This window comes from Prauserella oleivorans, assembly GCF_042685745.1.
Taxonomy (GTDB): Bacteria; Actinomycetota; Actinomycetes; order Mycobacteriales; family Pseudonocardiaceae; genus Prauserella_A; species Prauserella_A oleivorans.
In genome coordinates, this window is record NZ_JBHUNT010000001.1 from 4,612,967 (window position 1) to 4,725,799 (window position 112,833).

The 112,833-nt window shown below is 70.9% G+C and carries 111 protein-coding genes, 2 tRNA genes, 4 pseudogenes and 1 riboswitch (2 of these 118 only partly in view); of the genes and pseudogenes, 56 read left to right on the forward strand and 61 right to left on the reverse strand.

Annotated elements, in window-relative coordinates:
- The 3 genes from ACFSZT_RS22645 to shbA form a co-directional block, all read left to right on the forward strand.
- Nucleotides 1-336 carry the 3' portion of a YidH family protein gene (locus tag ACFSZT_RS22645; protein ID WP_377386644.1) on the forward strand. The gene continues 18 nt to the left of window position 1, outside the view, so the window shows 336 of its 354 coding nt (coding positions 19-354); its start codon lies off the left edge, out of view; it ends in the stop codon at nt 334-336.
- Complete coding sequence (locus ACFSZT_RS22650; RefSeq protein WP_377386647.1) at nt 333-632, forward strand: DUF202 domain-containing protein; 300 nt, start codon at nt 333-335, stop codon at nt 630-632. The genes ACFSZT_RS22645 and ACFSZT_RS22650 overlap by 4 nt, the downstream gene beginning before the upstream one ends.
- A gap of 192 nt (nt 633-824) precedes the next feature.
- The gene (gene shbA, locus ACFSZT_RS22655; protein WP_377386650.1) at nt 825-1,463 is read left to right on the forward strand and encodes an RNA polymerase sigma factor ShbA; all 639 of its coding nucleotides are present in this window, start codon (nt 825-827) and stop codon (nt 1,461-1,463) included.
- A 119-nt stretch (nt 1,464-1,582) separates the two neighbouring features.
- Here the strand turns inward: shbA and ACFSZT_RS22660 are convergent.
- The 3 genes and pseudogenes from ACFSZT_RS22660 to ACFSZT_RS22670 all read right to left on the reverse strand — a co-directional run bounded on the left by ACFSZT_RS22660 (nt 1,583) and on the right by ACFSZT_RS22670 (nt 3,158).
- A pseudogene (locus tag ACFSZT_RS22660) lies at nt 1,583-2,562 on the reverse strand (TIGR03557 family F420-dependent LLM class oxidoreductase).
- Between the two features lie 14 nt (nt 2,563-2,576).
- Nucleotides 2,577-2,900 (reverse strand): WhiB family transcriptional regulator, encoded by a 324-nt coding sequence (locus tag ACFSZT_RS22665; protein WP_377386653.1) that lies wholly within the window; start codon nt 2,898-2,900, stop codon nt 2,577-2,579.
- 84 nt (nt 2,901-2,984) lie between these two features.
- Complete coding sequence (locus ACFSZT_RS22670; protein WP_377386656.1) at nt 2,985-3,158, reverse strand: hypothetical protein; 174 nt, start codon at nt 3,156-3,158, stop codon at nt 2,985-2,987.
- Between the two features lie 170 nt (nt 3,159-3,328).
- Between ACFSZT_RS22670 and ACFSZT_RS22675 the strand changes: the two genes are divergently transcribed.
- A complete protein-coding gene (locus ACFSZT_RS22675; protein WP_377386658.1) occupies nt 3,329-4,501 on the forward strand; it encodes a saccharopine dehydrogenase family protein in 1,173 nt (390 codons plus the stop codon).
- A 69-nt stretch (nt 4,502-4,570) separates the two neighbouring features.
- Here the strand turns inward: ACFSZT_RS22675 and hemW are convergent, their stop codons facing one another.
- From hemW to ACFSZT_RS22695, 4 genes are read right to left on the reverse strand one after another with little or no spacing between them, the layout of a single operon-like run.
- Nucleotides 4,571-5,773 carry a radical SAM family heme chaperone HemW gene (hemW, locus tag ACFSZT_RS22680; RefSeq protein ID WP_377386661.1) on the reverse strand — a complete coding sequence of 401 codons (1,203 nt, stop codon included), beginning with the start codon at nt 5,771-5,773 and terminating at the stop codon, nt 4,571-4,573.
- A gap of 46 nt (nt 5,774-5,819) precedes the next feature.
- Nucleotides 5,820-6,740, reverse strand: coding sequence for an ArsA family ATPase (locus ACFSZT_RS22685; RefSeq protein ID WP_377386664.1), 921 nt, complete (start codon nt 6,738-6,740; stop codon nt 5,820-5,822).
- Nucleotides 6,731-6,991: a cory-CC-star protein gene (locus tag ACFSZT_RS22690; protein ID WP_377386667.1), complete on the reverse strand. Its 261-nt coding sequence runs from the start codon at nt 6,989-6,991 to the stop codon at nt 6,731-6,733. Before ACFSZT_RS22690 ends, ACFSZT_RS22685 begins: the two co-directional genes overlap by 10 nt.
- Complete coding sequence (locus ACFSZT_RS22695; protein WP_377386670.1) at nt 6,988-8,721, reverse strand: carbon starvation CstA family protein; 1,734 nt, start codon at nt 8,719-8,721, stop codon at nt 6,988-6,990. The genes ACFSZT_RS22690 and ACFSZT_RS22695 overlap by 4 nt, the downstream gene beginning before the upstream one ends.
- A 96-nt stretch (nt 8,722-8,817) precedes the next feature.
- Here ACFSZT_RS22695 and ACFSZT_RS22700 point away from each other — a divergent pair, with 96 nt between their 5' ends.
- The 9 genes from ACFSZT_RS22700 (at nt 8,818) to ACFSZT_RS22740 (ending at nt 16,898) form a co-directional block, all read left to right on the forward strand.
- Complete coding sequence (locus tag ACFSZT_RS22700) at nt 8,818-9,633, forward strand: hypothetical protein (RefSeq protein ID WP_377386673.1); 816 nt, start codon at nt 8,818-8,820, stop codon at nt 9,631-9,633.
- Between the two features lie 292 nt (nt 9,634-9,925).
- Nucleotides 9,926-11,608, forward strand: a complete 1,683-nt coding sequence (locus tag ACFSZT_RS22705) for a nitrite/sulfite reductase (RefSeq protein WP_377386676.1) — start codon at nt 9,926-9,928, stop codon at nt 11,606-11,608.
- Nucleotides 11,605-11,766 carry an Insertion element protein gene (locus ACFSZT_RS22710; RefSeq protein WP_377386679.1) on the forward strand — a complete coding sequence of 54 codons (162 nt, stop codon included), beginning with the start codon at nt 11,605-11,607 and terminating at the stop codon, nt 11,764-11,766. Before ACFSZT_RS22705 ends, ACFSZT_RS22710 begins: the two co-directional genes overlap by 4 nt.
- Complete coding sequence (locus ACFSZT_RS22715) at nt 11,763-12,467, forward strand: phosphoadenylyl-sulfate reductase (RefSeq protein ID WP_377386682.1); 705 nt, start codon at nt 11,763-11,765, stop codon at nt 12,465-12,467. Before ACFSZT_RS22710 ends, ACFSZT_RS22715 begins: the two co-directional genes overlap by 4 nt.
- Before the next feature lie 11 nt (nt 12,468-12,478).
- A complete protein-coding gene (gene cysD / locus ACFSZT_RS22720) occupies nt 12,479-13,399 on the forward strand; it encodes a sulfate adenylyltransferase subunit CysD (RefSeq protein WP_377386684.1) in 921 nt (306 codons plus the stop codon).
- Between the two features lie 2 nt (nt 13,400-13,401).
- Nucleotides 13,402-14,697: a sulfate adenylyltransferase subunit 1 gene (locus tag ACFSZT_RS22725; protein WP_377386687.1), complete on the forward strand. Its 1,296-nt coding sequence runs from the start codon at nt 13,402-13,404 to the stop codon at nt 14,695-14,697.
- Nucleotides 14,694-15,440, forward strand: coding sequence for a sirohydrochlorin chelatase (locus ACFSZT_RS22730; RefSeq protein WP_377386690.1), 747 nt, complete (start codon nt 14,694-14,696; stop codon nt 15,438-15,440). Before ACFSZT_RS22725 ends, ACFSZT_RS22730 begins: the two co-directional genes overlap by 4 nt.
- Before the next feature lie 41 nt (nt 15,441-15,481).
- The gene (locus ACFSZT_RS22735) at nt 15,482-16,249 is read left to right on the forward strand and encodes an enoyl-CoA hydratase family protein (protein WP_377386693.1); all 768 of its coding nucleotides are present in this window, start codon (nt 15,482-15,484) and stop codon (nt 16,247-16,249) included.
- 181 nt (nt 16,250-16,430) lie between these two features.
- A complete protein-coding gene (locus ACFSZT_RS22740; protein WP_377386696.1) occupies nt 16,431-16,898 on the forward strand; it encodes a PPOX class F420-dependent oxidoreductase in 468 nt (155 codons plus the stop codon).
- 77 nt (nt 16,899-16,975) lie between these two features.
- Here the strand turns inward: ACFSZT_RS22740 and ACFSZT_RS22745 are convergent, their stop codons facing one another.
- From ACFSZT_RS22745 to ACFSZT_RS22755, 3 genes are read right to left on the reverse strand one after another with little or no spacing between them, the layout of a single operon-like run.
- Complete coding sequence (locus tag ACFSZT_RS22745) at nt 16,976-17,350, reverse strand: barstar family protein (protein ID WP_377386699.1); 375 nt, start codon at nt 17,348-17,350, stop codon at nt 16,976-16,978.
- Nucleotides 17,347-17,766, reverse strand: a complete 420-nt coding sequence (locus ACFSZT_RS22750; RefSeq protein WP_377386701.1) for a ribonuclease domain-containing protein — start codon at nt 17,764-17,766, stop codon at nt 17,347-17,349. The genes ACFSZT_RS22745 and ACFSZT_RS22750 overlap by 4 nt, the downstream gene beginning before the upstream one ends.
- Nucleotides 17,767-17,777: 11 nt before the next feature.
- Nucleotides 17,778-17,984 (reverse strand): hypothetical protein, encoded by a 207-nt coding sequence (locus tag ACFSZT_RS22755; protein WP_377386703.1) that lies wholly within the window; start codon nt 17,982-17,984, stop codon nt 17,778-17,780.
- A 32-nt stretch (nt 17,985-18,016) separates the two neighbouring features.
- Between ACFSZT_RS22755 and ACFSZT_RS22760 the strand changes: the two genes are divergently transcribed.
- Nucleotides 18,017-18,982 (forward strand): zinc-binding dehydrogenase, encoded by a 966-nt coding sequence (locus ACFSZT_RS22760; RefSeq protein ID WP_377386705.1) that lies wholly within the window; start codon nt 18,017-18,019, stop codon nt 18,980-18,982.
- 110 nt (nt 18,983-19,092) lie between these two features.
- On the forward strand, nt 19,093-20,115 hold the full coding sequence (locus ACFSZT_RS22765) for an alpha/beta hydrolase (protein ID WP_377386707.1): 1,023 nt from the start codon (nt 19,093-19,095) through the stop codon (nt 20,113-20,115).
- A 3-nt stretch (nt 20,116-20,118) separates the two neighbouring features.
- On the opposite strand, the gene ACFSZT_RS22770 is transcribed toward ACFSZT_RS22765, so the two are convergent.
- On the reverse strand, nt 20,119-21,171 hold the full coding sequence (locus tag ACFSZT_RS22770; RefSeq protein WP_377386709.1) for a nitronate monooxygenase: 1,053 nt from the start codon (nt 21,169-21,171) through the stop codon (nt 20,119-20,121).
- Nucleotides 21,172-21,426: 255 nt separating this feature from the next.
- On the opposite strand from ACFSZT_RS22770, the gene ACFSZT_RS22775 reads away from it, so the two are divergent.
- Nucleotides 21,427-21,642: a hypothetical protein gene (locus ACFSZT_RS22775; protein WP_377386712.1), complete on the forward strand. Its 216-nt coding sequence runs from the start codon at nt 21,427-21,429 to the stop codon at nt 21,640-21,642.
- A gap of 69 nt (nt 21,643-21,711) precedes the next feature.
- Here ACFSZT_RS22775 and lepA read toward each other — a convergent pair whose 3' ends face one another.
- Nucleotides 21,712-23,586: a translation elongation factor 4 gene (gene lepA / locus ACFSZT_RS22780; protein ID WP_377386714.1), complete on the reverse strand. Its 1,875-nt coding sequence runs from the start codon at nt 23,584-23,586 to the stop codon at nt 21,712-21,714.
- A gap of 113 nt (nt 23,587-23,699) precedes the next feature.
- Here lepA and ACFSZT_RS22785 point away from each other — a divergent pair, with 113 nt between their 5' ends.
- On the forward strand, nt 23,700-24,335 hold the full coding sequence (locus tag ACFSZT_RS22785; protein ID WP_377386716.1) for a class I SAM-dependent methyltransferase: 636 nt from the start codon (nt 23,700-23,702) through the stop codon (nt 24,333-24,335).
- 1 nt (nt 24,336) lies between these two features.
- Here the strand turns inward: ACFSZT_RS22785 and ACFSZT_RS22790 are convergent, their stop codons facing one another.
- From ACFSZT_RS22790 to ACFSZT_RS22815, 6 genes are read right to left on the reverse strand one after another with little or no spacing between them, the layout of a single operon-like run.
- Nucleotides 24,337-25,374, reverse strand: coding sequence for a WXG100 family type VII secretion target (locus ACFSZT_RS22790; RefSeq protein WP_377386718.1), 1,038 nt, complete (start codon nt 25,372-25,374; stop codon nt 24,337-24,339).
- Nucleotides 25,374-25,685 (reverse strand): type VII secretion target, encoded by a 312-nt coding sequence (locus ACFSZT_RS22795; protein ID WP_377386721.1) that lies wholly within the window; start codon nt 25,683-25,685, stop codon nt 25,374-25,376. Before ACFSZT_RS22795 ends, ACFSZT_RS22790 begins: the two co-directional genes overlap by 1 nt.
- On the reverse strand, nt 25,685-26,149 hold the full coding sequence (locus tag ACFSZT_RS22800) for a YbaB/EbfC family nucleoid-associated protein (protein ID WP_377386724.1): 465 nt from the start codon (nt 26,147-26,149) through the stop codon (nt 25,685-25,687). Before ACFSZT_RS22800 ends, ACFSZT_RS22795 begins: the two co-directional genes overlap by 1 nt.
- Before the next feature lie 39 nt (nt 26,150-26,188).
- Nucleotides 26,189-27,400, reverse strand: a complete 1,212-nt coding sequence (locus ACFSZT_RS22805; protein ID WP_377386727.1) for a DUF6346 domain-containing protein — start codon at nt 27,398-27,400, stop codon at nt 26,189-26,191.
- A complete protein-coding gene (locus ACFSZT_RS22810) occupies nt 27,384-27,764 on the reverse strand; it encodes a VOC family protein (RefSeq protein ID WP_377386730.1) in 381 nt (126 codons plus the stop codon). Before ACFSZT_RS22810 ends, ACFSZT_RS22805 begins: the two co-directional genes overlap by 17 nt.
- 13 nt (nt 27,765-27,777) lie before the next feature.
- A complete protein-coding gene (locus ACFSZT_RS22815) occupies nt 27,778-27,948 on the reverse strand; it encodes a hypothetical protein (RefSeq protein WP_377386734.1) in 171 nt (56 codons plus the stop codon).
- Between the two features lie 300 nt (nt 27,949-28,248).
- Here ACFSZT_RS22815 and rpsT point away from each other — a divergent pair, with 300 nt between their 5' ends.
- A complete protein-coding gene (rpsT, locus tag ACFSZT_RS22820; protein WP_377386736.1) occupies nt 28,249-28,509 on the forward strand; it encodes a 30S ribosomal protein S20 in 261 nt (86 codons plus the stop codon).
- Between the two features lie 292 nt (nt 28,510-28,801).
- On the opposite strand, the gene holA is transcribed toward rpsT, so the two are convergent.
- Nucleotides 28,802-29,782: a DNA polymerase III subunit delta gene (gene holA, locus ACFSZT_RS22825; RefSeq protein WP_377386738.1), complete on the reverse strand. Its 981-nt coding sequence runs from the start codon at nt 29,780-29,782 to the stop codon at nt 28,802-28,804.
- 109 nt (nt 29,783-29,891) lie between these two features.
- Nucleotides 29,892-30,024: riboswitch (SAM riboswitch) on the forward strand.
- 13 nt (nt 30,025-30,037) lie between these two features.
- Between holA and thrC the strand changes: the two genes are divergently transcribed.
- Nucleotides 30,038-31,300: a threonine synthase gene (gene thrC / locus ACFSZT_RS22830; RefSeq protein ID WP_377386741.1), complete on the forward strand. Its 1,263-nt coding sequence runs from the start codon at nt 30,038-30,040 to the stop codon at nt 31,298-31,300.
- 35 nt (nt 31,301-31,335) lie between these two features.
- Here thrC and ACFSZT_RS22835 read toward each other — a convergent pair whose 3' ends face one another.
- The 7 genes from ACFSZT_RS22835 to nadD form a co-directional block, all read right to left on the reverse strand.
- Nucleotides 31,336-33,735, reverse strand: a complete 2,400-nt coding sequence (locus ACFSZT_RS22835; protein ID WP_377386744.1) for a ComEC/Rec2 family competence protein — start codon at nt 33,733-33,735, stop codon at nt 31,336-31,338.
- Entirely contained in the window at nt 33,732-34,547 is an 816-nt protein-coding gene (locus ACFSZT_RS22840) for a helix-hairpin-helix domain-containing protein (RefSeq protein ID WP_377386747.1), read from the reverse strand. The genes ACFSZT_RS22835 and ACFSZT_RS22840 overlap by 4 nt, the downstream gene beginning before the upstream one ends.
- Nucleotides 34,548-34,692: 145 nt before the next feature.
- Nucleotides 34,693-35,538 (reverse strand): DegV family protein, encoded by an 846-nt coding sequence (locus ACFSZT_RS22845; protein ID WP_377386750.1) that lies wholly within the window; start codon nt 35,536-35,538, stop codon nt 34,693-34,695.
- A gap of 9 nt (nt 35,539-35,547) precedes the next feature.
- Nucleotides 35,548-36,306: a diglucosylglycerate octanoyltransferase gene (gene octT, locus ACFSZT_RS22850; protein WP_377386753.1), complete on the reverse strand. Its 759-nt coding sequence runs from the start codon at nt 36,304-36,306 to the stop codon at nt 35,548-35,550.
- Between the two features lie 3 nt (nt 36,307-36,309).
- The gene (locus tag ACFSZT_RS22855) at nt 36,310-36,921 is read right to left on the reverse strand and encodes a histidine phosphatase family protein (RefSeq protein ID WP_377386756.1); all 612 of its coding nucleotides are present in this window, start codon (nt 36,919-36,921) and stop codon (nt 36,310-36,312) included.
- On the reverse strand, nt 36,918-37,328 hold the full coding sequence (gene rsfS, locus ACFSZT_RS22860) for a ribosome silencing factor (RefSeq protein WP_377386759.1): 411 nt from the start codon (nt 37,326-37,328) through the stop codon (nt 36,918-36,920). Before rsfS ends, ACFSZT_RS22855 begins: the two co-directional genes overlap by 4 nt.
- Before the next feature lie 63 nt (nt 37,329-37,391).
- Nucleotides 37,392-37,988 carry a nicotinate-nucleotide adenylyltransferase gene (gene nadD, locus ACFSZT_RS22865; protein WP_377386762.1) on the reverse strand — a complete coding sequence of 199 codons (597 nt, stop codon included), beginning with the start codon at nt 37,986-37,988 and terminating at the stop codon, nt 37,392-37,394.
- A 283-nt stretch (nt 37,989-38,271) separates the two neighbouring features.
- Between nadD and ACFSZT_RS22870 the strand changes: the two genes are divergently transcribed.
- Entirely contained in the window at nt 38,272-40,377 is a 2,106-nt protein-coding gene (locus ACFSZT_RS22870) for a RecQ family ATP-dependent DNA helicase (protein WP_377386765.1), read from the forward strand.
- Nucleotides 40,378-40,497: 120 nt separating this feature from the next.
- A complete protein-coding gene (locus ACFSZT_RS22875) occupies nt 40,498-41,778 on the forward strand; it encodes an MFS transporter (RefSeq protein WP_377386767.1) in 1,281 nt (426 codons plus the stop codon).
- 11 nt (nt 41,779-41,789) lie between these two features.
- Here ACFSZT_RS22875 and proB read toward each other — a convergent pair whose 3' ends face one another.
- From proB to ACFSZT_RS22905, 6 genes and pseudogenes are all read right to left on the reverse strand, one after another.
- Nucleotides 41,790-42,902 (reverse strand): glutamate 5-kinase, encoded by a 1,113-nt coding sequence (gene proB, locus ACFSZT_RS22880; RefSeq protein WP_377386769.1) that lies wholly within the window; start codon nt 42,900-42,902, stop codon nt 41,790-41,792.
- Nucleotides 42,895-44,370 carry a GTPase ObgE gene (gene obgE / locus ACFSZT_RS22885; RefSeq protein ID WP_377386772.1) on the reverse strand — a complete coding sequence of 492 codons (1,476 nt, stop codon included), beginning with the start codon at nt 44,368-44,370 and terminating at the stop codon, nt 42,895-42,897. Before obgE ends, proB begins: the two co-directional genes overlap by 8 nt.
- Nucleotides 44,371-44,483: 113 nt before the next feature.
- Nucleotides 44,484-44,741 carry a 50S ribosomal protein L27 gene (rpmA, locus tag ACFSZT_RS22890; protein ID WP_377386775.1) on the reverse strand — a complete coding sequence of 86 codons (258 nt, stop codon included), beginning with the start codon at nt 44,739-44,741 and terminating at the stop codon, nt 44,484-44,486.
- A 32-nt stretch (nt 44,742-44,773) separates the two neighbouring features.
- The gene (rplU, locus tag ACFSZT_RS22895; RefSeq protein WP_377386778.1) at nt 44,774-45,088 is read right to left on the reverse strand and encodes a 50S ribosomal protein L21; all 315 of its coding nucleotides are present in this window, start codon (nt 45,086-45,088) and stop codon (nt 44,774-44,776) included.
- A 151-nt stretch (nt 45,089-45,239) separates the two neighbouring features.
- Entirely contained in the window at nt 45,240-48,347 is a 3,108-nt protein-coding gene (locus ACFSZT_RS22900) for an Rne/Rng family ribonuclease (protein WP_377478336.1), read from the reverse strand.
- A 370-nt stretch (nt 48,348-48,717) separates the two neighbouring features.
- Nucleotides 48,718-48,888: pseudogene (locus ACFSZT_RS22905) on the reverse strand (hypothetical protein); the annotation flags it as partial.
- Nucleotides 48,889-49,422: 534 nt separating this feature from the next.
- Here ACFSZT_RS22905 and ACFSZT_RS22910 point away from each other — a divergent pair.
- Nucleotides 49,423-50,802: pseudogene (locus tag ACFSZT_RS22910) on the forward strand (S8 family peptidase); the annotation flags it as partial.
- Here ACFSZT_RS22910 and ACFSZT_RS22915 read toward each other — a convergent pair.
- The 4 genes from ACFSZT_RS22915 to ndk form a co-directional block, all read right to left on the reverse strand.
- Nucleotides 50,803-51,639, reverse strand: coding sequence for an ABC transporter permease (locus ACFSZT_RS22915; protein ID WP_377386783.1), 837 nt, complete (start codon nt 51,637-51,639; stop codon nt 50,803-50,805). It abuts the pseudogene before it with no gap.
- On the reverse strand, nt 51,639-52,460 hold the full coding sequence (locus tag ACFSZT_RS22920) for an ABC transporter permease (protein WP_377386786.1): 822 nt from the start codon (nt 52,458-52,460) through the stop codon (nt 51,639-51,641). The genes ACFSZT_RS22915 and ACFSZT_RS22920 overlap by 1 nt, the downstream gene beginning before the upstream one ends.
- 1 nt (nt 52,461) lies before the next feature.
- Entirely contained in the window at nt 52,462-53,376 is a 915-nt protein-coding gene (locus ACFSZT_RS22925; protein ID WP_377386890.1) for an ABC transporter ATP-binding protein, read from the reverse strand.
- A gap of 118 nt (nt 53,377-53,494) precedes the next feature.
- On the reverse strand, nt 53,495-53,905 hold the full coding sequence (gene ndk / locus ACFSZT_RS22930) for a nucleoside-diphosphate kinase (RefSeq protein ID WP_377386789.1): 411 nt from the start codon (nt 53,903-53,905) through the stop codon (nt 53,495-53,497).
- Between the two features lie 211 nt (nt 53,906-54,116).
- Here ndk and ACFSZT_RS22935 point away from each other — a divergent pair, with 211 nt between their 5' ends.
- Together ACFSZT_RS22935 and ACFSZT_RS22940 are read left to right on the forward strand one after the other, a co-directional pair.
- Nucleotides 54,117-54,371 (forward strand): hypothetical protein, encoded by a 255-nt coding sequence (locus ACFSZT_RS22935; protein ID WP_377386792.1) that lies wholly within the window; start codon nt 54,117-54,119, stop codon nt 54,369-54,371.
- Nucleotides 54,372-54,435: 64 nt separating this feature from the next.
- Nucleotides 54,436-55,641 (forward strand): cytochrome P450, encoded by a 1,206-nt coding sequence (locus ACFSZT_RS22940; RefSeq protein WP_377386794.1) that lies wholly within the window; start codon nt 54,436-54,438, stop codon nt 55,639-55,641.
- A 4-nt stretch (nt 55,642-55,645) separates the two neighbouring features.
- Here the strand turns inward: ACFSZT_RS22940 and ACFSZT_RS22945 are convergent, their stop codons facing one another.
- Nucleotides 55,646-57,187 carry an alkaline phosphatase D family protein gene (locus ACFSZT_RS22945; RefSeq protein WP_377386797.1) on the reverse strand — a complete coding sequence of 514 codons (1,542 nt, stop codon included), beginning with the start codon at nt 57,185-57,187 and terminating at the stop codon, nt 55,646-55,648.
- 364 nt (nt 57,188-57,551) lie between these two features.
- On the opposite strand from ACFSZT_RS22945, the gene ACFSZT_RS22950 reads away from it, so the two are divergent.
- Complete coding sequence (locus tag ACFSZT_RS22950) at nt 57,552-60,932, forward strand: SpaA isopeptide-forming pilin-related protein (RefSeq protein WP_377386800.1); 3,381 nt, start codon at nt 57,552-57,554, stop codon at nt 60,930-60,932.
- Nucleotides 60,933-61,014: 82 nt separating this feature from the next.
- Here the strand turns inward: ACFSZT_RS22950 and ACFSZT_RS22955 are convergent, their stop codons facing one another.
- The 7 genes from ACFSZT_RS22955 to ACFSZT_RS22985 all read right to left on the reverse strand — a co-directional run bounded on the left by ACFSZT_RS22955 (nt 61,015) and on the right by ACFSZT_RS22985 (nt 67,447).
- The gene (locus ACFSZT_RS22955) at nt 61,015-61,416 is read right to left on the reverse strand and encodes a DUF4233 domain-containing protein (RefSeq protein ID WP_377386803.1); all 402 of its coding nucleotides are present in this window, start codon (nt 61,414-61,416) and stop codon (nt 61,015-61,017) included.
- Between the two features lie 38 nt (nt 61,417-61,454).
- Nucleotides 61,455-62,933 (reverse strand): bifunctional tetrahydrofolate synthase/dihydrofolate synthase, encoded by a 1,479-nt coding sequence (gene folC / locus ACFSZT_RS22960; protein WP_377386805.1) that lies wholly within the window; start codon nt 62,931-62,933, stop codon nt 61,455-61,457.
- Between the two features lie 336 nt (nt 62,934-63,269).
- The gene (locus ACFSZT_RS22965) at nt 63,270-64,430 is read right to left on the reverse strand and encodes a M20 family metallopeptidase (protein WP_377386808.1); all 1,161 of its coding nucleotides are present in this window, start codon (nt 64,428-64,430) and stop codon (nt 63,270-63,272) included.
- Nucleotides 64,427-65,101 carry a DUF1028 domain-containing protein gene (locus tag ACFSZT_RS22970; protein WP_377386811.1) on the reverse strand — a complete coding sequence of 225 codons (675 nt, stop codon included), beginning with the start codon at nt 65,099-65,101 and terminating at the stop codon, nt 64,427-64,429. Before ACFSZT_RS22970 ends, ACFSZT_RS22965 begins: the two co-directional genes overlap by 4 nt.
- Complete coding sequence (locus ACFSZT_RS22975) at nt 65,098-65,541, reverse strand: RidA family protein (RefSeq protein WP_377386814.1); 444 nt, start codon at nt 65,539-65,541, stop codon at nt 65,098-65,100. The genes ACFSZT_RS22970 and ACFSZT_RS22975 overlap by 4 nt, the downstream gene beginning before the upstream one ends.
- Nucleotides 65,538-67,007: a 4-hydroxyphenylacetate 3-hydroxylase family protein gene (locus tag ACFSZT_RS22980; protein ID WP_377386817.1), complete on the reverse strand. Its 1,470-nt coding sequence runs from the start codon at nt 67,005-67,007 to the stop codon at nt 65,538-65,540. The genes ACFSZT_RS22975 and ACFSZT_RS22980 overlap by 4 nt, the downstream gene beginning before the upstream one ends.
- Nucleotides 67,004-67,447, reverse strand: coding sequence for a flavin reductase family protein (locus tag ACFSZT_RS22985; RefSeq protein WP_377386820.1), 444 nt, complete (start codon nt 67,445-67,447; stop codon nt 67,004-67,006). The genes ACFSZT_RS22980 and ACFSZT_RS22985 overlap by 4 nt, the downstream gene beginning before the upstream one ends.
- Nucleotides 67,448-67,755: 308 nt before the next feature.
- Here ACFSZT_RS22985 and ACFSZT_RS22990 point away from each other — a divergent pair, with 308 nt between their 5' ends.
- The 9 genes and pseudogenes from ACFSZT_RS22990 (at nt 67,756) to ACFSZT_RS23030 (ending at nt 75,468) form a co-directional block, all read left to right on the forward strand.
- Nucleotides 67,756-68,595, forward strand: a complete 840-nt coding sequence (locus ACFSZT_RS22990) for an ABC transporter substrate-binding protein (protein ID WP_377386823.1) — start codon at nt 67,756-67,758, stop codon at nt 68,593-68,595.
- 6 nt (nt 68,596-68,601) lie between these two features.
- A pseudogene (locus ACFSZT_RS22995) lies at nt 68,602-69,252 on the forward strand (amino acid ABC transporter permease); the annotation flags it as partial.
- A gap of 72 nt (nt 69,253-69,324) precedes the next feature.
- Complete coding sequence (locus tag ACFSZT_RS23000) at nt 69,325-70,140, forward strand: amino acid ABC transporter ATP-binding protein (RefSeq protein ID WP_377386893.1); 816 nt, start codon at nt 69,325-69,327, stop codon at nt 70,138-70,140.
- Between the two features lie 58 nt (nt 70,141-70,198).
- A complete protein-coding gene (gene speB, locus ACFSZT_RS23005; RefSeq protein WP_377386825.1) occupies nt 70,199-71,143 on the forward strand; it encodes an agmatinase in 945 nt (314 codons plus the stop codon).
- 17 nt (nt 71,144-71,160) lie between these two features.
- A complete protein-coding gene (locus ACFSZT_RS23010) occupies nt 71,161-71,664 on the forward strand; it encodes a hypothetical protein (protein WP_377386828.1) in 504 nt (167 codons plus the stop codon).
- Complete coding sequence (locus tag ACFSZT_RS23015) at nt 71,661-72,656, forward strand: LysR family transcriptional regulator (RefSeq protein ID WP_377386830.1); 996 nt, start codon at nt 71,661-71,663, stop codon at nt 72,654-72,656. The genes ACFSZT_RS23010 and ACFSZT_RS23015 overlap by 4 nt, the downstream gene beginning before the upstream one ends.
- 1 nt (nt 72,657) lies before the next feature.
- Nucleotides 72,658-73,482, forward strand: a complete 825-nt coding sequence (locus ACFSZT_RS23020) for a DUF1989 domain-containing protein (RefSeq protein WP_377386833.1) — start codon at nt 72,658-72,660, stop codon at nt 73,480-73,482.
- Nucleotides 73,483-73,601: 119 nt separating this feature from the next.
- Nucleotides 73,602-74,470 (forward strand): IS5 family transposase gene (locus tag ACFSZT_RS23025; RefSeq protein ID WP_377478175.1). Its coding sequence is split into 2 segments (ribosomal slippage): nt 73,602-73,967 and nt 73,970-74,470, totalling 867 coding nucleotides; the frame shifts between segments, so codons are not numbered across the junction.
- A gap of 77 nt (nt 74,471-74,547) precedes the next feature.
- Nucleotides 74,548-75,468, forward strand: coding sequence for an SGNH/GDSL hydrolase family protein (locus ACFSZT_RS23030; RefSeq protein ID WP_377384173.1), 921 nt, complete (start codon nt 74,548-74,550; stop codon nt 75,466-75,468).
- Here the strand turns inward: ACFSZT_RS23030 and ACFSZT_RS23035 are convergent.
- Nucleotides 75,434-78,079 carry a valine--tRNA ligase gene (locus ACFSZT_RS23035; RefSeq protein WP_377384170.1) on the reverse strand — a complete coding sequence of 882 codons (2,646 nt, stop codon included), beginning with the start codon at nt 78,077-78,079 and terminating at the stop codon, nt 75,434-75,436. The genes ACFSZT_RS23030 and ACFSZT_RS23035 overlap by 35 nt on opposite strands.
- A gap of 105 nt (nt 78,080-78,184) precedes the next feature.
- Between ACFSZT_RS23035 and ACFSZT_RS23040 the strand changes: the two genes are divergently transcribed.
- Entirely contained in the window at nt 78,185-78,646 is a 462-nt protein-coding gene (locus ACFSZT_RS23040) for a MarR family winged helix-turn-helix transcriptional regulator (protein WP_377384167.1), read from the forward strand.
- Entirely contained in the window at nt 78,643-79,878 is a 1,236-nt protein-coding gene (locus ACFSZT_RS23045; protein WP_377384164.1) for an MFS transporter, read from the forward strand. Before ACFSZT_RS23040 ends, ACFSZT_RS23045 begins: the two co-directional genes overlap by 4 nt.
- Nucleotides 79,879-79,881: 3 nt before the next feature.
- Here ACFSZT_RS23045 and ACFSZT_RS23050 read toward each other — a convergent pair whose 3' ends face one another.
- Nucleotides 79,882-80,559, reverse strand: a complete 678-nt coding sequence (locus ACFSZT_RS23050) for a GOLPH3/VPS74 family protein (protein WP_377384162.1) — start codon at nt 80,557-80,559, stop codon at nt 79,882-79,884.
- 82 nt (nt 80,560-80,641) lie between these two features.
- The gene (locus ACFSZT_RS23055) at nt 80,642-81,313 is read right to left on the reverse strand and encodes a GntR family transcriptional regulator (protein ID WP_377384159.1); all 672 of its coding nucleotides are present in this window, start codon (nt 81,311-81,313) and stop codon (nt 80,642-80,644) included.
- A 95-nt stretch (nt 81,314-81,408) separates the two neighbouring features.
- On the opposite strand from ACFSZT_RS23055, the gene ACFSZT_RS23060 reads away from it, so the two are divergent.
- From ACFSZT_RS23060 to ACFSZT_RS23085, 6 genes are read left to right on the forward strand one after another with little or no spacing between them, the layout of a single operon-like run.
- Nucleotides 81,409-82,167 (forward strand): HpcH/HpaI aldolase family protein, encoded by a 759-nt coding sequence (locus ACFSZT_RS23060; protein ID WP_377384156.1) that lies wholly within the window; start codon nt 81,409-81,411, stop codon nt 82,165-82,167.
- Complete coding sequence (locus tag ACFSZT_RS23065) at nt 82,164-82,964, forward strand: carbon-nitrogen hydrolase family protein (RefSeq protein WP_377384154.1); 801 nt, start codon at nt 82,164-82,166, stop codon at nt 82,962-82,964. The genes ACFSZT_RS23060 and ACFSZT_RS23065 overlap by 4 nt, the downstream gene beginning before the upstream one ends.
- Before the next feature lie 7 nt (nt 82,965-82,971).
- Nucleotides 82,972-84,087 carry a TRAP transporter substrate-binding protein DctP gene (dctP, locus tag ACFSZT_RS23070; protein ID WP_377384151.1) on the forward strand — a complete coding sequence of 372 codons (1,116 nt, stop codon included), beginning with the start codon at nt 82,972-82,974 and terminating at the stop codon, nt 84,085-84,087.
- The gene (locus ACFSZT_RS23075; protein WP_377384149.1) at nt 84,084-84,656 is read left to right on the forward strand and encodes a TRAP transporter small permease subunit; all 573 of its coding nucleotides are present in this window, start codon (nt 84,084-84,086) and stop codon (nt 84,654-84,656) included. The genes dctP and ACFSZT_RS23075 overlap by 4 nt, the downstream gene beginning before the upstream one ends.
- Nucleotides 84,653-86,065 carry a TRAP transporter large permease gene (locus ACFSZT_RS23080; protein ID WP_377384147.1) on the forward strand — a complete coding sequence of 471 codons (1,413 nt, stop codon included), beginning with the start codon at nt 84,653-84,655 and terminating at the stop codon, nt 86,063-86,065. The genes ACFSZT_RS23075 and ACFSZT_RS23080 overlap by 4 nt, the downstream gene beginning before the upstream one ends.
- A gap of 45 nt (nt 86,066-86,110) precedes the next feature.
- Nucleotides 86,111-86,758 carry an RraA family protein gene (locus tag ACFSZT_RS23085; RefSeq protein ID WP_377384145.1) on the forward strand — a complete coding sequence of 216 codons (648 nt, stop codon included), beginning with the start codon at nt 86,111-86,113 and terminating at the stop codon, nt 86,756-86,758.
- A gap of 122 nt (nt 86,759-86,880) precedes the next feature.
- Here the strand turns inward: ACFSZT_RS23085 and ACFSZT_RS23090 are convergent, their stop codons facing one another.
- The 3 genes from ACFSZT_RS23090 to ACFSZT_RS23100 form a co-directional block, all read right to left on the reverse strand.
- Nucleotides 86,881-89,415 (reverse strand): M14 family zinc carboxypeptidase, encoded by a 2,535-nt coding sequence (locus ACFSZT_RS23090; protein ID WP_377384142.1) that lies wholly within the window; start codon nt 89,413-89,415, stop codon nt 86,881-86,883.
- A gap of 92 nt (nt 89,416-89,507) precedes the next feature.
- Nucleotides 89,508-89,645 (reverse strand): MFS transporter small subunit, encoded by a 138-nt coding sequence (locus tag ACFSZT_RS23095; protein WP_377384139.1) that lies wholly within the window; start codon nt 89,643-89,645, stop codon nt 89,508-89,510.
- A complete protein-coding gene (locus ACFSZT_RS23100) occupies nt 89,642-91,000 on the reverse strand; it encodes an L-lactate MFS transporter (RefSeq protein WP_377384137.1) in 1,359 nt (452 codons plus the stop codon). Before ACFSZT_RS23100 ends, ACFSZT_RS23095 begins: the two co-directional genes overlap by 4 nt.
- Nucleotides 91,001-91,118: 118 nt before the next feature.
- Between ACFSZT_RS23100 and fdhD the strand changes: the two genes are divergently transcribed.
- Nucleotides 91,119-91,946 (forward strand): formate dehydrogenase accessory sulfurtransferase FdhD, encoded by an 828-nt coding sequence (gene fdhD / locus ACFSZT_RS23105; protein WP_377384134.1) that lies wholly within the window; start codon nt 91,119-91,121, stop codon nt 91,944-91,946.
- A gap of 115 nt (nt 91,947-92,061) precedes the next feature.
- On the forward strand, nt 92,062-92,898 hold the full coding sequence (locus ACFSZT_RS23110; protein ID WP_377384131.1) for an alpha/beta hydrolase: 837 nt from the start codon (nt 92,062-92,064) through the stop codon (nt 92,896-92,898).
- A 37-nt stretch (nt 92,899-92,935) separates the two neighbouring features.
- On the opposite strand, the gene ACFSZT_RS23115 is transcribed toward ACFSZT_RS23110, so the two are convergent.
- The 8 genes from ACFSZT_RS23115 to ACFSZT_RS23150 form a co-directional block, all read right to left on the reverse strand.
- Nucleotides 92,936-93,880, reverse strand: coding sequence for an anti-sigma factor RsbA family regulatory protein (locus tag ACFSZT_RS23115; protein ID WP_377384128.1), 945 nt, complete (start codon nt 93,878-93,880; stop codon nt 92,936-92,938).
- Nucleotides 93,881-93,949: 69 nt separating this feature from the next.
- Nucleotides 93,950-94,279 (reverse strand): hypothetical protein, encoded by a 330-nt coding sequence (locus tag ACFSZT_RS23120; protein WP_377384126.1) that lies wholly within the window; start codon nt 94,277-94,279, stop codon nt 93,950-93,952.
- 17 nt (nt 94,280-94,296) lie between these two features.
- A complete protein-coding gene (gene clpX, locus ACFSZT_RS23125) occupies nt 94,297-95,592 on the reverse strand; it encodes an ATP-dependent Clp protease ATP-binding subunit ClpX (RefSeq protein ID WP_377384123.1) in 1,296 nt (431 codons plus the stop codon).
- Nucleotides 95,593-95,809: 217 nt separating this feature from the next.
- A complete protein-coding gene (locus tag ACFSZT_RS23130) occupies nt 95,810-96,439 on the reverse strand; it encodes an ATP-dependent Clp protease proteolytic subunit (protein WP_377384121.1) in 630 nt (209 codons plus the stop codon).
- A gap of 25 nt (nt 96,440-96,464) precedes the next feature.
- Entirely contained in the window at nt 96,465-97,076 is a 612-nt protein-coding gene (locus ACFSZT_RS23135; RefSeq protein ID WP_377384119.1) for a ClpP family protease, read from the reverse strand.
- Nucleotides 97,077-97,184: 108 nt separating this feature from the next.
- Complete coding sequence (gene tig, locus ACFSZT_RS23140) at nt 97,185-98,624, reverse strand: trigger factor (RefSeq protein ID WP_377384116.1); 1,440 nt, start codon at nt 98,622-98,624, stop codon at nt 97,185-97,187.
- A gap of 143 nt (nt 98,625-98,767) precedes the next feature.
- Nucleotides 98,768-100,129 (reverse strand): Na+/H+ antiporter NhaA, encoded by a 1,362-nt coding sequence (gene nhaA / locus ACFSZT_RS23145; RefSeq protein ID WP_377384113.1) that lies wholly within the window; start codon nt 100,127-100,129, stop codon nt 98,768-98,770.
- A 57-nt stretch (nt 100,130-100,186) separates the two neighbouring features.
- A complete protein-coding gene (locus ACFSZT_RS23150) occupies nt 100,187-100,468 on the reverse strand; it encodes a DUF3040 domain-containing protein (protein WP_377384111.1) in 282 nt (93 codons plus the stop codon).
- A 185-nt stretch (nt 100,469-100,653) separates the two neighbouring features.
- Here ACFSZT_RS23150 and ACFSZT_RS23155 point away from each other — a divergent pair, with 185 nt between their 5' ends.
- From ACFSZT_RS23155 to ACFSZT_RS23195, 9 genes are all read left to right on the forward strand, one after another.
- Nucleotides 100,654-101,724, forward strand: a complete 1,071-nt coding sequence (locus tag ACFSZT_RS23155; protein ID WP_377384109.1) for a sensor histidine kinase — start codon at nt 100,654-100,656, stop codon at nt 101,722-101,724.
- Entirely contained in the window at nt 101,721-102,500 is a 780-nt protein-coding gene (locus tag ACFSZT_RS23160; RefSeq protein WP_377384106.1) for a LytR/AlgR family response regulator transcription factor, read from the forward strand. The genes ACFSZT_RS23155 and ACFSZT_RS23160 overlap by 4 nt, the downstream gene beginning before the upstream one ends.
- Entirely contained in the window at nt 102,497-102,844 is a 348-nt protein-coding gene (locus tag ACFSZT_RS23165; protein WP_377384103.1) for a hypothetical protein, read from the forward strand. The genes ACFSZT_RS23160 and ACFSZT_RS23165 overlap by 4 nt, the downstream gene beginning before the upstream one ends.
- A complete protein-coding gene (locus ACFSZT_RS23170) occupies nt 102,841-104,613 on the forward strand; it encodes a sodium/solute symporter (protein WP_377384101.1) in 1,773 nt (590 codons plus the stop codon). Before ACFSZT_RS23165 ends, ACFSZT_RS23170 begins: the two co-directional genes overlap by 4 nt.
- A 75-nt stretch (nt 104,614-104,688) precedes the next feature.
- Nucleotides 104,689-105,027, forward strand: coding sequence for a DUF485 domain-containing protein (locus ACFSZT_RS23175; RefSeq protein WP_377384098.1), 339 nt, complete (start codon nt 104,689-104,691; stop codon nt 105,025-105,027).
- A complete protein-coding gene (locus ACFSZT_RS23180) occupies nt 105,024-106,631 on the forward strand; it encodes a solute symporter family protein (protein ID WP_377384095.1) in 1,608 nt (535 codons plus the stop codon). The genes ACFSZT_RS23175 and ACFSZT_RS23180 overlap by 4 nt, the downstream gene beginning before the upstream one ends.
- Nucleotides 106,632-106,763: 132 nt before the next feature.
- A complete protein-coding gene (locus tag ACFSZT_RS23185; protein ID WP_377384092.1) occupies nt 106,764-107,351 on the forward strand; it encodes a hypothetical protein in 588 nt (195 codons plus the stop codon).
- Between the two features lie 21 nt (nt 107,352-107,372).
- Nucleotides 107,373-108,581 carry a cysteine desulfurase-like protein gene (locus tag ACFSZT_RS23190; RefSeq protein WP_377384090.1) on the forward strand — a complete coding sequence of 403 codons (1,209 nt, stop codon included), beginning with the start codon at nt 107,373-107,375 and terminating at the stop codon, nt 108,579-108,581.
- Between the two features lie 211 nt (nt 108,582-108,792).
- Nucleotides 108,793-109,050: a hypothetical protein gene (locus tag ACFSZT_RS23195; protein WP_377384088.1), complete on the forward strand. Its 258-nt coding sequence runs from the start codon at nt 108,793-108,795 to the stop codon at nt 109,048-109,050.
- A gap of 117 nt (nt 109,051-109,167) precedes the next feature.
- On the opposite strand, the gene ACFSZT_RS23200 is transcribed toward ACFSZT_RS23195, so the two are convergent.
- Nucleotides 109,168-109,241, reverse strand: a tRNA-Pro gene (locus ACFSZT_RS23200).
- A gap of 78 nt (nt 109,242-109,319) precedes the next feature.
- Here ACFSZT_RS23200 and ACFSZT_RS23205 point away from each other — a divergent pair.
- Nucleotides 109,320-109,390 (forward strand) — tRNA-Gly (locus tag ACFSZT_RS23205).
- Nucleotides 109,391-109,758: 368 nt separating this feature from the next.
- On the opposite strand, the gene ACFSZT_RS23210 is transcribed toward ACFSZT_RS23205, so the two are convergent.
- A complete protein-coding gene (locus ACFSZT_RS23210) occupies nt 109,759-110,205 on the reverse strand; it encodes a nuclear transport factor 2 family protein (RefSeq protein ID WP_377384086.1) in 447 nt (148 codons plus the stop codon).
- A gap of 15 nt (nt 110,206-110,220) precedes the next feature.
- Nucleotides 110,221-111,090 (reverse strand): TIGR03619 family F420-dependent LLM class oxidoreductase, encoded by an 870-nt coding sequence (locus tag ACFSZT_RS23215; RefSeq protein ID WP_377384085.1) that lies wholly within the window; start codon nt 111,088-111,090, stop codon nt 110,221-110,223.
- Nucleotides 111,091-111,397: 307 nt separating this feature from the next.
- Between ACFSZT_RS23215 and ACFSZT_RS23220 the strand changes: the two genes are divergently transcribed.
- Together ACFSZT_RS23220 and ACFSZT_RS23225 are read left to right on the forward strand one after the other, a co-directional pair.
- Nucleotides 111,398-112,138: a C40 family peptidase gene (locus ACFSZT_RS23220; protein ID WP_377384083.1), complete on the forward strand. Its 741-nt coding sequence runs from the start codon at nt 111,398-111,400 to the stop codon at nt 112,136-112,138.
- Nucleotides 112,139-112,209: 71 nt separating this feature from the next.
- On the forward strand, nt 112,210-112,833 hold the 5' portion of the coding sequence (locus ACFSZT_RS23225) for a hypothetical protein (protein ID WP_377384080.1). Its footprint extends 192 nt past the window's final position; 624 of the gene's 816 nt are visible here — the first part of the coding sequence; the start codon lies at nt 112,210-112,212; the stop codon falls past the right edge of the window.

Genomic DNA, 112,833 nt, shown 5'->3' on the forward strand with positions numbered 1-112,833 from the left:
ACGGCCGAGGAGAGCGAACCCGACTACCGGTTCACGCTCGCCAACGAACGGACCTTCCTCGCCTGGATCCGTACGGCGCTGGGACTGGTCGCCGGAGGCGTCGCCGTTCAGCAGCTCGTTCCGGATCTCGCCGCGGAGGCTCCCCGGACGGCGCTGGCGTCCGTGTGCATCGGGCTGGCGTTCGTGCTCGCCGGTGCCGCCTATCCCCGCTGGCGCACGGTGCAGTCCGCCATGCGGCGCGGCGCCCCGCTGCCCCGCAGCGCCCTGCTCGTCGTGCTCGCCGCCGGTGTGCTCGTCATCACGGTGTTCGCGCTGATCCTGGTGCTGACGGCGTGACCGGCGGGCTGCAACCGGAACGCACCGGGCTCGCGTGGCAACGCACCGCGCTGGCCGCCGGAGCCTGTGCCGCGCTGCTCCTGCACGCCGCCGCCAGAGGGCGCTGGGGCGTGCTCACCGTGCCCGCGGCGTGCGCGGCGGGCACGGCCGCACTGCTGGCGATCGCGGGCGGCATCCGGGAACGCGAGCTGCGCCGCAGGACGGAGCCCGCCCCGGTCCGGGCGGTCGTGATCGGCGTCGTGAGCCTGGCGGTCGCGGGGACGGCCGCCGCCACGCTCGTCGCGTTCCTCCGCTGAGCCTCAGACATTGGTGCGATCGGCGCAAAACAGTGGTTGATATCTGGATTACCCGACCGGACCCCTCTACTATTACGCTCAGTGGTCACCGGGACGTTGGCTCCCCGCACCTGCAGCCCGGACCCACCCCGACGAATTACGCCGTTGTGGACCCCGGCGGCGACCGCAGTTTTCATGGTCTGGGAGCCGGCTATGCACAGCGTCGCCACAATTGTTGGCCCCGTCGCCGAACGGCCGGGGTCCGGTCCGGAGCGGGGCGAACCGCTCTCCAAAGCGGAGCTCGATCCGGTTGTCAGAGCGGCTGCGGACGGTGACCAGTTCGCCGTCAACACCCTGCTCACGATGATCACGCCGGTCGTCACGCGTTATTGCCGGGCGCGGCTGGGCAGGCGGGACCTGTCCTACGTGTCGGCCGACGATGTCGCCCAGGAGACGTGTGTGGCCGTGCTGCGGGCACTGCCCAGCTACCAGGACCGGGGCGGCTCGTTCCTCTACCTCGTGCACGCGATCGCGTCGAACAAGGTCTCGGACGCCTTCCGCCTCGTCTCCCGCGAGCGCTCGGACCCGACGGCCGACGTGCCGGAACCGGGCACGGCCGAGAACGAGCCCGAACGCACGATGCTCAACCTCGACCTGGGGCACCGGCTGCGGAACCTGCTGAGCTGCCTGCCCCGCAACCAACGGGACATCCTGATCCTGCGCTTCGTCGTGGGCCTGTCGGCGGGCGAGACCGCAGAGGCACTGGGGCTCTCCTCCGCCAACGTGCGCACCTCTCAGCATCGCGCCCTGACGCGGCTTCGTCCCCTGGTGGCGCGCGACGGCGGCTTCTGACCACGCCTCTCCGGGGACGCCTGGGCACTCCGCCGTGGACCGCGGACGGCGCCAGCCGTCACGTACGGCCGGGTGGGTCCGGCGTCCTCGCGCCACCACCGGGCGCGCTTCGACCGCCGCTACCCCAGCTTCTCGCGCAACCCCTGCAGCAGCTCCGCCTTCGCCGCGTCCAGGAACGTGTCCTGGTGTTCGCGGCCGATCTGGACCAGCGCCAGATCGGTGAAACCGGCGTCACGGAACGCCCGGGCGGCGTCCACCACCGCCTGGACCGACGCACCGCAGGAATCGAGCCCGCGACGTCGTCCTCGGTGACGTACTGGGTGGCACCCGCGAAGGCCGGGGTGCCGGGCAGTTCGGCGTTGACCTTCCATCCGCCCGCGAACCAGCGGAACTGCTCTCGCGCCCGCCGCGCGGCGGCCGCGGTGTCGCGGTCCCAGCACACGGGAAGCTGGCCGATCTTGCGCGACCTCTCCTGGCCCGAGTCGGAGCGCCGCGTGTCCCACTGCTCGCACAGGCTTCCCTTGGGCTCGATGGCGATCATCGCGTCGCCGAGCGGGGCGAATCGCTCCACCGACTGTTTGCCCGAGACCGCGACCCCCACCGGCACCCGCCGCTCGGGCAGGTCCCACAGCTTCGCCGAGTCCACGCGGAAGTGCTCGCCGGAGAAGTTGGTGTAGCCGCCGTCGAACAGGTCGCTGATGATCTGCAGCGCCTCGGACAGCATCTCGTGCCGCACGTTCACCGGCGGCCAGCCCCGGCCGAGGATGTGCTCGTTGAGGTTCTCCCCCGCTCCGACGCCGAGCAGGAACCGCCCGCCGGAGAGCTCCTGCACGGTCGCCGCCTTCTGCGCGACCACCGCCGGGTGATAGCGCATGGTCGGACACGTCACATAGGTCATCAGCTCGACCTCGGAGGTGGCCTGGGTGACCGCGCCGAGGGTGCTCCACGCGTAGGGCGCGTGGCCCTGCTCGTCCAGCCAGGGCGAGTAGTGGTCGCTCATCACCTCGAAGTCGAATCCGGCCTGCTCGGCGCGCGCCGCGTCGGCGACGAGCTGCCGGGGGCCGGCCTGTTCGGTGAACAGCGTGTAGCCGAGTCGCACGGCGTTCCTCCCCGTCAGTGCAGCGCGGGCTCCGGTGCGGTCTCCGGTTCGACGTTCAGCTTCTTCCGGCGTGCGATGGCCTCGCGGCGCTCGGTCTCGTCGAGCCCGCCCCACACACCGAAGGGCTCCTGCACGGTCAGCGCGTGGTGCCGGCACTGGACGATCACCGGGCAGGTGCGACAGATCTGCTTGGCGCGCGCGACCCGGTCGGCTCGCGCGAAGCCACGCTCTCCGTCAGGATGGAAGAACACCGAGCTGTCCAGATTGCGGCAGTTGCCGTGGCGCTGCCATTCCCAAACCTCTGCGACCGGCGTGGGCAGGCGGGACGTGTCGGCCATGGTGATCACCTCCGTGAAGACGTGCGATGCGTGATCGCGGGCGCGGTGTACCCGGGTTTTTCAGAACTCACACCTGAGGACCCATCAGCGGTGTTCTTCCTCGTCGAGCGGCACGGCGGCGGCCTGCTCGGCCGCGTCGGCGGGGTTGGCCTCGAGCGGAACGTCGAGCTCCGGGGGTTCGGTGATGGAACCGTCGGGGATGGACTGCCTCTGCTCGTGCACGTCCGCGTCCGGCGCCAGGTCTGGGTTCTCCGTCATGATCGACGTGGTACCCCGCCTGCGGCGCTTTCAATCCACACTCGTTCGAGTGGAACGGCGACCCCGGCATACCTCGGGTACGCTGCGGCCCGGCTCACCGTGATCACCGGCCGCCACCCGTTCAGGGCCCGCCGGGGACGAGCCGGTCGACTTGACGGGGAGGAACGCGCATGACCGACCGCCGGTACGACATCGTGCTGTTCGGCGCCACGGGATTCACCGGCGGCCTGACCGCCGACTACCTCGCCCGGCACGCCCCGCGGGGCTGCCGGTGGGCGCTCGCCGGGCGGACGCCCGCCAAGCTCGAGGCCGTCCGGGCCCGCCTCGCGGAGATCGATCCCGCCTGCGCCGACCTGCCGCTGCTGCGGGCCGACGTCACCGACGCGGACTCGCTGCGCGAGGTCGCCGAGGCGAGCCGGGTGGTCATCACCACGGTCGGCCCGTACCTGCACTACGGCGAGCCGCTGGTGGCGGCGTGTGCGGCGGCGGGAACCGACTACGTCGACCTCACCGGCGAGCCCGAGTTCGTCGACCGCATGTACCTCGCTCACCACGCCACCGCGCGGCGCACGGGTGCCCGGATCATCCACGCGTGCGGATTCGACTCGATCCCGTACGACCTGGGTGTGTACTTCACGGTGCAGCACCTGCCCGAGAACGTCCCGCTGACCGTGACCGGCCAGGTGCGCGCGAACGCGGAGTTCTCCGGCGGCACCTACGCCTCCGCACTCGCCGCGTTCTCCCGGGCCCGCGCCATGGCCCGGACCGCCAAGCGGCGCCGCCGCGCCGAGCCGTGGCCGCGCGAGCGGCGCATCCACGTGCCGATGTCGCCGCCGAGCCGCGACCGCGACACCGGCCGGTGGCTCGTGCCGATGCCGACGATCGACCCGCAGATCGTGGCGCGGTCGGCCGCCGCGCTGGAGCGCTACGGGCCATCGTTCACCTACCGGCACACGGCCGCCGTGAGGCGGCTGCCGACGATCGCACTCGCGGGCGTCGGCCTCGGCCTGCTCGCCGTCCTGGCGCAGATCCCGCCCGCCCGCTCGGCGCTCGGCAGGCTACGCAAACCCGGCCAGGGGCCGAGCGCGGCACGGCGCGCGAAGTCGTGGTTCCACGTCCGGTTCACCGGCGAAGGCGGCGGCAAGCGCGTGGTCACGGAGTTCGCTGGCGGCGACCCGGGTTACGACGAGACGGCGAAGATGCTGTCCGAGTCGGCGCTGTGCCTGGCCTTCGACCAGCTGCCCGCGACGTCCGGCCAGGTCACCACCGCGGTGGCGATGGGCGACGCTCTGGTGCGGCGGCTCCAGGTAGCAGGGCTGACGATCCGGGTGGCCGAGAGCTGACCCGGCTCACCGGCCGACGGGTGGGTTCCGGGCACGCGTGGGAGCATTGCCCGGCGCGCTGAACCGGCCTCAGGCGACGAGCCGGCGCACGACGGCGTCGGCGAGCAGCCTGCCCCGGTCGGTGAGCACCGCCCGGCCCTCGGCGAGCGCATCCGCCGACAGCAGGCCGTCGGCCACCGCCGCGTGCGCCTCGCGCACGCCCGCCGCGTCGAGGGCCGCCAGCGGCAGGCCCTCGGCGAGCCGCAGTTCGAGCAGCACGCGCTCGAGGTGCCGGTCGTCGTCGCTGAGCACCTCGTGCCCGGCCACGGGCGGGCGCTTTCGGCCCAGCTCGGCCGTGTATCGCGCGGGATGCTTGACATTCCACCAGCGCACGCCGCCGACATGGCTGTGCGCGCCGGGACCCGCGCCCCACCAGTCGCCGCCCAGCCAGTAGCCGAGGTTGTGCCGGCAACGCGCGTCCGGTCCGGCGGCCCAGTTAGACACCTCGTACCAGCGCAGACCCGCGCCGGCGAGCACGTCGTCGATGAGCTCGTAGTCGGCGGCCAGCACGTCCTCGTCGGGTTCCGGTAGCTCGCCCTTGCGGACGCGACGGGCCAGCGCGGTGCCGTCCTCCACGATGAGCGAGTACGCCGAGACATGGTCGACGCCGGCGGAGAGCACCGCGTCCAGCGACGCCCGCAGGTCCTCCGGCCGCTCCCCCGGCGTGCCGTAGATGAGATCCAGATTGACGTGCTCGAACCCGGCGGCCCGGGCCTCGCGTGCCGCGGCGACGGGACGACCCGGGGTGTGCACCCGGTCGAGGACGCGCAGCACGTGTGGCGCGGCCGACTGCATGCCCAGCGACACCCGGGTGTACCCGGCGTCGCGGATCCCGGCGAAGAACTCCGGCGACGTGGATTCCGGGTTGGACTCGGTGGTCACCTCGGCGTCCGCCGCGAGGCCGAACGCCTGCCGCACCGCGTCGAGCACCTGGGCCAGGCCGTGCGCGCCGAGCAGCGAAGGCGTCCCGCCGCCGACGAACACGGTGTCGGCGGCGGGTGGCTCGCCGAGCATGCGGGCGGCCAGGTCGAGCTCGCGGCGGAGCCCGTCGAGCCAGTCGCCGGGTGAGGCGCCCGAGCCGAGTTCGCCGGCGGTGTAGGTGTTGAAGTCGCAGTACCCGCAGCGCGTGGCGCAGAACGGCACGTGCACATACACCCCGAACGGCCTGGAGCCCAGCCCGTGCAGGGCCGAGGCGGGCAGGCTGAACCGGTCCGGGGTGGTCGCGGTGGTCACCCCACCAGTGTCCCACCGGGTGCCGCGAGGCCCGGACGGGTGCGCCTCACAGCCGACCGAGCCACACGGCGGCCTCCCCGAGCCCGGCGGTCCCGGTGAGCGCGCCCGGCAGCAGTGGCACGGTCACCACGGCGTCGGCACCGAAGCGTTCGTGCACCGTCGCCAGCACGAGCTCCTCCTGCTCCCGCCGTCGCGCGAGCACCCCGGTCTCGTCGCCCGAGGCCACCCGGTTCACCACGACCGCACCGAGCGGCAGGCCGGCACCGGTGAGGACGTCGGCCGCCCGCAGCGTCTCGGCCAGCGGCAACCGCTCCGGGACCAGGACGAGGTGGACGAGCGCGTCCTCGCCCAGGCGGGTCCGGAGCCGGCCGAGCCGGGCACGGCGCGCCTGAAGCCGTTCCAGCAGCGGGTCGGCGGCGTCGTCCGGGTCGCCGAGCAGCCCGGCGGCGAGCCGGTCGGCGTGCCGGGCCCGCCTGCGGTGCCGGGCCAGGCCCTCGATCCACGGCGTGAGCAGGGTCGGCAGGCTGAGCAGGCGCACCATGTGACCGGTCGGCGCGCTGTCCACGATCACCGTGTCCCAGCGCTCCCCCGCCTCCTCGACCACCTCAGTCAACCGGTCCAGTAACGCCGACTCGACGGTGCCCGGGCTCTCGGCGGCGCGTTCCAGATGTCGCTCGACCGCGGGCAGCACCTCCCTGGGCACGGCGTGCCGGGCGTCGTCCAGCACCTCGGCGATGCGCCGCCGCGCCTGCCGCTCCCCGCTGATCTCGGCGGCCCACAGGGTGCCGGTAACCCGGCGTGGCCGGTCCGACAACGACGTCTCCAGGGCGTCGCCCAGCGAGTGCGCGGGGTCGGTGGAGACCACGAGCGTACGCAGGCCACGGCGTGCCTGGGCGAGCGCGTACGCGGCCGCCAGCGTCGTCTTGCCGACTCCGCCCTTGCCGCCGAAGAACCGGATCAACAGCACACCCCGGGGTCGCCGAACTCCTCGCGGCCCATGCGCCGGTGCCACTCGTGGAAGTCGGCGACCAGGTACGGGACGAGATCCAGCGTCTCATAGGCGACCGGGTTGTCCACGCCCAGCGACTCGAGCAGCAGCAAGGCGCGCAGGGTGTCGTCCCGGCGACGCGCCTCCCGGCGCAGCCCCTGCCGCCAGCGCGCCACGAACGCGGCGTCGTGCAGCCGTTCGGCGCGCCGCCAGAACGCCCGCAGGCTCACCGCTCGGCGTCCGCCCGCGGCGGCGTGGTCTCCGGCTCCCCGGCCACCGTGGTTCCGCTCCAGGCCTTCCGCAGCGCCAGGGCGGCCTCCACGATCAGCCACACGGCCAGGACGAAGATGATCGCGTCGAGCGGTGCCAGCACCCACTCGCTCTCCTGGATGAAGTTGCGCAGGTTGACCACGAGCGCCCAGCTGGTCATCACGAGCAGGAACACCAGGGGCACCAGCACGGCGACCGGGTTGCGCCGGTTCTTCGTCACCCACACCGCGATCACGGCCAGCGCCAGGCCCGCGGTCAGCTGGTTGGTGGTGCCGAACAGCTGCCACAGCACGCCGAAGGTGTAGCCCTCGTCACCGCCGCCCGGCAGGAGTGCCAGCACGAGAGGGACGAGCACCGCGATGCTCGTCGCCGCGGTGAGGTTGCGGGCGACCGCCCGGACACGGGCGATCTCGGCGATCTCCTGGACGATGTAGCGCTGCAGCCGCACCCCGGTGTCCATCGTGGTGGCGGCGAAGCTGATGACGACGATGGCGGCGAAGATCGCGGCGATCGACGTCGGGACGCCGAGGTTGTTCGCGAAGTGCGCGACCCCGTTGACGAAGTTCGAGGTGGCATCGCCGGAGGCGGTCGAGAAGTCCGGGTAGGCCGCGTGCCAGTCGGTCGTGGTGGCCACGATGCCCGCCGTGCACGCGAGGATCGAGCCGAGCGCGAGCGACCCCTCGCCGATCGCCCCGAAGTAGCCGACGTACCGGGCGTCGGTCTCCTTGTCGAGCTGTTTCGACGTCGTCCCCGAGGAGACCAGGCTGTGGAAGCCGGAGATCGCTCCACAGGCGATCGTGATGAACAGGAACGGGAACCAGTTCGGCGACCCCTCCGGCGTGTCGTTGAACGCGGGCGCCACGACGCGGTCCCACCCGACCGCGATGCCGAGGCCGATGACGCCGAGCGCGATGAACAGCTGGTGGGAGTTGATGTAGTCGCGCGGCTGCAGCAGGATCCACACCGGGATTCGCGCGGCCACGAAGGTGTAGGCGAACAACAGGATGACCCAGATGTTGCGCTCGGTGAACAGGCCGTCCTCGGCGGCGATGCCCGCCAGCGAGATCGGCACGGCCTGCCCGAGCAGGATCGAGACGTACAGCAGGATCACGCCGACGATCGACGGGATCAGTGCGGCGCTGCGCGTGCGGTAGATGTACTGGCCGATCGCGATGGCGAGCGGGATCTCCAGCAGGATCGGCAGCACGGCCGCGGGGTTGGCCACGAACAGGTTCGCGATCACCACCGCGAACACGGCGTTCACCAGGGTCAGCAGGAAGAAGATGATCAGTAGGAAGAGCACACGCGCGCGTTTGTTGATGACGTCCCGCGCGAGGGTGCCGATGCTGCGAGCCCGGTGCCGCGCCGACACCACCAGCGAGCCGAAGTCGTGCACCCCGGCCGCGAAGATCGTGCCCAGCACCACCCAGGCGAGCGCCGGGCCCCAGCCCCAGAACACGGCGATGGCCGGGCCGACGATCGGCGCCGCGCCGGCCACCGACGTGAAGTGGTGGCCGAACAGCACATGCTTGTTGGTCGGCACGAAGTCGACGCCGTCACGCATGCTGTGCGCGGGGGTGACGAACTCCGGGTCGAGCGCGTAGACCTTCTTCGCGAGATACGCGGAGTAGTAGCGATAGCCGAGGTAGAACAGGGCGGCGACGATCAGGACCAGCACGATGGCGGGCATGGCGCTCACTCCTCGGGCGGCGTTGACACGAGGACCTGCTGACGTGGCACGGTAACAGCAGGTAGAGGGCCGCGTAAGAGCGCGAGAGGGACCGCAGTGGATCCGTTATGTCCGGTCTGGCAGCGGGCCATCACCGGTGAGGTGTGCTGGATCGGGCCGGACGGGACGCCCTCGGCGCTGGCGGCCACCCCGTTGCTGCTCGGCTCCGCGCCGTGCGTGGCGTTGCCCTACGCGCGGGCGGACGAGATCGCGGGCCTGCGCACGGCCGGGACGGCGACGTTCGCCGTCACCGACTCGCGATCGCTGCCGCCCGGCGAGGCGGGCCTGGCCCGGACGGGCCGGGTGCGGGTCCACGACGACGTCACCGGTGAGCTCTTCGCCGCCGAACTGCTCGAGCAGGAGCTGCGCAAGTACCCGCCGTCGCGCACACTCGCCGACAGTCCGCTGCTGCGCCGGGAGAACTGGTGGTGGCTGCCGCGCGTCATCGTCAGTCTCGACGGTCCCGCCGACCCCGGCCTGGTCCGCAGACCGCTCGCCCGCACGAACCCGGCGCGCCACGCGTTGCTCGCCGAGGCCCGGCCGGACGGGCTCGCCCTGCGCAGCGTCGCCGTCGGGGACGACGCAGGCGCCGACGCCACCGTGGTCCTGCGTGACCTGGCGGGCGAGGCAGGCCCGGCCGAACCCACCCCGGCGCTGGCGATCGGCTACGACTACGCGATCCCGGACCTCGAACGGTGGGAGACCTGGTCGCTCGCCGGAACCACCCACGGGAACACGCTGACGGTGACGCAGCGCTCCGGCAACCCCGGCGCCGAGCTCACCGCCCTGACGCTGCTCGAGCGGACCCGGCGGCACGCGGCGCTCTCCCGCGCCTGCCGGCGCACCATCAGGACGTTCGAGCGGCTCAGGTGACCTTTCTCCCACCATGCGGACGGGCCTGGACCACCTTCTGGACCGCGTGGCACGCTGAACATCGTGACTTCTGCCGGTGTGTCCCTCGTGGTGCGACGCCACGTCGACTACCTGCGTGTCTCCAGCAGTCTTTGCCGGCGCTGACCCCGCCGCGCCGCTCCCTTTCCCCGGTCGAGCGTGCGCCGATGTGCCGCGAACTGCTCCCACCACCGGCTCGGCCAGTGCGGTCCGGCACGACAGGCGCCGCTTCGCCGCGTCCACGCCCGAACACACCGCCCTGGAGGATCAGGACATGGCCCCGAACACCGGTCGACCCACCCGGCCCAAGCAGCGTCGTGGTGAGGGCCAGTGGGCCCTGGGCTACCGCGAGCCGTTGAACCCGAACGAACGTTCGAAGAAGGACGACCATCCGCTCAACGTGCGCTCGCGGATCGAGAACATCTACGCGGCGGGCGGGTTCGACTCGATCGACCCGGGTGACCTGCGCGGCCGGTTCCGCTGGTACGGGCTCTACACGCAGCGCAAGCCCGGCATCGACGGCGGCCGCACCGCCACGCTCGAGCCGGAGGAGCTCGACGACCGGTACTTCATGCTGCGCGTGCGGCTCGACGGCGGCGCCCTGACCACCGACCAGCTCACCCTGCTCGGCGAGATCTCGCAGACCTACGCCCGCGACACCGCCGACATCACCGACCGGCAGAACATCCAGTACCACTGGATCCAGGTCGAGGACATGCCCACGATCTGGGAGAGGCTCGAGAGCGCGGGCATGACCACCATGGAGGCGTGCGGCGACAGCCCCCGCGTCATCCTGGGCTCGCCGGTCGCGGGTATCTCCTCCGACGAGATCATCGACGGCACGCCCGCGATCGAGGAGATCAAGCGGCGCTACGTCGGCGACCCGCGGTTCGCCAACCTGCCGCGCAAGTTCAAAACGGCGATCTCCGGGCAGCAGGACGTCGCCCACGAGATCCACGACGTCGCGTTCGTCGGTGTCGAGCATCCCGAGCACGGCCCGGGCTTCGACGTGTGGGTCGGCGGCGGGCTGTCCACCAACCCGATGATCGCCCAGCGCCTCGGGGCGTGGGTCCCGCTGGACGAGGTGCCGGACGTCTGGGCCGGCATCATCAGCATCTTCCGCGACTACGGCTACCGCAGGCTGCGCTCGCGCGCGCGGATCAAGTTCCTCGTCAAGGACTGGGGCGCCGAGAAGTTCCGCGAGGTGCTCGAGACCGAGTACCTCAAGCGGCCGCTGATCGACGGACCCGCGCCCGCGGTGCCCGAGCGGCCGATCGACCACGTCGGCGTGCACCGGCAGAAGGACGGCCGCTACTACGTGGGTGGCGCTCCCGTCGCGGGGCGTGCGTCGGGTTCGATGCTGATCGCCGTGGCCAAGGCGGCCGAGCGGGCCGGCTCCGGCCGGGTCCGGCTGACCCCCCAGCAGAAGCTCGTCGTGCTCGACGTCCCGGAGAGCGAGGTCGAGTCCTTGCAGGCCGAGCTCACCGCTGCCGGCCTGGAGACCAGGCCCTCGCCGTGGCGGCGCCACGTCATGGCGTGCACCGGCATCGAGTTCTGCAAGCTGGCGATCGTCGAGACCAAGGCGCGGGCGGCTGCGCTGGTCGCCGACCTCGAGAGCAGGCTCGCCGAGGTCCAGGACGGACTGGACAACCCGGTCACCGTGCACCTCAACGGCTGCCCGAACTCCTGCGCCCGCATCCAGGTGGCCGACATCGGCCTCAAGGGCCAGATCGTCACCGACGCCGAGGGCAACCAGGTGGAGGGCTTCCAGGTGCACCTGGGCGGCGGCCTGGGGCTCGACGCCGGTTTCGGCCGCAAGCTGCGCGGCCACAAGGTCACCAGCGCCGAGCTGACCGACTACGTGGAGCGGGTCGTGCGGAACTACCTCGCCCAGCGCACGGAGGGTGAGAGGTTCGCCCAGTGGGTGGCACGCGCCGAGGAAGCCGATCTGCGGTGAGCGAACCCACGCCCTCGAGGGCGACACCGTTCCACTGTCCGTACTGTGGCGAGGAGGATCTCCGCCCGGAAGACAACGGCGCGTGGCTGTGTTCGTCCTGTCGACGGGTGTTCAAGGTGACCTTCATCGGGTTGCAGATTCCGGAGGTAAAGTCATGACCGCGGCGAGGACGACCGAAGACCTCAAGGCGCTGGCGGAACAGGCGTCCGAGCAGCTCGCCGACGCCACGGCCGAGCAGGCCCTGCGCTGGGCGGTCGACCAGTTCGGCGACGACCTCATCGTCGCGTCGAACATGCAGGACGCCGTGCTGATCGACCTGGCCACCAAGGTCAAGTCCGATGTGGATGTGCTGTTCCTCGAGACCGGCTACCACTTCGCCGAGACCCTCGGTACCCGCGACGCGGTGGCGACGGTGTATCCGGACATCCGGATCATCAACGCCTCCGCGGAGCAGACGGTGGCCGAGCAGGACGCCGAGTACGGCCCCAAGCTGCACGACCGGGACCCGAACCAGTGCTGCTTCCTGCGCAAGGTTGTCCCGCTGCGCAAGACGCTGGCCAATTACTCCTGCTGGGTGACCGGGGTACGCCGAGTGGATGCACCGACCAGGGCGAACACGCCGATCGTGACATGGGACGATCGGAACGGCCTGGTGAAGGTGAACCCGATCGCGGCCTGGACCGACGACGAGTTCAACGGCTACATCGACGAGCACGGGATCCTGCAGAACCCCCTGGTCGGCGAGGGCTACCTCTCGATCGGCTGCGCTCCGTGCACCGCGAAGGTCGCGCCGGGCGCCGACCCACGCAGTGGCCGCTGGGCCGGCAAGTCCAAGACCGAGTGCGGGCTGCACGCCTGAGGAAGGATGTCATGACCACACTTGAGGCCGCGACCGATGCGGCGCGCGACAATCTGAGCGCCCTGGAGTCGGAAGCGATCCACATCTTCCGCGAGGTCGCGGGGGAATTCGATCGTCCCGTGATCCTCTTCTCCGGCGGCAAGGACTCCACGCTGCTGCTGCACCTGGCCATCAAGGCCTTCTGGCCCGCACCCGTCCCGTTCCCGCTGCTCCACGTCGACACCGGCCACAACTTCGACGAGGTCATCGAATTCCGCGACCGGGTCGTCGAGAAGTACGGGCTGCGGCTGATCGTCGCGCATGTGCAGGACTGGATCGACGACGGACGCCTGCAGGAGCGCCCGGACGGCACGCGCAACCCGCTGCAGACCCAGCCGCTGCTGGACAGCATCACCGAACACAAGTTCGACGCCGTGTTCGGCGGCGGTCGCCGCGACGAGGAACGCGCTCGCGCCAAGGAGCGGATCTTCAGCCTGCGCAACGCCTTCGGCCAGTGGGAGCCACGCAGGCAGCGGCCGGAGCTGTGGAACCTGTACAACGGCAGGCACCGCCCCGGCGAGCACGTGCGCGTCTTCCCGCTGTCCAACTGGACCGAGGCGGACGTGTGGAACTACATCGCCCGCGAGAAGGTCGAGCTACCCTCGATCTACTACGCCCACAAGCGCAAGGTGTACCGCAGGGACGGCATGTGGCTCACCGAGGGGCCGTGGGGTGGTCCCCGCGAGGGTGAGGTCGTGCAGGAGCTGATGGTGCGCTACCGCACCGTCGGGGATGGCTCGTGCACCGGTGCGGTCGAGTCCACCGCCTCCACCGTGGAGGAGGTCATCGCCGAGGTGCAGGCCAGCCGGCTCACCGAGCGCGGCGCCACGAGGGCGGACGACCGGCTCTCCGAGGCCGCGATGGAGGACCGCAAGCGGGAGGGGTACTTCTGACCATGAGCTCTTTGCTGAGGCTGGCGACCGCCGGCAGCGTCGACGACGGCAAGTCGACGCTCGTCGGCCGGTTGCTCTACGACACCAAGTCGGTGCTGGCCGACCAACTCGACGCGGTGCAGCGCGCCAGTGTCGACCGTGGTCTGTCCACACCGGACCTCTCGCTGCTGGTGGACGGCCTGCGCTCCGAGCGGGAGCAGGGCATCACCATCGACGTGGCCTACCGCTACTTCGCCACGCCCAAGCGCAGCTTCGTGCTCGCCGACACGCCGGGTCACGTGCAGTACACCCGCAACACCGTCACCGGCGCGTCCACGGCGCAGCTCGCGGTGCTGCTGGTGGACGCGCGCAAGGGGGTCGTGGAGCAGACCAGGCGGCACGCCGCCGTCCTGGCGTTGCTGGGTGTGCCACGGCTGGTGCTGGCGGTGAACAAGGTCGACCTCATCAACTACGACGAGTCGGCCTTCACCGTGATCGCCAAGGAGTTCGCCGCCCACGCGTCCTCGCTCGGCTACGCCGAGGGCTCGGTGCTGGCCATCCCGGTGTCCGCGCTGCTCGGCGACAACGTCGCGACCCGGTCGGAGAACACGCCGTGGTACACGGGGCCGACGCTGCTCGAGCACCTCGAGAACGTGCCGGTGGCGCCGGACCCGCACCAGGCCGCGTTCCGGTTCCCGGTGCAGTACGTGATTCGTCCCCGCACCCCGGAGTACCCGGACTACCGCGGCTACGCGGGCCAGATCGCGGCGGGCACCGTGCGCCCGGGCGACGAGGTCGTCGTGCTCCCACAGGGACTGCGGTCGACGGTGGAGCGCATCGACACCGCGGACGGGCCGCTCGAGGAGGCGGGCCCGGGCAAGTCGGTGACCGTGCTGCTCGCCGACGATCTGGACATCTCGCGTGGTGACCTCATCGCCGCGGCAGCCGACACGCCGCGCGTGACCGACGAGTTCACCGCGGCGCTGTGCTGGCTGTCGAGCAAGTCGCTGCAGCCCGGTGCGCGGGTGCTCGTCAAGCACGGCACCCGCACCGTGCAGGCGATCGTGGAGGAGCTCAACGCCCGCTTCGACGAGCAGACGCTGTCCATTGTGGACGCTCCGGCATCGTTGGAGCTCAACGAGATCGGCAACGTGAGCCTGCGCCTGTCCGAGGCGATCCCGGTGGACGACTACACCGACAGCCCGCGCACCGGCGCGTTCATCGTGGTCGACCCCAAGGACGGCGACACGCTCGCCGCCGGACTGGTCGGCGAGCGCTTCCGGGCGCTGAAGAGCGCCGCCGAGCCGGAGGCGGAGTGACGTCGATCCCCCTCGTGATCGTCGCGCACGGTAGCCGGGACCCTCGGTCCGCGGCTACCGTGCGGGCGCTCACCGACGTCACGCGGGCCGCAGCGCCCGGTGTCGACGTCCGGGCGGCGTTTTTGGATCTCTCCGAACCGTCCGTCGCCGAGGTGCTGACCGGCCTGCACGCCGAGGGACATCGCGAGGTCGTCGCCGTGCCCCTGCTTCTCGGCCGCGCCTACCACGCCCGGGTGGACCTTCCCGCCCTCGTCGACGAGGTCACCAGCCGTCTGCCGCGGCTCTCGGTGACCATTGCCGACGTCCTGGGCGCCGACCCACTGCTGGAAGCCGTCGCCCTCGACCGGCTGGCCGCGACCGGCGCCGACACCGCCGACCCGGCGCTCGGGGTGGTGCTGGGTGCCGTCGGCTCGTCCCACGCCACGGCCAACGCCGTCGTGGCACGCCTGGCCCGGGACTGGGAGAACCGCCACGGCTGCCTCGTGGTGCCGGCCTTCGCCAGCGCGGCCAGGCCCGATGTCCCGGCTGCCGTGGCCAAGCTACGCGCTCGCGGGGCCCGCCGGTTCGCCGTCGCGTCGTGGTTCCTCGCGCCGGGCCTGCTCCCCGACCGCATCCAGGACCTGATCACCACCGCGGCTCCCGGCTCCCCCGTCGCGGGCCCGCTCGGCGCCGAACCGAGGGTCGCCGAGGTGGTGCTCGCCCGCTACACCAGCGCGCTCGCCGCCTCCGCCCGCACCGCCTGACATCACCCCGTGCCACCCGCCCGGTGTGCCAAGGTGTCCTCATGTCTGACGAACTGGTGCACTACGAGCTCGCCGACGGGGTCGCGACCATCACCCTCGACTCACCGCACAACCGCAACGCCCTGTCGGCGCAGTTGCGGACGGAACTCCTCGGCGCGCTCGGCCGAGCCGCCGACGACCCGGACGCCCGGGTCGTCGTGCTCACGCACACCGGTCCGGTCTTCTGCGCGGGCATGGATCTCAAGGAAGCCAGGGGCGCGAGCTCCGGCGACCAGGGCGTCAACGACGTGCCCGCCATCCTGCAGCGCATCTGGACCAGCCCGAAGCCCGTGGTCGCCCGGCTCGCCGGACCCGCCCGGGCGGGCGGTGTCGGGCTGGTCGCGGCCGCGGACATCGCCGTGGCGGCCGACACCGCGACGTTCGCGTTCACCGAGGTGCGCATCGGCGTGATCCCGGCGGTCATCTCGGTGACCGTGCTGCCCCGGCTGCACCCCCGCGCCGCCCACGAACTGTTCCTCACCGGCGACGTGTTCGACGCCGAGCGCGCGGCGGCCATCGGGCTCCTCAACGCCGCAGTGCCCGCCGAGCAGCTCGACGCGACCGTGCGCCGTTATGTCGACTCGCTCGTCCTCGGCGCGCCCACGGCGCTCGCGGCGACCAAGGACCTGCTGCAGGGCGAGCGCGGCCGCACCATGGCCGACGACCTCGCGGACCTGCAGGAGACCTCCGCACGGTTCTTCGCCAGCGAGGAGGGCCAGGAGGGCATCAGGGCCTTCGCGGAGAAGCGCAAGCCGAACTGGGTGCCGTGACGCAGGCGGTGTCCCGTGCCCAACCCGGGCGCGGGACACCGGCCCGCTGCCGCCGCCCGAACGGCTGATCCCGGACGCACCCCGTCGCCTCGGTTCGGCTCTCCCGCCGCTGCCTAGGATGACTCGCACGGAACCCGCATCCGGCGGGTGACCGGATCGCCGAGCCGAGGAGTGCAACGTCGTGCCACGTATCGCGACCGCCGAGCGGGTCGACCGGCCCGCGCTGCTGGAGTTTCTGCGCCCACGTCACCGGGGCGTGCTGGTCACCACCCGCGCCGACGGCCGCCCGCAGCTGTCGCCGGTCACCTGTGGGGTTGACTCCTCGGGCCGCATCGTGGTGTCGACCTACCCCAGCCGGGCCAAAACCCGGAACGCCCGGCGCAACCCGCGGGTGTCAATGTGCGTGCTCTCCGACGACTGGAACGACGCCTGGGTTCAGGTCGACGGCCACGCGGAAGTCCTCGACATGCCGGAGGCCCTGGACGGGCTGGTGGAGTACTTTCGCTGCATCTCCGGCGAACACCCCGACTGGGCCGAGTACCGCGAGGCGATGGCCAAGCAGAACAAATCGCTCATCAGGGTGACGATCGAGGACTGGGGGCCCATAGCAACGGGCGGCTTTCCACCGGAGCTCGCGCAGGACTCCTGACCGCGCCGGAGGCCGCCGCGTCGCGGCGCCTGCTGCCGGCCGGCGGCCGCCGGCATCGCCTCGTGCGCGCCGGGCGCTCAGGAGTCGGCGAGCAGGACCGTGAGCCGGCGACTGTCGGCACGGTCCCCGCCGGGCGCGAGCGCGCGCTGCGCGTCGGAGAGCACGCTGTGCACGGCGAGATACGAACGGGGGTCGGCCTGCTTGAGGACGTCGGAGCCGATCCAGATCAGCACGTGCTCGCCCACGGGCAGCCACGACAGGTCGGTCAGGCAGTCGTAGAGCGCGTCGAGGTTGCGCCCGAAGTAGGCGGGAAACCGCAGCAGCTCGGCGATCGCGTCGAGGGTCGCCGTCTTGTCGGTGAGCGCAGTGCCGTCGAGCACGTACGTGAACGCGCCGCGGGCCCTGGCCTTCGCGGCGATCTCCTTCGCGTCCGGTTTCTGGGCCACAGTCATCGCCGAGTGTCCACAACAACGAACGACTGGTAGTGGTCGCCGGTGTAGTACAGCTCGTCCTCCGATCCGGTGACGAGCCTGCGCGTGCCCCGATCGGGGCTGCCCGGTGTTTCGACCGTGTACTCCCGGTAGTAACCGGCTGGCTTCGCGGGCAACAACCTCTCCCTATTGCCGAATATCGTGCCGTCCTGGTCCGGATACGGGAACGGCCCGCCCTCCTCGATCAGTCTCCACGTCCGCTCCACTTCCGGGGGCAACGTGGACAGGGCCGCGACGGGCAGACCCGAATCCGCGCCCGGCAGGCTACCTGTGCCGCCGACCGGGCCGTCAACCGCCGTGACCTCCCTGACCAGCCACCCACCGAGCGCCAGCACGATGAGCCCGATCAGCGCCACACTGATGCGCCTGCGGGACAACCGCGGCCTCCCTACGACACCCGGTCCGGCCGCCGGGTTCCGCGGCGAAACCGGCCCGCGCGGTCGGCGACGAGGTCCACGGCGCGGTGGATGAGCCAGCCGAGCGCGGCACACAGGGGTACCAGTACAGCCATGACGAGCACGAACTGCACGGGGAACCACTGCTGAGCGAGCCACAGCTCGAAGCTGTCCCACCAGCGGGCCACTCCGTCGAACACAACGACGAGCGTACGCCAGGTAGGTTGACGCCATGTTCGCCGTCTATGCCAAAGAAGCCAATCCCGACGACCCGCTGGCCTCGCTCGTCGTGGGCGAGCGACCGGACCCCGAGCTCCCCGACGGCTGGGTGAAGGTCAACGTCCGGGCAGCCAGCCTGAACATGCACGACATCTGGACGCTGCGCGGTGTGGGCATCAAGCAGGAGCAGTTCCCGATGATCCTCGGCTGCGACGGCGCCGGGGTGCTCGACGACGGCACCGAGGTGGTCATCCACTCGGTCGTCAACGACGAGTCGTGGCGCGGGGACGACACGCTCGACCCGAAGCGCACACTGCTCACCGAGAAGTTCCAGGGCACGTTCGCCGACTCCGTGGTGGTGCCGGCCCGCAACGTCCTGCCCAAGCCCGCCGGGCTCACCTTCGCCGAGGCGGCGACCATGGGCACCGCCTGGCTGACCGCCTATCGGATGCTGTTCGTCAAGTCCGGTCTGCGCCCCGGCCAGACGTTCCTGGTGCAGGGCTCTTCGGGTGGCGTCGCCACGGCGCTCATCCAGCTCGGCCGGGCGGCCGGGTTCCGCGTGTGGGCCACGGGCCGCACCGAGGCCAAGCGCGCCCTGGCCGAGCGCCTCGGCGCGCACCAGACGTTCGAGTCCGGGGCGCGCCTGCCGGAACGGGTCGACGCGGTGTTCGAGACGGTCGGCAAGGCGACGTGGTCGCACTCGATGAAGTCGCTCAAGCCGGGCGGCATCATCGTGGTGTCGGGGTCCACCAGCGGCCCGGACGCCTCCGCCGAGCTGCAGCGCCTGTTCTTCCTGCAGCTGCGCGTCGTGGGCTCGACCATGGGCACCCGGGACGAGCTGGCGAACCTGCTCTCCTACACCGACATCGCGGGCATCCGCCCGCAGATCGGCGCCGAGCTGCCCTTCGAGGACGCGCGGAAGGGCTTCGAGGACATGCTGACCGGCGAGACAGCCGGAAAGATCGTCTTCACTCGCTGACCGATTCAGATGCGTTGACCTGCGCACATGACGTGTTGACATGGTGCCGATACGCGTTCGTGCCGTTCGCGACAGGTATGGAATCGCCCATATGTGGCTAACCTGGGTCCATGATCGCAACGCGGCGGCAGGCATCGAGCCCGGCTGACGAGCGTGCGCCCGGCCCGGATGTCGAGATCCGGGCCGGGTACCGCCGGTTCGCCGGTTACTCGACGCGAGTGCTCGAGGTCGGCCCCCGCCCGGTCGAGCGTCCCGCGGGCAGGCGGCACCGCAAGCGCAACGCGGCACTGCCCCCCGAGCCGCGGCTCGTCCTGCTGCACGGCTACTGCGACAGCGCCGACACCTGGCGTCCGGCGCTCGCCGAGCTGGCCCGGGCGGGCGTCTCCGCGATCGCGCTGGACCTGCCCGGATTCGGTGACGCCTCGGCGTTGCGCTCCGGGGCCATGCTGCCGCAGCTGGACGCCTTCACCGCCGCGGTCGTCAAGGAACAGGCGGCGCTGGGCGACGTCGTGCTGGTCGGCAACTCGCTCGGAGGCACGATGAGTCTCCGTGCGGCCCAGAACCCTGATCTGCCCGTCGCGGGTGTGGTGTCGATCGCGGCACCGGGGTTCGTCGACACGTGGCTGATCCGCAGCGTCGCGAGATACCCGCTGCCACTGCGGCTCGCCGCCTCACTGCCCCTGCCGGTGCCCGGATTCGTGGTGCGCGCAGTGGCGCAGCACGTGGTACCCCGCCTGCTGTACGCCGACGCGACGAAGGCCGAGGCCGAGCACGTCCAGCGTTTTCTCGACCTGTTCCCCGACTACCGCTCCACCACCACACGGTTCGAGCAGGCACGACAGCTGGTCGGCGAGCTCGCCACCGCCTACGAGCTCGACCGGATCAGCACCCCGCTGCTGATCATCGCGTGCGGCCGCGACCGGCTCGTCAGCGCGGCCTCGGGCAAACAGCTGCACGCGCTCGTCCCGCACAGCAGGCTGCTGGTGCGGGAGGACTGGGGCCACTGCCCGCAGCTCGACGATCCGGAGACGCTCGCCTCGGTCCTGTCGTACTTCACCACGAGTGCGGCCCGGCGGCGGGACGGCTCGGCGTCCGCGGCGCCCTCGCCGACAGCGGTCGGCGCCGCGGGCTGACGCTCAGGCGAACCGGCGGGCGCCGGCCTCGACGGCCTCCCGTGCCTGCTGCCGCAGCGTGGCCATGATCTCGGCGGCCGGGGCACTGCGCGCAAGCGCATAGGTCTGGCCCGCCCACAGCGACATCGATTCGGGATCGCCCGCGGCGGTCGCGGCGGCCCGGATCGGCTTGCTGATGTTGTTGAGCTGAGGGTACGCAGCCGGGGCGCGGCTGGAGTGTTCCCGCAGGAACCGGTTGACCAGTCCCCGGGCGGGGCGGCCGCTGAAGGCACGCGTGATCGCCGTCCGCCTGCCGCCCGCGTCGAGCGCGGCGCGCTGGGTGGCGTTCGTGCCCGCCTCGTCGGCGCGCAGGAACGCCGTGCCCAGCTGAGCGGCGACCGCACCGGCCGTGATCACCGCCGCGACGTCCGCGCCGTGGACGAGACCACCCGCTGCCACGAGCGGAAGGTCGGTCACCGCACGGACCAGCCGCAGCGCCGCCAGCACACCGAGGAGCTCGCCGCCGGCCTCCTGGGTCGGGTCGTCCAAGAAGACGGCGCGGTGGCCGCCCGCCTCGAACCCTTGCACGCACAACGCGTCGGCACCCGCCGCGGCCGCCTCACGCGCCTCGTCGGCGGTCGTGACGGAGACCAGGACCGCGCTGCCCACCTCGTGCAGCCGTTCGATGTCGGCGGCCAGCGGCGTGCCGAACGTGAAGGACACCACGCGCACCCGCTCCTCCACGAGCAAGTCCAGCTTGGCGGAGTACCCGTCGTCATCCCAGCGGCCGGCGCCGGGCTCGACCCCGTACCGCTGGGCCTCCTCGCGGAGCCGCTCGGCGTAGGGGCTCACGTCGACCGTCGAGCGCACACCCGGGACGAAAAGGTTCACACCGAAGTCGTCACCGGCGAGCTCTCTGGTCTTGCGGATCTGGTCGGCGAGGGTCGCCGCGTTGAGGTAGCCCCCGGCCAGGAAGCCGAACCCACCGGCGTGTGCCGCCGCGGCCACCAGCTCGGGGGTCGAGGGGCCACCCGCCATCGGCGCCACGATCACCGGGACGCGCAAGCACTCGAACATGGTCCACAGCCTACGAAGCCGCCCCCGGGGCCGCCGACGCGGCCACCGTCGGAGCGCCGTGCCGGGCCGCGGCCGAGTGGGAAACCAACGGATTCGTATGTCGATCAGGTAAACCGGTGTCACTCGCCCGAGCGAGGCCGCGTTTCATGATCGCTAAGTGCCGGTAAAGCACCTTGTTAGGCCGTTCGGGCTAATGCAGGCTGCCTCATACGCGAGCGACGTTCGCGTACACCAACCGAGAGGAAGAGGACAGCAATGACCGAACACCAGGAGACCACCCCGAGCACCGCGAAGCGCTGGACTCTGCGCGGCCTCGCTGTGAGCGCCTTGGTCGTGCCGCTGCTCGCCGGCCTCGGTGGTCAGGCCTCCGCGGCCGAGCTGACGCCGATCGCCGAGTACCTCGACGAGACGATCGCGTCCACGTCGGCCTCGCTCGTCCAGGCGCTGGCGATCCTGCTCGGCGTGTCGTAAGTCCCCCCCCACGCGAGAGGGCCGCGCGATCCACATGCGATCGCGCGGCCCTCTCGCTGTGTGCGACGGCTACTTCTTGCCCTTGCCCTTGTCGCTTCCCGTGTCCTGAGTGGACAGTGCCGCGACGAAGGCCTCCTGCGGAACCTCGACGCGACCGACCGTCTTCATCCGCTTCTTGCCTTCCTTCTGCTTCTCCAGCAGCTTCCGCTTCCGCGAGATGTCGCCGCCGTAGCACTTGGCGAGCACGTCCTTGCGGATGGCGCGGATCGTCTCGCGGGCGATGATGCGGGAGCCGATGGCGGCCTGGATGGGCACCTCGAACTGCTGACGCGGAATGAGCTCGCGCAGCCGCGTCGCCATCTTGTTGCCGTAGGCGTAGGCCGCGTCCTTGTGGACGATGGCGGAAAACGCGTCCACCGGCTCACCCTGCAACAGAATGTCCACTTTGACCAGATCAGCGGCCTGCTCGCCCGCCTCCTCGTAGTCCAGCGAGGCGTAGCCACGGGTGCGGGACTTCAGCGAGTCGAAGAAGTCGAAGATGATCTCGGCCAGCGGCAACTGGTAGCGCAGCTCGACGCGGTCCTCCGACAGGTAGTCCATGCCCAGCAGCTGCCCGCGCTTGCTCTGGCAGAGCTCCATGATCGCGCCGATGAACTCCGACGGCGCGATGATGGTGACCTTGCTGACCGGTTCGTGCACCTCGGCGATCTTGCCGCCGGTCGGCCAGTCCGAGGGGTTGGTGACGACGTGCTCGGTGCCGTCCTCCATGTAGACGTCGTAGACGACGTTCGGCGCCGTCGAGATCAGATCGAGGCCGAACTCGCGCTCCAGGCGGTCGCGGGTGATCTCCAGGTGCAGCAGGCCGAGGAAGCCGCAGCGGAAGCCGAAGCCCAGGGCCACCGACGTCTCCGGCTCGTAGGACAGCGCCGCGTCGTTGAGCCGCAGCTTGTCGAGGGCGTCGCGCAGGACCGGGTAGTCGGACCCGTCCACCGGGTACAGGCCGGAGAACACCATCGGCTGCGGTTCGCGGTAGCCGGCCAGCGGCTGGGTCGCGCCGTTGCGCTCCGCGGTCACCGTGTCACCGACCTTGGACTGCCGCACGTCCTTCACGCCCGTGATGAGGTAGCCGACCTCACCGACGCCCAGTCCTTTCGCCGGCTTCGGTTCCGGCGAGATGATGCCGACCTCGAGCAGCTCGTGCGTGGCGTTGGTCGACATCATGCGGATCTTCTCGCGCGGGGTGATCTTCCCGTCCACGACCCGGATGTAGGTCACGACGCCGCGGTAGGTGTCGTACACCGAGTCGAAGATGAGCGCCCGCGCCGGAGCGTCCGCATCCCCCTCCGGCGGCGGCACCTGCCGCACCACCTCGTCGAGCAGTTCCCGCACGCCCTGACCGGTCTTGGCGGACACGCGCAGCACGTCCGACGGCTCGCAGCCGATGATGTTCGCCAGCTCGGCCGCGTACTTGTCGGGCTCGGCGGCGGGCAGGTCGATCTTGTTGAGGACCGGGATGATGTGCAGGTCCTTGTCCAGCGCCAGGTACAGGTTGGCCAGGGTCTGCGCCTCGATCCCCTGCGCCGCGTCCACCAGCAGGATCGCGCCCTCACACGCCTCGAGCGCACGCGAGACCTCGTAGGTGAAGTCGACGTGGCCGGGCGTGTCGATGAGGTGGAGGACGTAGTCGGTGCCCTCGTCGCCGTCGGTGAGCCGCCACGGCAGGCGCACGTTCTGCGCCTTGATGGTGATGCCGCGCTCCCGCTCGATGTCCATCCGGTCCAGGTACTGGGCACGCATGGCCCGCTCCTCGACCACGCCCGTGAGCTGCAGCATCCGGTCGGCCAGGGTCGACTTGCCGTGGTCGATGTGCGCGATGATGCAGAAGTTCCGGATGAACTCCGGCGGCGTGAACGTCGTATCGGCGGACGGGCGTGTCTGTGTCACTCGTTACCTCAGGTCACTCGTGGACGGCAATGTCCATGTTCCCATGCCGCCGCGGGGACATTTCCGGGTCATCCCCGATGCGACTCCGGCCGAGTCCGTGCTGACCTCGAGGGATGAGGCCAGCCACGTCACCCGGCAACCACCCGCCCGCACCGTCGCTGGTCGGCGACGTGATCGACAGAACGTTCGGCCATCCGCGCGGCCTGCTCGGCCGCCTCGGAGGCACGGTGATGGCGCACGCCCACGCCGCGATCGAGCGGCACGTCGTCGACGTCGCCAAACTCGCGCGGGAGGAGTCCGTGCTGGTCGTCGGTCCGGGGCCGGGCGTCGGTCTCGCCGAGGCGGCCGCCCGAGCGCGGCGCGTGGTCGGCGTCGATCCGTCGGCCGACATGCTCGACGTGTGCCGGCACCGCTGCGCCGACGCCGTGGCGGCGGGCGCCGTCGTCCTGCGGCAGGCCACGGCGGAGGCGACGGGCGAGCCCGACGCGGCGGCCGACGTGGTGCTCTCCGTCAACAACGTGCACCTCTGGGACGACCGGCACGCCGCGTTCGCGGAGCTGTACCGGGTACTGTGCCCCGGCGGACGGCTGGTGCTCTCCGCGCACGAGCGGTGGCTGCCCGTGAGCAGACATGCGCTCGCGGCGCAACTCGAGCGAGCCGGGTTCACCGACCTGCAGACGTGGGCGTGGGACCCGCCCGGCCCGCTCGCCGGCCGCGCGGCCCAGCTGCGGGCGTGGCGACCGCGGTGAGCTACTGCTCGTTCTGCTTCTTCACCGCGTCGTCGTAGTTCTCGTCCGCGTTGGCGTGTTCCTTGGCGCCCTCGTAGAGACCGACGCGCGCGAGGTTCTCGGGACTCATCGTGTCCGCGAAGCCGTCCCGCAACCGCTTGGCCATCGCGTCGTCGACGTTGTCCGCCAGACCCCGCAGGCCCGAGGGCAGGGACCCGGTGATGGCCTCGTTCCAGCCACCTACCGTGCCGTCGACCTGCCGCAGGGCACTACCGTGACGACCGGCGAGCTGACCCATGCTCCTCGCGGTGTCGCCGAACTTGCGGGCGAGCTTGCCGAGCGCCTGGACGGCCCCACGCAGTTTGCTGAACTTGTTCAGGATCGTGGCGAGCTTCATGAGCAGCTTCGAGATCTTGCCGGCGATCTTGCCCGCCGTGGCCGCACCTCGCGCGACCGCCCACCCGGTGAACGCCGCGAGCGACCCACCGAGCGTGAACCAGCTGCTCGCCACCGCGGCGGCCGCGGCCACCAGGATCTCGCCGACCACATCCGCGATCAGGTCGCGGATGATGCCTCGCACGGTCGCCACCGCCTGGCCCGAGCCCTGCACCGCCTGCGACACGCCGACCGCGGCCGCCTCCAGGGACCGGATCTGCTCCACGATCTGGCCCGACTTGCCGCGATACGCCTCGGCGGCGTCACCGTTCCAGCTGCCGATCTCCGACTCGATCGCCCGCTGGTAGTCGTCGGCGATCTGCACGCATTCCTTGCTCACCTGCTCGCCCCACACCGCGGCGACCGCGAAGATCGCGTCCGGGTCACCGGCCAGGTCGTCGAGCGGCTCCTTGAGGAACTCCAGGTGCTCGATGAGGAAGCCGACCACCGAGCCGGCCAGGGCACCGAGCGGGTTCGCGATGAACCCGAGCGCGTCGAGGCCGAGGGCGAGGCCGTCGACGGCCCAGTCCTCGGGGTTGTTGATGTCCTTGGCCGCCTGGTAGACGGTGTCGATCGGGCCGGTGCCCGCGGTGAGCTTGTCCGGCTCCATGTTGGTGAAGACCATTACTTCCCCCCGAACTTGCCGAGGAGTTCCTTGATCTCGTCCTCGACCTTCTGGTAATTCCGGCCGGCCGCGGCGACTCCCTCGCCGAAATCGGTCAGGCCCGCGGCCATCTCGGAGATCGCCTCCGCGGTCTGGGCGATCTGTTCCTTCGCATCGCCCGCGAACGCCTGGCCGATGATCCCGTAGGTCTCGCCTCCCAGCTCGACGCCGCGGCCGGTGTCGGCCGCCTTCGCCAGGCGGTCGCCGAGTGCTTTCACCGTGGCCGAGTGTGTGGCCAGATCCTCCGGTGTCGAAGTGAATCCGTCACCCATCAGGACCTCCTCATGATGGATCCGCCGAACTGGTCGTCATCGTCGTCATCGTCGTCAGGCCGGCGGCGGCCGCGGCCGTCCGTTGCCTCGTCCTGTGCCGGCCGGCCCGCCGGATCGTCCTCGAGCGCGGACCCGATCTGGTCCTGCAGAAACTCCATGGCGCGGGTCCCGCCGACCAGTGGCTGCAAGGCTTCCTGGGTCTGTGCGGCCGCGTCGGCGTGGGCCGCCTGAATGGTCTGCATGATGGTCGCGGCGAGCCGTTCGTGCCCCAGCGACAGCGATCTCGGGCTCAACGTGAGTCTCTCGAGCCTCCCGCCTGGGGCCAGTACCACCTCGACGGTGCCGTCCTGGCTGACCGATCTCGCGCGCAGGTTCTTGATCTGCTCCTGCGTCTGTTCCGCTCGCCGCTGGATCTCCTCCACCCGGCGCGTGTAGTCGGCGAGCCGCTGCTCGGCGTCCGCCATGCCTCCGGTCGTCATCCGCTGGACCTCCTCGATCGCCGGTTAGGACGTGCCGTATCCCGTCGTGGTTCCGCCCGTCTTGCGGGGCCGTTCGTAATGCCGCTCCAGCAGGCGAGCGAGCCGGCGCACCCTGGTGTCGACCGTCAGCAGCAGGATCGCGGCGAGCACGGCGAGCAGAACGGCGTCGCGCGCTCCCGCCAGTGACACCACAAGAGGCGCGCCGTCCGGCGGCTGGTTCCACCACCGGATGGCCGCCCAGATCGCCAAGGCCAGCACGCCGGCACCAACGCCGTAGGACACGACGACGCGAACGCGTTCGCCCGAGCGCATCGACCGCAGGCGGTCAGCCACACGCTTCTCGGGCGAGCCCTTGCCGGGCAGGTTGCGGCCGAGGTACTCCGGTCCGTATCTCAGAACCCGCGCGGCATCGGTCCGGACCGCCCGTGCCATCCCGAAGAGCAGCAGCCCCAGGACGGCACCGAGGATCACGACGGCGATCGCGGGGACGTCCACCAGCCACGCCCGTTCGAGCTGCGGCCAGGGCGAGGCGAAGGTCAACGCCCGCGGCGCGTCGAAGCGAGGGATCGTCGCGAACAGCCAATACCCCACGGCCAGGCCACACCAACCCGCCAACCCGTACAGCCGCAGCGCGATCGGCAACAGACCCACGGCCGCGCGATCACGCCGGTCCAGCGGCCACTGGGCCTCCATTCGCCGCGCGGCCTTGCGTTGCTCGGCCGCGCGCGTGCGCACCTGGGGCGGCGGCGGTTCGGCCGCCGTGCGGGATCGGGGCCGCAGCAGCCGGTAGGTCGACACGAGCGCGCCGATGCCCGCGGCCACGACGGCCACACCACCCAGGATGAGTACCGGCACCCGCACCTGCGACCAGGCGGCGCTGTCGTTGCGGCCGAGGTAGGCCTGCCCACGGCCGTCCGGGCTGTCCAGATACACGGGCACGGAACGCCCCGTGTCCGCCGGCGACAACTGACCGGCGGGAAACTCGCGCACCTCGACGCCGCCATCGTCCCAGCGCACCTGCGCCGTGCACCGGTACGTGGTGCCGAGCCCGTCGAGACCGATCGGGCCCTGCTCCGCACAGTGCTGCACGCTCGCCGTGCCGACGCGGTCCACCTCGGGCCCACCGCCGTACAGCACGCGACTCAGTGTCGCCACGAGCAGCAGCCCGAGCACCAGCACCAACCACCAGACCGCGGCGCGGACCAGGCGCCCCCGAGCCTCAGTCGCCGCGGACATCGACGCGCAACGGGTGGTCGGCGGGAATCTCCACGAGCACGATGCGGGTGCCGTCCGGATCGCGGATCCAGGCCTCGTCCAGACCCCACGGCTCGCGCTGTGGCCCGCGCTCGGGCTCGACGCCCTTCTCGCGCAGCTCGGCGAGCGTCGCGGGCAGGTCCCGGACCTGCAACCACAGCGCCATGTCCGGGGTGGCGCCGGCCTTGCCGGTGCCCACCACCTCGAGGAACCCGCCGCCGAGGAAGAACACCGTGCCACCGGGGAACTGGCGGTAGACGGCGAGCCCGAGCGTGTCCCGGTAGAACGCCGTCGTCAGCTCGGGGTCGCGGGGATGCAGCAGCACGCGGCTACTCAGCACGTCCATGGCCCATACCGTCTCATGTGAACGCGATCATCCGCTGCCCCGGCACGGCCACCCGGGCCATGGCATGTTGACCGGTCCATTCCGTGCTGGTCGTCCGGCGCCAGACCGTCGTCGCCCTGCCCACCAGCACCCGCCCGGCTGCCCGTTCCCGCGGCCGCACCACGCCGGCACCGACGGAACGCACACCGGAACCCGGCGGTGCTCCCCACCATTCGAACCCCGTTCCACCCAGTCCGTCGCGGCGGGTCAGCCGACGCGGACGGTGTCCGTTCCGCGACCACCATTGCCGCCAGGCCCCGCTCCGGCACCGCACCCGGTCACCTGGGCTTTCCCCGTCGGACCTGCCGACCTGGGCCCGGTGACCGATTGTTATGCTTTCCAGCTGTTGCCGTATGGCATTCCGCCAGGGAGGAAGACCGGCCGAGCCGGTGCCATGACGAATGCGGCAGCGAGGATCCCGCCGAACAGATGAAGGAGCGCCCGCGTGGCCAACATCAAGTCCCAGATGAAGCGCATCAAGACCAACGAGAAGCGCCGGCAGCGCAACCAGGCCGTCAAGTCGGCGGTGAAGACCTCGATCCGCAAGTTCCGCGAGGCGGCGGAGGCCGGCGACAAGGAAAAGGCTATCGAGCTGCAGCGTGAGGCCGCCCGCAAGCTCGACAAGGCCGCGAGCAAGGGCGTGATCCACAAGAACCAGGCCGCGAACAAGAAGTCGGCCATGGCCCAGCGCCTGAACAAGCTCTGATCGTCGAATCGTTCACGAAGCCCCGGTGACCACGGTCTCCGGGGCTTCGTCGTACCAGACCCGGGCCATCGCCCTGGACGTCCATCCGGCGCTGGTGCGTCCGCGTGACCTGCCCCGGTCGCGTCTGACCAGCGTGCCAGGGTCACACAGGGTGAGCGGGACGCAGCGGCAGTCGCGTCGTTCGACCGGGTCGGAACCTGGACCGAGACCCGGATTCGCCCGTCCGGATCGCGTCCCGGGCGCGACGGCTACGGCGGGCCGACGGGCCCCGGTCACGACGGCCCCGGCAGCGCTAGCGCCGTTGCCTGGCGGCCGCGATCTCGAGCACGGCACGTTCGAGTGCGTAGTCGGGGTCGGCTGCCGCGCCCTTCACCTCGGCGTTGACGCGGGCGACGATGCGCATGGCGTCGGCGAGCGGGCCCGCGCTCCAGCCGCGTGCCTGCCCTTGCGCCTTGCGGATCTTCCACGGCGGCATCCCGAGTTCGCCCGCCAGCTGGTTCGGGTTGCCACGGCCGGCAGCCGACACCCGCGCGGTGGTGCGCACGGCATCGGCCAGCGCGTCGGCGATCAACACGTGCGGCACGCCGATCTGCTGTGCCCACCGCAGCGACTCCAGCGCGGCCGCCCGGTCTCCGGCGACCGCCTTCTCCGCGACGAGGAAGCCGGTGACATCGGCCTTGCCTCGGTGGTAGCGCCGGACGGCATCCTCGTCGACCTTGCCCCCGGAGTCCGCGACGAGCTGAGCAGCCGCGGACGCGAGTTCCCGCAGATCGGAGCCCACGGCGTCGACGAGGGCGGCCACGCCCGCGGCGTCGATCCGGCCACCTGCGCGGCGCACCTCGTTGCGGACGAAAGCCTCCCGCTCGGCGGGCTTGGTGATCTTCTCGCACTCGGTCACCACTGCCCCTGCCTTGCGCAAGGCACTCGGCAGCGACTTCGCGGCCTTGCTCCGCCCACCACCGGAGTGGACGACGACGAGCACGACGCCGTCCGCGGGGTCCTTCACGTACGACAGGACGGCGTCCGCGAGCTCCTGCGAGATGTCCTGCGCGTGCTCGAGCACGATCACCCGCCCCTCGCTGAACAGCGACGGGCTGACCAACTCGGCGAGCTCCGGCGGCGTGATGTCGGACACGCGCATCCGCGTCAGTTCGGCGGTGTCGTCGGCCAGCCGCGACGAGTCCAGCGCCGCGCGGACAGCGCGCTCGACGAGCAGTTCCTCGTCTCCGAGCACGAGCTGCAGTGGCGCGGGGGTGGTGGCTGGCGCGGTCACGTCTCGATCCTGCCACGGTGATGTGGAGCGCATGGCCATGGCACTCCGTGATCGCCATGCCGTAATGTGGGGCCCGACGCCGCGCAGGACGCGGCGGACAACCGAATACCGCTCATCCAGAGGGGCAGAGGGAACGGCCCGATGAAGCCCCGGCAACCGGCGTCAGCCTGTCATCTCGATTCCGCGAGGTAGCTGACGACCACGGTGCCAATTCCGACCCGTGCCAGCGGGGCAGATGAGGAAAGGAACCTCGCGATGACTGCAGCCCTTGAAACCTCCACCAAGCGCACCGTGGACCTCGGTCCCGCCGTCGAGCTGGTGTCGAAGGAAGAGGGGCACCGACAGCCTCTGGCTCCCGAGTTCGTGTCCGCCGAGGACTTCTCGCCGCTCGAGGTCGCCTACGACTTCGGCCGGGTCCGCCGGGAGGACATCGAGTCGGGTCCGCGCAACATCTGGCGCTACAAGAAGCTGCTGCCCGTTCCCTCCAATGTCGAGGAGATCCCGAACACCGAGCCTGGCTGTACCCGGCTGATCCGTGCCGACCGGCTCGCGAAGGCTCTCGGTGTCAAGCGCGTCTGGGTCAAGGACGACACCGGCAACCCGACGCACTCGTTCAAGGACCGCGTGGTCGCCGTCGCGCTGGCCGCGGCGCGCGAGTTCGGTTTCGACACCCTGGCCTGTCCGTCGACGGGCAACCTCGCTAACGCCGTCGCCGCCGCGGCCGCCCGCGCCGGCTGGCAGTCGGTGGTGCTCATCCCGTCCTCGCTGGAACGCGCGAAGATCCTCACCACGGCCGTATACGACGGCGCCCTCATCGCCGTCGACGGTAACTACGACGACGTCAACCGGCTGGCCACGCAGCTCGCCGCCGAGCACGAGACGTGGGCGTTCGTCAACGTCAACGTTCGCCCGTACTACTCGGAGGGCTCCAAGACCCTGGGCTTCGAGGTCGCCGAGCAGCTCGGCTGGCGGCTGCCGGAGCAGATCGTGGTGCCGATCGCGTCCGGTTCGCAGCTGACCAAGGTCGACAAGGGCTTCCGTGAGCTCGGCCAGCTGGGCCTGGTGGAGGAGACCCCGTACAAGGTGTTCGGCGCACAGGCCACCGGGTGCTCCCCCGTGTCCTCGGCCTTCCGCGCGGGCCACGACGTGGTGCAGCCGGTCAAACCGGACACCATCGCCCGTTCCCTCGCCATCGGCAACCCCGCCGACGGTCCGTACGTGCTGGACACGGTGAACCGGACGGGCGGCGCGATCGAGGACGTCACCGACGAGGAGGTCGTCGAAGGCATCCGGCTGCTGGCCCGGACCGAGGGCATCTTCACCGAGACCGCGGGCGGTGTCACCGTCGCGACGACGAAGAAGCTCATCGAAACCGGCAAGCTCGACCCGGACGCCGAGACGGTGCTGCTCATCACCGGTGACGGCCTGAAGACACTCGACGCCGTCGAGGGTCGGATCGGTCCGAAGGCGACGGTGCCGCCGTCCGCCGATGCCGTACGGCAGGTGCTCGGCTCCTGAGCTCCTCCGGTGCTCGCGCCGGAGTTTGTAGGCTGTCAGCGGCCGGGCCCGCGCCGGACGACGACGGGACCCTGCTCACCTGCCACCACCGCGGTGTCGCCGCTCGTGTCGGTGCGTGCGACGAGCGCGCCACCCTGCGACAGTGTCCGTAGGGTCGTGGGGTTCGGGTGGCCGTAGGTGTTGTCGGCACCCACGCTCACCAGCGCCACCCTGGGCCCGACCGCGGCGAGGAACCGCGGCAACGTGAAGCGGCTGCCGTGGTGCGGCACCTTCAGGATCTCGGCGCGCACATCGGCGCCGCTGCTGAGCAGGTCGCCCTGGGCTGTCAGCTCGACGTCGCCCGTCAGCAGCACCCGTCCGGCAGGCGTGTCCGCCCTGAGCACCACGGACGTGTTGTTGATTCCGGTTCCTTCCTCCTCCTCTCCGACCTGGACCGGCGCAACGTAGTGCGGCCCCAGCACGTGGAGCGTGAGCGACGGCCAGTCGAGCCGTTGTCCCACGTGCAGCTCGACCAGCGGTACGCCGTGTGCGGCGGCCTCCTCGACCACCTCGCGCCACGCCCACGCGGGCGTCCTGCCCGCACCGACGGCGACCGCGCCGACGGCACGTCCCTCGAACACCGACGCCAAGCCGCCGACGTGGTCGGCGTGCAGGTGGCTCAGAACCACCAGCGGCACGCGCTCGATCCCCAGGTGGTCCAAGCATCGATCGAGCACACCCGGCTCGGGACCGGTGTCGACGACCACCGCACGGCCCTCCTCGCCGGTCGACAGGACCAGGCCATCGCCCTGCCCGACGTCGCAGGCGACCACCGCCCAGCCGTCCGGTGGCCAGCCCGGCGCAACGACCTGTGTCGGCACCGCCACCACCAACACCGATGCCAGCGCCACGGCGAGCGCCACCCGGGCGGTCCGGTACCGCAGGGCCACGACGACCAGCGCCACAACGCCCGCGGCGAGCAACCCGCCCCACCAGCCGGGTGGCCACGGCAGCACCGCGCCCGGCACGCCCGAGGCCTCGCGGGCGACGAACACCAGCCAGCTCAGTCCGGGCCCGGTGACGTGCACCAGCACCTCGGCCGCGGCAGGCCAGGGCAGCGACAACGCCGCGGCCAGCACACCGAGGACGGTGATCGGGGCGACCACCGGTGCGGCGACGAGGTTGGCGACGACGGACACCACGCTGATCTCACCGGCCATGCCCGCGATCACCGGTGCCGTCGCGAGGAACGCCGCGACGGGCACGGCGAGTGCCTCGGCCACACCGACCGGAACGCGACGCCGCGCCATGGCCTCGGTCCACCGTGGAGCCAGGAACACCAGACCTGCCGTCGCGACCACGGAGAGCGCGAACCCCATGCTCGTGGCCATCGCGGGGTCGAACGCCACCAGGAGGCAGACGGCAGCGGCGAGCGCGGGTACCGCGGACCGACGCCGGCCCAGGACCAGCGCCAGCAGGCCGACCGCGCCCATGACGCCGGCACGCAACACGCTCGGCTCGTACCCGACCAGGACCACGAACCCGACGAGCACGGCACCGGCGAGAACTGCCGACAGTCGTGGGCCTGCACGCAATCCGCGGGCCAGCAGGAGCACCGCGCCGCAGACGATCGCGACGTTCGCCCCACTGACCGCCATGAGATGGGACAGGCCCGCGTCGAGAAACTCCTCCTCGACGCGCACCGGCAGCGCACTCGTGTCCCCGACGACGAGTCCCGGCAACAAGCCGGCCTCGTCCTCGCCGAGCACACCGGCCACGTCCCGCAGCGCTGCCCGGAGCGATTCCGCGCTCCGTTGCCACCACGACGCCACGGAGACCGCCGCCGGAGGACCGCGCACGTACGTCACCGCGACCGTCAGCTCGGCGGAGCGGGCGGGCGCCAGCGAACCCCTGGCCGTCGCGTGCTGGCCCGGCAGCACGCGCGACCAGTCCGCGGCCGGCGCGATGAGAAGGACGCGGCCGGACGACGCCACGGCGTGCCCGCGGACGGTGGCTCCGATGACATCGGCGGAGACCAGTACCGACCGCACGCCACCCTGCTGCCCGGCGTAGCCCTCGGCTCGCAGGGGCCTCGGCCGCTCGGCGACCTCGACCCGCAGCGTCACCTGGGCACCGTCGGCGGCCGCGTCACGGAGAGGGTCGTGCACCGCCGTGTGGAGGCGTGCGCTGAGCGGGCCCACGGCGAGCAGACCGCAGGCGAACAGCGCCCCGGCCGTGGACAGCCGGCGTGCCGCCGCGCCGCCGTCCTCACGGAGTCCCCGCCAGGCCACCGCGAGCGCCACAGCCGCACCCAGCGCGCCGACGACCGCACACGCCTGCCAACCCCAGGTCAGTCCGGTGAGTGCCGCGAGCCACGTCGTCACCGCCGCGGGCACGAGCCGGAGGTCGTGCCGGTGCCGTGACAAGCCGTCGCCGTCGGCACCGACCGTCCTCATCCGACACTCACCTGATCACGGAGTTGTTCGAACCGCTTGTCGCCGATGCCGTCGACTTCACGAAGCTGTTCCACGGCCGTGAATCCGCCGTTCTCCGCACGCCATTCGAGGATGCGCTGGGCGGTCACCTCACCAATGCCCGGGAGCCCTTCCAGCTGCTGTTGGTCGGCGCTGTTCAACGCGACCTTGCCGCCCGGCACCGGCGCGGCGCCGGGCCCTGGCGCCGCGCCGGCGACCGGCTGCATGCCCGGCGGGACCGGGACGCCGACGTAGAGCTGTTCGCCGTCGGCGAGCTTGCGGGCGAGGTTCACGGTGAGGAGGTCGGCGCCCCGGGTGGTGCCACCGGCCGCATCGATGGCGTCGGCGACCCGGGATCCGGCGGGCACGGTGACGAGACCGGGCCGCGCCACCTTCCCGACGACGCTGACCACGAGCGGCTCGGGCGGGGCCTTGCTGGTGGTCGCCACGGCCGGCTTCGCGTGCGCGATCGGCAGCGGTGGTGGTGGCTCCGGTTCGGGCCGGCTGCCGAGGACGAACGCGGTCAGCACTCCCGCGACCGCGATGCCCACCACCGCCGCCAGCACGGCGAGCCGACGCCGGTGCGGTGGCGCGGCGGCCATGCCGGGCGGTAGCCATCGCTCGACGAGTCGCTGCGTCGGACCGCCGGGACCACTGTCCGATCCCGTGGGTGGGGCCGAGCCGGCCTCGTCGGCGGCGACGTGTGCCGCGAGCTTCTCGAGTCGTATCCGTGCTGTGCCCGGAGCCGAATGCGAGGTCGGTCCGGTGGAGGCAGGAGCTGGTTGGTCGAACACACTGGCGACGGTAGGGAGGTGAGGTCGGCGCGGACAGCGAGAATCGTGCGGGCTGTGGATTGGCCGGGTGATGTGGACAACTCACCCATCCGGAGCGATCGAGCGCCGTTCTGGTCGGAGGTTCCCGCTAGACTCCTCGGCCGCGTCAGCCTGCCCGCTGCACGACCACACCCAGCACACCCGGCCCGGTGTGCGCCCCGATCACCGCACCCAGTTCCGTGACCAGACAGCCGCGCGACCGGGGCAGGCGTTCATCGAGCCGGGTAGCCAGCTCGGCGGCCCGCTCGGGCGAGGCGAGATGGTGCACCGCCAGCTCGACCTCGTCCTCCCCCGCGGCCTGGGCCACCAGGTCGACCAGGCGCGCGAGGGCTCGGTTCATGGTCCGGACCTTCTCGAGCGGCCTGATCTCGCCGCCGTCCATGTGCAGGACCGGCTTGACCATCAGCGCGGTGCCGAGCAACGCGGCTGCGTGGCCGATCCGCCCGCCACGCCGCAGGTACTCCAATGTCTCCACGACGAAGAGCGTCTGCGACCGCGCGGCCGCCGTGACCGCCGCCTCCTCGACCTCCTTGCCGCTCGCCCCGGCCGCGGCGGCCTCCGCAGCGTGCAGTGCGGAGAAGCCAAGGCCCATCGCGGTGGTCCGCGAGTCGACGACGCGCACGCGGTCGGGGCCGACCTCCTGCGCAGCCAGCACCGCCGATTCCCACGTCCCCGACAACCGTTTCGACAAATGCACCGACACGACCGCGTCGGCTCCCTCGTCGAGCGCGGCGCGGAACTCGGCCGCGAACGCCGACGGCGTCGGACGCGACGTGGTGACGATCCGGCGCTGAGCGAGGGCCTCGGCGAGCGCCACCGGCCCGACGTCGATGCCGTCGAGCGCGGAAACCCCGTCGATGAGCACGTGCAGCGGCACCACCCGGATCCCATGCCTCTCGGCGAATCCTTCCGGAAGGTGCGCAGTGGAGTCCGTGACTACGGCGACCGGCACGCGGTCAGCCTACGTTCCCGAGGCGCCCGCAGCCGGTGTCGCCGCGCTCGTGCTCGCGAGCAGAGGCGCGATCAGCGACGCCATCGCCAGCCCGACCGCCTCGTGGCCTTCCCAGCCCCAGTGCATGCCGTCGGCGTTGCCGTGCCCGCCGAGGACGTGCGGCCCGACGACGGCGGGGAGGTCGAGCAACGGAACACCGGCACGACGAGCCCATGCCGCCATCCCGGCCGCCGTCGCCGCACGCTCGGTGTGCACGTAGCCGTAGGACGGCGCCCGATGCACGGACGGCAACCAGCCGACGATCGGCAACTCCGGGCGCAGCACCCGCAGCGCGTGCACGGCCGTGTCGAGGTAGCGCACCGTCAGGCGAGCCGGGAGGACCGCGGGACGGCCGCGCAGGGCGACCGCGAGCCTCGGCTGCGCGGCCAGGTACGCCGATCGCACCACCCGGCGCAGCCTGTCCGGGCGCAGATACCGCAGGCCGGTGCGCAGGTAGGTGGGCAGCGGTGACGGCAGCGTGTCCATGCTGCCCACCGCGAGCACGACCACGTCGGCGCGGTGCAGCTCGGCCCACACCTGCGGGTCGCCCGTGAGTGCCCACCAGGCGTCGCGTGCGGTCCAGCCGATCCCGGCGAACAGCTCCGCGCTCCCCCCGAGTTCCCGCGCGGCGACGTTCGCCCAGAGCCTGGGTTCATCGGCGGGATGACCGCTGTCGGGCCCGTGGAAGCTCAACGAGTCACCGAGTACGAGCAGGCGGGGTGACGCCATGGGTCACCCGGTCATGCCGGCGTTGTAGGCGTGCAGCCGCCACACACCGTCGCGCCTGCGCAGCTCCACCCAGTGGCAGTTCGAGATGCCGCCGAGCGACGGCCACAGCTCGACGGGCAGCGCGAGCAGGTGTGCGGTGAGCGCGAGGATGAGCCCGCCGTGGGCGGCGAGCAGAACCGTGCCGTACTCGGTGTCGTCACGCAGCAGATCGGCGACGACCTCCGAGGCCCGCTGGGCCACGTCGATGCGTGATTCACCACCGGGCGGGGCCCACGTCGCGTCGAGCCGCCATCGCTCGCGTTCGCCGGGCGCCTGCTCGTCGACCTCGGCGCCGGTCAGGCCCTGCCACTCGCCGAGGTGGGTCTCCCGCAGCCGCTTGTCGATGCGCAGCGGCACACCGATGGCCTCGGTGAGGACGGTGGCGGTGTCGGTGGCACGGCGCAGGTCGGAGGCGATCACCAGGTCCGGCTCGAAGCGGGCGAGCGCGGGCGCCGCGAACCGAGCCTGGTTCCAGCCGATCTCGGTCAGCGACGAGTCGAGGTGGCCCTGCATCCGCCCGGCGGCGTTGAAGTCGGTCTCCCCGTGCCGCCAGAGCACGAGCCGCTGCAGGCTCACGGGGCCTCCGGCTCGTCGGACTCGGCGCCGTCGGGCGCGGCTGCCTCACCGAGGCCCTCGACGGCGATGCGCGGGCAGTCCTTCCACAGCCGCTCGAGTCCGTAGAACGAACGCTCCTCGTCGTGCTGCACGTGGACGACCACGTCGACGTAGTCGAGCAGCACCCAGCGCCCTTCACGGGCACCTTCCCTGCGCACCGGCTTGTGCCCGGCTTTGCTCAGTTTCTCCTCGACGTTGTCCACGATGGCGCCGACCTGCCGCTCGTTGGGCGCCGACGCGATGACGAACGCGTCGGTGATCACAAGGCGTTCGGAGACGTCGAGCACGACGATGTCGGTCGCCTTCTTGTCCGCAGCCGCATGCGCGGCCGCGGTCGCGAGGTCACGTGCTTCGGCCGTCGCTGCCACGGTGCTTCCTCCGGAATCGAACGTGCGTCCGCTGCAGAGTACCCGGCGACGCCGACAGCCTGGTCAGCTCGGGTCCGCGCGGTACAGCCTGCGCTTGTCGATGTAACGCACGACACCGTCGGGGACGAGGTACCAGACCGGTTCGCCGCGCCGCACGCGCTCCCGGCACCCGGTGGAGGAGATCGCCATGGCGGTGACCTCCACGAGGCTCACCTTGCCTCGCGGAAGGTGGTGGTCGTCGAGCTGATATCCGGGCCGCGTGACACCGATGAAGTGCGCGTAGGCGAACAGCTCGTCGGCGTCGCGCCAGGTGAGGATCTGCTCGAGCGCGTCGGCACCGGTGATGAAGAACAGCTCGTCGTCGGGGTACTCGGCGTGCAGGTCGCGGAGGGTGTCGATGGTGTAGGTCTGGCCGCCGCGGTCGATGTCCACCCTGCTCACCGAGAACACGGGGTTCGACGCGGTGGCGATCACCGTCATCAGATACCGGTCCTCGGCCTTGGAGACGACGCGGTCGGCCTTCTGCCAGGGCTGGCCGGTGGGAACGAAGATGACCTCGTCGAGCTCGAACCGGGCCTGGACCTCACTGGCGGCGACGAGGTGACCGTGATGCACGGGGTCGAACGTTCCCCCCATCACCCCTATGCGGCGTGGCGACATGAGAAGCAACCCTATACACACTGGTCGCCCGTGCCGTGCGGGTCGGCCCTCCCCTGCCGGGTCGACCCGCACGGCACGGGCCCAGGAGCGGGCGATCTGGGGGGCGTCGCCCGGCTCTGCCGGCTCCCCGTCGCCGACACCGTGGGGACCGGCGTCCGGAACCAGCATGACGCCGAACCCAGATGTGACCTGTAACACAATACGGCAGGAATGCGGCGCGACCTCTCCATTCGCACCGGGCGACGGCGGACATCGTCGGCGTCGTCCTGTACAGCTGGATTCCGTGGACACCGAGACCCTTCGCCGGCGCGCCGAGACCCTGCTGCACGCGCTCGCCGGCGAGCACGCACACCTGCGCGACGACCAATGGACCGCCATCCGGGCGCTGGTCGCCGAGAAGCGGCGAGCACTCGTGGTGCAGCGCACCGGCTGGGGCAAGTCGGCCGTGTACTTCCTGGCGACCGCGTTGCTGCGGGAGCAGGGAGCGGGGCCGACGGTCATCATCTCACCGCTGCTCGCCTTGATGCGCAACCAGATCGCCGCCGCCGCGCGCGCCGGGATCCACGCCGCCACCATGAACTCGGCGAATCAGCAGGAGTGGGACGCGGTGCAGGCGGACATCGCCGCCGGCGAGGTCGACGTGCTCCTGGTGAGCCCGGAACGGCTCAACAATCCGGATTTCCGCGACACCGTTCTCCCGAAGCTCGCCGCCACGGCGGGATTGCTGGTCGTCGACGAGGCGCACTGCATCTCCGATTGGGGTCACGACTTCCGGCCCGACTACCGCAGACTGCGCACGCTGCTCGCCGACCTGCCCGACGGCGTCCCGGTGCTCGCGACCACGGCCACCGCCAACGACCGGGTGGTCACCGATGTCGCCGATCAGCTCGGGCTCGGACACCGCTCCGACACGCTGGTGCTGCGCGGTCCGCTGGACCGGGAGAGCCTGCGGCTGGCCGTGGTCCGGCTGCCGACCGAGGCCGCCCGGCTCGCGTGGCTGGCGCAGCACCTGGACGAGCTGCCGGGTTCGGGGATCGTCTACACGCTCACGGTCGCCGCCGCCCACGACGTCGCCGCGTTGCTCGCCGCACGCGGCTACCCGGTGACCGCCTACACCGGCAAGTCCGATCCCGCCGACCGGCAGGCGGCCGAGGACGACCTGCTCGCCAACCGGGTCAAGGCCCTCGTCGCGACGTCGGCACTGGGGATGGGCTTCGACAAGCCGGACCTGGGCTTCGTGGTCCATCTGGGCGCGCCCTCCTCGCCGATCGCCTACTACCAGCAGGTCGGCCGGGCCGGCCGTGGCGTGCGACGAGCCGAGGTGGTGCTGCTGCCCGGGCCCGAGGACGTCGAGATCTGGAACTACTTCGGCTCGCTCGCCTTCCCCGACGAGCAGCGCGTGACGCAGGTCCTCAACGCTCTCGCCTACGCCGACCGTCCACTGTCGACGGCCGCGCTCGAGCCGATGGTGGAGCTGTCGCGTTCCCGGCTCGAGATGGTGCTGAAGGTCCTCGACGTCGACGGTGCCGTGCGCCGGGTCAAGGGCGGCTGGATGGCGACCGGCGAGGAGTGGCACTACGACGCCGAACGGTACGAGCGGGTTCGGCAGTCCCGGGCCGCGGAACAGCGCGCGATGCTCGACTACCTCGCGACCACGGGTTGCCGCATGGAGTTCCTGCGCCGCCAGCTGGACGACCCGGAGGCGGCACCGTGCGGGCGCTGCGACAACTGCACGGGAACGTACTGGCCCGCCGACGTCGCGGACGGTATCGCCCGGGAGACCGCCGAAGCACTCGACCGGCCCGGCGTGGAGATCGCTCCTCGCCGCCAGTGGCCGACCGGCCTGGCCGCCCTGGACGTGCCCGTATCGGGGCGGATCGCCAAGGAGGAGCAAGCCGAGCCAGGCCGTGTGGTGGGCAGGCTCACCGATGTGGGCTGGGGCCGCAGGCTCCGCGAACTGCTCGGGCCACAGGCCGCGGACGGTCCCCTTCCGGATGCCGTGTTCCAGGCGTGCGTCTCCGTGCTGGCGTCGTGGGACTGGGCGCAACGTCCGGTCGGTGTGGTGGCGATGGGTTCACACCGCCGCCCGCAGCTCGTCCACGAACTGGCAACCCGGCTGGCCCGGATCGGCCGGCTGCCGTTCCTGGGCGCGCTGGAGGTGCACGGGCCTCCACCCCGCCAGGCCAACAGTGCACTGAGGCTGGCAGACCTGTGGCAGCGCCTGCGCCTCCCGCTGGACCTGCACGCCACGCTGGCCGGCATCGACGGCCCGGTGCTGCTGGTGGACGACCTCGTCGACACGGGCTGGACGATGACCGTCGCCACCCGCCTGCTGCGGCAGGCCGGGGCGCCCGCCGTGCTGCCGTTCGCCCTCGCCTCGACCAGCTGATGGCGGCGAACCGGCGGCGTAGGTCGCGGCCACTCGCCCGTTGCCGGGTTGGAGACCTTCCGCGTCACCCGATGGTGTGGCAAAGTGCCTCCGCACACCACACCGACGTGGAGGATCGCCATGGTCGAGTCGAACGTGAATGCGTCCGTCCCGCACCGGTTGCCCGTGCGCAGGCTGTTCGCCGCCAGTGTCGGCAACGCCCTGGAATGGTTCGACTGGACCATCTACGCGACGTTCAGCATCTACTTCGCGAGCGCCTTCTTCCCAGGCGACCTGGCCCAGATCAACACCTTCGCGACCTACGCGCTGGCGTTTTTCTTCCGCCCGCTCGGCGGGATGTTGATCGGCCGGTTCGCGGACGTCCGGGGCCGTCGGCCGGCCATGATCTTCACCATCGTGCTGATGGCGGGTGGCTCGATCCTCATCGGCATTCTGCCGACGTTCGAACAGGTGGGCTGGCTGGCGCCGATTCTGCTGCTGGTGGCGCGGATCGCGCAGGGCCTCTCGCTCGGCGGCGAGGTCTCCAACGCCTCGGCCTACCTCGGGGAGATCGCGCCGGCGGAGCGGCGGGGGCGCTACTCGTCGTTCTTCTACATCTCCACCGGCAGTGCGGTCCTCATCGCCTCGTTGCTCGGCTTCGTCCTGGCCCGGCTGATGACCGAGGAGCAGATGAACGCCTGGGGTTGGCGGCTGCCGTTCCTGCTCGGCGGCGTGCTCGGGCTGATCGGGCTGTGGTTGCGGTCGACGCTGGCGGAAACGGAACAGTTCCAGGACAACAAGGCCGTGGCCCGTCGCGTGCGGCGTCCGTTGCTCACCACGTTGCGCGAGCATCCCAAGGCGGTCGGGCAGCTCGTAGGCTTCACGATGCTGTCGACGCTGTGCTACTACACCTTCTTCAGCGCACTGACCCCGTTCGCGGTGAACTCCCGCGGCGCCGACGACGTCGATGTGTTCCTGGCGCTCTCGATCGCGACGGCGTTGTTCGTGGCCCTGCAGTACCCCATGGGTGCCCTGTCGGACCGGTTCGGCCGCAAGCCGCAGCTTCTGGCGTGGTCGGCCGCAACCGCCGTGCTCATCGTTCCACTGTCGACACTCGTGCGGCCGGGGCTGGGTGGCCTGCTCGTGGTGTTCTGTGTCGGCCTCGGGCTCTACACCGCGATGACCTCGATCGCGCCCGCGATCATGAGCGAGATGTTCCCGACATCACTGCGCGCGCTGGGCATCGGCGCCTGGTACAACCTGACGGTGGCGACCTTCGGCGGCACGGCGCCACTGATCATCACCGCGCTCTCCGACGCGGGCGCGTCGGTGGCGTTCTTCTGGTACGTGGCGGCCGGAGCCGCGATCGCCTTCCTGGTGATCCTGCGGCTGCCCGAAACGCGTGGCACCGAGCTGCGTTAGCGCTGCCAAGGTCACCGCAGGCGCAGTGGCACGAGGTCGTCGGCGTGCACGACCTCGCGGCGCTGTTCCTCCGGCAGCTCATGCGTCGAGCGCCCGATGAGCTCCGGCAGCTCGGTGACGTCGTACGCCACGACACCACGGGCCACGACGCGCTGAGCCGGGTCGACCAGGTCCACGACGTCGCCTGCCTGGAAGTCGCCGTCGACACCGACGATGCCTGCGGCGAGCAGCGACCGTCGCCGGCGCACAACGGCGGCGACGGCTCCGTCGTCGAGATACAGCCGCCCCTGGGGCCCGGCGGCGTATCCGAGCCAGAACCGCCGCGCGGAGAGCCGTTTGCCCGCGGCCGCGAACGCGGTACCGACGTCGGCGAGACCCAGGGCCTTCTCGGCGTCCGAGGCGGCTGCGATGAGCGCCGGGATCCCGCTCGACGCGGCAGTCCGCGCGGCCGCCACCTTCGACATCATCCCGCCCGTTCCGAGCCCGGAACTGGACATCCCGACGGCCAGACCGTCCAGATCGGACTCCCCGGCGACCTCGGCGATCTTACGCGTGCCCCCGGCCCGTGGGTCACCGTCGTACAGGGCGTCCACATCGGACAGGAGTATGAGCCCATCCGCCTGGATGAGGTGCGCGACGAGCGCGGCGAGCCGATCGTTGTCGCCGAACCGGATCTCCTCGGTGGCGACGGTGTCGTTCTCGTTGACCACCGGCACGGCGCCGAGCGAGAGCAGGCGCGCGAACGTCCGCTCGGCGTTGCGGTAATGCGATCGTCGTACGACGTCGTTCGACGTGAGCAGCACCTGGCCGACAGTGAGCGAGTACCGGCCGAAGGACTCCGCGTAGGCGTGCGCGAGCGCGAGCTGCCCGACGCTCGCCGCCGCCTGCTGCGTGGCGAGGTCGCGCGGGCGCTTGCCGAGAGAAAGGGGCGCGAGCCCCGCGCCGATGGCCCCGGACGACACGAGCACGATCTGGGTGTCCCGGGACAGCCGGTCGGCGATCGCGTCGACCAGCGCATCGAGCCGGGAGACGTCCAGCCCGCTACCGGCACTCGTCAACGCGGACGACCCGACCTTGACGACAAGGCGTTTGGCGGCGGCGATCGCCTCTCGTGCGTCACTCACGGGCGTCCTCGTCGGACGGGTCGGCGTCGTCGGCGTCGTTCGAGCCGGTACCGCTCCGGCGGAGCCGCCGCGCTTCCTTCCGCTCGGCGGCGGTCACGCGGGAGTGGTTCTCCAGGCGCGGGTCGGTGCCGCGTCCGGCGAGGTGTGTGGCGACGCCCGGGGTCGACGGTTCCCAGTCGAAGGTGTAGTCGCCGATGGTCACGGGACACCCAGGCTCGGCGCCCATCCTCGCGAGCTCCTCCTCCACGCCGAGCCGGTTGAGGCGGTCGGCGAGATACCCGATGGCTTCGTCGTTGCCGAAATCCGTCTGCCGCACCCAGCGCTCGGGGCGCTTGCCGCGCACGATGAAACCGCCCGGCTCCTCCGGGTCCGGTTCGATGGAGAAGCCGGCGTCGTCCACGGCCGGGGGTGACAGGACGATCTTGGTCGGCGTGGCGGCGGGCAGCGAGGCCCGGTAACGCTCGACGATCTCGCCGAGCGCGAAGCCGAGTTCCCGCAGGCCCTGCCTGGACACGGTCGACACCTCGAACACGCGCAGGCCACGCGCCTCGAGTTCGGGACGCACGAGCTCGGCCAGCTCGGCCGCGTCGGGCACGTCGATCTTGTTCAGCACCACCACGCGGGGCCGTTCGGCGAGGTCGCCACCGAGCGCGGGTGTGTAGCGCGCCAGCTCGTTCTCGAGCGCGTCGACGTCCGAAATGGGGTCGCGGTTCGGCTCGTAGGTCGCACAGTCGATGACGTGCACCAGGACGGCACAGCGCTCGATGTGGCGCAGGAAATCCAGGCCGAGGCCCTTGCCCTCGCTCGCGCCCGGAATGAGCCCCGGCACGTCGGCCATGGTGAACACGGTGTCACCCGCGGTCACCACACCGAGGTTCGGGACGAGTGTGGTGAACGGGTAGTCGGCGATCTTCGGCTTGGCGGAGGAGAGCACCGAGATCAGCGACGACTTACCGGCGGACGGGAAGCCGAGCAGGCCGACGTCCGCGACGGACCGGAGCTCCAGGACCAGGTCTCGAGCCTCGCCCGGCTCACCGAGCAGCGCGAAACCGGGTGCCTTGCGCGCCCGCGAGGCGAGCGCGGCGTTACCGAGCCCGCCACGGCCGCCCTTGGCCGCGACGAAGGTCGTGCCCGCGCCGATGAGGTCGGCGAGCACTTCCCCGTCCTCGGTGAGTACCACCGTGCCGTCGGGCACTCGGAGCTCCAGGGACTCCCCTGCCGCGCCGTTGCGGTTGCTGCCCTGGCCGGGCTTGCCGTTGCCCGCGCGTGCGTGCGGACGGAAATGGAAGTCGAGCAGCGTGTGGACGCCGGGGTCGACGACGAGCAGGACGTCACCGCCGTTGCCGCCGTTGCCGCCGTCGGGGCCACCGAGCGGCTTGAACTTCTCGCGGTGCACCGAGGCACACCCGTTGCCACCGTTGCCGGCGGCAAGGTGGATCACCGCACGGTCGACGAAGCGGGATGCCATATGCGTGCCTTTCCTGCGGGAAGGAGGTCCTTCATACACAAACGAGGGGCGGGACCGGAGGTGTTCCGGGCCCGCCCCTCGTTCGAATGCTGTAATGCGCTGGTCGGGCCGGCTCAGGCCTCGACCGGGACCACGTTGACGGTCTTGCGGCCACGCTTGGTGCCGAACTCGACCGCACCGGCGGCCAGAGCGAACAGCGTGTCGTCGCCGCCGCGACCGACGTTCGTGCCGGGGTGGAACTTGGTGCCGCGCTGCCGAACCAGGATCTCACCCGACTTGACGACCTGACCGCCGAACCGCTTGACGCCGAGGTACTTCGGGTTGGAGTCACGGCCGTTGCGAGAGCTGGACGCGCCCTTCTTGTGTGCCATCGCTGGTCACTCTCCTCTTAGAAGCAACAGCCTTACTTGTTGATGCCGGTGACCTCAATGCGGGTCAGCTTCTGCCGGTGACCCTGCCGCTTGTGGTAGCCGGTCTTGTTCTTGAACTTGTGGATGCGGATCTTGGGACCCTTGGTCTGCTCGACGACCTTGCCGGTGACCGAAACCTTCGCCAGCGCGTCGGCGTCCGTGGTGACATCGCCGCCGTCGACATAGAGCACGGCGGGGAAGGTGTGCTCGGTGCCCGGCTCGCCCTCGAGCTTCTCGACCTCGACGACATCGCCAACGGCGACCTTGTACTGCTTGCCGCCGGTCTGGACGACTGCATACGCCGACACGGAAGTCTCCTGCTTGCTCGACTGTGGGTGGGGGCTCACGCGACCGTTCCACTCTGGGTGGTCCGGCATTCGCGCGTAGCGACCCGCTCCAACAGCGGGCCGCAATACAGCTTACGTGCCGCCTGGTGACGCTGAGACACCGGGGTCGCCATCAGCTGTTCTCCTGCGCGTGCACCGGCGGTCCGGCGGGACGGGTGGCCGCCCGGCGCGGACGCCGGGTGGTCGTACGCACCGCCGGAGCCGGAACGGCAGGGCCGGACGCGGCCGGGGACTCCGGCTCGCCGGCGCCCGGGCCGGTCGTCCCTGCCTCGCCTGCCTCGCCTGCCTCGGCCGCCGTGGCCTGCTCGGCCGTCTGGCCGCGACCAGACGGCTCGCTCGGCTCGCCGGCGACACCGGGCCGAACGGCCGGCTGCTCGGCATCACCGGACTGCGCAGCGGTCCGGGTGTCCGCCTGCTGGGCCTCGACACCACCCGGCCGCTGGGTGGCCGTCTCGTCTGCGTCCACCTGCTGCCGGGCGGCACCCGACTGCTCGGCAGCCGGTGACGTGTCCTGAGCCTCGGCCGGCTCGTCGGCACCGCTCAGCCGCCCGGCCTCGGCTCCGGCGGGCCCGGACTGGGTGGCCGTCGGCCCGGTCCCGCTCGCCTCGGCGCCAGGAGCGTAGGCGTCACGCGACCCGGTCCGGACGTCGTCAGGCCGGCCGGCCTCGCCACCGGCCTCAGCCTGCGCACCCGCCTCGTCCCGCACACCGGCGTCGTGCGACCCCTCGGCCGCGGCCGATGCCTCAGGAGCCGGGGTACGGCCGTTGAGAGCCGCGGACGCACGTCCGGCGACCTCACCAGCAGGTGTGGCACCGGCCGGTGAGACGCCCGACTCGGCCCGCTCGGGCTGCTGGCCACTCGCCGCACCCTGGCCGGCGTCCTCCGCGTCGGCGGCACCCTCACCGGGCCCGGCCGACACCGCAGCCTCCGCAGCGGCCTTCTCGGCCTTCTCCGCCTTCGCGGCCGCGGCCTTCTCGCGCCGGGTGCGCCGGTCACCGCGCTTGCTCTTCGTGGGCGTGGCCTCGGGGCCACCGGCCGTGTCGCCGCTCGCCGACGCCTCGGCATCGTCCTGCTTGGCCGCCTTCGACGCGTTGGCCATCGCCTGCACCGCGGAGACCACCGACTCGCGCTGCTCCGGGGTCGGGCCGGTCTCGGAGGGCTTCGCCGACTCGGTGTCCTCGCCCTTGCCACGACCACGCCGACGACCACCACCGCCGCCACCGTGGTGCTGGTGTCCGTTGCCGTTGCCCTTCTGCGGCTCGGAGGACACGATCACACCGCGGCCCTTGCAGTGCTCACAGGTGGTGGAGAAGGCCTCGAGCAGGCCCGTGCCGACGCGCTTGCGGGTCATCTGCACGAGCCCGAGCGAGGTGACCTCGGCCACCTGGTGCCGCGTACGGTCCCGGCCGAGACACTCGGTCAGCCGGCGCAGCACCAGCTCACGGTTGGACTCCAGCACCATGTCGATGAAGTCGATCACGATGATGCCGCCGATGTCGCGTAGCCGGAGCTGGCGGACGATCTCCTCCGCCGACTCCAGGTTGTTCCGGGTGACGGTCTCCTCGAGGTTTCCGCCGGATCCGGTGAACTTGCCGGTGTTGACGTCGATGACCGTCATCGCCTCGGTGCGGTCGATCACCAGGTAGCCGCCGGAGGGCAGCCAGACCTTGCGGTCGAGCGCCTTGGTGATCTGCTCGTCGATGCGGTAGTCGGCGAAGACGTCGCCGGTGCCGACGTAGCGCTTGACGCGGTCCATCAGGTCGGGCGCCACGTGCTCGACGTAGGCGCTGATGGTCTCCCACGCCGTGTCGCCCTGGACCTCGAGTTTCGCGAAGTCCTCGGTGAACAGGTCGCGCACGACCTTCACCAGCAGGTCCGGCTCCTCGTACAGCAGCACGGGGGCGTTGGACTTCTTCGCCGAGGAGGACTCGGCCTTCTCCTTGATGACCTCCCACTGCGCCTGGAGGCGGCGGACGTCGCGCGCGAGTTCCTCCTCGCTGATCCCCTCGGAGGCGGTGCGGATGATGACGCCTGCGTCCTCGGGCACGATGCGCTTGAGGATGTCCTTGAGCCTGCGCCGCTCGTTCTCGGGCAGCTTGCGGGAGATGCCCGTGGCGCCCCCGGCCGGGACGTACACCAGGAAGCGGCCCGGCAGCGAGATCTGCGTGGTCAGGCGCGCACCCTTGTGCCCGACCGGGTCCTTGGTGACCTGCACGAGAACGTTGTCGCCGGTGGAGAGCGCCTGCTCGATCTTGCGCGCCTTGCCTTCCAGCCCGGCAGCGTCCCAGTCCACCTCACCGGCGTAGAGCACGGCGTTGCGGCCACGCCCGATGTCGATGAACGCCGCCTCCATCGAGGGCAGCACGTTCTGCACCCGGCCGAGGTAGACGTTGCCGACGATCGAGCCGCTGCCCTGCGAGGTCACGAAGTGCTCGACCAGCACACCGTCCTCGAGCACGCCGATCTGCGTGGAGTCGCCGCGTTCGGCGACGACCATGGTGCGCTCCACGGACTCCCGGCGGGCCAGGAACTCGGCCTCGGACAGGATCGGCGCCCGCCTGCGGCCTGCCTCCCGGCCGTCGCGGCGCCGCTGGCGCTTGGCCTCCAGGCGGGTCGAGCCGCGGACGCTGCGCACGCCGTCGCGGGAGTCGCTCTTGGTCTCGGCCGTCTTGGCGTCGCGCACGTGCACGACGGTGTTGGGCGGGTCGTCCTGGGGCGTGGTGTCGCCGTTGTCGTCACCGCCGCTCTTGCGGCGCCGGCGACGACGGCGCCGCCTGCTGCCGCCCTCGCCCTCGGTGTCGTCGGAGTCGTCGGACTTCGCCTGCTCGTCCTCGTCCTGCTTCTCCGGCTTGTCCTCCGTGTCCGGCTTGTCGGACTTGTCCGACTTGGGGGACTGCTCGGCCGTGACCTCCCCGTCCTCGGACTCGCCGCGCTCGTCGGTGCCGCCGGCTTCGTCACCGCCCTTGCCACGACCCCGGCCGCGACGCCCACGCCGGCGCCGCCTGCGCCCGCCCTGGTCGGAGTCGCCGGAACCGGTCTCCTGCTCGTCGGTCTGCTCGGCTGGTTCCGCTTCCTGCTCGCCCTTCGGCGCGGCCGGTGCGTCCTCGACCGGCTCGGGCGGCAGGAATACCGGCGACGGCGCCGCGAACACCGGCGTGTGCACCGGCGGCGGCGTACGGACGGGTTCCGCCTGCTCGGCGGCAGGCACCGCGGGCGCCACGGCGGGCGGAACCACCGGCGAGGCCGGCCCCCCCCGAGACCGGCCGGGCGGCGGACGACTCCGCGACACCCGGCGTGGACGCCGTGGACTCCTGCGTGGGCGTGCCGGACACCTCGGGCGCTCCGGACACGGACTCCCCCGACGCCTCGGACGCCTCGGGCGCCTCACCAGCGACACCGGACTGCGCCGCCGGGACGTCCTCGGCCGCCGGCTCCGGCTCGGGAGCCCCGCCGGTGTTCTCCGTCGTGTCGGGAGCCTGCGCCACCGGCTCACCCGCGGTCTGGGCTTCCTCGACCGCCTCGTCCAGGGCACCGACGGCCCTGGCCACCTTCAACGCCACATCCTTGGGCACGCTCGACTGCGCACTGCGCGCCGTCTCACCGAGGTCGGCGAGGGTCGCGAGCACCTCCCGGCTGCTGGAACCCAGCAGTTTGGCCAGCGCGTGGACTCGCACCCGGTTGGGCAGGTCGGCCAGCGCACCTGCAGTGGATGTGGCGGTAGTCCCGCCTGTGTTCTCGGCGGGTGTCTCCGCGTTCGACATACGTCTCCTCCGCCCCCGGGCGCGCCTGCCGCCTTCCTCGGCCGAGGTGCTCACCTCGTCGCCGGAACGGGCCCGCAGGACGCGGCCGCACAGGGGCCGTCCTGTTTACCGCCGCGGTGGGGTCACCATCGGCGGGAATCCTTGCCACTCATGCCACTGAGCCACCGGCTGTTCCGGCAGGCCTGCAGCGGCGGGTCCCGCGGCGCCGCGCTGACGAGAACTCCGACCTCTCGGTGCCTCCCGAGTCGTCCGAGCCGCCCGGCACGTGGCGCGCGCCTGCGGCGACGACCTGGAGTTCTTTCAGCACGTCACCGGGCCGCCGTCCCGTCCGTCGCCGGTTGCTTTCCGGCGACGGCAGCTCGGCAGCCGCGTCCAGTATCCCACACCGCGCCGCGCACACCGCGTCGTCGGGGCACACACGCGCCCTCGCACTGGTGAGCGAACTTGGGCGCATCGCTTGTCCGCACCTCTCGCGCTGGCTACCGTGCCTCGGGAAGCGTGAGTGGAAACGGCCAGTTGCGCGACGGAGGTCCAGTGCTGCGGCGTGGGAGTGTCCTGCTCGGCTGCACGGCTCTCGTCGTCGCGGGCCATCTACTCGGCCCCGGGCAGGCGATCGCCGACAACAGTGACTCCTGTCACAACACAGGCCGGGCGTGGCGTTACGTCGTCCTGTTCGACACGGGCACCCCCGAGCGGGCCGCGACCACCGAGATCGAGGCCGCCTGCGGCACCACCACGGTCTACTACCCCGAGATCGCCGTCGCCGTCGCGACGTCGGCCAGCCCGCGCTTCGCCGACGTATTCGGCCCCGACCGGGCATTCAGTGCCGAGAAGCAACGGCATGCCGAGGGACGCGACGCCGCGGCGCAGCGCACCGTCTCCGCACAGGGCACCGGCGTCTCCCCCGGCGACCGCACCGGCGAGCAGTGGGACATGCGCGCCATCGACGCGGACATCGCCCGGGCGGTGGACCCCGGGCGCCGGGACGTGGTCGTCGGCATTCTGGACTCCGGTGTCGACGCGGCACACCCCGACCTGGCCGGGGCACTCGACCCGGACCTGTCCGCGGGGTGCCTCTCGGGTGCTCCCGACCCTTCGCCCGAGGCGTGGGCACCGACCGGCTCCCCCCACGGCACCCATGTGGCCGGCATCGTGGCGGCGGCCGACGACGGCCACGGTGTCACAGGGGTGGCGCCGGGGGTGCGGATCGCATCGGTGAGGGTCGTCGGCGACGACGGGTACGTCGACCCCGAGGCGGCCGTGTGCGGGTTCGTCTGGGCGGGGCGTCAGGGCCTTGAACTCACCAACAGCAGCTACTCGGTGGCCCCGTCGGGTGTGTCGTGCGCGACGGGCAAGGGGCGGACGGTGGTGCACGAAGCCCTCGCGCGGGCCGTGGGCTTCGCCGACCGGTCGGGGACGCTCAACGTCGCCGCCGCCACCAACGACGGACTGGAGCTCACTCCCCTGCCCCGCCGCGGCTCGCGGGAGCTCTCCCGGGCGTGCGCGGCGCTGCCGGCAGCGCTGCGCGACACGGTCACCGTGTCGGCCGTCGGCCGCGACGGGATGAAGGCGGGGTACAGCTCCTACGGACTCGGGGTGATCGACCTGGCCGCACCGGGCGGCGCCGGGGACGACTGCGTGCTCTCGACAGTGCCGGGCGGCTACGACGAGCTCTGCGGGACCTCCATGGCGGCACCGCACGTGACGGGCGTGGCCGCCCTGCTGGCGTCCCGGCTGCCCGGCTCCTCCCCCGCCGATCTGCGGGCACGGCTCGCCGAACAGGCCGACCCCATCGCGTGCCCGGCCGATTACGACCTCACCGGCGACGGCAGGCAGGACGCCTACTGCGCCGGCTACCAGGGCTACAACGGCTTCTACGGCCACGGCCTGGTGGACGCCGCGGCCACGCGGGCCTCAGCGCAGCAGGAGACCCGCCAACCTGCGCGCGGTCCCGTAGAGCCCGACGGCGGCGAGGACGAGCAGATACCCGACGTGGCCGAGCAGGCTCCAGTCGAAGACGCCCACCGACAGCCCGCGCGTGATCTCGATCCCGTGGTAGAGGGGCAGGCACTGCACCACGTACTGCAGCGGTTCGGGGTAGACGGACAGTGGATAGAACGTCGTTGAGAACAGGAACATCGGCATCACGGCGAGCTGGATGAAGTCGAACTGGCTCGGCGAGCGCAGGAAGGTCGCGCACGCCATGCCGACCGCCGCGAACGCGAACGACACGAGCAGCGCGGCGGGCACCAGCAGCAGCGCCCACGGCGACTCGACCAGGCCCAGCACGCCCATCACGCCCAGGAACGCGACCGCGTAGAGGCCGCCGCGCACCACCGCCCAGCCGATCTCGCCGAGGGCGATGTCGAACGGGCCGATCGGCGTCGCCAGCATCGCGTCGTAGGTCTTCTGGTAGCGGAACTTGAAGAACACGCCGAACGTCGCGTCGAACACGGCGCCGTTCATGGCCGACGCGGCGAGCAGCGCCGGGGCGACGAACGCGACATAGGTCATCGGCTGACCGCCCGGCCCGACGACCTCGCTGACGAGCCGGCCGAAGCCGATCTGGAACGCCAGCAAGTACAGCAGTGGCTCGACCGCCCCGGACAGGAACACCATCCAGACCCGCGAGTACACGAGCAGTGACCGCTCGAGCAAAGCCCGCGCGCGTCCGGTGTAGACGGCGGGCGGCAGCATCCGCAGCAGCAGGCCGCGGCGCTGCGGAGGGCCGACGGGGGTCGTGATCGTCATCAGACCACCAGCCGCCGGTAGAAGTAGTGCCGCGCCGCCGCGGTGCTCGCGCCGAACACCGCGAGCAGGAACGCCAGGTGCCCGAGCGCGGGCAGCAGGTCCAGACCACCGAGCGTGACCCCGCGGGCGAGCTCGGTCCCGTGCCAGAGCGGCGAGATCCAGGCGAGCCAACGCACCGCGACCGGGATCTGCTCGATCGGGAAGAACGTCCCGGCGAACAGGACCATCGGCATGACCACGAACCGGAACATCGCGGTGAACCGCTGTCCCTCGTCGAACGACGTCGCCGCGATGGCCATCACCGGTGCCGCGCAGGCGACACCGGTCAGCACGCCGACCGGGACCACGAGCAGCGCACCCGCGTTGAGCCACGCGGCGAACAGCACCGCGATCAGTGCGTAGACGGCGCCGGCGATCAGCAGCCGCAACGCCACCCAGATGAGCTGCCCACCGAGTACCTGACCCGGCGTCACCGGCGTGGCCGTCACGGCAAGGTAGTCCTTCTGCCACTTGAACCCGGACAGCACCGGCCAGCTCGCCTCGCCGACCGCGTTCTGGACCGCACCGGCCACCAGCAGGGCGGGCGCCACGTAGTGCACATAGGACAATCCACCCGTCGCGGGACCCGGCTCCACCTGGGAACCGAAACCGATGCCCATGGCGGCGAGGAAGAACACCGGCTGCAGCCCCGAGGAGTACAGGCTCGACCGCCAGTAGCGGCGGTACCACGTCCAGTGCGCCTCCACGCGCAGCCAGGCGGCACGCCAGGAACCGACGACCCGGCCGGTCGCCCTGGACGGTCTCGCGTCGAGCACGGCCATGTCAGTCCACCAGCGTCCGTCCGGTCAGGCGCAGGAAGACGTCCTCGAGCGTGCTGCGCCGCACGAGGCTCGACAGCGGGCGCACCCCGCGGCCGTGCACGCGCTCCAGCGCGCGCTCTCCGTCGCCCGTGTACACGAGCACCCGGTCGGGCAGCGCCTCGACGCGGTCTCCGAGATCGGAGACCGTCGTCACCACGCCGTCCTGCTCGCCGGGAGGGAACCGCAGTTCCAGCACCTCCCGCGTCGAGTAGCGGGCGATGAGCTGCGACGGTGAGCCCTCGGCGACGATGCGGCCACCGTCCATGACGACGAGCCGGTCGCACAGCTGCTCCGCCTCGTCCATGTAATGCGTGGTGACGATCAGCGTGACGCCCAGGGATTTCAGCCGGAACAGCCGGTCCCACAGCAAGTGCCGTGCCTGCGGGTCCAGCCCCGTGGTCGGCTCGTCGAGCAGGAGCAGGTCCGGGTCGTTGACCAGCGACCGAGCGATGGTCAGCCGCCGCTTCATCCCGCCGGACAGCGACTCCACCTCGTCGTCGGCACGATCGGTGAGCTGGGCGAACTCCATGAGCTCGTCCGCCTTGCGGCGCACGTGCGCGCGGGAGAGCCCGAAGTAGCGGCCGTAGATCTGCAGGTTCTGCCGGACGGTCAGCTCGGTGTCGAGGTTGTCCTGTTGCGGGACGACGCCCAGCCGCGCCCGGATGCGCGGGCCGTCGCGGTCCGGGTCCATGCCGAGCACGGTCAGGTCGCCCTCCGAGCGCGGCGACACGCAGGCGACCATGCGCATGGTGGACGACTTGCCCGCGCCGTTCGGCCCGAGGAACCCGAACGCCTCACCGCGGCGGACGTCGACGTCGATGCCCTTGACCGCGTCGAAGGAACCGAAGCGCTTCACGAGCGCCTTCGCCTCCACCATCGTCGTGTCGCCGCTCACCCTTGGCACAGTGCCACGGGACACCGACAGAATCGACCCGATTGACGCACGGCCGCCCTCCCCGCGAGGTCGGCGGGAAGGGCGGCCGGGACGGGTGGGCTCAGAGGTTGGGGAACCAGAGCTTCAGCTCGCGCTCGGCCGACTCCGGCGAGTCCGAACCGTGCACGAGGTTGAACTGGGTCTCCAGGGCGAAGTCGCCGCGGATGGTGCCCGGCGTGGCCTTCTCGACCGGGTCGGTGCCGCCGGCGAGCTGACGGAACGCGGTGATGGCGCGCGGCCCCTCGACCGCGATGGCCACGACCGGGCCGGAGGTGATGAACTCCAGCAGGTCGCCGAAGAACGGCTTGTCCTTGTGTTCGGCGTAGTGCTCCTCGGCCACCGAGCGCTCGACGGTGCGCAGGTCCATCGCGGCGAGCGAGAGTCCCTTGCGCTCGATGCGCGAGATGACCTCGCCGACGAGGCCCCGCTTGACGCCATCGGGCTTGACCAGAACCAGCGTGCGCTCACTCACGGGGTGTTACTCCTTCATTAAGCGTTGTCGCGCAGAGCCTATCGGCCGCATGCGGGCCGCCTCGCCTGGGCCGACCGACCGACCGATACGACACCGGCTCAGTGAATCGACTGATGCCGGCACCGCTGCCCGTCTGCCACCGTCACGGGCAGGGGCTACGCCTCGACGGCCCTGGCCCTCACCATCCGTCACCGGACGAAATGGAGCACGTATGAGCACCGTCGCACTGGCCGCGTCCACGATTCCCGCGACCGCACGGGGCCCGCTCGGCCCCCTGGCCGAGGGGGATGCCGGAGCCGACGTCATCACCCCCGTCGTCGTCACCGGGATCGGCCTCATCGGCACCACCGATGTCGCGACCATCGGCGGCGTCGCGTCGTCGGTGGTCGGCCCGGCGATCGAGGTCCGTGAGCACGCCTCGGTGACCGAGCTGGTCAGCGCCCGTTCGCGCGCGATCTCCGGCTGAGCACGATGACCGGCAGTGGCGCGGTCGCCCGAGCAGTCCGCGGCCGGATTCCGGGGAGGTGCCGGTGACCGCGCTGCTGCGGGTCGACGACGACTTCGTCCGGGACCCCTTCCCGCGCTTCGACGAGCTGCGGGCGCAAGGGCCGGTGCACGTCCTGCGCACGAGGGACGGGGCCCGCTACTGGCTCGTCGTCGGGTCCGAGGAGATTCGCTCCGGCCTCCGTGACACCCGGCTGTCCAAGGATCCCGATCTGCTCGCCGCGGCTCGCGTACGCCAGCGCTGCGAGCACGGCGTCGTGGACGGCCCCGCCGCGGAGGCAGCGCTGCGTGAGCTGACGTCGTTCCTGCGCTCGTTCACCTACGAGGTGCGCGAGGTCGTGAAGGAAACGCTCTCCGGCCGCCATGCCGCACGGCATGCACCGCGGGTCGCCGCCATCGCCGACGAGCTCCTCGACGGCCTCGCGGCAGTGTCCGGACCGGTGGATCTGGTGGCGTCCTACAGCATGCCGTTCGCGACCCGGGTGTCCGGCAGCCTGCTCGGCGTCGCCCCCGACGAGCTGGCCGAGTTCGGTGCGCGGGTGTCGGCGTGGCTCGGGTCAGACTCGGCCGAGGCGCGAGCCACCGCTCGGCGACGCGTGTCCGCGCTGCTCGACGAGCTCATCGCGGCGAGGTGCGGGCGGGAGGCCGACGACGTCGTGTCCGCACTGGTCGGCAAGGCCGGCACGGCCGGTCGCGAGTCGCTGGTGCGGGCGTGCCTGATCTTCGTCATGATCACGGTGGAGACGGTCGTCAGCTTCCTGGCGACCGCGGTGCACGCCCTCCTGAGCCACCCCGAGCAGCTCCGGCTGCTGCGGGACGAGCCGGAACGCACGGGCGCCGCGATCGACGAGCTCCTCCGCTTCACCGGGCCGCACAACGTGAGCGCGCAACGCTGTGCCACCGAGGACCTCGAGCTGGGTGGTCAGCACATCGCCGAGGGTGACCTGGTGGTCTTCGCGCTCGGCGCCGCCAACCACGACGCGGCCACCTACCCCGACCCGCACCGCCTCGACCTGGACCGGGACGCCACCGGGCATCTCGCGTTCGGCGCGGGCAGGCACTACTGCCCCGGCACGCACCAGGCGCGCAGCGCCCTGGCGACCGGAATCGCGGCGCTGCTGCGCCGCTACCCCGGCCTTAGGCTCGCGGTGCCCGCCGGCGAGGTGTCGTGGGTGCCGTCCGAATTGCTCCGCTCGGTGCGGGCACTTCCCGTCCACCTCGCCGGCGGCTGACGGCCTACTCCGGGCGCAGCGTGGTCGACCACAGCGCGGCGCCCGTGCCGTCGCGCAGGTCGACCGTGAGCTCGCCGCTCGCACCGTCGACGTTGAGCTCCCCGAAGTGCTGGTAGCCCTCCATCGGGGACGCCCCGGGCTGCGGGGGCGTGTGCACGAACACGGCCTTCGGCCCGAACGTCGGGTCGAGGTCGTTGGGGCCGAACGCGCCCGCGTGCAGCGGACCCGACACGAACTCCCAGAACGGCTCGAAGTCGGTGAACGTGGCGCGCTCCGGCGCGTAGTGGTGCGCGGCGGTGTAGTGCACGTCGGCGGTCAGCCAGACGACGTTGCGCACCCGGCGCCGCGCGAGCTCCGACAGCACCCAGGCCAGCTCGTTCTCCCGGCCGCCCGGTGCGCCCGGCAGACCGTTCGCGACGCCTTCGATGTGGTCGCCGTCCGGCACGACGACCCCGATCGGCAGGTCGGCCTGGACGATCTTCCACGTCGCCGTGCTGCGCGCGAGACCGCGCACCAGCCAGCTCGCCTGCCGGGCGCCGAGCACGGTGCCCCGGCCGGCCGGATCGGCGTCGTTGCGGTCCTTGTAGCTGCGCATGTCGAGGACGAACACCTCGACGTGCTCGCCGTAGCGGAAGCTTCGGTAGACCCGCCCGTCGACGGCCGCCTTCGCGTCGATCGGGTGCCACTCGTGGAACGCCCGGAACGCGCGGGCGGCGAGCACGTCGACGCGCTTCTCCGTGTACTGCGGGAGATCGAGGATCTCGCCGGGGTACCAGTTGTTGGTGACCTCGTGGTCGTCCCACTGCACGTAGCTCGGCACGGCCGCGTTGAAGGCACGCACGTTGTCGTCGAGCAGGCTGTAGGCGAACTGGCCCCGGTACTCGTCCAGGGTCTCGGCGACCTTCGACTTCTCCGGGGTCACGAGGTTGCGCCAGGTCCGCCCGTCGGGCAACACGACCGTCTCGGTGAGCGGGCCGTCGGCGTACACGGTGTCGCCGCAGTGCAGGAACAGGTCGGGACGGCGCTCGGCCATCGCGGCGAACGCGGTCATGCCGCCGATGTCGGGGTTGATGCCCCAGCCCTGGCCCGCCACGTCGCCGGACCACACGAGCCGCACGTCGTCGCGGCCCTCCGGGGCCGTGCGGAACCGGCCGGTGACCGGCGCGCCGGCGACCCGGCCGTCCAGGTCCTCGGCGGTGACGCGGTAGTGCACCTCGGTGCCCGCGGGCAGGCCGCGCAGCCGGACCTTGCCGGTACCGCCCGTCTCGGGGGTGAGCAGCGGTCCGCGCACGGTCCGCGCCCGCCGGAAGGACGGGTCGGTGGAGATCTCCACGAGCATGCGGGACGGCCGGTCGGCACGGGTCCACACGATGGCGGAGTTCCGGCTGACGTCACCGGACTGGACGCCGTGCGTGAGGACGGGGCGGCCGGACCGGACCAGGGCGGCGGCGGTCCCGCCGGTGAGTGCGCCCGCGGCCAGCACACCGGTGCCGACGAGACCGGCCTTGAGCAGGCGGCGCCGGTGCAGGGGTGGAAGTTGGCTCATACCGGTACTTCTATCGGGTGACGGGGACCGGGCGGTCAACGTGGCCTTGCCAATGGGTGAACGTCGACAGCGGACGCGCGATCGTCCACATTCGCATTTTCGCCCGAACGCAGGCGCGCGCTGTGATGTCCGAACCACGGCACCGTGTTACGACTGATCGGTCAAATCGTGAATTCCCGTTGTTCGACGGATCGGGCTTCCGTCGAGGGAATGTCCGGTCCAATTCCGGAATGCCGTCCAGGCCTCGGCCGGGCGGTTTCCTTTTCGCCCGATCCGGCCGATTCCGGACCGTGTCCTGTCGACCCGATGTGCAGCCGGAATCGATCTTCGTGCCGACAGAGGGGGCCCGATCATCGTGCCGGTAATGTCGATGCGCCACCGGTCCGGACCGGCGCGCACGGGAAGACGCGGCGCCGCCCGCCTGCTTGCCGTGGTCGCGGTCGCCTGCCTCGCCCTGACCACCCCGATGCCGGCCACCGTGGCGCAGCAGGAGAGCGAGCCGGCGACCGTCCGGGTGTACGTCGGCGACGTCCGCTCCGGCCCGGACACGATCGGACCGCTCGCGGGTGCGCGATTCGGCCTGTTCGCCACCAATCCCGGAGTGAGCCTCGACAGTCACGACGGCTTCACCGACGCGACCCCGATGTACTCGTGCACCTCCGGCGCGGACGGCTGGTGCACGTTCACCGTCCCCGTCGACGAGAGCCTGCCCGACTCGGGCCGGCTGTGGCTCGCGGCCACCGGCTCGGCGGGCGGCGAGTACGCCAACCCGCAGTGGCAGACCGGGCCGCTCAGCCCGAACAACCGGGACCCGCTGTACTCGCTGCGCCACGTGTTCCAGACGCCGGTGCTCCAGGCGGGCCAGACCTACGACTCGTATGGTCCGAACCGGAACTGGATCACCGATCCGGGGTTGGAGACCACCCCGCCGACCGCCGTCCCCGGCACCCAGAACTACTCGCGCCGGGTCGCCTCGGGTGGCGTCTTCCCGTTGTCCCGGCCGAACCCGGACCTGGCGACACAGTGCGGCCTCAGGATCGCACTCGTCGTGGACCTGTCGAGCTCGGTGGCTCCCTACGTGGAGGACCTCAAGGACGCCCTCGACGACTTCGTCACCGCGCTGCGCGGCACCCCGTCCCAGGCCGCGTTGTTCACCTTCGGCACCGACTCCCCCGCGAACGGCTACGGGGCGAACACCTCGCTGTTGCCCGTCGCCACCAACGGCGACAACAAGACCTTCCGCGATCTGTACGCCGGCTGGGAAACACCGCCGACGAACTGGACCAACTGGGACCGCGGTCTCGCCGCCGTCGCGGACGCCAACACAGCCGCAGGCGGGCAGCAGTTCGACATGGCCGTCGTGGTCACCGACGGCAACCCGACCGTCTACGGGCCGGAACCCACCCACACCGTCAACGGCCGCGAGGAAACGAAGGACCCGAACAGCGGATACACCCGGTTCCGCGAGCTCGGCAACGCCGTCGCCTCGGCCAACCTGGTCAAGAGCCAGGGCACGCGGATCATGGCGGTCGGCGTCGGCAACGGCGTGAGCGGCGACGCGTCGTACAACCTGCGCGCCATCTCCGGCCGCGACGCCTACGACGGCACCAACCTCGACGAGGCCGACTACCTCCAGCAGGCCGACTACGCGGACGCGGGCGAGGCCCTGCGCAGGCTCGTGCTCGGCAGCTGTGCGCCGTCGGTGTCGGTGATCAAGCAGATCGTGCCGCACGGCGATCTCGACGACGGCACCATCGACGCGCCCTACACGCCCACGGATCCGTGGACGTTCACGGCGACGCCCACCGGCGACGCGACCGTCACGCCCACGACGGCGACCACGGACCCGCAGACCGGCGCACTGAACTTCGACATGGCGTTCGACACCGGTCCGCAGGGCCTGCACATCGCCGAGACACCACAGGAGGGGTACACCGCCCTGCCGGAGCACACCACGTGTGTCAACAAGACCTCGGGTGACGACGAGCCGGTGACTCCGGACCCGGACCCGGAGAATCCGGGTGCCTTCACCGTCGACGTCGGCCTGGAGGACGCGATCTCGTGCACCGTCTACAACCAGGCGCCCGACTTCGACCAGGCGTCGGTGACCGTGAACAAGCGGTGGAAGGTCACGACCGTCACCGGTCCGGACGGGGAGACCACGACGGCGGAGTACGAGCACGGGAAGCAACCCACCGGGCTCGAGGCGAGCCTCGAACTCGACGGTCCGGGCGGCGCGGAGTCGAGTTCCCAGCCGTGGGGTCAGCCACGTGACGGCTACGACGCCGTCGACGACGGGTCGGTCGGCGTCACCGAGGACGTGACCATCACACCGCCGGGCTGCGAGCTCACCGGGGCCGACATCGACGGCACGGACCTCACCCCCGGGACGGCGACCGAGATGGATCTCCGGCCGGGCGCGAACGAGTGGACCATCACCAACGAGGTCGAGTGCCGCAGCCACCTGACCCTGCGCAAGGAGATCGGCGCAGGCGGGCAGGCGGATCCGCAGTGGTGGACGCTTCAGGCGCACGGGCCGGACGACGCGCTGCCCGGTCCGACCGGCCGGGTCGAGACGGCGCCGACCCTCGTGACCCCGGAAGTCATCTACCAGCTCGCCGAGGTCGCCGACGAGCCCGGCGGCGACGTGCCGCACGACGTGCTCCACTACGCGCAGAACGACCAGCGCACCCGCCCGCTTCATTTCCCGTTGTCGACAGGATCGTGGGGATGCCACGTCGTCGGGGAGGACTCGGGTGGCGCGTTCTCGACCGATATCGAGGGCGCCATCGCCGTGCCGCTGGGCCAGGACGTCGTGTGCACCGCGGTGAACCAGACCGCGTGGCTCGACGTCGTGAAGCAGGTCGAGGGTGGTGACGCGAAGCCGGGCGACTTCACGCTGCGGGTCAGCCCGGTCGGGCCCGCACCACCGGGTGCCCACGAGCACGACATCGCCGGCGCACCGGAGCCGGGCAACCAGCTCACCGTGCGGCCCCGGCAGGACTACGCGATCAGTGAGGTCTCCGGGCCCGACGGCTACCGGCTCACGGGCATCACCTGTACCGCCGGTGAGCGGGAGCTCGACCCCGAGCGGTTCGCACTGGAGTTCGGCGGCACCGCGACCTGCGTGGCCACCAACCGGCGGCTCTCCGAGCTCGCGGTCGAGAAGCGGGACGCCGCCGACCGGAGCGTGCTGCCGGGCGCGGGCTTCGACCTGTACAGCGACACCGACGGCGACGGCGACGGCGGGGCAGGCCTCACCGACGACGCGCCCGATCCCGACGACACGCTGATCGACTCGTGCACGACCGGCGAGGACGGCCGCTGCTCGATCGGCGAACTGGACTTCGTATCCTACTACTGGTTCGAGAACACGGCTCCGGAGGGCTACCGGCTGCCGGCCGACCGCACGAGCGACATCATCACCATCGACGAGAACAACGCCGGTGACCCGCACACGACCACGTTCACCGACAGCAAGGAACCGTCACCTCCGCCCACGGAACCCACGGAGCCGGAGCCGACCACGCCGACGGAACCCACCGGCCCGGGCGTGCCGGACGGTCCCGACGAGCCGGGGCATCCGGGGGCTCCCGACGGGCCGGATCAGCCGGATGGCGGCGACGGGGATCAGGGCACCCTGCCCGGCACCGGCGCCGACATCGGCGTTCCGCTCGCCCTCGGGATCGTGTTCCTGCTCGCGGGCGCGACGGTGCTGGCTCTCGTCCGCCGTGCGCGGTCCTGACCGGGACCGGCTGCCCTCCGCCGCCGTGCTCCGGACGGCACCCGCGCGGGTCCGCTGCTCCCGGCGGGAAGGTCCGGCCGGGTCAGCCTTGCTGCTGGCTCGGCAGCCGGCCCTGGGCCATGCGGCGCGCCACGTCGCGGCGCAGCCACATGAGCCACAGCCACACGGCGATGAACACGACCCCGATCACGGCGATAGCGGGCAGCGCCACGACGAACGCCAGGAGTCCGGCGTGCAGCGCGAGGATCACCCAGCTCGCCCACGGCCTGCGCAGCATCCCGCACAGGGCGAGCAGGGCCACCGCGATCGCGATGATCGTCCAGCCCTGCACGCTGGTGATACCGCTGCCCAGTGTCGCGACGACCGGCAGCGCCAGTCCCACGACGATGGCCTCGATGACGAGCGTGCCGGCCTGCACTCCGCGGAAGCCCTTCATCGGGTCCTTCGCCGGGGCGGGCGGTTGCTGTCCGGTGTCGTCACTCATGTCCGGCTCCTCCCCGGCTTCGGCGGTTCGTGCGCTGTTCATGCCGGTTCCCTGCCGAACAGCGTGCGGGCCTCGCCCACCGTGACAACGGATCCGGTGACGAGCACGCCTCCGCCGGCGAGCGGTTCCTCAGGGTCGTCGGGTTGTTCGACGAGTGCGACGGCCGTCTCGATGGCGGCGTCGAGGTGCGGTTCGACGGTGACCCGTTCCTCGCCGAAGACGTCGGTGGCGAGCTCGGCCAACTCCTCGACGGGCATCGCGCGCGGCGAGGCGTTGCGCGTCACGACGATCTCGGACACCACGGGCTCGAGCGCCTCGAGAATGCCCCGTGCGTCCTTCTCCCGGAGCACACCCACGACAGCGGCGAGCCTGCGGAACGCGAACTCCTCGTCGATGGTCTTGGCGAGCGCGGCGGCGCCGTGCGGGTTGTGGGCGGCGTCCAGCAGAACCGCCGGGGCGGCGCGGACCCGCTCGAGCCTGCCGGGCGTCTGGATCTCGGCGAACGCCTCGCGCACGGCTTCCGGCACCAGTTGCCGGTCCTTGCCCGCGCCGAAGAACGCCTCGACGGCGGCCAGCGCGAGGGCCGCGTTGGCGGCCTGGTGGGCACCGTGCAGCGGCAGGAAGATTTCCTCGTACACGCCGCCGAGGCCCTGCAGTTTGAGCAACTGCCCGCCAACGGCAATGGTCCGTTCGAGCACGCCGAACTCGCTGCCCGCCCTGGCGACGGTGGCGTCCACCTCGACGGTGCGTTCCAGCAGGACGCGTTCGGCGTCGGGCTCCTGCTCGGCGAGAATGGCGACCGCGCCGGGCTTGATGATCCCGGCCTTCTCCCGGGCGATGGTGGCGCGATCGTTGCCGAGGTACTCGGCATGGTCGATGCCGATCGGGGTGATGACGGCGACCTGCCCGTCGGCGACGTTCGTGGCGTCCCACGAGCCACCCATGCCGGTCTCGAGGACGGCCACCTCGACCGGCGCGTCGGCGAAGGCGGCGAAGGCCATGCCGGTGAGCACCTCGAACTTGCTCATCGCCGGATCGTCCGGTCCCGCCGCTCGGTCGACCATCTGCACGAACGGCGCCACGTCGCGGTAGGTGTCCACGTACTTCTCCGCCGAGATCGGCGCGCCGTCGATACTGATGCGCTCCGTCACCAGCTGCAGGTGCGGGCTGGTGTAGCGGCCGACGCGCAGGCCCATGCGGGTCAGCAGGGCCTCGATCATGCGGGTGGTGGAGCTCTTGCCGTTGGTGCCCGCGACGTGCACCACCGGGTAGGTCTTCTGCGGGTCGCCGAGCAGGTTGAGCAGCGCCGTGATGCGCGTCAGCGACGGCGCGATCTTGGTCTCCGGCCAGCGTTCGTTGAGCTCGGCCTCGACGATCTGCAACTCGCGGCGGGCCTGCGCCTCGATGGCCGCCTCGTCCGCTTCCGGGACGGGCTCCGGTTCGTCCGGCAACGGACCGGCGATGAAGTTGTCGCCCTCGGTGAGCTCGGGCGGAAACTCCTGGTCGTCGGACGGCACACGCACTCCCAACTGGTCTGACTGACCCGTCGAGTCTACGTCCGCGTCACGGGGGTCACCGCGTGCCCTTCGACCACGATTGGGGCGGCAAACCGGCAACCCCGAATCCGGTACCCCACCGCCGACAACGGCAAGGACCTGCCTGCCGACGCGAACGGCGAACACAGCGACCGAAACAGCCGACACGGCAACGCAGACGGCGGACACGGCTACGCAGACGGCAGGCACGGTTGCGGGAGCCGCCCACCCGGCGGCCGGCGAGGGCCGGGCGCCGGGCGGGAGCGACGCTTCGGCAAGCCTCCGCAACCCGGCAAGCAAGCCGGCCTCGCCGGGGCGCTACGCCTGGCCACCCCCGAGCAGTCGTTGCCGCACCGCCTCGTCCGTCGCCGCCCGGGCGAGGGTCAGTGCCAGCGCCTGGGCTCCCTGCACCACGGCGGTGTCGGCGGCGGGCGTGATGGCGGCCGCGGCGAACTCGGCCTGGTGGTTGACGGCCGGCAGCGAGTCGATGCCGATGTAGGGGTGGATGGCGGGAATCACCTGGCTGACGTTCCCGAGATCGGTGGACGCACGGTTCATCCGCGAATCGGGGCCGGTGCCGAACGTTCGGCCGAGTTCCCGCGCGGCCGTCTCGTACAGTTCCGTGAGCTCGGCGTCGTTGCGGAAGCTCGCGTACGGCTTGCTCTCCGGCTCGACCGACAGCTCACACCCGGTGGCCACCGCGCCCGCGTCGAAGCACCGCCGGACCCGCTCCTCCACGGCCGCCAGCTCGCTGAGATCCGATGCGCGGACGTACCAGCGGCCCTCGGCGTACGCGGGGATCGCGTTGGGCGCGTCTCCCGCGCGGGTGACCACACCGTGCACGCGCGTGCCCGCGGGCAGCTGCTGGCGCAGCAACCCGATGGCGACCTGCGCGACGGTGAACGCGTCAGCGGCGTTGACGCCCCGCTCGGGGTAGGCGGCGGCGTGGGCCGCCGTGCCCCGGTAGGCGATCCGTGAGTGCGACACCGCATACGGCTCGGCCTTCGCCACGTCCACCGGCCCGGGGTGCACGAGCGCGGCGACATGCATGCCGGCGAAGGCGCCCCGGTCGAGTAGTTCGATCTTGCCACCTCCGCCTTCCTCCGCGGGGGTGCCGAGCACGTGCACGGTCAGGCCGAGGTCGTCGGCAAGCCGCGCCAGCGCCATGCCGGCACCGGACGAGATCGCCGCGATGACGTTGTGCCCGCACGCGTGCCCGAGTCCGGGCAGTGCGTCGTACTCGGCACACAACGCCACGTGCAACGGCCCGCTCCCGGCGCTCGCGCGGAACGCCGTGTCCAGACCCAGGTAGCGGCTTTCGACGGTGAAGCCCGCGTCGGCGAGTTCACCCGCGACCCGGGCGCTCGACCAGACCTCCTCCCACGCCACCTCCGGATGCGCGTGCAGGTCGTGGGACAGGGCGATGAGGCGGGCGGCGTCGTGCTCGACGGCGCGGCACAGCGTCGGGGTGACGGTCACAGGTCCCCCGGAACGCCGTAGGAGGGGGCGAGCGTGGGGTCGAGCCCGCGAATCCGGTAGTCCGCTTTCTGCGGTGCCCAGAGTTCCCAGAGCCTGCGCAGGTCGGCCACGGGGTCGTCGGAGTCGTCGACGCGCAGGTCGGTCACATTCCATGCCACGTCCTCCGCCACGACGACGCCCGCCGAGCGCACCGGTCCTTCCTCGCCGCCCGCCCGCACGGCGGCGGCGAAGCCGTCGAGCAGCCGCGCCTCGAACGCCTCCGCCGAGCTGGTGAGGTAGCCGTCGAGCATCACGGCGGCCACCTCCTCGCTCTTGAGGAGATTGCCCGCCACCACCGCGCCGTCGCCGAACACGGCGGTGTGTGTGCCGAGTGTCCTGGCCCCGGAGTGCGCGGCCGTCTCGCCGGTCGCCGACACGGCGGTGAGCTGGCGGTAGTCGGGGTAGGAGTCGGCGGCGACCATGGCTTCGACGGCCTGGTCCGCGCTCGCGCCGCCCGCGAGCGCGTCGAGTCCCACCGTGCCGAGCACGGGGTTGGTGACGTTCTGCGAGGCGACCGCCCCGACGCCGGCGCGCACATGCGCGCACCGGGCGGCGACGGCCGGGCTCGACGAGCTGACCACGATGCCGAAGGCACCGGTGGCGGGATCCCGCGCGGCGAGCGAGAACGTCATGCGCCCTCGCCTCCGCTGATGACGGCGGTCGCGTCGATCTCCACCACCCATTCGGGCCGCGCCAGCGCGTCGACGACGATGCCGGTGGACACCGGGTACACGCCCTTGAGCCACTTCCCCATCTCGCGGTACACGGGTTCGCGATAGCGGATGTCGGTGAGGTAGACGACGATCTTGACGATGTCGCACAGGCCGCTGCCCGCCTCCTCGAGGAGCTGCTTGATGTTCGCCATCGCCTTGCGGGTCTGTTCGGTGGCGTCACCGATGCCGACGCTCTCGCGCGTGTCGAGGTCCTGGCCGATCTGCCCGCGCAGGTACACCACTCCCCCGGCGACGACTGCCTGGCAGAGGTCGTTGTCGAGGTTCTGTTCGGGATAGGTGTCAGCGGTGTTGAACGGGCGGATGCGCGTGTGCGTGGGGCCAGTCGACGGCACGGTCATGCCTGATCTCCTTTGCTGGTGAGAACCTTGTCGGACAGACCGGCGACCGAGCGGACCAGGTCGAGCGGGCCTGCGTAGTCGAAGTTGTGGTACACGGCGGCCAGGTGCGCGAACGGCGGCGCCTGCGCGAAGAGCTGGAACGTCAGCCGGTGCCCGGCGTAGTCGCTGTTGAGCAGATCCCGCGCGAGGGCAAGGAGTTTGCGCCGGTCGTCGGCGACCCAGTTCTCGTTGATCGAGTAGAACTTGCCGAGCCAGCCCGCCGTGGCCGGGTTCTCGAACGCCGCGGCGTCCGGCGTGATGCAGATCTGGCCGCCGCACAGCTCACGCGCCAGGTGCATCATCTCGGCCAGCGGGCTCAGCGCGGCCACCCGCCCGGTGTAGAGCAGGGACTGGTTGGGCATCAGCAGCCCGCCCGGACTCGGCTCGGCCATCGCGATCGCGGCCGTGAGGTGGGCGTTGATGGTCTCCCGGTAACACGCCAGCATCGCGAGCTTCTCCTGCACGGCCTGCTGCCGCTCGAGCCCGGTCTGTTTCACGTTCCACAGCGCCGCACCGATCAACAGATCGGCGAACCGCAACGTCCGCTGCACATAAGCGAAAGCGCTGTAACGGTGCAATGTGGACCGGATGTACGACGCCGCCCGAGTGTGCCGATAGAACAGCACCTTCTCCCACGGAATCTCGACGTCGTCGAAGATCACCATCGACTCGACCTCGTCCACCCGGTTCGCCAGCGGGTAGTCGGTAGCGGGTGCGCGGCCGGCGAACCCGCTGCGGCAGATGAACTTCAGGCCGGGCGCGCCCATGTCGAGGATGAATCCGACGGCGTAGTCGGACATCTCGTCCGTGCCCCAGTTGGCGATGGTCGGCTTCGTGAAGGCCTGGTTCGCATACGCCGCCGCCGTCTCGTACTTGGCGCCGCGGACGACGATGCCGTTGTCGGTCTCCCGCACCACGTGCAGGAGCATGTCGGGGTCCTGGTCCTGCGGCGCGCGCGACCGGTCGCCCTTGGGGTCGGTGTTGGCCGAGACGTGGAACGGGTCGTCGCGCATGGCGTCCTGGATGGCCGTGCGGATGTTCGCGGAGAACCGGGGGTCGACCTCGTTGAGCACGTCCTGGCCGTCGTAGAGCGACCACATCTCACCGATCGTCTCGTCGCCGACGCGCGTGACGACGCCGCCGGCGTGATCGAGCACGAGGTCGGTCGCCCGGCGCTTATCCCACCAGTCCTGCTGGGTGCGCGGCAGCCGGTTGGCGATGCAGTTGAGCTCCCCGGTCTCGGGATCGGTGTAGGTCATGACGTCGCGGGTCTCGGCAGCGTGCGCCATGTCGTAGATGTGGGCGCGGATGTCGACGATCGGTTTGAACGCCGGGTGGCTGGTGACGTCGTGGACGCGCTCGTTGCCCATCCAGACCTCCCTGCCGTCACGAATGGACTCCCGGTAGTCGTCGCCGGTTCGGATCATGCTGACGTGCTCCTCGTGGGGACTGCGGTGGCGTGGGCGAGCACGCCCAGCGCCGTCGGCTGGTGAAAGGTGTGGTCGGCGTGGACGAGCGGCGGGCCGGTGCCGGTGTGGGTGTGGGTCGCGGTCACCGCACCGAGGTACTCGTCGTGAGATCCGGCGGGCACCACGCGATCGGGCACGCACTCGAACGAGACAGGCGCGTCGAGCAGGCGCGGCGCATCCGCCGAGGCGGTGTCCCACTCGCCGCACCCGGAGTCCCAGGCGCGGTGTCCCGGCCACGGCCTGCCCGCGAACGAGTCGGCGACATGGCGGTGCCGGGTGGCGAGCACGTTGACGCGGAAGGTGCCGCTGTGCCGCAGCAGCTCGTTACTCACCACCCTCACCGCGGTGGCGAGCGTGCCGACCGCGTGCCGGAATTCGCACGTGTGGAAGCTCTGCACCCGGCAACGGTCACCCGGCTCGGGTCGATCTGTAAAACAATGACTTGCGATCACGGTCATCGCGAAATGAGATGAACAGTACATCGCAACGCCGACGAAACATGGTTGTCGCGGAAGGACTCGGGAAACGCACGTTCCGCAACGACCACGCTGACCCCGCGTTTCGCCGGTGTTTCATCGGAAGAACCGATGTCGTTCATCGATCTTCGACACTTCTTCGCGGGCCACGGCCGGTTCTAGGCTCGCCTCGACTTCTGGTCGCCCACATGGGCGAATCCGGCTCCCGGTGCGCGAGAAGGGAAACTGCGATGACCCGGTCCCCACGACCCACGAGGTACCGCTGGCTCGCGGCGGTCGCCGTTGCGGCGACGACGCTGGTCACTGCGGCCTGCGGCGGCGGCTCCGGCGCCGAGGCCGGCGGTGAGCTCAAGGTCGGCATCGACCTGACGTACCCGCCGTACGACATGATGGAGAACGGCAAGCCCGCCGGGTTCGACGTCGAGTTCGTCGATGCCCTGGCCGCGAAGATGGACATGACTGCGTCCTATCAGGACGTGCGATTCGCCCAGCTGATCCAAGGCCTCAAGGGCAACCGTTACGACATGGTGGCCTCGACGCTCTACTTCTCCGCGGAACGCCTGCAGCAGGTGGACATGGTCCCGTACTTCCAGACCGGGTCGGCGATCATCGTCCCCGCCGGGGAGAACGGCATCACCTCGCCCGCCGACCTGTGCGGCAAGGCCGTCGGCGCGCTCACCGGCAGCGTGCACTACGACAAGGTCGCCGAGACCGTGCCCGCCGACTGCCAGAAGGCGGGCAAGCCACCGGTGCAGGCCAAGGAGTTCCCGACCGACCCCGAGGCGACCTCGGCCATGCGGGCGGGCCAGGTCCAGGCCACCGTCACCGACGCCGCCGTCGCCGCGGACGTGGTGAAGAGCTCGAACGGCGCGCTCAAGCTCGCCACCGACGAGCTGCTGTGGCCGGTCGCCGTCGGCCTCGCCGTGAACAAGGGCAACACCGAACTCGCGGGCCGGATCGAGCAGGCGATCGAGGCGATGAAGTCGGACGGCAGCTACGACCGGTTGCTGAAGAAGTACGGCATCGCCCCGGTCAACCCGCAGGTCCTCGAAGCGTCCAAGGCCGGCTGAGGCGCGATGACCTTCGACTGGGCATACACTCTCGGCCTGCTGTCCTTCGGCGACTTCTGGCGCGCCTGCCTGACGGTCGTCGTGCTGAGCGTCCTGTCCTGGGTGCTGGGCAACGTCGTCGGCATCGCGGCGGCGTTCATGAAGGAGTCGCGGATCGCCCCGGTGCGCTGGATCGCGGGCGCGTACGTGTGGTTCTTCCGCAGCCTGCCGTTGCTGGTGCTGCTGGTGTTCGTCTACAACCTGCCGCAGCTCTTCCCCGGCCTGCAGGGGCTGCTCGGCTCGGCGTTCGTGGTGGGCCTGATCTCCCTGGTGCTCAACGAGGGCGCCTACATGGCGGAGATCCACCGCGGCGGGCTGCTGTCGGTGCGCAAGGATCAGCGGGAGGCGGCGCAGGCGCTCGGCTTGCGCTACCTCACCGTGCAGCGGCTCGTCGTGCTGCCGCAGGCGTTCCGGGTGGCGTTGCCCGCGCTCGGCAACGAACTCACCACCATCATCAAGTTCACCTCGCTCGTCAGCACCATCTCGCTGACCGAGATTCTGCTGGTGGGTCAGCGGCTGTACACGGCGAACTTCAAGGTGCTGGAGACCCTGACGGCGGTCGCGTTCTACTACGTGCTGATCGTCACCGTGTTCGACCAGCTGCGGCGGATCGTCGAGCGCAGGCTGGACGTGTCGAAGCGCAAGACGGCGACCGTCACCCCGGTGGAACGCGCCCGCCGGGCGGTGCGCGTGCAGCGACCGCGCCGGGAGCACGCGGGGACACCGGTGGTGCAGGTGCGTGGTGTCGACAAGTCGTTCGGCGAGAACCGCGTGCTGGCCGACGTCGACCTCGAGGTGCACGAGGGCGAGGTCGTGGTGGTGATCGGCCCGTCGGGTTCGGGCAAGACGACGCTGCTGCGGACGCTCAACCATCTGGAGTCGGTGGACGCCGGCCGTGTCGAGATCAACGGCCGGCTGATGGGCTACAAGCTCGACGACGACGGCAAGCCGCGAGGCCTGCCGGATGCCGAGGTGTCCCGGCAGCGCCGGGAGGTGGGCATGGTGTTCCAGCGGTTCAACCTGTTCCCGCACAAGACCGCGCTGGAGAACGTCCTGCTCGCCCCGAACGCGCTGCGGTTGCCGGACGCGATCGACCGCGAGGGCGCACTGGATCTGCTGGCGCGCGTGGGGCTGCGCGAGCACGCGGAGAAGTACCCGCATCAGCTCTCCGGCGGCCAGCAGCAGCGGGTGGCGATCGCGCGTGCCATCGCGATGAACCCCAAGGTGCTGCTGTTCGACGAGCCGACGTCGGCGCTCGACCCGGAGCTGGTGGGCGAGGTGCTCGGCACGATCGCCGACCTCGCTGACGAGGGCCGCACGATGGTGGTGGTGACGCACGAGATGCGGCTCGCCCGCGACGTCGCCGACTGGGTGGTGTTCATGGAGGACGGCCGGATCGTCGCCCAGGGCCCGCCGGACGAGGTGCTCGGCGCGAACGCCACTCCCCGCGTCGCGCGGTTCCTGCAACAAGTCGACCACGAGACACCCCAGGAGGTGCAGTCGTGACCCCCGCGACCGGCACAGCACCACAGGCCCGGCGAGGGCCGAAAGGAGGAATGCGCCGATGAGCGAGCCCATCGGTCCGGTCAGCGGCACCGAACTTCCCCGCTACGCCGGCCCCGGTACGTTCGCGCGGCTACCGACGGTCGACGCGGTGTCCGCCTACGACATCGCGGTGCTCGGGGTGCCGTTCGACGGTGGTACGTCGTACCGCCCCGGGGCCCGGTTCGGCCCGATGGCCGTGCGGCAGGCGTCGCGGCACCTGCGGCCGACCTACCACGTCGAGCTGGATCTCGCGCCGTTCCGCACGGTGCAGGTCGTGGACGCCGGGGATGTGGCGGCGTCGCCGTACAGCATCCCGGACACACTCGGCGCGATCGAGCGGCACGCCGACGCGGTACTGGGCACGGATCAGCGGCTGGTGACGATCGGCGGTGACCACACGATCGCGTTGCCGTTGCTGCGTTCGGTGGTGCGCAGGCACGGCCCTGTCGCGCTGGTGCACTTCGACGCGCACCTCGACACATGGGACACCTACTTCGGGGAGGCGCACACGCACGGCACGCCGTTCCGCCGGGCGTTCGAGGAAGGACTGCTGCTGCCGGAGAAGTGCATGCACGTCGGCATTCGCGGCCCTGTCTACGACATGGGAGATCTGCGCGACGACGCGTCGTTCGGCTTCCAGACCATCCGGGCGAGCGAGCTGGACGTGATCGGCGTGGACGCCGCCGTGCAGCGCGTGCGCGACCGGGTCGGGGACGCGCCCGTGTACCTGTCCATCGACATCGACGTGCTGGATCCCGCCTTCGCGCCGGGCACCGGCACGCCGGAGGCGGGCGGCCTGCAGAGCCGGGAGCTGCTCTCGATGCTGCGCAGGCTCGCGGGCCTGAACCTGGTCGGTGCCGACGTCGTGGAGGTGGCGCCTGCCTACGACCACGCCGAGATCACCTCGCTGGCGGCCGCGACGGTCGTGTTCGATCTGGTGACCCTGCTCGCCCGCGGCCGCTGACCCACGGAGAACGCACCATGATGATCACGTTCTGCTTCGACAAGCTCGGCGTCGTCGTCGAGGACATCTACTTCGTCGACCCGGATCCGTATCCGGGGCAGGAGGGCCCGGAACGCGGCGTGCGGGTGGAGTTGCGCATGCTCGATCCGCAGCCACAGCTGGGCTCGGTGTACTCGTCGCGCAAGATCGTGCTGGACACGGCCATCTGGCGGGTCGACGTGCTCGAGTCGGTCGCGGCGGGGCCCGGCAGCCGGGATCGCGTGCACTACCACCCGGACACGGCCGACAACGAACCCGGGGACCGCGTGTTCGATCCGGCGTTGAGTGCCGATCCGGCGGGGTGGCTGGCGGAGCGGCTCGCCGAGCCGGAGAAGATCCTGGAGGGCAAGCTCGGCGACCTGGCGCCCTACGCCGGCGACATCGCGAGCCTGCGCACGGAGTCCGCCGACATCGTGGCGACGGTGTCCGGCCTGCTGGAGCGGGTGCGGGCGGGCGAGCTCGCGCAGGCGCCGGTCGGATGACGCCGTTCGGCGCGGAGGGAACCGCGGGCGGCGCGATGCCCGCCACCGCGGCGTCGCCGGTGACGCTGACCCAGTTGCGCTATTTCGTCGAGGCGGCGAGCAGGCTGAGCATGACGGAGGCCGCGGCCCGGTTGCACGTGGCGCAGTCGGCGGTCTCGTCGGCCGTCGCCGCGCTGGAGCGGCAGCTCGGCACGCAGCTGTTCATCCGCAAGCACTCGAAGGGCCTCCTGCTCACGCCCGCGGGCCGGGAGTTCCTGCGGGACGCGCGGTCGGTGCTCGACCATCTCGGCGAGGTGCTCACCTCCGCCCGCGGCGACGGCGACACGGTGCGCGGCACGGTGCGGCTGGCGATGATGGTGACGCTGATGCCGTTCGTCCTGCCCGCCTTGCTCACCGATCTGCGCGGCCGGTTCCCGGATCTCGACGTCATCGTCACCGAGACCGAGCCGAGCAGCGTCGGCGAGGCCCTGTGCGACGGGTCGGTGGATCTCGCGATCGGCTACGACCTGCTGCTCAACGAGGACCTGGACCACGAGGTGGTCGCCGAGGCGCCGCCGTACGTGCTGCTGCCACCGACCCACCGGCTCGCGCGGCAGCAGAAGGTCGGGTTGCGGGAGCTGGAGAACGAGCCGATGGTGCTGCTGGACCTGCCGGGCAGCCGGGACTACTTCATCCGGCTGCTGCGCGACCACGGCATCCAGCCGGACGTGCGGTACCGGACGACGAGCTACGAGGCGGTGCGCGCACTCGTCGCGCGCGGGCACGGGTTCTCGATCCTCAACCAGGTGGCGGCGAGTTCGCAGACCTACGACGGTGGACGGGCGGTCCCGCGGCCCGTGGCCGACGACGTGCCCGCCCTGCCGGTGGTGCTGTCCTGGCTGCGGGCCGCCCGGCTGACGGGCAGGATCCGCACGGTCGCCGATCGGGCGCGGGCCGTGGTGCCCGCGGCGATCCAGGCGATCGACACGATGTCGAGCGCGAAGGAGGAATGACATGGTGGAGGCGGCATACCAGGGCAAGGCGCTCGAGGTCGACCGCGAGTTCTACCAACGGCTCGCCGACGGCGGCCGGGAGCTGGTGGACAGCTTCGAGATCCCGATCCGGTCCGGGCGGGCCTGGGAGGTGCCGCAGGGCTACGTGTGCCGCCTGGTGACCGTCGAGGGCCCGCAGGTGGGCGACTTCAACGTGTGGAACCGGCACGATCCACGGGAGCGGCTGTGGGCCTCGCGCACCCGGCAGTTGCAGCGGGCGCACGTGTCGACGTTCGACCGGCTCTGGTCGACGCTGCCGTTCCTGCGTCCCCTGCTGACCATCACCGGGGACACGCTCGCCGGGTACGGGCGGGACTCCGACGGCGGGCGGGTGCACGACCTGCTCGGCACCCGGTGCGATCCGTACGTCAACCGGATGCTGAATGGCGAGGACTTCGACTACCACTGCCACTCGAACCTGGTGCGGGCCGTCCTGCCGTACGGGCTGACCGAGTTCGACGTGCACGACGTGCTCAACGTGTTCCAGTGCACCGGCCTCACCGACGACGACCGGTACTTCATGAAGACCTGCCCCGCCCGGCCGGGTGACTACTTCGAGTTCTTCGCCGAGCTGGACCTGTTGTGCGCGCTGTCGACCTGCCCGGGCGGCGACCTCTCGGTGCCGCTGTGGGGTCCCGACGCACGCGACCCCATCGACGTGTGCCACCCGATCGGGGTCGAGGTGTACCGGCCGGACCCCGCGCTGCTGGAAGGCTGGACACCGCCGGAGCGGGCGGCCTACGCCAACCTGCACGGCCTGCGCGCACCCCGCTGGGGCGAGGGATAGCCGCTGCCGCTGCCCTGTGTAGCCGGTTCCGCCCCCTGTTCGCGTGCGGGGAACACCCGTTCGCCGCCTAGGGCGTGTCCTGTAAATGATCTAGCTGCGGATGGGGTTTGATCTTGTCCGTGGTTGGTCGGGGTGAGTTGACGGATCGGGCCTGGGCGCGGATTGAGCCGCTGCTGCCGGCGGTGTCGGGGCCGGGGCGGCGGTGGCGGGATCACCGGCAGGTGATCAATGCGATTCTGTGGAAGCTTCGGACCGGCGCGCCCTGGCGTGATCTGCCCGAACGGTATGGGCCGTGGAAGACCGCCCATGAGCGGCTGCGGTTGTGGACCAAGGACGGTACCTGGCAGCGGATTCTGGACGAGGTGATCGTCAAAGACGACGCTGTCGGGGACGTGGAGTGGGTGATCAGTGTCGATTCCTCGGTGGTCCGGGCTCACCAGCATGCTGCGGGAGCCCGGAAAAAGGGGGCTGCACGCCCGCCATCGAGGCGATCGCGGTCGACGGCGAAGGACTCGGACGTTCCCGCGGCGGATTGAGCACCAAGATCCACCTCGTGGTCGAGGGACGCGGGCTGCCCATGCGGGTTGTGCTCACCCCGGGGCAGGCTGGTGACAATCCACAATTGGTGCCGCTGCTGGACGGGATCCGTGTCGCTCGCACCGGGCCTGGCCGCCCACGCCGCCGTCCCGAGGTGGTGATCGCGGACAAGGCCTATTCGCACCCCTCGACCCGCCACGCCCTGCGACAACGCCGGATCCGGTTCGTCAGCCCCGAACGCGACGACCAAATCGCCCGCCGCGCCGCGCACGGCTCACGGGGCGGACGCCCGCCCGCCTTCGACGCCGAGTTGTACAAGCAGCGCAACGTCGTCGAACGCTGCTTCAACCGGCTCAAACAGTTCCGCGACCTAGCCACCCGCTACGCCAAACGCGCCGCCTACTACCAGGCAGAACTCACCATCGCCGCCATCATCCTCTGGCTACGATGAATTGCAGGACACGACCTAGTCGCGCCCGCCGTCCGCCGACTAGGACGGTAAGCGGCACAACCGGAGAACGGGGGCACATGCGCGGGCGGCGGACGCGGGCGTTGACGATCATCGGCACGATCCTGGTGCTGCTGGCCACGGCTCAGCCCGCCACGGCCGCGCACCGGACGCCCGGGGGATCCGGGCACGCCTTCGAGCACTACGTGGCGCTGGGCGACTCCTACACCGCCGGCCCGCTGATCCCGATGCTCCGGCTGGAGTCACTGGGGTGCGCGCGGTCCACCGGCAACTACCCGACACTGCTGGCCCTGCGCCTGCGGGTGCGCTCGTTCACCGACGTCAGCTGCAGCGGTGCCGACACCACCCACCTGACGCGGCCACAGACCACGCTGGGCACGAACCCGCCCCAGCTCGACGCCCTGCGTCCGGGCACGGACCTGGTGACCCTGGGCATCGGCGGCAACGACGACAGCGTGTTCGGCCGGCTCGTCGGCACCTGCCCGGGGCTGCGGGAGTCCGATCCGGCCGGTGCTCCGTGCCGGGAGCACTTCACCGTCGATGGCGTCGACACGCTCAAGGCGGCCGTCACCACGACGGGCCGCAAGGTCGCCGCGGTGCTCGACGAGATCCACGCCCGCGCGCCCCGCGCGACCGTGCTCGTCGTCGGCTATCCGCGCATCGTCCCGCCCCACGGCACGTGCCCGGCGATCCTGCCCTTCGCCGACGGCGACTACGCCTGGCTCGACAGCATCGAGACCGCTCTCAACGACGCCATCGAGGCCGCCGTCGCCGAGGACGGCCGGTCATCCTTTGTGGACACCTACCCGGCCTCGCTCGGCCACGACGCCTGCGCGGGCAGGCACGCGTGGATCCAGGGCCAGCACACGAACCCGCTCGTCGCCGCGTCGTACCACCCACGGTTCGCCGGCATGCTCGGGGTGGCGAACGAGGTCGAGCGCGTGCTCAGCTCGCGGGCAGCGCTTCCAGCCGGGCGGTGATGCGCTCGATGTCGGCGGCGGCGGTGTCGCGCCGCGCACGGATCTTCTCGACCACCTCGGCCGGCGCCTTGTCGAGGAACGCCTGGTTGCCGAGCTTGCCCTCGGTCTGCTTGAGCTCCTTCTCGGCCACCGCGAGGTCCTTCTGCAGGCGCTTGCGCTCGGCGGCGACGTCGATGGTGCCCGACGTGTCGACCTCCACGGTCGCCGTCCCGCCGGTGAGCGCGACCTCCAGGCCCGCGGTCGCCGAGAAGCCGTCGCCCGGGTCGCTCAGCCGCGCGAGCGACCGGATCGCCTCCTCGTGCGCCGCCAGCTCCGCGAAACCCGGCCCGGCCAGCCGTGTGGCGACCCGCTGACCGGGCTTGAGGCCCTGGTCGGAGCGGAACCGGCGGATCTCCGTGACGAGCTTCTGCAGGTCGGCGATGCGGGTGTCGGCCTCCGGATCGGCTTCGGGCAACGTCACCGTGCCCGCGGGCCACGAGGCGACCACGAGCGACTCACCGCCGGTGAGCGTGGTCCACAGCCGCTCGGTGATGAACGGGATGAACGGGTGCAGCAGGCGCAGCACCACGTCGAGCGCGTGGCCGAGCACGGCCCGGGTGCCGTCGGCCCGGTCGCCGGAGAACTGGACCTTGGCCAGCTCCAGATACCAGTCGCACAGTTCGCCCCACGTGAAGTGGTACAGCAGGTTGGTGGCCTTGGCGAACTGGAAGTCCTCGAGCAGTTCGTCCACTTCGGACACCACCGCGCCGAGCCTGCCGAGGATCCAGCGGTCGGCCTCGGTGAGCTCCTCGGCGGGAGGCAGTTCCCGCGCGGTCGTGGCCCCGTTCATGATCGCGAAGCGCGTGGCGTTCCACAGCTTCGTGCAGAAGTTGCGCGACCCGGCGGCCCACTCCTCGGCCAGCGCCATGTCCGCGCCGGGGTTGGCGCCGCGCGCGAGCGTGAACCGGGTGGCATCGGCGCCGAAGCGGTCCATCCAGTCGAGCGGGTCGATGACGTTGCCCTTCGACTTGGACATCTTCTTGCCGTGCGCGTCGCGGATGAGCCCGTGCAGGTAGATGTGCTCGAACGGGACGGCTCCCGCGGGGCCGTTGTCCTTCATCCCGTACAGGCCGAACATCATCATCCGGGCGACCCAGAAGAAGAGGATGTCGTAGCCGGTCGAGAGCACGCTGGTCGGATAGAACTTCGCCAGGTCGGCCGTCGGCTCGGGCCAGCCCATGGTGGAGAACGGCCAGAGCCCCGAGGAGAACCACGTGTCGAGCACGTCGGCGTCCTGGCGCCAGCCCTCGCCCGAGGGTGGCTCCTCGTCCGGGCCGACGCAGACGACCTCGCCGTCCGGGCCGTACCAGACCGGGATGCGGTGGCCCCACCACAGCTGGCGCGAGATGGTCCAGTCGTGCATGTTGTCGACCCAGTCGAAGTAGCGCTTGGCCAGCTCCGGCGGGTGGATCTTCACGCGGCCGTCACGGACGGCGTCACCCGCGGCCTTCGCCAGCGGCTCGACCTTGACCCACCACTGCAGCGACAGCCGCGGCTCGACCACGGTGTCGCACCGGGAGCAGTGCCCGACCGCGTGCACGTACGGGCGCTTCTCCGCCACGATGCGACCCTGCTCGCGCAGCGCGGCGACGATGGCGGGACGGGCCTCGAAGCGGTCCATGCCCTGGAACGGTCCCGCGGCGGTGACGACACCGCGTTCGTCCATGATGGACGGCATGGGCAGCTCGTGCCGCCTGCCGATCTCGAAGTCGTTGGGGTCGTGCGCGGGCGTCACCTTCACCGCGCCGGTGCCGAACTCCGGGTCGACGTGCGAGTCGGCCACGATCGGGATGCGCCTGCCGGTGAGCGGCAGCTCGACCTCCTTGCCGACGAGGTGCGCGTAGCGCTCGTCGTCCGGGTGCACCGCCACCGCGGTGTCGCCGAGCATCGTCTCCGCGCGCGTGGTGGCCACGACGATCGACGCGTCCCCCTCGCCGTAACGGATCGACACGAGCTCGCCGTCGTCGTCGGAGTGGTCGACCTCGATGTCCGAGAGCGCGGTCATGCAGCGCGGGCACCAGTTGATGATGCGCTCGGCCTGGTAGATGAGGCCGTCGTCGTAGAGGCGCTTGAACATCGTCTGGACGGCGCGCGAGAGGCCCTCGTCCATCGTGAAGCGTTCCCGCGACCAGTCGACCCCGTCACCGAGGCGCTTCATCTGGCCGAGGATCTTGCCACCGTACTCGGACTTCCATTCCCAGACGCGCTCGACGAAGCGCTCCCGGCCCAGGTCGTGCCGCGACAGGCCCTCCCCCGCGAGCTCGCGCTCCACGACGTTCTGGGTCGCGATGCCGGCGTGGTCCATGCCGGGCAGCCACAGCACCTCGTAGCCCTGCATCCGGCGACGGCGGCTCATCGCGTCCATGAGCGTGTGGTTCAGCGCGTGGCCCATGTGCAGGCTGCCGGTGACGTTCGGCGGCGGCAGCACGATGGTGAACGGCGGCTTGTCCGACGACGCGTCGGCCGTGAAGTAGCCGGCCTCTACCCAGCGCTGGTACAGGGCGGCCTCTTCGTCGGCCGGGTTCCAGGCGTTGGGCAGGTCCGTCTGCTGCTGGGGCGCGTTCTCCGTCACAACCGGTAAGTCTACGAACCTCGGCGCGGCGGCTTCCCCGGGGCGGGAGGTGATGCGCACCTCCGTGGAATGCACAGTTCGAACTGCACAGCCTAGACTGTGCATATGGCCAGAGTACCGACACAGGTCGCCAGCCTCGCCGGAGCGCTGCGGGGTGCGGTCGGCCAGCTGCACCGGCGACTGCGAAGGATCGACAACGCGGGTGTGCTGACGCCGAGCCAGTCGGCGGTGCTCGGCAGGCTGCACCGCGAGGGTCCGTCGACCCAGAGCCGGCTCGCCGCCGCCGAGCACGTCCGGCAGCAGTCCATGGCCGCCACGCTGGCCGCCCTCGACGAGCTCGGCTACCTGGAACGCACCCGTGACCCCGAGGACGGGCGCCGCACGGTCGTGTCCCTGTCCGAGCTCGGGCGCAAGACCGTGCGCGGGATCCACCAGCACCGCGAGGAATGGCTCGCGACCGCGCTGGCCGAGCTCACGGCCGGCGAGCGCGACACGCTGGCCGCGGCGATCCCGCTCCTGCAGCGTTTGGCCCAGTACCCCGCCGGCACCGACGAAAGGAGCTCGTGACGGCTCGCACCGACACCACCATCGACGCCAGGCTGGTCATTCCCCTCGTGGCCGGCGCACTGCTCAACCCCATCAACTCCACCATGATCGCGGTGGCGCTCGTCCCCATCGGGCGCACCTTCGACGCCGGGCCCGCACAGACCGCGTGGCTCATCACCGGCCTCTACCTCGCCACCGCCGTCGGCCAGCCCGTCGCGGGGGTCCTCGTCGATCGCTGGGGCCCGCGCCGCGTGCTGCTCGCCGGAGCGCTCGCCGTCGCCCTCGCCGGCGTCGCGGGCACGCTCGCCCTGTCCCTCGGCTGGCTCGTCGGCGTCCGGGTGCTGCTCGGCCTGGGCACGTGTGCGGGGTTCCCCGCCGCCATGGCCGTACTGCGCAGGCACGCCGACCGCACCGGCGGCGACGTCCCCGCCGGAGTGCTCTCCCTGCTGGCGATCGCGGCGCAGACCACGATGGTGATCGGCCCGACGCTCGGCGGCACGCTCATCGGCTTCTTCGGCTGGCCCGCGATCTTCGCCGTGAACATCCCGCTGGCCGTGGGCTCCATGCTGTGCGCCTGGCTGTGGGTGCCGCGCGACGAGCGCCCGGCGGGACCGCGGCAGCGGCTCGACCTGCGTGGAGTGTTCGGCAACGCGGCCATCCTGCGCACCTATCTGCGGCAGGGGCTGGCCTTCCTCGCCATCTACGCGATCATGTTCGGCTTCGTGCAGTGGCTGCAGGCCGACCGCGGCATGAGCGAGACCGCCGCCGGGCTGCTCATGCTGCCGATGTCCCTGGTCGCGGCCATCGCCGCCGGGCTGTCCGGCCGGGCCGACGGCATCCGCGCCCGCCTGGTGCTCTCCGTCGCGGCCCTGCTCGTCGGGTCGGCACTGCTGCTGTGGGTCGGCACCGGCACGTGGCTCGGGGTACTCGTGTTCTCGTCGGCGGCGTTCGGGCTGGCGCAGGGCCTGACCAGCGTGACCAACCAGACGGCGCTCTACCGCCAGGCCTCCGCCGAGACCATGGGCACCGCCAGCGGGTTCTTCCGCACCGCCCAGTACGTCGGCGCGATGGCCGCCTCCGCGCTGATCGCGATCTGCTTCGGTGACCACCCGACCTCCGCCGGGTTGCACACGCTCGCCGTCACCCTCGCCGGCATCGCGGTGGTCCTGCTGGCGGTGACGCTGGTGGACCGAAGGCTGGCCGCCGGACCGCTCACGGCCGCCAACCGCGAGCGGGAACCGGCCGGCAGCTGAGGGTCAGGCCGAACCGGCGGCGATGATCGTCGGCACGAACACGGCGGTCATCACCGCCGCGGTGACCTCCTCGACGGCCTTGTGCGTGGCCTCACTCGCCCAATTGCCCTCGGCGATCTCCTTCGCCCGGCGCTCGGCGGCCTTCGGGTCGTCGGTCTCCACGGCACGCTTGACGACCCCCATGCCGGCGAGCAGGGCGATCAACGCCGCCGCCCGCCCGCTCGGCTGCTCACCGTCGACGAGCACCCGCGCGAGCTCCGCCCGGGTCTGCTCCTCGTGCCGGGAGTCCGCGGCGGGCCAGCGCGTCACCGGGAACAGCTTGAGAACCTTGCCCTGCTCCCGGCGCAGGATGCCGCGGTCGGCGAGCCCCGTGAGCAGCCGCTCGGACAGCCGGTTGCCCGCCAGCGGGCCGATGACGTCCTTGGGTTTGCGGCCCTGCATGGTCGCCAGTTTCGCGAGGGCGTCGTCCAGCGCCGGGAGGCCGGTCGGCGTGGGATCCCGCAGCACCAGGCGCCCGGGCCTGCCGGCGTCGGCCTCGGTGGTGATGTCGACCCGGCCGAGCTGCGTCAGCTCGATCAGCAACGCGCCGGCCAGCGAGTACTCCAGGTTGTGCACCCCGGAGATCGGCGTGCCCGCGTCGTCGTCGAACACCAGGAGCAGCAGGTCCTCCGCGATCAGCATGCGCCCGACCCTAGCGGTGGCCCGCGGCGGGCGCAGGTGGGCGGCACACACGCCCGCAGCCGCGGCCCGGAAGCCGCCGTGCTCAGCGCGAGAACGCCCGGATCAGCTCCGGAACCTCGCGGAGGTGCACGCCCAGGATCTCGACACTGCGGTCGCGGTCGTGCTCGTCGATCGCGGCGACGAGCTCCCGATGCTCCCGCTCGATCACGGGCAGCCGCTCCGGGCTGGAGTGCAGGTTCTTGACGGCGAGCCGGATCTGCCGCGGACGCAGCGACTCGTAGATGTCCGCCATGACCGCGTTGCCCGCGTGCCGGACCAGACCGGCATGGAAACGTTGGTCGAGCTGGGCGATCGAGTTCCAGTCCTCGTCCCGGCGGGCGGCTTCCATGGCCGCTACCAGCTCGTGCGACTCGGCCGGTGCCCCGAGCCTGCGGGCACAGATCTTGGTCAGCGCGTCCGCCTCGATGACGTAGCGGGCCTGGTAGATCTCCCGCATCTCGGTGACCGTGACGACCCGTACCTGCGCTCCCTTGCGGGGAACCAGTTCGACGAATCGTTCGGCGCGCAGCCGGTGCAGGGCTTCCCGGATGGGCGTGCGGGACGTCCCCACCTCCCGGGCGAGGCCCACCTCGTCGAGGAACTCCCCTTCGGAGTACGTGCCCGACAGGATCGCGTTCGCGATCCAGTCGTAGGCGCGGTCACGCGCGGACGGCGTCGGCGGACTCAGGGCGTCGGGGGTGGACTTCGATGGCACTCGGAAAGCATACCTTTACACCTCTCGTACACAGCGTGTATACACCTCGTACACCGCATCGAGTTTGCGGCTCAGCGACCGACGAAGGGAATCGCGTGAGCGAGTGGAATGAGAAGCGCCACGGTGTGTGGTTGTCCGAACCATCGGCCGCCGCCGTCGAGATGGCACAGCTGGCGGGCTACGGCACCGTCGTCCTCGACATCGAGCACGGCGTGTTCGACCTCGCGGCCCTGGACTGGCTGATCCCGTTCATCCGGGCCAAGGGCATGGACGTCATCGCGAAGGTCCTCGGCCCCGAGCGGACCCCGATCCAGCAGGCCCTGGACCTCGGCGCGAACGCCGTCGCCATCCCGCACATCGAATCCCCCGAGCACGCTGAGCGCGTGTGCGGGTATGCCAAGTTCCCGCCGCTGGGCGACCGCTCGTTCGCCGGTGGCCGCACCACGGGCTACCGCGGCTTCACCGACGAGTGGGTCACCCGCCAGGACCGGGGCACCCGGTGCTACCCGATGATCGAGGACGCGTCCGCCTTCGAAACCGTCGACAAGATCCTCCAGCTTCCCGTCGTCGACGGCGTGTTCGTGGGCCCGTCGGACCTCTCGCTGCGCCGCGAACGCGGTGCCTACAGCGTCGAGGCCGACGACCTCGCGGACATCCGGCACGTGGCCCGCGCCGCACGGGCAGCGGGCAAGCCGTGGATCCTGCCCGCCTGGAGCGAACCCGAGCAGCGGCTGGCCGTCGAGGAACAGGCCGAGACGATCGTCGTGACGATGCAGTACGGCGCGTTGCTGTCGGGGCTGACCGACAGGCTGAACACCGTGCGGGAGATCGAGCAGCAGTGGAGGACGGCATGACCCTGACAGTGGCAGTTGGACAGTTCGCGCCGACCGAGGACAAGGAAGCCAACCTGGCCGCACTCGAGGGGATGCTGCGCACCGCCTCGGATCGGGGCGCACGGCTCGTCGTGCTGCCCGAGTACTCGGTGTTCACCGCGCCGACGATGGACGACCGGTTCGTCGACAGCGCCGAGCCGCTCGACGGTGCGGCCGTGTCCCGGCTGTGCCTGCTCTCGAAGGAGCTGGGCGTGACGGCGATCGTCGGAGTCAACGAGACGGCCGCCGGAGGGCGCATCCACAACACGCTCGTCGGCATCCAGGACGGCACGGTGCGGGCCGTGTACCGCAAGGTCCACCTGTACGACGCGTTCGGCTACCGGGAGTCCGACCGGGTTCTCGCCGCCGCTCCGTCCGCACCGCAGCTGCTGGAGGTCGACGGATACCGGGTCGGCATGCAGACGTGCTACGACCTGCGTTTCCCGGAGACCTCGCGAACATTGGTCGACGCGGGTGCCGAGGTCATCGCCCTGCCGGCCGAGTGGGTGCCGGGCCCACTCAAGGAGCAGCACTGGAACACCCTGATCCGAGCCAGGGCGATCGAGAACACGGTGTACGTCCTGGCAGCGGACCAGTCCGGGCCCACCGGTTCCGGCAACAGCGCTGTCATCGATCCCATGGGAATCACGCTTGCGGGCCTCGGCGAAGCACCCGGGGTCGCCACAGCCACGATCGAGCGCGCACGGCTCGACCACGTGCGGCAGGTCAACCCGGCGCTCTCGCTGCGCCGCTACCGCGTGACACCGACCGAAAAGTGAGCACAGCGTGCACCGGACCACCAACCCGACGAAAGGACGGCGGCAGTTCGGCAGACTGCTCGCCGCGGCCGCGACCGTGATGGTCGGTGCCACCGGGCTCACCGCCTGTGGCACGGGGGACGACGACAACTACGTCCTGCATTACACGACCTACTCCAACGCCACGTCCGACCAGTCCAGGACCGTCCAGCGCTGGGCCGAGGAGGTGGAGAAACTCACCGACGGCGGCGTCACCGTCCGCTTCCACTACTCCGAGAGCCTCGTCGACGCCGAGGAGGCCGTCCGGGCGGCTCAGGACGGTCGCGCGGACCTCGCGCAGGTGGGCTCCATCTACGCGGCCTCGGATCTGTCGATGTTCACCGTCATCGAGTTGCCGTTCGAGACCCAGAATCCCGAAGCCCAGATGAGGGCGATCACGCGCCTGTACGGGGAGAACCGCACCTACCGGGAGGACTTCGACCGCCAGGGAGTCCGCTTCCTGTTTCCCATTCCGCTCGGCAACGCCGTGCTCGGGCTCAACCGGCCGGCGAACGACGTCACGGACCTCCGCGGCCGCAGCATCCGCGCGGGAGGGCTGACCTCCGACGTTCTGCTCGCGGCCGGCGCCAACCCGGTCGCGATGACCGCCACCGACATCTACGAATCGATGCAACGGGGGGTCGTCGACGGCTACACGTCGCTGGCGCTGGCCAACCTCTCGACCTTCGCTCTGTCCACGACGACGCCACAGCTGGTCGATCCCGGTATCGGCGTGTACTCCTCGTCGGTCGTCGTGGTGAACGAGGAGCTCTACGAGTCGATGCCGCAGAAGTACCAGGAGGCGTTGCAGACCGCGTCCCGGAACGCCATCGACAACGGGCTGGACGAGATGGATGCCGCCGCCAGGACCGCCTGCGAGGAACTGACCGGCTCCGGCACCGAGTTCGGTTCCCTGCCCCAGGACGACGTCGCGACGTGGAAGGCCGACGCCGACATCGCCGACAGCTGGGTGGCCAGGTACGAGCAGCGGGGCTACGACGCGCAGTCGGTGCTGGACGACTACCGGCGCATCGTGGCCGAGGAGGAGCGCAGGTCGGACTACTCCGATCCGCTCATCAGCTGCATGAAAGGACACCAGGGATGAGCACCGTCCGCCTCGCCCGGGTAGCGCGGGCCAGTGCTGTGGCATTCAGCGCCACAGCGGGACTTTTCCTCCTCGCCATGGTCCTGCTCACCGTCGCCGATGTCGGCAGCCGGACGCTGAGGGACCAGTCGATCCTCGGCACCGTCGACATCTCGACGCTGCTGATGGTGGCGATCGCCTTTCTCGGGCTGGCCTCGGCCGAGGTCGACGGCCGGCATGTCGCCGTCGGCATGCTCGCCGATCGGCTCTCGCCACGCCGCCGGATGGCTCTCTCGGCCGTGCGGCTGCTGCTGCTGGCCGGCATCGGCCTGCTGCTGACCTGGGGCCTCGCCGACGTCCTCGTCAGCGCCATCGACCGGGCCGAGACCACGAACGACATTCTCCGGCTCCCGACCTGGCCGGCGAAGCTCGTCCTGCTGGTGTCCTTTGTCCTGTTCTTCGTCACCACCATCGCCAAGGAATGCCGCGAGATCCTCGGCCTACGGGCTGATCGGAGCGACGACGGCACCACCGAACCCGCGGGCGTCGCGGAAAAGCCCTCCGCGCCACCGAGAGAGAGGGTCCGATGACCACCGGGACACTCATCACCGTCCTCGCCGTTCTCGCACTGTTCCTCGTCCTGCTGGCGATCAGACTCCACGTCGGACTGTCGCTCATGATCGCGGGACTGGTGGGCGTCGTCCTGCTTCGCGGCACGGACGCGGCCGTCAGCACGGTCTCCAATCAGCCCTTCTCCGCCGCGGCCGACTACTCGCTGACGATCATTCCCCTGTTCATCCTCATGGGTGTCCTGGCCGTCCAGGCACGCCTGGCGCAGGCCGGCTTCGATCTCGCCTCCCGGGTGCTCCGCAAGGTCCCGGGTGGCACGGCGCTCGCCTCGCTGACCGGCTCCGGGCTCTTCGCGGCCGTGACCGGATCCAGCGTCGCGACGGTGGCCACCATGGCGCGCGTATCGACGGACGCGATCGTCAAGGCAGGACACGGGATCAAGCTCGCCGCCGGTGTCGTGTGCTCCGGCGGAACCCTGGGCGTGCTCATCCCGCCGTCGATCGTGCTGGTGTTGTACGGCATCGTGACCGACGAGAGCATCGGGCATCTGTTGCTGGCCGGCATCGGGCCGGGTGTGCTGACCATTCTACCCTACGCGGCCACCATCACCGTCGTGGTGACGCTCCAGCGCAAGCGCCGGCCCGCGCTCAGCACCGCGGGCGCCACGGTGGGTCACGCGACGAATCCCGGCAGCACCGGCACCGGCGTGGCGACCACAGTCGACGACCACCCCTCGACCGCGGACAAGGTGCTCACACCCGCCCCGAAGCTCGACCTCACGGGCTTCGCGTTCCTGGTCGTGATCTTCCTGGTGTCCATCGGAACGATCTACCTCGGTGTGGCCACGCCGACCGAGGCAGCGTCCTTCGGAGCATTGGCGGCCCTGCTCATCCTGCTCATCCGCACGCGACCGCCTCGGTGGGCGAGCGCCATCAAGGACTCGCTCGGGGAAGCCGTCGGCCTGACCGCCATGACCTTCCTGCTCATGGCCGGTGCTGGGGTCTTCACCTACTTCCTGGCGCTGTCCGGCGCGAGCACGGCACTGGTCGACGCCGTCATCGGCATCGACCTGCCACCGCATCTGATCCTGATCCTGTGCCTGGCGCTGCTGCTCCCGCTCGGCATGTTCCTCGATGGGATCTCGATGATCCTCGTCGCGGCTCCGCTGCTGCACCCGATCCTCGTCGAGTACGGCTTCGACGGCATCTGGCTCGGGGTCGTGATCGTGAAGGTCGCCGAGATGGCGCTCATCACCCCGCCGGTCGGGATGAACGCGTTCGTCTACTCCGGATCGGTTCCCGAGGCCGGGCTCAACCGCATCTTCCGGGGAATCGTGCCGTTCATCATCGCCGACCTCGTCGTGGTGGCCCTGCTGCTGGTGTTCCCCGAGATCGTCACGTTCCTGCCGGATCTTTCCAGCGCGCAGTAGCGGCTGCACCCCTTCCCCGTCACCGCAGAAGAAAGGACACCGTTCATGTTCGTGGTCAACGACATGCCCGACCGGATCGACGATCGCATCGTCGCCGAGCTCCAGGACGTGTGCGTCTCCACCCTCGGGCACATGCGCGATCACGGGTTCGCGCTCGGCCTCGTACCCAACAAACGCCCCGTCAAGTTCGTCGGCACCGCCGTCACCGTGCGTATCCCGCACCTGGACTCCACCGCGGTGCACCTGGCCGTGGACATGCTGCGCCCGGGGGACGTGCTCGTGGTCGACCAGTCCGGGGACGTGCAGCGTTCCTGCTTCGGCGGTCTGGTCTCCTTCACAGCCAAGTCGCGGGGTGCCGCCGGAGCGGTGCTGGACGGATCGATCAACGACTACGACGAGACGCTCGCGTACGACTTCCCGGTGTTCTCCCGCGGGTTCAGCCCGCTGACCACCCGCATCGGCGGGCTGGAAGGGGCGATCAACGTCCCGGTCACGGTCGGCGGTGCCACCGTCCACCCGGGCGATGTGGTCTTCGCCGACTCCGACGGGGTCGCCTTTCTCAAGCCTGCCGACGCGGTCGGCCTGGGCGCACGCCTGAGGGAGAAGGAGGACGCCGAGGGACCGGCCCGTGAGTCCATCACCGTCGGCGGCAGCATCGCCGAGTTCTCCGGGGCTGCCAAGTACCGGCCGTAGCCCGCTCTCCTGATGCACCGAGCGACCGGTGAGGCCCGTGGGATTCCGCGGGCCTCACCGGTTCGTCGTTCGACAGTGCGTGCCGTCGCGGGATCCGCCGAAACCCGGTCGCTCGCCCCGCCCTACCCCGCCGCTGTCCAGAACACCGCCTTGCCGACCTGCGCGTACAGGCCCTTGGGGTGGTCGCGGAAGAGGGGTTCGGTGCCGAAGAGCACGGTCCTCGCGCCCTGGCCCGCGACCCCGGACACCACGGCGGCCTCCCCCGCCGCCTCGGCGGGCCCGTTGCCGTCGTCACCGGGCAGCCAGTGCCCGGACACGAGCGGGTCGGGCTCGGCGTACCGCTGCTCGGCCACGACACCCTCGCCGAGGCCGGTGAACCACAGCGGCGAGTAGACGAACGCGTGCGCGGGCGCGCCCGCACCGATGGGTCCGGCCGCGTTCGTGACCGAGACGACGCCGTTGGCGTCCCCTCGCCCAGCCACCGCGGTCACCGGCAGCAGGCCCGCGTCGGCGTTGAACGCGGCACCCGTGGCGCCTCTGGTCACCACGCCGCCGTCGGCGAGGAACTCCGCGAGCCGCTGCGTGGCCCCGGCGGTGAGCCGGCCGTGGACGAGCCCGGAGGAGACGACCAACGTGTCCACCTCGCCGAGGTCGAAGCCGGCGTTGAGGGCCTCGGTGGATACCGGCCGGACGTCGAACCCGAGCTGCCGCAGCACGGCCAGCTCGTCGGCGGCCACGGCGGCCGCGATCACCGGCGCCCGCAGCGGCGTACCGCGCTCGCCCCCGCGGGCACGCGTGAACCGGACGCCGAACCGCTCCGCCGCCTCGGCGGCGTCCCGGCGTGCCGACGCGGGCACCACGACCGTGCCGTCCTCGCGCAGGACCAGCTCGATTCCCTTGCGCAGCAGGAAGTTCGCGGCCTGGATGTCGGCGCCGTCCACCAGGTCGAGCGCCAGCTCCGACGCCCGTGGCGCGGCGACCTCGCCGGTCGGTGCGGCCACCGTCACCGGCGTGGTGCGGACCGTGGGGGCCTGCGTCCGCGAGACGTCCACCGTGGCGCCCCACAGCAGGCCGTGGCTCCAGCCGGAGATGTCGTACATGCGCCGCACATCCGCCGAGATGTCCAGGCCTTCCGCGAGCATCACGTTGGCCAGCCCGCGCTTGGGCTGGTGCAGATCGACGACGTAGGAGCCCTTCGGGTAGTTGGTCCCCGCCAGCCGGAACGCGTGCTGGGCCCGCGTGACCCGGACGTCGTGCGCCACCAGGTGATCGACGAGCCGCGCGGCCGCCCGCTCGGAGCGCTGCCCGGAGCCCACCGGGATCACGTAGGCCCGCGGGAACTCCACCGAGTAGCGGTCCTCCTCTCCGAAACCGGGCACGTAGCCGTCCGGGATCTCCCGTTGCGGTTCGCCCGCCCAGCCGCGCCGGAACAGCTCGATCTGGTCGGCGATCAGCTCGGAGCGGTGGCTGTCGGTGTACTCGATCGCCGCGGAGATCGTGGCGGCGGCGACATCGGTGTTGATGCCCGCCCGGCGGCGCAGCTCGTCGACGGGCAGCCGGTCGTACTCGGCGCGGTTGACCCGCAGCGGCACCTCCACCGTGTGCCCGACCGCACCGTGGTAGATCGAGTACATCGGGGTGAAGATCGGCGGCCAGTCGTCCCACTCGCCCGGCGGGAAGTCGCGGAACGGGATGTCCGCGCGCGCCGTCTCCGGGTGGCCGAGCTCGGCGATCGCCTTCTCCATGCCGAGCGCGTTGTCGTAGGCGTGCTTGAGGTAGAGGTCGTACTCGTAGTTCTGGCCGTGTGGTGGCGTGCCCGGTTCGATGAGGGTGGTGCCGGTGTAGCCGTGCTCGTCGAGCATCACGAGCGGCTGGGTACGGATGAGGACGTCCCGCACGGCGCGTGACTCCGGCTGGGTCGAGGTGATGTGGTCCCGGTTGACGTCGAAGCCGGCGGCGTTGGCGCGGGTGCCGGCCACCCGGCCATCCGGGTTGTTGGTGACGGTCACGTAGATCCGGGTGCGCTCGAGCATCGCGACCTCGGCGGGATCGTCCGTGGTGGCGAGCCGCTCGATCACGCGGAGCGCGCCGTCGGTGCCCTCCCACTCGTCGCCGTGGATGTTCGCGTTGATCCACACCGGGGCCTTGTACTCGCGGGCGAGGCGGGGATCCCGCGCCGCGGCCACCGGGTCGTTCTCGATGAGCTCGCGCCAGCGGTCCTGCCTGCGCGCCTCGGTGGCGGACTCGGGCGCGGTGACGGTCACCAGGTAGAGGTCGCGGCCCTGCGTGCTGTGGCCGACCACCTCGGCGGAGACCCGGTCGGTGCGTGCCTGCAGCTCGTTGAGCGCCGGGGCGATGTCGTGGTACGGGGTCAGCCCGAGCTTGATGGCCTTGTCGGCGCGGTTCTCCGGGAACACCCGCAGGGTCGTCCACCGCGGATAGCCCGCCTGATCGCCGTCCGGGCGGTTCTCCCCAGCCGCGGCCAGGAGCGTGCGCGGCGCGGCCGCACTCGCCGCCACCGTGCTGCGCTCGGCACCGTTGCCCGGTTCCCGGTGCGTCGACGGGTCCTGCGCCCGGGCCGGAACGGTGAGGGCAGGCAGCAGGAGTGCCAGCGCGAGAACGGTCAGTACACGTCGAACAGCGGGCGGCGCGACCACGAATCCTCCAGTCCCCGGACAACCGGGGACACAGTCTTTCGCCTCGCTAACGACAGCACAAGATCGCGTCTGTAACGGAGCCGTGAAACCCCTCAACCGCCGAAGAGCTGCACGAGCTTGCGCAACAGCTCCGCCACGCCGTAGGCGAACGGCAGGCCCACCCAGAGCCAGGCCACCGTAAGCAGACCTTTCCTGCGCGGCCGTTCGCGATCGTTGCCTGCCGTGGTCACCGCGCCTCCTTCGTCTGCTCGATCGATTCGGTGGGTTCGTGGAAGCGGGGATGCACCGGCCGCACGAGTTCGTTGGCGATGAAGCCGACGATCAGCAGGCCCATCATGATGAACAGCGACGCGGTGTAGAGCGAGGGTCCATGCCGGCCCGCCGCCTCCTGACTGTCGGCGACCGCGTTGACGATGAGCGGCCCGAGCACGCCCGCCGTCGACCATGCCGTCAGCAGCCGGCCGTGGATGGCGCCGACCTCATAGGTGCCGAACAGGTCCTTCAGATACGCCGGGATCGTCGCGAAGCCCCCGCCGTAGAAGGAAAGGATCACCATCGCGCACAGCACGAACAGCAACTTCGACGTGTTGGTGGTCAGCGCGATCACCAGGTACAGCAGCGCACCCACGCCGAGATAGAGCCGGTAGATGTTGCGCCGGCCGACGAGGTCCGATGTGGACGACCACACGAACCGGCCCAGCATGTTGGTCAGCGACAGCAGCGCCACGAAACCCGCGGCCGCCGCCGCGCTCACCGGCGCCGCCGTGTCCCCGAAGAATTCCGTGATCATCGGCGAGGCCTTCTCCAGGATGCCGATGCCCGCGGTCACGTTGAGACAGAGGACCACCCACAGCAGCCAGAACTGCGGCGTCCGGATGGCGTTGCGCGCGGAGACGTTGGCCGTGGTGACCATCGCGCCGCCGCCGTTCTCGCGTGCCTGCGCTCCCGGCGGGCGCCACCCCTCGGCGGGCACCCGGATCAGCAGCACGCCCATCGCCATGAAGACGAAGTAGACGATGCCGTGCACGAGGAACGTCGTCGCGATGCCGCCGGTGCTGGTGCCGAACCACTCCAGCATCTGGCTCGACCACGGCGAGGCGATCAGCGCTCCCCCGCCGAAGCCCATGATCGCGATGCCGGTCGCCATGCCCGGCCGGTCCGGGAACCACTTGATGAGCGTCGACACCGGGGAGATGTAGCCGATCCCGAGCCCGACGCCGCCGACCACGCCGTAGCCCAGCACCACGAGCCAGTACTGCGACAGTGCCACACCCAGCGCGGAGACCAGAAACCCCGACGAGAAGCAGACCATAGAGACGAACATCGCCCAGCGGGGTCCGTTACGCTCGACCAGCGTGCCGCCGAACGCGGCGGACAGGCCGAGCATGACGATGCCGAGCTGGAACGGCAACGCGCTCTGCGTGCCCGACAGGCCGAGGGTCTCCTCCAACGGCGGCTTGAACACGCTCCACGCGTAGACCTGGCCGATGGCGAGGTGTACGGACAGCGCCGCCGGGGGAACCAGCCAACGGCTCCAACCGGAGGATGCGATGCTGTGTGTGCGGTCGAGAAAACCGAGTGCCACGCTGGACCTCCGTACACTGGATACCGTCGAACGTCTGCATCGCTCGCGGGAGAACCTATTACACGACCGCCGCCCGCGCAGCGAGGCGTTGTCCAACCGCAGGTGGGAGTGATCTCCGATGGGCCGAGTCACCGTGCGCAGGCCGGTACGCATGCTGACGCCGGAGGGCAAGCGCCGCAGGCCCGACTCGCTCGCCGCCGAGGAGCCCCTCGAGCTGCGTGTCTCCGGAAAGTCGCTGGCCGTGACGATGCGCACCCCGGGCCACGACGTCGAGCTCGCCCACGGCTTCCTGCTCTCGGAAGGCGTCATCGGCTCGCGTGAGGACATCGCCACCGCCCGCTACTGCGACAGTGTCGACGACACCGGCCGCAACACCTACAACGTGCTCGACCTCGCCCTCGCCGACGGCGTCCCCGAACCGGACACCGGTGTGGAGAGGAACTTCTACACCACGTCGTCGTGCGGCGTCTGCGGCAAGGCCGCACTCGACGCCGTCAAGCTGCGGACCCGCTACGACCCGTCCGGCTCGCCGTTCACGGTCGGCACCGCGACGCTGGCGGGGCTGCCCGACACGCTGCGCGAGCGGCAGAAGGTGTTCGCCGCGACCGGCGGCCTGCACGCCGCCGCGCTCTTCACCTCCGACGGCAGGCTGCTCGCCGTGCGCGAGGACGTCGGCAGGCACAACGCCGTCGACAAGGTCCTCGGGTGGGCGGTGCTGGAGAACCGGGTCCCGCTGCTGGACTACGGGCTGCTGGTGTCCGGCCGCGCCTCGTTCGAGCTGGTGCAGAAGGCGGCCATGGCCGGCGTGCCGATGCTGGCCGCGGTCTCCGCACCGTCGTCGCTCGCGGTGGAACTGGCCGAGGAGAACGGCATGACGCTCGTCGGTTTCCTGCGCGGGCAGAGCATGAACCTTTACACGGGCGACAAACGGATTGTGGAAACCTGACCGGGTGCGGAGTGGAAGACGTCGGCCTGCGGTCCCATCCTCGACGAGAAGCGGGCCGAGCAGGCGCACCGTCCTCCTCACCGGAGCCGTCTCGGCGCTCGGCGCCACGGCAGGCGTGACCGCCACGGTCCTCGCCGCACCCGGCTCGGACTCCCCGTCGCCGTACCAGCGGCTGCTCCTGCCCGCGGTCGCCCCGCCCGCCGCCACCGGCGTCACCCGCACCGAACGGGTCTACTCCCGGGCACGCGGCCGGAAGGTCGACCTCGTGTTCACGCTCCCCACGCGCACGCCGCCGCGGGGAATGCCGATGTCGCTGCTGCTGCACGGCCGGTTCGGCACGGCCCACAGCGCCGCCCCGCGCGGCCTGCTCGACGGCCTCACGCAGCAGGTCGGCGCGGGCAGTGTCCCGCCCTTCGGGTTCGTGGCGGTCGACGGCGGCCCGAGCAGCTACTGGCAGGCGGACCGCACCGGCGACGACCCGATGGCCATGCTCCTCGACGAGGTCCCGCGCTGGCTCCGGGAACGCGGGCTCGCCGGCAGCGACGGCACGCCGTTCGCCGTCGCGGGCACGTCGATGGGCGGCTTCGGGGCGCTGCTGTACGCGCGGCGCCGGCGGGAACGCCGCAAGCCCGTGGAGGCGATCGGCACCATTGCGCCCGCCCTGATGACCTCGTGGACCCGCATGCGCAAGCGCGGGGCGTTCACCAGCGAGGCCGAGTGGGCCGAGCTGGATCCGCTGCACAATCTCGACGCCACCCGCGGCATTCCGACCGCCGTGTGGTGCGGCACGTCGGACCCGTTCATCGTGGGTGTCCGGCAGTTCGTCGCGCGGGCCCGCCCCGCGCTGGTGCGCATCTCCGAGGGCGGCCACACGAGCGACTTCTTCAGCAGCACGGTGCCGGAGCTGGTGCGGTTCCTCGGCTCCCACGTGCCCAACGCGGGTCCGGACTAGGCCACCACACGCGGCTCCTCCGCTGAGGAGACAGGCCTCAGACCTGTCGGTCCGTCCGGAAATACACCCGGGTCACCGTGCCCTCGGCCGTGCGATGGGTCCGGACCAGATCGGACACGTGGTGCACCAGCAGCAGGCCCCGGCCGCCGAGCTGTCGCGGTGACGCCGGAGTCCTGCCCGCGAGTAGGTCCGCGAGCCTGCCCTTGTCCTCCACCTGACAGATGACGGCGTCGGCCTCGGTCCACACGCGCAGCACGCCGGCGCCGCCGCCGTGCTGGACGCTGTTGCCGGTCAGCTCCCCGACAGCGAGGGTGAGGTCGTCGAGCCGGGTCCCGCGCAGGCCGGCGTCGGCCGCGATGTCGACCGCGAACCGGCGCGCCGCACCCAGCGTGGTCAGTGCGAACTCCATCGCCGGTGCCGACGGTGGCGCCACCAGCGGCTGGTTGTAGGTGGAAACGATGTCGTCGGGCGCGTAAACCAGGCTCTCCCGCTCACCGGACGCGTCGACGAGCACCGGGTGGGTCGCCTCGGCGTCGGCCAGGATCGAGGGCTTGAGGCTGGCCGTGTCGTACGGGCACAGGATCGTGCCGGCCCGGCCGGCGAATGCGGCGTTGATCAGCGCCTCGTGCTCCACGGCGGCCGCGTACTCGTCGTCCGAGCGCGCGGCCCACACGGGCTCCCCGATGATCCGGAACGGGCCGGGGTGTGCGTCGGCGAACGCGCGCAACACTCCGCTCAGAATGCGGCCGGGGTTCCGCCCGGCCTCGGTCATGTCCAGCAGTTTCACGTCGCCGGCGGAATCACCCAGCGCCGCCTCGATGCGGGCCAGATTCTCCCCCGGTACCGCGACGGCGACGGCGTCCCCCACCGCGAGTCCGTCGAGCAGGAACGGCACCGTTCCGGCGAGGTAGCTCGCCTCGTCCCGATAGAACAGTGCCGGATGCGAGAACTCCCCGCTGTCGAGCTCCCCGATCGTCGTCACAGCCTGGCGTCCTCTTCGGTCGACGCACCGTACCCGGTCAGGCTAGCCACTTCGGGCCAATGCGAAACCTCATTCAAGAATCCGGCCGACGTAGCCGAGGAGCCAGAACCCGACCGCGATCCCGACGCCGAGCACGGCCATCCAGCCGAGCAGGTGCCGGTCGTCCGCCGCGGTCCGCGCACGCCATGCGGCCGGGGCGGCCACGCCGAATGCCGCGAGCGGAAGCAGCGGCAGCGGCGACAGGCGGGTGACGGTGGCCACCAGGCACACCGTGACGAGCACCCCCAGGACCACCACGATCCCCAGGTGGACCCGCGGATGCTTCAACCGCAGAGCCGTGACGAGCCGCGACGGGACGTCGCCGAGCTGCGGGGTCTCCGGTTGTGGTGAGGAATCCATGCGGGGCGGTGTGTGGCTCAGGCGGACTTCTCACCGCGCTCGCTGTTGCGGCGGCGCGAGGGCTGACGGGACACGATCGTCGGGTTGACGTTCTCCCGGACGGTCTGTTCGGTGATGACGACCTTGGCGACGTCGTCGCGGCTCGGGATGTCGTACATCACCGGCTGCAGCACTTCCTCCATGATGGCGCGCAGACCCCGGGCACCGGTGCCGCGCAGCAGCGCCTGGTCGGCGATGGCCTCCAGCGCGGCGTCGGTGAACTCGAGCTCCACGTTGTCCATCTCGAAGAGCTTCTTGTACTGCTTGGTCAGCGCGTTGCGCGGCTCGGTGAGGATGCGCACGAGCGCGGGCTTGTCCAGGTTGGTCACGCTCGCCACCACCGGGAGGCGGCCGATGAACTCCGGGATCAGCCCGAACTTGATGAGGTCCTCGGGCATCGTGTCGGAGAAGACGTCGCTCTCCTCGATCTCGCGCTTGGTGCGGATCTCCGCGCCGAAGCCGAGGCCACGCTTGCCGACGCGCTCGTTGATGATCTTCTCCAGGCCCGCGAACGCACCTGCCACGATGAACAAGACGTTCGTGGTGTCGATCTGGATGAACTCCTGGTGCGGGTGCTTGCGCCCACCCTGCGGCGGCACCGAGGCGGTGGTGCCCTCGAGGATCTTCAGCAGCGCCTGCTGCACGCCCTCGCCCGAGACGTCCCGCGTGATCGACGGGTTCTCCGACTTACGCGCGATCTTGTCGACCTCGTCGATGTAGACGATCCCGGTCTCGGCGCGCTTGACGTCGTAGTCGGCGGCCTGGATGAGCTTGAGCAGGATGTTCTCGACATCCTCGCCCACGTACCCAGCCTCGGTCAGCGCGGTGGCGTCGGCGATCGCGAACGGCACGTTCAGCAGCTTCGCCAGGGTCTGCGCGAGGTAGGTCTTGCCGCAGCCCGTGGGGCCGAGCATGAGGATGTTGGACTTCGCGAGCTCCACCGGCTCGTCCTTGGAGTCCTTCGGGCCCGTCTTGTCCTGCGACTGGATGCGCTTGTAGTGGTTGTACACCGCGACGGCCAGGGTCCGCTTCGCGTCGTCCTGGCCGATGATGTACTGCTCGAGGAAGTCGTGGATCTCGGCGGGCTTGGGGAGTTCGTCGAGCTTGACGTCGCCGGCCTCGGCCAGCTCCTCCTCGATGATCTCGTTGCAGAGGTCGATGCACTCATCGCAGATGTACACGCCTGGTCCGGCGATGAGCTTCTTCACCTGTTTTTGGCTCTTCCCGCAGAAAGAACACTTCAGCAGGTCTCCGCCGTCGCCGATCCGTGCCATGACCGCTGACCTCGTCCCCTCCGGTGCGCCAAACCTTGCACCTGACTCGTCTCGCCCGCCCCTCGCCCGGAGGCGAAGGCCAGGCGCTGCCATTGACGGTACCCGCCCGACGCGCCCAACGGGAGACCGACAGCGATTCTCCGGACGCGTGCGGGACACGATAGCCCGACGGGCGGGAACGTGTCCGGTGACGACACGCTCCCGCCCGTCGGCGATCTCAGCTCGTGATGGAGGCCTTGCGGTACGGCAGGATCTCGTCGATGATGCCGTACTCCTTGGCGTCCTCCGGCGTGAGGATCTTGTCGCGCTCGATGTCGGCGCGCACCTCGTCCGCCGACTTGTTGGTGTGCTTGGCCAGCGTCTGCTCCATGAGCCGGCGCACGCGCTGGATCTCGTTGGCCTGGATCTCCAGGTCCGACACCTGGCCGTAGGTGCCCTCGGTGGCCGGCTGGTGGATCAGCACCCGGGCGTTGGGCAGCGCGAGCCGCTTGCCCTTGGTGCCCGCCGCCAGCAGCACGGCCGCGGCCGACGCGGCCTGGCCCAGGCACACCGTCGAGACGTCCGGGCGCACGAACTGCATGGTGTCGTAGATCGCCATCAGCGCCGTGAAGGAGCCGCCGGGCGAGTTGATGTAGATCGTGATGTCGCGGTCGGGGTCCTCGTGCTCGAGGTGCAGCAACTGGGCCATCACGTCGTTGGCCGACGCGTCGTCCACCTGCACGCCGAGGAAGATCACCCGCTCCTCGTACAGCTTGTTGTACGGGTTGGACTCCTTGACCCCGTAGCTGGTCCGTTCCACGTACGAGGGCAGCACGTACCGGGACTGCGGAAGATATGCGTTGTTCATGGTTGTCTCCTCTTACCGATCCCGGTCAGTTCGAGTTCGAGTTCGGCGTCGGGTTCTCGCGGGTCAGCACCTGGTCCACGAAGCCGTAGTCCTTGGCCTCCTGTGCGGTGAACCAGCGGTCGCGATCGCCGTCGGCCAGGATCTGCTCGACGGTCTGCCCGGTCTGTTCCGCGGTGATGCGCGCCAGCTCCTGCTTCCACTTGCCGAAGACCTCGGCCTGGATCGCGATGTCGGACGCGGTGCCGCCAACGCCCGCGGACGGCTGGTGCATCAGGATGCGCGCGTGCTGGAGCGCGTAACGCTTGCCGGGCGTGCCGGAGGACAGCAGGAACTGGCCCATCGAGGCGGCCATGCCCATCGCGTAGGTGGCGACGTCGGGCTCGATGAGCTGCATCGTGTCGTAGATCGCGAAACCTGCCGTGACCGAGCCACCCGGCGAGTTGATGTAGAAGCGGATGTCGGCCTGCGAGTCCTCCGCCGCGAGCAGCAACAGCTGCGCGGTGATGCGGTTGGCGACCTCGTCGTTGACCTCGGAGCCGAGCACCACGATGCGTTCCTGGAGCAGCCGCTCGTACACGGAGTCGGTCAGGTTGAGCCCCGCGGTGCCGGTACGCCCCTCGGGCATGTGCTGCGTCACGTCTGCCTGCCTTTTCGAGAAGTCTCAGATCTTGTAACCGACCCTAACGAACTCGGGCGGCGCAGAATGCCTGACACCGCCCGAGTTCGCTCAGAGCATGAGAATGGATCACTTGTTCGGCGACGCGGCGGCGGAGCCGGCTTCGTCCGCCTCGGTCACCGCGTCCGCCTGACCGGCCTCGCCGGCGCCCTCGGTACCCTCGCCGGCCTCGGCCTGAGCCTGGTCCTCCTCGGGACCGAACAGGTCCGTGAGGTCCAGCTCCTGCCCGGAGGCGTCGGTCACCGTGGCGTTGCGCACCACCGAGGCCAGCGCCTTGCCGCGGCGCACGTCGGCGAAGATCGCGCCGAGCTGGCCCGACTGCTGGGCCCGCTGGACGTACTCGTCCGGGCTGACGCCGAAGCGCTGGGCCTGGTAGATGATGCGCTCGGTGAGCTCCGCGTCGTTGACCTGGACGTCCTGCTCGTCGGCGAGCGCGTCGAGCAGCAGCTGCTGCCGCACCGACTTCTCGGCCTCCTCGCGGACCTCCCGCTCCCACGCCTCCGGGTCGCCACCCTGCGCCTCGAGGGCCTTCTTGTAGGCCTCCTCGTCGTGGTCGTAGGGGTGGATCGCGTCGTGCTTGCGGTTGTCGATCTCCGCCTCGAGGACCTTCTCGGGCAGCGGCACGTCGACCCGCTCGAGCAGCGCGTCGAGCACCTTGTCGCGGGCCTCGACCCCCTGCTGCATGCGCTTCATGCGGGTGAGCCGCTCACGCAGGTCGGACTTCAGCTCCTCCAGCGTGTCGAACTCGCTGGCGAGCTGGGCGAACTCGTCGTCGGCCTCCGGCAGCTCCCGCTGCTTGATGGTGTTGACCTTGACGGTCACCTCGGCGTCCTTGCCCGCGTACTCGCCGGCGACGAGCTTCGTGGTGAACGTCTTGCTCTCACCCGCGCTGGCGCCGATGATCGCCTCGTCGATGCCCTCGACCAGCTGGCCGGAGCCGATCTCGTAGGACAGGCCGGTCGTGGAGGCCTCGGGAACCTCCTGGCCATCGACGGTGGCCGAGAGGTCGATCGAGACGAAGTCGCCGTTCTCGGCGGGCCGGTCGACGCCGGTGAGCGTGCCGAAGCGCGCGCGCAGCTCGTCCAGCTGCTCGTCGACCTCGGCGTCGGTGAGCTCGATGTCGGCCACGCTCACGGACAGATCGCTGAGGTCAGGGAGGGTGATCTCCGGACGCACGTCGACCTCGGCACTGAACTCGAGCACCTCACGGTCCTCGAGCTTGGTGACCTCGAAGTCGGGCTGGCCGAGAGTGCGGACCTCACCGGTCCGGACGGCCTCCAGGTACTTGGCGGGGATGGCCTCGTTGACGACCTCGTCGAGCACCGGGGCACGGCCGATCCGGCTCTCGAGAACGGGGGCCGGGGCCTTCCCGGGACGGAAGCCGGGGATCCGGACCTGCTGAGCGATCTTGCGATAGGCGCGGTCGAAGTTCGGTTTGAGCTCGTCGAACGGCACCTCGACATTGATCTTCACGCGCGTCGGGCTCAGCTGCTCGACGGTGCTCTTCAACGTTTTCTCCTAGCCGGGACAGTGTCGGTATCTGGAATCGGTCCGCCGACCGCAGGTCAAGAGGGGACCGAAATCCGAGTCTAGGCCAGCGGACCCGCGAGGGCCGTGCCGGGCCTCGCGGGATGCGCGCGGCCGGTCCGCCGTCAGCGCCGGGGCTGCTCCGTGGGCTCCGCCACCCCGCCCGGCGCGCCGTCTCCGCCCGCCCCGGGCCGCGGCTCGTCCTCCTCGTAGACGTCCGGGATGCCGTCGCGGTCCTCGTCGCGGGTCTCCTCCTCGTGGATGCGCCGGTACACACGGTTGCGCAGGCGGAGGATCACCGTCGCGAGGACGGCGGACACGAGGGATCCGGCGAGCACGGCGAGTTTGACGTGTTCGCCGTGCTCGCTCTCCGCGCCGAAGGCGAGGTCGCCGACCAGCAGCGACACGGTGAACCCGATGCCGCCGAGCACGGCGACGCCGAACACGTCGATCCACGCGAGCTCGCCATCCAGTTCGGCGCGGGTGAACCGGGCCAGCAGGAAGGTGGAGCCGAAGATGCCGATGGCCTTGCCGAGCACCAAGCCGGCGACGACCCCGAGCACCACCGGGTCGGTGAGCGTCTCGCCGAGCCCGTCGAGCCCGCCCAGGGTGACCCCGGCCGCGAAGAACGCGAAGATCGGCACGACCACGCCCGCCGAGACCGGACGCAACCGGTGTTCGAACCGTTCCGCCAGGCTCGCCGTCTCCCCCGGCCGCTTCATGGCGGGCACCGCGAAGCCGAGCGCCACCCCGGCGACGGTGGCGTGCACGCCGGACGCGTGCAGCAGCGCCCACGCCGTGATCCCCAGCGGGATCAGCAGCCAACACGCGGTGATGCGGCGCTGCACCAGCAAGGTGAACACGGCCACGGGCAGCAGGAACAGCAGCAGCGGGACGACATTGAGCTCCTCGGTGTAGAAGAGCGCGATGATGAGGATCGCCACGAGGTCGTCGACGACGGCCAGCGTGAGCAGGAACGTCCGCAGCGCCGACGGCAGGTGCCTGCCGATCACGGCCAGCACGGCCACCGCGAACGCGATGTCGGTGGCCGTCGGGACCGCCCAGCCGCGCAGCGCCTCCGCGTCGCCCCAGTTGACGATCGCGTAGATGATCGCAGGCATGGCCACGCCGCCGAGCGCGGCGACGACGGGTACCAGCGCCCGTCTGGGATCCCGCAGGTCGCCCGCGACGAACTCGCGTTTCAGCTCCACCCCGACGACGAAGAAAAAGATGGCGAGCAGGCCGTCGGCGGCCCAGTCCGCCGCCGAGAGCTTCAGATGCAGAGCCTCGGGCCCGAACGTGAACTCGCTCAGCGCGGTGTAGAAGCCCGACCACGGGGAGTTGGCGAGCACCAGCGCCACCACGGCGCCGGCGAGTAACAACATCCCGCCGACGGTCTCCTGGCGCAGGATGTCGGCGACCTGTTTCCACTCGGCCCAGGACGAACGACGGAAGAGCGGGGATCGTGCCGGAGTCGAGCTGTTCACTCCCGAATCCTACAAACGGTGCCCTCGGCCGGAAGGCCGTTCCCGGACGTGCGCACGTCACCGCAGCTTGCGCAGCCACTTCCGCCAGATGATCGCCGTCGGCACGCACACCGCGAGCACGATGCCGAAGATGCCCAGCACGGGCGAGGAGATCTCGGCGCCGATCGCGATGACGGCGAGCCCGGCGACGAACAGGACCACGAGGCCGACCAGGGTCAGGATGGGGCCGCCGAAGCCGGGCCGCAGGGTGGCGAGCCGCTGGGCGAGCCGTGGGTCGTCCTCGGCCAACCGACGCTCGATCTCAGCGAGCTGTCTCTGCTCTTCGTCGTGCAGTGCCATGCGGCATCACCAAGACCATTATGGATCCACGACGCCGTTACGCACAGTCCCAGACCGCGCCTATTTTGCCCGGTTCGTGGACCCTGTGCTCCGACGGACTTCACGCTGGGTACTCCGGACGGATAGATTCACAAGGTCATCACCCAGCCAGACCACAACGTCGTCGGTGACAGCCGGGAGCGTGCATGTCGGTGCCTGCCGAAGCCGGGCCGGGGCGCGGGCAGCTCTGGTCCCGGCGGCTACGTGATCCCGCCACGATTCTGGAGACCGCCCGCCACATCGCGGACGACCTCGCCGACGGCCTGTCCGGGCCCCGCGTCCGCTCCGCCGCCCGCAACATCCGCAGGCTGCTGGCCGCCGACGGTGTCGCGCTCGCCGACCTCTCCCCCAACATCGTGGTGGCGGGGTCCCTGCCCCGGGACGTCGACACGACCGCGATGATCAACGAGGTGCTGCACACGGAGAGCCGGTGCCGGCGCGCCGAGGTGGTCGCCGAACCGCTGATCGTCCACGACGAGCTGGCGGGCGTGCTCGCCGTGTCGGGCACGACCCGGCTGGCGGCGTTGCGCGAGGTCGCGCACCTGATCGTGGCCGCGCTGGAGCACGGGCTCCTCGAGGAGTCCGCCGAGCAGGCGGCCCAGGCCGAGCTGCGCGCCCTGCGGGCAGAGATCTCACCGCACTTCGTCTACAACGCGCTCACGGTCGTGGCCGGCCTGGTGCGTCCCGACCCGGCCCGCTCGCGCGAGCTGCTGCTCGACTTCGCCGACTACATCCGCTACAGCCTCGCCAGCCACGGCGAGTACACCACGGTGGCCGACGAGTTCCACGCCATCGAGACCTACCTCGCGCTGCAGCGGGCGGTGCTGGGCGACCGGCTCAAGGTGCAGATCCGCGTGGCGCCGGAGGTGCTTGCCGTCGCCGTCCCGTACCTCGTGCTGCAGCCGATCGTGGAGAACGCCGTACGCCACGGCATCGAACGCAAGCCCGGCGGTGGCACCGTGCAGGTGCTCGGCGAGGCGGAAGGAACCGACTGCGTGATCAGCGTCGAGGACGACGGCGTGGGCATGGACCCGGCGAAGGCCGAGGCGCTGCTCGCCGGGGACGGTGAGGCGAGGAGCATGGGGCTGGCCAATGTGGACCGGAGGTTGCGCAACGTGTACGGGCCGTGGTTCGGCGTGGTGGTGGAGACGGCGGAGGGCGAGGGCACCCGCGTGCTCGTTCGGGTTCCGCGATTCCAGCCCGGGGTGATGCCGTGAACACGACCTCCGCAACCGGTCTGCGCGTCCTGGCCGTCGACGACGTCCCCGCCGCGCTGGACGATCTGTGCACGCTGCTGCGGGAGGCGCCCGAGGTCGCGTCGGTGACGGCCGCGGCGGATCCGCTGTCGGCCCTGAAGCTCATCCGTGGTGGCGAGTTCGACGCGGTGTTTCTGGACATCGCGATGCCCGGGCTCGACGGCCTCGAGCTCGGTGCGCTGCTGCGCAAGCTCGCGAGCCCGCCCGTGATCGTGTTCGTCACCGCCTACGACGAGCACGCCGTCGCCGCGTTCGGCATCGGAGCCGTCGACTACCTGCTCAAGCCCGTCCGCGCCGAGCGGCTCGCGGAGGCGCTGACCAGGGTGACGCGGATGGCGGCGACCGAGGAGCCCGCGCACTCCCGGGCCACCCCGGACGCCATGGCCGCGCTGCCGGTGGAGTCCGGCGGGCGGACGCGGTACGTCCGCCGCAGGGACGTGCTGTTCGTCCAGGCCCAGGGCGACTACGTGCGGCTGCACGCGCGGTCGGGCGTGCACCTGGTGCGCATGCCGATCTCGCGGCTCGAGGAGTACTGGGAGGGTGCCGGTTTCGTGCGTACCCACCGGGGGTTCCTCGTCGCGCTCGGCGCGGTCCGCGAGCTGCGCAGCGACTCGGTCGGTGGCCTGCTCGCCCACACCGATCTCGGTGACGTCCCGGTGAGCCGGCGGCACGCCCGGCAGCTGCGGGAACGGCTGCTGCACGCCGCGCGGCAGGGCGAGCTCGAACAGCGCACATGAGCAACCACCGCCGGGTCGCGGTCACCAGCCCCCAAACCCGGCTCGCCCACGCTCGCCGCCGCTACCGCGGGCCGTGGCGGCCGACGACCCTCGACCCCGCCGAGGCGCCCCGCGCGGTCGGGCTGTACCGCGTGCAGCGGCGCCGCGCGATGGTGGCGCTGGCGTTGCTGTTCGCGCTCGTCGTCGGGCTTCCGCTCGTGCTGGCGGTGTGGCCCGCGTTGGACGACGTGCGCGTTGCCGGCGTCCCGGTGTCCTGGCTGGCTCCGGTCGTGGTGCCGTTCCCGGCGATGGTGACGCTCGCCTTCTGGCACCTGCGCCGCGCGGAGAAGGCGGAGGACACATGATCGTCGCGTTCGCGGTCGCCCCGGTCGTGCTGGTCACGCTGCTGATCGGGCTGCGCGGGGTCGCGGCGATGCGCACGACGTCGGATTTCCTGGTGGCGTCGCGGCGGGTGTCGCCGCTGCTGAACTCGGCGGCCGTGTCCGGCGAGTACCTGTCGGCGGCGTCGTTCCTGGGCGTGGCGGGGCTCGTGGTCAAGGACGGCATCGGCGCACTGTGGTACCCGGTCGGCTTCACCGCCGGCTACATCGCGATGCTCGCGCTGGTGGCGGCGCCGATGCGTCGGTCGGGAGCGCTGACCGTGCCCGACTTCGCCGAGGCGCGGCTGGGCTCGCCCGCGCTGCGCAGGCTGGCCGCGGTGGTGGTGCTCGTCATCGGCGCGCTGTACCTGGTGCCGCAGTTCCGCACGGCGGGACTGGTGCTCAGCGTGGTCAGCCAGACGCCCTACTGGGTGGGGGTGGCGATCTCCGGTGCCGCCGTGAGTGCCACCCTCGCGCTCGGCGGCATGCGTGCGGCCACCTACGTGCAGGCGTTCCAGTTCGTGTTCAAGCTCGTGCTGTTCATCGTTCCGGCGATCTGGTTGCTGATCCAGGCCGGGCCCACGGTGCGGGACGACGCGGTCCGGCCGGCCGAGTTCACGCACTTCGCCGAGAACACGACGGTGTCCTTCCGGGTGGGCGCGACGCTGGACGTACCGCCCGGCGCGGCCGTGGTGGAGCCCGGCGGCACCCGAGCGCTGGATCCCGGTGAGTGGCAGGTGCCCGCCGGGACCACGGTGACCTTCGAGGCCGGCACGCGGGTCCCCGAGGTGCGCGGCGAGGCGGTCCCCGGGGCGGCGGGCTGGGAGCGGCCGCTGCTGGATCTGCACGACGAGGGACATCCGTTGCTCGGGACGTGGGCGGTCCTGGTGGCCACGATGCTCGGCACGATGGGCCTGCCGCACGTCATCATGCGGTTCCACACGAGCCCGGACGGGCGCGCCGCCCGCCGGACGGCCGCGCTGACCGTGGCGTTGCTGAGCGTGTTCTACCTCTTCCCCGGCATTTACGGCGTCCTCGGCCGGGTGCTCGTCCCTCACCTCTACCTGAGCGGCGCCACCGACAGCGCCGTCGTGGCGTTGCCCGCCCAGGTCGACGACGGCTCGGTGGGCACGCTGTTCACCGGGCTGCTCACGGCCGGCGCCTTCGCCGCCTTCCTCGCCACCTCGCTCGGGCTGCTGCTGGTGGTGGCAGGCGCGATCTCGCACGACCTCGTGCCCGGCGGGCTGCGCCAGCTGCGGGTCGCGGTGGTCGGCGCGGCGGTCACCGTGGTCCTGCTCGCGCTCCCCGCAGCCGGGTTCGACGCGGGAACCCTCGTGACCTGGGGCTTCACGGTGGCGGCGTCGACCTTCTGCCCGCTGCTCGTGCTGGGCATCTGGTGGCGCAGGCTCACCGCGTCGGGCGCGATCGCCGGGGTGGCCACCGGGCTGGTGGCCACCACGGGCGCGTTCGTACTCAACGTCTTCGACCCGGGACTGTCCGGTGTGCCCGCGCTGCTGGTCGCCCAGCCCGCACCGTGGTCGGTGCCGCTGGCCTTCGCGACCATGGTCGGTGTGTCGCTGCTCGGGCGGCCCGCACCGTGGGCGACGGCCGCGATGTTGCGGCTCCACCTGGACGAGCACCGCCCGCCGCCGTTCCCCGACCGCACCGTGGCCGCACGTGACCTGGGCCACTCGTCGTGGTCGGCGCGCCGTTCGTCTGCCGTTCGTCGCATCACGCGCCGATTGGTCCGCTGACGATTTCCGACCCACGGGGACAGCTCCTACTGTGTCGCGCAGCACATCCCCTGTGCCTGTGACGAGGAGGTCACCGTGAGTACCACCGAGCCTCAGCAGCCTGGGGCGACCACGTGGGCCGAGGTCCACTCCAGTGAGGAATTCCAGCGCCTGCGCAGGCGGCTGCGGATCTTCGTCTTCCCGATGACCGTGCTGTTCCTCGCCTGGTACCTGCTGTACGTGGTGCTGGCGGACTACGCGCACGGCTTCATGTCCACCAAGGTCGTGGGCAACATCAACATCGGCCTCATCTTCGGCCTGTTGCAGTTCGTGTCGACGTTCGTGATCACGGGCCTGTACGTGCGGTACGCCAACCGCAAGCTCGACCCCATCGCGGACAAGATCCGGGAGGAGATGGAGGGAGGCCACCGATGAGCACGCTGGCCCAGGGCGTCGAGGGCGGCAGCCCGGCGCTCAACATCAGCATCTTCGGACTGTTCGTCCTCGTGACGCTGGTGATCGTCTTCCGGGCGTCGCGCAACACCAAGACCGCGTCGGACTACTACGCGGCAGGCCGGTCGTTCTCCGGCCCGCAGAACGGCACCGCCATTTCCGGCGACTACCTGTCGGCGGCGTCGTTCCTCGGCATCGCCGGCGCCATCGCCGTCTACGGCTACGACGGCTTCCTGTACTCGATCGGGTTCCTCGTGGCCTGGCTGGTGGCCCTGCTGCTGGTGGCGGAGCTGCTGCGCAACACCGGCAAGTTCACGATGGGCGACGTGCTCGCCTTCCGGATGCGGCAACGTCCGGTGCGCGCCGCGGCGGCGACGTCGACACTGGCCGTGTCGTTCTTCTACCTGCTCGCGCAGATGGCCGGCGCGGGCGGGCTGGTGTCCCTGCTGCTCGGGATCGAGGCCGACGCCGGGCAGGCTCTCGTGATCGCCATCGTTGGTGTCGTGATGATCACCTACGTGCTCGTCGGCGGCATGAAGGGCACCACCTGGGTGCAGATCATCAAGGCGGCACTGCTCATCGCGGGTGCGTTCGCGATGACGGTGTGGGTGCTGGGCAAGTACGGACTGAACCTGTCCTCGCTGCTCGGTTCGGCCGCCGAGCGGTCCGGTGACGGCGAGGCCGTCCTCAACCCCGGCCTGCAGTACGGCGAGAGCGGCACCACCAAGCTCGACTTCCTGTCGCTGGGTATCGCACTGGTGCTCGGCACCGCGGGCCTGCCGCACGTGCTGATGCGGTTCTACACGGTGCCGACGGCGAAGGAGGCCCGCAAGTCCGTGGTGTGGGCCATCGTCCTGATCGGACTGTTCTACCTGTTCACCCTGGTGCTGGGCTACGGCGCGGCGGCGATCGTCGGCTCCGACACCATCAGCAACGCGCCGGGCGGCGAGAACTCGGCGGCGCCACTGCTCGCGGAGGCGCTCGGCGGGCCGGTGCTGCTCGGCTTCATCGCGGCCGTCGCGTTCGCGACGATTCTCGCGGTGGTGGCGGGCCTGACGATCACGGCCTCGGCGTCGTTCGCCCATGACGTCTACGCCAACGTCATCAAGAAGGGCCAGGTGGACAGCAAGGACACCGAGGTGCGGGTCGCGCGGATCACCGCGTGCGTGATCGGTGCGATCGCCATCGCGGGCGGCATCCTGGCCAAGGACCAGAACGTGGCCTTCCTGGTGGCGCTGGCGTTCGCCGTGGCGGCCTCGGCGAACCTGCCGACCATCCTGTACTCGCTGTTCTGGAAGCGGTTCAACACCTCCGGCGCGCTGTGGTCCATCTACGGCGGCCTGACGGTGACCATCGTGCTCATCGTCTTCTCCCCCGCCGTGTCGGGCACGGAGGACTCGATGATCACCGGTGCCGACTTCAGCTGGTTCCCGCTGGAGAACCCGGGTCTGGTGTCGATCCCGGCGTCGTTCCTGCTGGGCTGGATAGGCACGATGCTGTCGAAGGAGCACCTGGAGGACAAGCACAAGGAGATGGAGGTGCGTGCCCTCACCGGCGCAGGCGCCGAGAAGGCGACCGCGCACTGAGGCCGACACGTCTCCTCGAGGGCCACCCGGCCACGCGCCGGGTGGCCCTCGGTGTGTCGTGAGGGCGGCGCAACGGGAGGTTTCGGACATGGCGTCCGAGGTAACTCGTTCGCGTGACCTGAGGAGGCCCGAATGCCCACCGAAGCCATCATCGCCATCATCGCGGTGGTCGTCATCGTGCTCGCGGTCGCCGTCGCCCTGGTGGTCCGCAGGCAGGCACGCCGCCGGCACCTGCGCGAGCGCTTCGGACCGGAGTACGACCGGGAGGTCCAGTCCCGGTCGAGCACCCGGGACGCCGAGCGGGAGCTGGAGCGGCGCGAGGCCGAACACGGCGACCTGACACTGCGGCCGCTCTCGGCCGACGCGCGGGAGCGCTACACGCAGAGCTGGAACCTGATCCAGCAGCAGTTCGTCGACCGGCCCGCCGACGCCGTCGTGGACGCCGACCGGCTGCTCACCGGTCTGATGGCCGACCGCGGTTACCCGACCGACAGCCGGGAGCGGCAGGCCTCGGCGCTGTCGGTGACCCACGCCGAGACCATGGGCCACTATCGCGCCGCTCACGACATCGTGGAGCGGCACCGGCTCGGCCAGGCCTCGACCGAGGACCTGCGCGAGGCCATGGTCGGGTTCCGCACGGTGTTCGACCAGCTGGTGCGGCCCGACAGCGAACAGGGGCCCGGCCCCGAGACCGTCCCGAGGCGGCAGCCGGGGGTCTGATCTTCGGCCATACTCGACCGCATGGCCGGTTACGACGTCGACGAGGTCCGCAAACACTTCCCGGCGCTGCGTGAGGGCGCGGCGCATTTCGACGGCCCGGGTGGCTCACAAGTGCCCGAGGCCGTCGGTGAGGCGGTGGCACGGACGCTGTGCTCGGCCATCGCCAACCGCGGCACGGTGACCGCGGCGGAACGCCGGGCCGACCGTGTGGTGCTCGACGCCCGGCGGGCCGCGGCCGATCTGGTCGGCGGCCTGCCGGGCGGGATCGTGTTCGGGCGCAGCATAACCCAGCTGACCTACGACTTCTCGCGCACGCTGGCCAAGGACTGGCAGCCCGGCGACGAGGTGATCGTGACCAGCCTCGACCACGACGCCAACATCCGCCCGTGGGTGCAGGCGGCCCGGGCCCGGGACGTCACGGTGCGCGTCGCCGGCTTCCACCCGGAGACCGGTGAGCTCGACGTGGCGGCCGTGACGGATTTGCTGTCCGAGCGGACCCGGGTGGTCGCGGTGACGGCGGCGTCGAACCTCCTCGGCACGCGGCCCGCGGTCGCCGAGATCACCGCCCGCGCCCACGAGGCGGGCGCGCTGACCTACGTCGACGGCGTCCACCTCACCCCGCACACGCTCGTCGACGTCACCGCCCTGGGCGCCGACTTCTACGCGTGCTCGCCGTACAAGTTCTTCGGCCCGCATCTCGGGTTCGTGGCGGCGCGCCCGGAGCTGCTGGAGACGCTGCGCCCGGACAAGCTGCTGCCCTCCACCGACGCGGTGCCGGAGCGGTTCGAGCTCGGCACGCTGCCCTACGAACTGCTCGCCGGCACGACGGCGGCGGTCGACTTCCTCGCGAACCTGGTGCCCGGCGACGGCTCCCGGCGCGAGCGGCTGGCGACATCGCTGCGGGCGGTCGAGCTGCACGAGGACGCGCTCGCCACCCGGCTCGAGGACGGCCTGGCCGCGATCGCGGGGGTACGGCTGTACGGCGCGCGCACACGGCACCGGACGCCGACCGTGCTGTTCACCGTGGATGGCGTGTCCCCCGCGACGGTGTACACGAAGCTGGCCGAGCGCGGCGTCAATGCCCCGGCGGGGACGTTCTACGCGCTGGAGTGCTCGCGCACGCTGGGGCTCGGCGACACCGGCGCGGTCCGGGCCGGCATCGCACCGTACACCACCGGGTCCGAAGTGGACACGCTCGTCACGGAGGTGGCACGGGTGGCGGGCGCGTGAGCGTACAGGGCCGGGCGGAGGGCCATCGTCGCGAACCGGACTCGTACGGGACACCCGCACAAGACTCGCCCACGCCGCGTCGGCGCTCCGTATCGGCGTGACTGGGCGCAGACGGCGGCGGTCCTCCTCGGTGGGGGCCGCTGCCGCTTGTCGTCGGCCACGTACACTGCTCGGCCGAGCAGGGTGACACGGTGCGGCGACGCTCGCGTGCATGATCTCCCCAGGACACACCAGCACCGCCGAAGGGACCGCCGCCAGTGGGCAGAACGAGCAGTCCCCGGCCGTGGCAACCCCGGCCACCGGCCCCGACCCGACCGGGCAGACCACCCCGCCCGGCACCGGCCGGCCCCCGGCCACTCCGCCGACCGGTGAGCCGCCAAAGCTGCACGGCGCCGGGGACAGGATGTTCACGCAGGCCGACCTCGGTCGACTGATCAACGCACGCATCCACCGCGAGACGTCAGGCTGAGGGGAACAAAACGCTCGCCCAGGATGACGCCGACAGCATCAACCCGACGGCTCTTGAAGAGGCGCAGACCACGGCCACGGAGGACATCCCGCGAGGCCGCTGGTCAGGACCACCAAGTCGGGGTGACAGGATTTGAACCTGCGACCCTTCGCTCCCAAAGCGAATGCGCTACCAAGCTGCGCCACACCCCGATCCACCACGCCAGGGTGGTGTGCAGCCACCTTAGCGTGTGCCGCTAGACTACCGATGCGGCTGGTCACCGGTCGCATGCGGGCGTAGCTCAATGGTAGAGCCCCAGTCTTCCAAACTGGTGGTGCGGGTTCGATTCCCGTCGCCCGCTCCGAGCACGAAACCCCAGGTCAACAAGCGGCGGCCCCGACCGGGACCGCCGCTTTTACTGTTGGTGCCCCAGCTGGCCGAGACAGGTCCCGCAGCGTGGCCGCTTGCTCCAGTGGTGTGTGCGGTCCAGCGGCACACAGCGGCGGCCGCACGCGGACCGCAGGCCGGCTGCGGTCAGGCGCTCCCGAGCCGGTGGGACCCAGTGGGTCGCGTGGCCGCCCGAGTCGGGCAGCCAGCCCCACCACGAGGACAGGTAACGATCTGTGCCCAGCGGGCTGACGTGCATGCGCCATCGTCACCGCGGCTTTCCGCGCGCGACGACACGGCACGCCCGCGCGAAACGTGAGCCTTACGCGTGTGCGCCCGTGTTTACGTGGACACCTTCCGCGTCGTCGCGAAGGCTCGCTCCGTCTCCCAGAACGCCCGCATCGACAGGATCAGCCCGTCCTCCCCGACGCGGTAGACGAAGACGCCGTCGGTGTCGACGCGATAGCCACCCGGCAGGAAACTCGTGATCGTGCCGACATTGGCGACCTCGTCGCCGGCGGCATGGGAGTCCCGGATGACGAACTCGAACCGCTCGACACCCGCGATCGCCTTGTCCCAGAACGCCGAGATGCCGTCCCTTCCGCGGTGCCCCTTGCCCTCCTCGTCGAACAGGGAGGGCCCGACGGGGTCCTCGACGACGGCGGCCGGGTCGAACAGCGCCAGCCACCGCTGCTTGTCCCCGGCCACCACGGCGGTCATCGACTTCCACGCGGCCACCCGCGCCGGCGGCTGGCCGGTCTCGGTGTCCCAGCACACGGTCACGCTCACGATCGCCTCCCCGGTCTAGAACTGCTCGATGATCTCGGCGGCGAACTTCTTGATCGAGTCCTTCTTCCGCTCCAGCGGCGCATCGAAACCGAGTCCGTCGAACGTCCACGGCACCGTGATGACGTCGGTGACGCCGGCCTCGGCCTGCTGCCGGTAGCCGTCGAGGCCGAACCGGTCGATGCAGACGGCCTGGATCTCGAACGGCACGTCGGCGCGGCCGTACTCCGCCCGGAGCCGGTGCAGCCGCTGGATGGTGTCGCGCAGGTCGTCGAACTTCATCATCGCCGAGGCCCAGCCATCCCCCACGCGGGCCGCGCGGCGCAGGGCGGCCTCGGTGTGCCCGCCCACGTAGAACGGCACCGGCTCGGTGGGCGCCGGGCTCATCCGCAGCTTGCCGAAGTCGAAGAACTCGCCGTGGTACTCCACCATGCCGCCGCCGAGGATCAGCCGGAGGACGTCGATGGCCTCGTCGACGCGCTTGCCGCGGCGCTCGTAGGGCGCTCCGCACCAGGCGAACTCCTCAGGTGCCCAGCCGACGCCGAGGCCGAGGCCGAACCGGTTGTTCGTCAGGTTGGCGACCGACCCGACCTGTCTGGCCAGCAGCACGGGGTTGCGGGAGCCGAGCTTGAGCACCGACGTGTAAAAGCGGATCCGGCTGGTGACCGCACCCATGGCCGCCGACGCGACGAGCGGGTCCACCCAGGGTGTCTCCTCGTCCCAGAAGCGGCTGCCGTCGGGGGTGTACGGATAGTCCGCGGAAACCTGCTCCGAGTAGAACAGCGAGTCCGGCAGCGCGATCGCCGAGAAACCGCACTCCTCGGCCGTCACGGCCAGCTCCGCCAGTTGGTCAAGGGGACTCAGGGCCACCGACAGTGTGAACCTCATGCGGCAGAACTATAACGTGTTCTAGTTTTGGCCGCCACCCGGTGATCGAGACCACGAGCGGAACTGTGATCTGGATCACTAAAGCACCTGTTTCGTATTCCACATTTCTCCGGACTGCACCCAGCTCGCGCGGCGGTTCGGTTTAAACATCGAATTCCAAATTGTTGACCACATCACCGGTTTCGGTGACACGGGGGTCGCCAACCAGCGGCTTTCCGTGTTTACCGTTTCGTTGCCGGACGCGAGGAAATCGCGCCGGTAGTCGGGGGAGCACATTCCGTGAACGAATACCTGTTGGAGGAAAAGCGTGCTCACGACACCGTGGAAACGAACTGCCGTGGTCGGCTTCGTCAGTGGTAGCGCCCTGCTGGGACTCGCCGGGACCTCCTCGGCTCTCATCCCCACCGAGCAGTCCCTCGACCAGGCCCCCGGCACGGTCGCCCGGGGCAGCCAGGTCACGTTCAGCGGCACGCTCACGGGCATGAACGACCGGCCTCTTCCGGGCGAGCCCGTGGACCTGGAGTGGCGGTCCGGCGAGGGCCCGTGGCAGGTCGCGGGATCGGCGACCACCGACGAGCAGGGCGCCGTCTCGATCCCCACCACCGTCGAGAAGACCTCCCAGTGGCGGTTCCACTACCGCGGCGACCAGATCCACGATCCGTCGCTCTCGCGGGCACAAGACGTCCAGGCGCAGCAACCGATCAACCAGCGCATCGTCGACACGGCCGCCGCACAGGCGGGCAAGCCGTACTCCTACGGCGCCTCGGGCCCGTCCAGCTTCGACTGCTCCGGGCTGACCCAGTACGTGCACAAGCAGGTCGGCATCGACCTCCCGCGGACGTCCGGCGACCAGTACGCGGCGGTGCGGAAGATCGCCCAGGGCGACAAGGTGCCGGGCGACCTCGTGTTCTTCCACGACGGCGGCAGCGTGTACCACGTCGGCATCTACGCGGGCGGCAACCAGATCTGGGCGGCACCGGAGTCCGGCGACGTGGTCCGCAAGCAGGACATCTACACGAGCTCGTACTACGTCGGCCGCGCCTGGTAACCATCTCGGGAACTCGCCGGGTAGTGTCCGCGTTGTCCGGTTCAAGGAACGACACAACCGGGGAGTGACCCATGGGTACCGCGATCGTGCTGGTCGTGCTCCTTCTGATCATCGTCGGCGGCGGCTTCTACCTTGTGCGATCCCAGCAGCAGGCGAAACGCAACCAGCTCGAGGACGCCAAGGCGGAAGCCCGCCGCTGGCTGGAGCGGCTGGGCGGCCAGGTGCTGAACCTCACCGGCACCGACACCGCGTCCCAGCAGGCGCTGGCCGACGCGTCCGAGCGGTACAACGCCGCGGGCTCTCAGATGGAGCAGGCCCAGACCGTCGAGCAGGCGAAGCTCGTCAAGGAGACGGCACTGGAAGGGCTCTACTACGTGCGCGCCGCGCGGGAGGCGATGGGCCTGGACCCGGGCCCCGAGCTGCCCGCGGACCGCGAGCGGGAACAGGCCGGCAAGGTGACCGAACACCGCGCCGTGGACGTCGAGGGACACCACTACGAGGCGTCGCCGGAGCCGGGCGCCAACACGCCGCACTACTACCCCGGTGGCCGCGTGGCCGGACGGCCGGTGCCGCGTGGCTGGTACAGCGAGCCGTGGTGGAAGCCCGCCCTGGTCGCGGGCGCGTGGGGTCTCGGCTCGATGATGCTGTTCAGCGCCATGTTCTCCGGGATGGCCGGGATCGCCAGCGCCTCCGCC

Excerpts from the sequence above, each read along its gene's own strand:
- shbA (WP_377386650.1), top strand. The coding sequence starts at position 825 with ATGCACAGCGTCGCCACAATTGTTGGCCCCGTCGCCGAACGGCCGGGG.
- ACFSZT_RS22665 (WP_377386653.1), bottom strand. The coding sequence starts at position 2,900 with ATGGCCGACACGTCCCGCCTGCCCACGCCGGTCGCAGAGGTTTGGGAA.
- ACFSZT_RS22670 (WP_377386656.1), bottom strand. The coding sequence starts at position 3,158 with ATGACGGAGAACCCAGACCTGGCGCCGGACGCGGACGTGCACGAGCAG.
- ACFSZT_RS22675 (WP_377386658.1), top strand. The coding sequence starts at position 3,329 with ATGACCGACCGCCGGTACGACATCGTGCTGTTCGGCGCCACGGGATTC.
- ACFSZT_RS22695 (WP_377386670.1), bottom strand. The coding sequence starts at position 8,721 with ATGCCCGCCATCGTGCTGGTCCTGATCGTCGCCGCCCTGTTCTACCTC.
- ACFSZT_RS22705 (WP_377386676.1), top strand. The coding sequence starts at position 9,926 with ATGGCCCCGAACACCGGTCGACCCACCCGGCCCAAGCAGCGTCGTGGT.
- ACFSZT_RS22715 (WP_377386682.1), top strand. The coding sequence starts at position 11,763 with ATGACCGCGGCGAGGACGACCGAAGACCTCAAGGCGCTGGCGGAACAG.
- cysD (WP_377386684.1), top strand. The coding sequence starts at position 12,479 with ATGACCACACTTGAGGCCGCGACCGATGCGGCGCGCGACAATCTGAGC.
- ACFSZT_RS22725 (WP_377386687.1), top strand. The coding sequence starts at position 13,402 with ATGAGCTCTTTGCTGAGGCTGGCGACCGCCGGCAGCGTCGACGACGGC.
- ACFSZT_RS22735 (WP_377386693.1), top strand. The coding sequence starts at position 15,482 with ATGTCTGACGAACTGGTGCACTACGAGCTCGCCGACGGGGTCGCGACC.
- ACFSZT_RS22745 (WP_377386699.1), bottom strand. The coding sequence starts at position 17,350 with ATGACTGTGGCCCAGAAACCGGACGCGAAGGAGATCGCCGCGAAGGCC.
- ACFSZT_RS22760 (WP_377386705.1), top strand. The coding sequence starts at position 18,017 with ATGTTCGCCGTCTATGCCAAAGAAGCCAATCCCGACGACCCGCTGGCC.
- ACFSZT_RS22765 (WP_377386707.1), top strand. The coding sequence starts at position 19,093 with ATGATCGCAACGCGGCGGCAGGCATCGAGCCCGGCTGACGAGCGTGCG.
- ACFSZT_RS22770 (WP_377386709.1), bottom strand. The coding sequence starts at position 21,171 with ATGTTCGAGTGCTTGCGCGTCCCGGTGATCGTGGCGCCGATGGCGGGT.
- ACFSZT_RS22775 (WP_377386712.1), top strand. The coding sequence starts at position 21,427 with ATGACCGAACACCAGGAGACCACCCCGAGCACCGCGAAGCGCTGGACT.
- ACFSZT_RS22785 (WP_377386716.1), top strand. The coding sequence starts at position 23,700 with ATGAGGCCAGCCACGTCACCCGGCAACCACCCGCCCGCACCGTCGCTG.
- ACFSZT_RS22790 (WP_377386718.1), bottom strand. The coding sequence starts at position 25,374 with ATGGTCTTCACCAACATGGAGCCGGACAAGCTCACCGCGGGCACCGGC.
- ACFSZT_RS22795 (WP_377386721.1), bottom strand. The coding sequence starts at position 25,685 with ATGGGTGACGGATTCACTTCGACACCGGAGGATCTGGCCACACACTCG.
- ACFSZT_RS22800 (WP_377386724.1), bottom strand. The coding sequence starts at position 26,149 with ATGGCGGACGCCGAGCAGCGGCTCGCCGACTACACGCGCCGGGTGGAG.
- ACFSZT_RS22805 (WP_377386727.1), bottom strand. The coding sequence starts at position 27,400 with ATGTCCGCGGCGACTGAGGCTCGGGGGCGCCTGGTCCGCGCCGCGGTC.
- ACFSZT_RS22810 (WP_377386730.1), bottom strand. The coding sequence starts at position 27,764 with ATGGACGTGCTGAGTAGCCGCGTGCTGCTGCATCCCCGCGACCCCGAG.
- thrC (WP_377386741.1), top strand. The coding sequence starts at position 30,038 with ATGACTGCAGCCCTTGAAACCTCCACCAAGCGCACCGTGGACCTCGGT.
- ACFSZT_RS22835 (WP_377386744.1), bottom strand. The coding sequence starts at position 33,735 with ATGAGGACGGTCGGTGCCGACGGCGACGGCTTGTCACGGCACCGGCAC.
- octT (WP_377386753.1), bottom strand. The coding sequence starts at position 36,306 with ATGGCGTCACCCCGCCTGCTCGTACTCGGTGACTCGTTGAGCTTCCAC.
- nadD (WP_377386762.1), bottom strand. The coding sequence starts at position 37,988 with ATGTCGCCACGCCGCATAGGGGTGATGGGGGGAACGTTCGACCCCGTG.
- ACFSZT_RS22875 (WP_377386767.1), top strand. The coding sequence starts at position 40,498 with ATGGTCGAGTCGAACGTGAATGCGTCCGTCCCGCACCGGTTGCCCGTG.
- obgE (WP_377386772.1), bottom strand. The coding sequence starts at position 44,370 with ATGGCATCCCGCTTCGTCGACCGTGCGGTGATCCACCTTGCCGCCGGC.
- rpmA (WP_377386775.1), bottom strand. The coding sequence starts at position 44,741 with ATGGCACACAAGAAGGGCGCGTCCAGCTCTCGCAACGGCCGTGACTCC.
- ACFSZT_RS22915 (WP_377386783.1), bottom strand. The coding sequence starts at position 51,639 with ATGACGATCACGACCCCCGTCGGCCCTCCGCAGCGCCGCGGCCTGCTG.
- ACFSZT_RS22920 (WP_377386786.1), bottom strand. The coding sequence starts at position 52,460 with ATGGCCGTGCTCGACGCGAGACCGTCCAGGGCGACCGGCCGGGTCGTC.
- ACFSZT_RS22925 (WP_377386890.1), bottom strand. The coding sequence starts at position 53,376 with ATGGTGGAGGCGAAGGCGCTCGTGAAGCGCTTCGGTTCCTTCGACGCG.
- ACFSZT_RS22935 (WP_377386792.1), top strand. The coding sequence starts at position 54,117 with ATGAGCACCGTCGCACTGGCCGCGTCCACGATTCCCGCGACCGCACGG.
- ACFSZT_RS22945 (WP_377386797.1), bottom strand. The coding sequence starts at position 57,187 with ATGAGCCAACTTCCACCCCTGCACCGGCGCCGCCTGCTCAAGGCCGGT.
- ACFSZT_RS22950 (WP_377386800.1), top strand. The coding sequence starts at position 57,552 with ATGTCGATGCGCCACCGGTCCGGACCGGCGCGCACGGGAAGACGCGGC.
- ACFSZT_RS22955 (WP_377386803.1), bottom strand. The coding sequence starts at position 61,416 with ATGAGTGACGACACCGGACAGCAACCGCCCGCCCCGGCGAAGGACCCG.
- ACFSZT_RS22970 (WP_377386811.1), bottom strand. The coding sequence starts at position 65,101 with ATGACGTTCTCGCTCGCCGCGCGGGATCCCGCCACCGGTGCCTTCGGC.
- ACFSZT_RS22975 (WP_377386814.1), bottom strand. The coding sequence starts at position 65,541 with ATGACCGTGCCGTCGACTGGCCCCACGCACACGCGCATCCGCCCGTTC.
- ACFSZT_RS22980 (WP_377386817.1), bottom strand. The coding sequence starts at position 67,007 with ATGATCCGAACCGGCGACGACTACCGGGAGTCCATTCGTGACGGCAGG.
- ACFSZT_RS22990 (WP_377386823.1), top strand. The coding sequence starts at position 67,756 with ATGACCCGGTCCCCACGACCCACGAGGTACCGCTGGCTCGCGGCGGTC.
- speB (WP_377386825.1), top strand. The coding sequence starts at position 70,199 with ATGAGCGAGCCCATCGGTCCGGTCAGCGGCACCGAACTTCCCCGCTAC.
- ACFSZT_RS23010 (WP_377386828.1), top strand. The coding sequence starts at position 71,161 with ATGATGATCACGTTCTGCTTCGACAAGCTCGGCGTCGTCGTCGAGGAC.
- ACFSZT_RS23015 (WP_377386830.1), top strand. The coding sequence starts at position 71,661 with ATGACGCCGTTCGGCGCGGAGGGAACCGCGGGCGGCGCGATGCCCGCC.
- ACFSZT_RS23020 (WP_377386833.1), top strand. The coding sequence starts at position 72,658 with ATGGTGGAGGCGGCATACCAGGGCAAGGCGCTCGAGGTCGACCGCGAG.
- ACFSZT_RS23030 (WP_377384173.1), top strand. The coding sequence starts at position 74,548 with ATGCGCGGGCGGCGGACGCGGGCGTTGACGATCATCGGCACGATCCTG.
- ACFSZT_RS23040 (WP_377384167.1), top strand. The coding sequence starts at position 78,185 with ATGGCCAGAGTACCGACACAGGTCGCCAGCCTCGCCGGAGCGCTGCGG.
- ACFSZT_RS23050 (WP_377384162.1), bottom strand. The coding sequence starts at position 80,559 with ATGCTGATCGCGGAGGACCTGCTGCTCCTGGTGTTCGACGACGACGCG.
- ACFSZT_RS23065 (WP_377384154.1), top strand. The coding sequence starts at position 82,164 with ATGACCCTGACAGTGGCAGTTGGACAGTTCGCGCCGACCGAGGACAAG.
- ACFSZT_RS23075 (WP_377384149.1), top strand. The coding sequence starts at position 84,084 with ATGAGCACCGTCCGCCTCGCCCGGGTAGCGCGGGCCAGTGCTGTGGCA.
- ACFSZT_RS23080 (WP_377384147.1), top strand. The coding sequence starts at position 84,653 with ATGACCACCGGGACACTCATCACCGTCCTCGCCGTTCTCGCACTGTTC.
- ACFSZT_RS23085 (WP_377384145.1), top strand. The coding sequence starts at position 86,111 with ATGTTCGTGGTCAACGACATGCCCGACCGGATCGACGATCGCATCGTC.
- fdhD (WP_377384134.1), top strand. The coding sequence starts at position 91,119 with ATGGGCCGAGTCACCGTGCGCAGGCCGGTACGCATGCTGACGCCGGAG.
- ACFSZT_RS23120 (WP_377384126.1), bottom strand. The coding sequence starts at position 94,279 with ATGGATTCCTCACCACAACCGGAGACCCCGCAGCTCGGCGACGTCCCG.
- clpX (WP_377384123.1), bottom strand. The coding sequence starts at position 95,592 with ATGGCACGGATCGGCGACGGCGGAGACCTGCTGAAGTGTTCTTTCTGC.
- ACFSZT_RS23130 (WP_377384121.1), bottom strand. The coding sequence starts at position 96,439 with ATGAACAACGCATATCTTCCGCAGTCCCGGTACGTGCTGCCCTCGTAC.
- ACFSZT_RS23150 (WP_377384111.1), bottom strand. The coding sequence starts at position 100,468 with ATGGCACTGCACGACGAAGAGCAGAGACAGCTCGCTGAGATCGAGCGT.
- ACFSZT_RS23155 (WP_377384109.1), top strand. The coding sequence starts at position 100,654 with ATGTCGGTGCCTGCCGAAGCCGGGCCGGGGCGCGGGCAGCTCTGGTCC.
- ACFSZT_RS23165 (WP_377384103.1), top strand. The coding sequence starts at position 102,497 with ATGAGCAACCACCGCCGGGTCGCGGTCACCAGCCCCCAAACCCGGCTC.
- ACFSZT_RS23170 (WP_377384101.1), top strand. The coding sequence starts at position 102,841 with ATGATCGTCGCGTTCGCGGTCGCCCCGGTCGTGCTGGTCACGCTGCTG.
- ACFSZT_RS23180 (WP_377384095.1), top strand. The coding sequence starts at position 105,024 with ATGAGCACGCTGGCCCAGGGCGTCGAGGGCGGCAGCCCGGCGCTCAAC.
- ACFSZT_RS23185 (WP_377384092.1), top strand. The coding sequence starts at position 106,764 with ATGCCCACCGAAGCCATCATCGCCATCATCGCGGTGGTCGTCATCGTG.
- ACFSZT_RS23190 (WP_377384090.1), top strand. The coding sequence starts at position 107,373 with ATGGCCGGTTACGACGTCGACGAGGTCCGCAAACACTTCCCGGCGCTG.
- ACFSZT_RS23195 (WP_377384088.1), top strand. The coding sequence starts at position 108,793 with ATGATCTCCCCAGGACACACCAGCACCGCCGAAGGGACCGCCGCCAGT.
- ACFSZT_RS23215 (WP_377384085.1), bottom strand. The coding sequence starts at position 111,090 with ATGAGGTTCACACTGTCGGTGGCCCTGAGTCCCCTTGACCAACTGGCG.